The organism is Prochlorococcus sp. MIT 1323 (genome assembly GCF_047304905.1).
Lineage (GTDB): Bacteria > Cyanobacteriota > Cyanobacteriia > PCC-6307 > Cyanobiaceae > Prochlorococcus > Prochlorococcus marinus_D.
The window spans coordinates 805,555-918,197 of sequence record NZ_CP138973.1; the positions used below are offsets into that span (position 1 = coordinate 805,555).

Annotated in this window: 127 protein-coding genes and 2 pseudogenes; 69 read left to right on the plus strand and 60 right to left on the minus strand. The window is 47.4% G+C overall.

Annotated features, from left to right (window positions below):
* The first annotated feature begins 342 nt into the window (after positions 1-342).
* Positions 343-1,194, plus strand: coding sequence for a carbohydrate kinase family protein (locus tag SIB68_RS03840; protein WP_063400649.1), 852 nt, complete (start codon positions 343-345; stop codon positions 1,192-1,194).
* Between the two features lie 1,107 nt (positions 1,195-2,301).
* Here SIB68_RS03840 and SIB68_RS03845 read toward each other — a convergent pair.
* The 4 genes from SIB68_RS03845 to SIB68_RS03860 all read right to left on the minus strand — a co-directional run bounded on the left by SIB68_RS03845 (position 2,302) and on the right by SIB68_RS03860 (position 6,964).
* Positions 2,302-4,569 carry a cation:dicarboxylate symporter family transporter gene (locus tag SIB68_RS03845; RefSeq protein ID WP_236069031.1) on the minus strand — a complete coding sequence of 756 codons (2,268 nt, stop codon included), beginning with the start codon at positions 4,567-4,569 and terminating at the stop codon, positions 2,302-2,304.
* 596 nt (positions 4,570-5,165) lie between these two features.
* On the minus strand, positions 5,166-5,966 hold the full coding sequence (locus SIB68_RS03850) for a prohibitin family protein (RefSeq protein ID WP_063398253.1): 801 nt from the start codon (positions 5,964-5,966) through the stop codon (positions 5,166-5,168).
* Between the two features lie 251 nt (positions 5,967-6,217).
* A complete protein-coding gene (locus SIB68_RS03855) occupies positions 6,218-6,667 on the minus strand; it encodes a hypothetical protein (protein ID WP_063400651.1) in 450 nt (149 codons plus the stop codon).
* A gap of 114 nt (positions 6,668-6,781) precedes the next feature.
* A complete protein-coding gene (locus SIB68_RS03860) occupies positions 6,782-6,964 on the minus strand; it encodes a hypothetical protein (RefSeq protein WP_063400652.1) in 183 nt (60 codons plus the stop codon).
* Positions 6,965-7,112: 148 nt separating this feature from the next.
* Here SIB68_RS03860 and SIB68_RS03865 point away from each other — a divergent pair, with 148 nt between their 5' ends.
* Positions 7,113-7,337 (plus strand): hypothetical protein, encoded by a 225-nt coding sequence (locus SIB68_RS03865; RefSeq protein ID WP_063400653.1) that lies wholly within the window; start codon positions 7,113-7,115, stop codon positions 7,335-7,337.
* 629 nt (positions 7,338-7,966) lie between these two features.
* The gene (locus tag SIB68_RS03870) at positions 7,967-8,161 is read left to right on the plus strand and encodes a hypothetical protein (protein ID WP_369818714.1); all 195 of its coding nucleotides are present in this window, start codon (positions 7,967-7,969) and stop codon (positions 8,159-8,161) included.
* A 92-nt stretch (positions 8,162-8,253) separates the two neighbouring features.
* Here the strand turns inward: SIB68_RS03870 and SIB68_RS03875 are convergent, their stop codons facing one another.
* The gene (locus tag SIB68_RS03875; protein ID WP_236069033.1) at positions 8,254-8,532 is read right to left on the minus strand and encodes a hypothetical protein; all 279 of its coding nucleotides are present in this window, start codon (positions 8,530-8,532) and stop codon (positions 8,254-8,256) included.
* Positions 8,533-8,726: 194 nt separating this feature from the next.
* On the opposite strand from SIB68_RS03875, the gene SIB68_RS03880 reads away from it, so the two are divergent.
* Complete coding sequence (locus SIB68_RS03880; RefSeq protein WP_063400655.1) at positions 8,727-10,382, plus strand: GMC oxidoreductase; 1,656 nt, start codon at positions 8,727-8,729, stop codon at positions 10,380-10,382.
* Here the strand turns inward: SIB68_RS03880 and SIB68_RS03885 are convergent.
* Positions 10,363-10,629 (minus strand): DUF2811 domain-containing protein, encoded by a 267-nt coding sequence (locus tag SIB68_RS03885; protein ID WP_011130280.1) that lies wholly within the window; start codon positions 10,627-10,629, stop codon positions 10,363-10,365. The genes SIB68_RS03880 and SIB68_RS03885 overlap by 20 nt on opposite strands.
* Positions 10,630-10,737: 108 nt before the next feature.
* Between SIB68_RS03885 and SIB68_RS03890 the strand changes: the two genes are divergently transcribed.
* Complete coding sequence (locus SIB68_RS03890) at positions 10,738-10,914, plus strand: hypothetical protein (RefSeq protein WP_155724974.1); 177 nt, start codon at positions 10,738-10,740, stop codon at positions 10,912-10,914.
* Between the two features lie 105 nt (positions 10,915-11,019).
* Here the strand turns inward: SIB68_RS03890 and SIB68_RS03895 are convergent, their stop codons facing one another.
* On the minus strand, positions 11,020-12,117 hold the full coding sequence (locus SIB68_RS03895) for a sirohydrochlorin chelatase (RefSeq protein WP_063400656.1): 1,098 nt from the start codon (positions 12,115-12,117) through the stop codon (positions 11,020-11,022).
* A 210-nt stretch (positions 12,118-12,327) separates the two neighbouring features.
* Here SIB68_RS03895 and SIB68_RS03900 point away from each other — a divergent pair, with 210 nt between their 5' ends.
* The 6 genes from SIB68_RS03900 to SIB68_RS03925 all read left to right on the plus strand — a co-directional run bounded on the left by SIB68_RS03900 (position 12,328) and on the right by SIB68_RS03925 (position 19,495).
* Positions 12,328-13,557, plus strand: coding sequence for an FAD-binding protein (locus SIB68_RS03900; protein WP_268874313.1), 1,230 nt, complete (start codon positions 12,328-12,330; stop codon positions 13,555-13,557).
* Positions 13,558-13,589: 32 nt separating this feature from the next.
* Positions 13,590-15,170, plus strand: a complete 1,581-nt coding sequence (locus tag SIB68_RS03905) for a SulP family inorganic anion transporter (RefSeq protein ID WP_063400658.1) — start codon at positions 13,590-13,592, stop codon at positions 15,168-15,170.
* A 331-nt stretch (positions 15,171-15,501) separates the two neighbouring features.
* On the plus strand, positions 15,502-15,891 hold the full coding sequence (locus SIB68_RS03910) for a putative quinol monooxygenase (RefSeq protein WP_063400736.1): 390 nt from the start codon (positions 15,502-15,504) through the stop codon (positions 15,889-15,891).
* Positions 15,892-17,006: 1,115 nt separating this feature from the next.
* Positions 17,007-18,056, plus strand: a complete 1,050-nt coding sequence (locus SIB68_RS03915) for an amino acid ABC transporter substrate-binding protein (RefSeq protein ID WP_063400660.1) — start codon at positions 17,007-17,009, stop codon at positions 18,054-18,056.
* Positions 18,057-18,062: 6 nt separating this feature from the next.
* Complete coding sequence (locus tag SIB68_RS03920; RefSeq protein ID WP_063400661.1) at positions 18,063-18,956, plus strand: ABC transporter permease subunit; 894 nt, start codon at positions 18,063-18,065, stop codon at positions 18,954-18,956.
* Positions 18,957-18,985: 29 nt separating this feature from the next.
* A complete protein-coding gene (locus tag SIB68_RS03925) occupies positions 18,986-19,495 on the plus strand; it encodes an HdeD family acid-resistance protein (protein WP_063400662.1) in 510 nt (169 codons plus the stop codon).
* A 178-nt stretch (positions 19,496-19,673) separates the two neighbouring features.
* Here SIB68_RS03925 and SIB68_RS03930 read toward each other — a convergent pair whose 3' ends face one another.
* Positions 19,674-19,910: a DUF6868 family protein gene (locus SIB68_RS03930; RefSeq protein WP_063400663.1), complete on the minus strand. Its 237-nt coding sequence runs from the start codon at positions 19,908-19,910 to the stop codon at positions 19,674-19,676.
* Positions 19,911-20,210: 300 nt separating this feature from the next.
* On the opposite strand from SIB68_RS03930, the gene SIB68_RS03935 reads away from it, so the two are divergent.
* Positions 20,211-21,170, plus strand: coding sequence for an amino acid ABC transporter permease (locus SIB68_RS03935; protein ID WP_413681932.1), 960 nt, complete (start codon positions 20,211-20,213; stop codon positions 21,168-21,170).
* On the plus strand, positions 21,167-21,907 hold the full coding sequence (locus SIB68_RS03940; RefSeq protein ID WP_063400665.1) for an amino acid ABC transporter ATP-binding protein: 741 nt from the start codon (positions 21,167-21,169) through the stop codon (positions 21,905-21,907). Before SIB68_RS03935 ends, SIB68_RS03940 begins: the two co-directional genes overlap by 4 nt.
* Before the next feature lie 393 nt (positions 21,908-22,300).
* Here the strand turns inward: SIB68_RS03940 and SIB68_RS03945 are convergent, their stop codons facing one another.
* Positions 22,301-22,579 (minus strand): hypothetical protein, encoded by a 279-nt coding sequence (locus SIB68_RS03945; protein WP_063400667.1) that lies wholly within the window; start codon positions 22,577-22,579, stop codon positions 22,301-22,303.
* Positions 22,580-22,931: 352 nt separating this feature from the next.
* Between SIB68_RS03945 and SIB68_RS03950 the strand changes: the two genes are divergently transcribed.
* The 4 genes and pseudogenes from SIB68_RS03950 to SIB68_RS03965 form a co-directional block, all read left to right on the plus strand.
* A complete protein-coding gene (locus SIB68_RS03950) occupies positions 22,932-23,135 on the plus strand; it encodes a hypothetical protein (protein ID WP_236069035.1) in 204 nt (67 codons plus the stop codon).
* A complete protein-coding gene (locus SIB68_RS03955) occupies positions 23,122-23,484 on the plus strand; it encodes a hypothetical protein (protein ID WP_063400668.1) in 363 nt (120 codons plus the stop codon). Before SIB68_RS03950 ends, SIB68_RS03955 begins: the two co-directional genes overlap by 14 nt.
* Positions 23,485-23,633: 149 nt before the next feature.
* Positions 23,634-23,924 (plus strand): SemiSWEET transporter, encoded by a 291-nt coding sequence (locus SIB68_RS03960; protein ID WP_063400669.1) that lies wholly within the window; start codon positions 23,634-23,636, stop codon positions 23,922-23,924.
* A pseudogene (locus SIB68_RS03965) lies at positions 23,909-24,257 on the plus strand (hypothetical protein); the annotation flags it as partial. The gene SIB68_RS03960 and the pseudogene SIB68_RS03965, both read left to right, overlap by 16 nt.
* A 242-nt stretch (positions 24,258-24,499) precedes the next feature.
* Here SIB68_RS03965 and SIB68_RS03970 read toward each other — a convergent pair.
* The gene (locus tag SIB68_RS03970) at positions 24,500-25,480 is read right to left on the minus strand and encodes a carbamoyl-phosphate synthase (protein ID WP_413681933.1); all 981 of its coding nucleotides are present in this window, start codon (positions 25,478-25,480) and stop codon (positions 24,500-24,502) included.
* Between the two features lie 466 nt (positions 25,481-25,946).
* Here SIB68_RS03970 and SIB68_RS03975 point away from each other — a divergent pair, with 466 nt between their 5' ends.
* The 3 genes from SIB68_RS03975 (at position 25,947) to SIB68_RS03985 (ending at position 29,711) form a co-directional block, all read left to right on the plus strand.
* Positions 25,947-26,213: a hypothetical protein gene (locus SIB68_RS03975; protein ID WP_063399012.1), complete on the plus strand. Its 267-nt coding sequence runs from the start codon at positions 25,947-25,949 to the stop codon at positions 26,211-26,213.
* A gap of 219 nt (positions 26,214-26,432) precedes the next feature.
* The gene (locus SIB68_RS03980; protein ID WP_413681934.1) at positions 26,433-28,910 is read left to right on the plus strand and encodes a S8 family peptidase; all 2,478 of its coding nucleotides are present in this window, start codon (positions 26,433-26,435) and stop codon (positions 28,908-28,910) included.
* Positions 28,911-29,582: 672 nt separating this feature from the next.
* On the plus strand, positions 29,583-29,711 hold the full coding sequence (locus tag SIB68_RS03985) for a hypothetical protein (protein ID WP_268873702.1): 129 nt from the start codon (positions 29,583-29,585) through the stop codon (positions 29,709-29,711).
* Positions 29,712-29,916: 205 nt separating this feature from the next.
* Here the strand turns inward: SIB68_RS03985 and SIB68_RS03990 are convergent, their stop codons facing one another.
* Positions 29,917-30,063, minus strand: a complete 147-nt coding sequence (locus SIB68_RS03990) for a DUF1651 domain-containing protein (protein WP_236068772.1) — start codon at positions 30,061-30,063, stop codon at positions 29,917-29,919.
* A 141-nt stretch (positions 30,064-30,204) separates the two neighbouring features.
* Here SIB68_RS03990 and SIB68_RS03995 point away from each other — a divergent pair, with 141 nt between their 5' ends.
* From SIB68_RS03995 to SIB68_RS04005, 3 genes are all read left to right on the plus strand, one after another.
* Positions 30,205-30,471, plus strand: coding sequence for a hypothetical protein (locus SIB68_RS03995; RefSeq protein WP_063399050.1), 267 nt, complete (start codon positions 30,205-30,207; stop codon positions 30,469-30,471).
* A gap of 215 nt (positions 30,472-30,686) precedes the next feature.
* The gene (locus SIB68_RS04000; RefSeq protein WP_011130326.1) at positions 30,687-31,028 is read left to right on the plus strand and encodes a DUF1330 domain-containing protein; all 342 of its coding nucleotides are present in this window, start codon (positions 30,687-30,689) and stop codon (positions 31,026-31,028) included.
* A 79-nt stretch (positions 31,029-31,107) separates the two neighbouring features.
* Positions 31,108-31,380, plus strand: coding sequence for a DUF3303 domain-containing protein (locus SIB68_RS04005; RefSeq protein WP_041385049.1), 273 nt, complete (start codon positions 31,108-31,110; stop codon positions 31,378-31,380).
* Positions 31,381-31,587: 207 nt separating this feature from the next.
* Here SIB68_RS04005 and SIB68_RS04010 read toward each other — a convergent pair whose 3' ends face one another.
* On the minus strand, positions 31,588-31,794 hold the full coding sequence (locus SIB68_RS04010; protein ID WP_063399051.1) for a hypothetical protein: 207 nt from the start codon (positions 31,792-31,794) through the stop codon (positions 31,588-31,590).
* A gap of 163 nt (positions 31,795-31,957) precedes the next feature.
* Positions 31,958-33,388 (minus strand): ParB-like protein, encoded by a 1,431-nt coding sequence (locus SIB68_RS04015; protein WP_063399052.1) that lies wholly within the window; start codon positions 33,386-33,388, stop codon positions 31,958-31,960.
* A gap of 134 nt (positions 33,389-33,522) precedes the next feature.
* On the opposite strand from SIB68_RS04015, the gene SIB68_RS04020 reads away from it, so the two are divergent.
* Complete coding sequence (locus SIB68_RS04020; RefSeq protein ID WP_063399053.1) at positions 33,523-34,335, plus strand: VanW family protein; 813 nt, start codon at positions 33,523-33,525, stop codon at positions 34,333-34,335.
* Between the two features lie 65 nt (positions 34,336-34,400).
* Here the strand turns inward: SIB68_RS04020 and SIB68_RS04025 are convergent, their stop codons facing one another.
* Positions 34,401-36,032 carry an FAD-dependent oxidoreductase gene (locus SIB68_RS04025; RefSeq protein ID WP_063399054.1) on the minus strand — a complete coding sequence of 544 codons (1,632 nt, stop codon included), beginning with the start codon at positions 36,030-36,032 and terminating at the stop codon, positions 34,401-34,403.
* A 270-nt stretch (positions 36,033-36,302) separates the two neighbouring features.
* On the opposite strand from SIB68_RS04025, the gene SIB68_RS04030 reads away from it, so the two are divergent.
* Entirely contained in the window at positions 36,303-36,503 is a 201-nt protein-coding gene (locus SIB68_RS04030) for a hypothetical protein (RefSeq protein ID WP_063395349.1), read from the plus strand.
* 595 nt (positions 36,504-37,098) lie between these two features.
* On the opposite strand, the gene SIB68_RS04035 is transcribed toward SIB68_RS04030, so the two are convergent.
* Positions 37,099-37,389: a guanylate-binding protein gene (locus tag SIB68_RS04035; RefSeq protein WP_196757061.1), complete on the minus strand. Its 291-nt coding sequence runs from the start codon at positions 37,387-37,389 to the stop codon at positions 37,099-37,101.
* Between the two features lie 357 nt (positions 37,390-37,746).
* On the opposite strand from SIB68_RS04035, the gene SIB68_RS04040 reads away from it, so the two are divergent.
* Together SIB68_RS04040 and SIB68_RS04045 are read left to right on the plus strand one after the other, a co-directional pair.
* Positions 37,747-38,001, plus strand: a complete 255-nt coding sequence (locus SIB68_RS04040; RefSeq protein ID WP_063399056.1) for a hypothetical protein — start codon at positions 37,747-37,749, stop codon at positions 37,999-38,001.
* A 216-nt stretch (positions 38,002-38,217) separates the two neighbouring features.
* Complete coding sequence (locus SIB68_RS04045) at positions 38,218-38,511, plus strand: hypothetical protein (protein WP_413681937.1); 294 nt, start codon at positions 38,218-38,220, stop codon at positions 38,509-38,511.
* Between the two features lie 1,394 nt (positions 38,512-39,905).
* Here the strand turns inward: SIB68_RS04045 and SIB68_RS04050 are convergent.
* From SIB68_RS04050 to SIB68_RS04060, 3 genes are all read right to left on the minus strand, one after another.
* Positions 39,906-40,112, minus strand: coding sequence for a hypothetical protein (locus SIB68_RS04050; protein ID WP_236068774.1), 207 nt, complete (start codon positions 40,110-40,112; stop codon positions 39,906-39,908).
* A gap of 6 nt (positions 40,113-40,118) precedes the next feature.
* The gene (locus SIB68_RS04055; RefSeq protein WP_236068776.1) at positions 40,119-40,421 is read right to left on the minus strand and encodes a thermonuclease family protein; all 303 of its coding nucleotides are present in this window, start codon (positions 40,419-40,421) and stop codon (positions 40,119-40,121) included.
* A 362-nt stretch (positions 40,422-40,783) separates the two neighbouring features.
* A complete protein-coding gene (locus SIB68_RS04060) occupies positions 40,784-40,915 on the minus strand; it encodes a hypothetical protein (protein ID WP_255359767.1) in 132 nt (43 codons plus the stop codon).
* A 494-nt stretch (positions 40,916-41,409) separates the two neighbouring features.
* On the opposite strand from SIB68_RS04060, the gene SIB68_RS04065 reads away from it, so the two are divergent.
* Together SIB68_RS04065 and SIB68_RS04070 are read left to right on the plus strand one after the other, a co-directional pair.
* Positions 41,410-41,802 (plus strand): hypothetical protein, encoded by a 393-nt coding sequence (locus tag SIB68_RS04065; protein WP_236068778.1) that lies wholly within the window; start codon positions 41,410-41,412, stop codon positions 41,800-41,802.
* 391 nt (positions 41,803-42,193) lie between these two features.
* A complete protein-coding gene (locus tag SIB68_RS04070) occupies positions 42,194-42,553 on the plus strand; it encodes a DUF2237 family protein (RefSeq protein ID WP_063399058.1) in 360 nt (119 codons plus the stop codon).
* Positions 42,554-43,718: 1,165 nt separating this feature from the next.
* Here the strand turns inward: SIB68_RS04070 and SIB68_RS04075 are convergent.
* From SIB68_RS04075 to SIB68_RS04090, 4 genes are all read right to left on the minus strand, one after another.
* Positions 43,719-43,940: a hypothetical protein gene (locus SIB68_RS04075; protein ID WP_011130345.1), complete on the minus strand. Its 222-nt coding sequence runs from the start codon at positions 43,938-43,940 to the stop codon at positions 43,719-43,721.
* A gap of 462 nt (positions 43,941-44,402) precedes the next feature.
* Entirely contained in the window at positions 44,403-44,798 is a 396-nt protein-coding gene (locus SIB68_RS04080) for a guanylate-binding protein (protein WP_236068780.1), read from the minus strand.
* 815 nt (positions 44,799-45,613) lie between these two features.
* Positions 45,614-45,766 (minus strand): hypothetical protein, encoded by a 153-nt coding sequence (locus tag SIB68_RS04085; RefSeq protein WP_413681938.1) that lies wholly within the window; start codon positions 45,764-45,766, stop codon positions 45,614-45,616.
* Between the two features lie 166 nt (positions 45,767-45,932).
* Positions 45,933-46,112 (minus strand): hypothetical protein, encoded by a 180-nt coding sequence (locus SIB68_RS04090; RefSeq protein WP_063399061.1) that lies wholly within the window; start codon positions 46,110-46,112, stop codon positions 45,933-45,935.
* A 276-nt stretch (positions 46,113-46,388) separates the two neighbouring features.
* Between SIB68_RS04090 and SIB68_RS04095 the strand changes: the two genes are divergently transcribed.
* Genes SIB68_RS04095 through SIB68_RS04105 form a run of 3 tightly spaced genes read left to right on the plus strand, consistent with a single transcriptional unit; the run spans position 46,389 to position 48,705 of the window.
* Positions 46,389-47,174 (plus strand): GTP-binding protein, encoded by a 786-nt coding sequence (locus SIB68_RS04095; protein ID WP_063399070.1) that lies wholly within the window; start codon positions 46,389-46,391, stop codon positions 47,172-47,174.
* Between the two features lie 5 nt (positions 47,175-47,179).
* Complete coding sequence (locus tag SIB68_RS04100) at positions 47,180-47,995, plus strand: metallophosphoesterase family protein (RefSeq protein WP_011130339.1); 816 nt, start codon at positions 47,180-47,182, stop codon at positions 47,993-47,995.
* Positions 47,995-48,705 carry a hypothetical protein gene (locus SIB68_RS04105; RefSeq protein ID WP_063399062.1) on the plus strand — a complete coding sequence of 237 codons (711 nt, stop codon included), beginning with the start codon at positions 47,995-47,997 and terminating at the stop codon, positions 48,703-48,705. Before SIB68_RS04100 ends, SIB68_RS04105 begins: the two co-directional genes overlap by 1 nt.
* Positions 48,706-49,117: 412 nt before the next feature.
* Here SIB68_RS04105 and SIB68_RS04110 read toward each other — a convergent pair whose 3' ends face one another.
* The gene (locus SIB68_RS04110) at positions 49,118-49,372 is read right to left on the minus strand and encodes a guanylate-binding protein (protein WP_011825842.1); all 255 of its coding nucleotides are present in this window, start codon (positions 49,370-49,372) and stop codon (positions 49,118-49,120) included.
* 45 nt (positions 49,373-49,417) lie between these two features.
* The gene (locus SIB68_RS04115; RefSeq protein WP_063399064.1) at positions 49,418-49,609 is read right to left on the minus strand and encodes a hypothetical protein; all 192 of its coding nucleotides are present in this window, start codon (positions 49,607-49,609) and stop codon (positions 49,418-49,420) included.
* A gap of 42 nt (positions 49,610-49,651) precedes the next feature.
* On the opposite strand from SIB68_RS04115, the gene SIB68_RS04120 reads away from it, so the two are divergent.
* Positions 49,652-49,780, plus strand: coding sequence for a hypothetical protein (locus tag SIB68_RS04120; protein WP_255359795.1), 129 nt, complete (start codon positions 49,652-49,654; stop codon positions 49,778-49,780).
* A 359-nt stretch (positions 49,781-50,139) separates the two neighbouring features.
* Here SIB68_RS04120 and SIB68_RS04125 read toward each other — a convergent pair whose 3' ends face one another.
* On the minus strand, positions 50,140-50,322 hold the full coding sequence (locus SIB68_RS04125) for a hypothetical protein (protein WP_155724849.1): 183 nt from the start codon (positions 50,320-50,322) through the stop codon (positions 50,140-50,142).
* 296 nt (positions 50,323-50,618) lie between these two features.
* On the minus strand, positions 50,619-50,897 hold the full coding sequence (locus SIB68_RS04130) for a hypothetical protein (RefSeq protein WP_155724850.1): 279 nt from the start codon (positions 50,895-50,897) through the stop codon (positions 50,619-50,621).
* Positions 50,898-50,937: 40 nt separating this feature from the next.
* Here SIB68_RS04130 and SIB68_RS04135 point away from each other — a divergent pair, with 40 nt between their 5' ends.
* Entirely contained in the window at positions 50,938-51,162 is a 225-nt protein-coding gene (locus tag SIB68_RS04135) for a hypothetical protein (protein ID WP_155724851.1), read from the plus strand.
* Between the two features lie 281 nt (positions 51,163-51,443).
* Here the strand turns inward: SIB68_RS04135 and SIB68_RS04140 are convergent, their stop codons facing one another.
* The 5 genes from SIB68_RS04140 to SIB68_RS04160 form a co-directional block, all read right to left on the minus strand.
* A complete protein-coding gene (locus SIB68_RS04140; RefSeq protein WP_155724852.1) occupies positions 51,444-51,587 on the minus strand; it encodes a hypothetical protein in 144 nt (47 codons plus the stop codon).
* 559 nt (positions 51,588-52,146) lie between these two features.
* On the minus strand, positions 52,147-52,434 hold the full coding sequence (locus SIB68_RS04145) for a hypothetical protein (RefSeq protein ID WP_011825790.1): 288 nt from the start codon (positions 52,432-52,434) through the stop codon (positions 52,147-52,149).
* Positions 52,435-52,471: 37 nt separating this feature from the next.
* A complete protein-coding gene (locus SIB68_RS04150; RefSeq protein ID WP_155724853.1) occupies positions 52,472-52,678 on the minus strand; it encodes a hypothetical protein in 207 nt (68 codons plus the stop codon).
* Between the two features lie 51 nt (positions 52,679-52,729).
* On the minus strand, positions 52,730-52,894 hold the full coding sequence (locus SIB68_RS04155; protein WP_231906010.1) for a hypothetical protein: 165 nt from the start codon (positions 52,892-52,894) through the stop codon (positions 52,730-52,732).
* Positions 52,895-53,034: 140 nt separating this feature from the next.
* Positions 53,035-53,169: a hypothetical protein gene (locus SIB68_RS04160; RefSeq protein WP_255359797.1), complete on the minus strand. Its 135-nt coding sequence runs from the start codon at positions 53,167-53,169 to the stop codon at positions 53,035-53,037.
* A gap of 354 nt (positions 53,170-53,523) precedes the next feature.
* Between SIB68_RS04160 and SIB68_RS04165 the strand changes: the two genes are divergently transcribed.
* From SIB68_RS04165 to pstS, 6 genes are all read left to right on the plus strand, one after another.
* Positions 53,524-53,928: a hypothetical protein gene (locus SIB68_RS04165; RefSeq protein WP_063399066.1), complete on the plus strand. Its 405-nt coding sequence runs from the start codon at positions 53,524-53,526 to the stop codon at positions 53,926-53,928.
* 200 nt (positions 53,929-54,128) lie between these two features.
* Positions 54,129-54,434, plus strand: coding sequence for a hypothetical protein (locus SIB68_RS04170; RefSeq protein ID WP_011130361.1), 306 nt, complete (start codon positions 54,129-54,131; stop codon positions 54,432-54,434).
* A 1,348-nt stretch (positions 54,435-55,782) separates the two neighbouring features.
* Positions 55,783-56,094 (plus strand): 2TM domain-containing protein, encoded by a 312-nt coding sequence (locus SIB68_RS04175; protein ID WP_063399067.1) that lies wholly within the window; start codon positions 55,783-55,785, stop codon positions 56,092-56,094.
* Between the two features lie 844 nt (positions 56,095-56,938).
* A complete protein-coding gene (locus tag SIB68_RS04180; RefSeq protein WP_011130364.1) occupies positions 56,939-57,064 on the plus strand; it encodes a high light inducible protein in 126 nt (41 codons plus the stop codon).
* Between the two features lie 120 nt (positions 57,065-57,184).
* Positions 57,185-57,472 carry a hypothetical protein gene (locus tag SIB68_RS04185; RefSeq protein WP_155724856.1) on the plus strand — a complete coding sequence of 96 codons (288 nt, stop codon included), beginning with the start codon at positions 57,185-57,187 and terminating at the stop codon, positions 57,470-57,472.
* A gap of 179 nt (positions 57,473-57,651) precedes the next feature.
* On the plus strand, positions 57,652-58,635 hold the full coding sequence (pstS, locus tag SIB68_RS04190; RefSeq protein WP_413682022.1) for a phosphate ABC transporter substrate-binding protein PstS: 984 nt from the start codon (positions 57,652-57,654) through the stop codon (positions 58,633-58,635).
* A 52-nt stretch (positions 58,636-58,687) separates the two neighbouring features.
* Here pstS and arsJ read toward each other — a convergent pair whose 3' ends face one another.
* Positions 58,688-59,935, minus strand: a complete 1,248-nt coding sequence (arsJ, locus tag SIB68_RS04195; RefSeq protein WP_063399326.1) for an organoarsenical effux MFS transporter ArsJ — start codon at positions 59,933-59,935, stop codon at positions 58,688-58,690.
* Positions 59,936-60,973: an ArsJ-associated glyceraldehyde-3-phosphate dehydrogenase gene (locus tag SIB68_RS04200; protein WP_063399337.1), complete on the minus strand. Its 1,038-nt coding sequence runs from the start codon at positions 60,971-60,973 to the stop codon at positions 59,936-59,938. It abuts the gene before it with no gap.
* Positions 60,974-61,093: 120 nt separating this feature from the next.
* Between SIB68_RS04200 and SIB68_RS04205 the strand changes: the two genes are divergently transcribed.
* The 4 genes from SIB68_RS04205 to SIB68_RS04220 all read left to right on the plus strand — a co-directional run bounded on the left by SIB68_RS04205 (position 61,094) and on the right by SIB68_RS04220 (position 64,773).
* Entirely contained in the window at positions 61,094-61,423 is a 330-nt protein-coding gene (locus SIB68_RS04205) for an ArsR/SmtB family transcription factor (RefSeq protein WP_063399325.1), read from the plus strand.
* Positions 61,424-61,551: 128 nt separating this feature from the next.
* Positions 61,552-62,235, plus strand: a complete 684-nt coding sequence (locus tag SIB68_RS04210; RefSeq protein WP_063399324.1) for a hypothetical protein — start codon at positions 61,552-61,554, stop codon at positions 62,233-62,235.
* A 130-nt stretch (positions 62,236-62,365) separates the two neighbouring features.
* Positions 62,366-63,835: a hypothetical protein gene (locus SIB68_RS04215; protein ID WP_063399336.1), complete on the plus strand. Its 1,470-nt coding sequence runs from the start codon at positions 62,366-62,368 to the stop codon at positions 63,833-63,835.
* Between the two features lie 497 nt (positions 63,836-64,332).
* Entirely contained in the window at positions 64,333-64,773 is a 441-nt protein-coding gene (locus tag SIB68_RS04220; protein ID WP_011825751.1) for a cupin domain-containing protein, read from the plus strand.
* Between the two features lie 801 nt (positions 64,774-65,574).
* Here the strand turns inward: SIB68_RS04220 and SIB68_RS04225 are convergent.
* Positions 65,575-65,961, minus strand: coding sequence for a hypothetical protein (locus SIB68_RS04225; RefSeq protein WP_196757072.1), 387 nt, complete (start codon positions 65,959-65,961; stop codon positions 65,575-65,577).
* A 26-nt stretch (positions 65,962-65,987) separates the two neighbouring features.
* On the opposite strand from SIB68_RS04225, the gene SIB68_RS04230 reads away from it, so the two are divergent.
* Entirely contained in the window at positions 65,988-66,218 is a 231-nt protein-coding gene (locus SIB68_RS04230) for a hypothetical protein (RefSeq protein WP_155724601.1), read from the plus strand.
* 950 nt (positions 66,219-67,168) lie between these two features.
* Positions 67,169-67,486, plus strand: a complete 318-nt coding sequence (locus SIB68_RS04235) for a hypothetical protein (protein WP_063399321.1) — start codon at positions 67,169-67,171, stop codon at positions 67,484-67,486.
* Between the two features lie 224 nt (positions 67,487-67,710).
* Here SIB68_RS04235 and SIB68_RS04240 read toward each other — a convergent pair whose 3' ends face one another.
* Positions 67,711-67,854 carry a hypothetical protein gene (locus SIB68_RS04240; protein ID WP_155724885.1) on the minus strand — a complete coding sequence of 48 codons (144 nt, stop codon included), beginning with the start codon at positions 67,852-67,854 and terminating at the stop codon, positions 67,711-67,713.
* A 156-nt stretch (positions 67,855-68,010) separates the two neighbouring features.
* A complete protein-coding gene (locus SIB68_RS04245; protein WP_063395381.1) occupies positions 68,011-68,304 on the minus strand; it encodes a DUF1651 domain-containing protein in 294 nt (97 codons plus the stop codon).
* A 455-nt stretch (positions 68,305-68,759) separates the two neighbouring features.
* Between SIB68_RS04245 and SIB68_RS04250 the strand changes: the two genes are divergently transcribed.
* The 4 genes from SIB68_RS04250 (at position 68,760) to SIB68_RS04265 (ending at position 71,670) form a co-directional block, all read left to right on the plus strand.
* Positions 68,760-69,188, plus strand: coding sequence for a hypothetical protein (locus tag SIB68_RS04250; RefSeq protein ID WP_236068809.1), 429 nt, complete (start codon positions 68,760-68,762; stop codon positions 69,186-69,188).
* 300 nt (positions 69,189-69,488) lie between these two features.
* Entirely contained in the window at positions 69,489-69,887 is a 399-nt protein-coding gene (locus SIB68_RS04255; RefSeq protein ID WP_063399319.1) for a trigger factor family protein, read from the plus strand.
* 263 nt (positions 69,888-70,150) lie between these two features.
* Complete coding sequence (locus tag SIB68_RS04260; protein ID WP_063399318.1) at positions 70,151-70,714, plus strand: peroxiredoxin; 564 nt, start codon at positions 70,151-70,153, stop codon at positions 70,712-70,714.
* A 206-nt stretch (positions 70,715-70,920) separates the two neighbouring features.
* On the plus strand, positions 70,921-71,670 hold the full coding sequence (locus SIB68_RS04265; RefSeq protein ID WP_063399317.1) for a phytochelatin synthase family protein: 750 nt from the start codon (positions 70,921-70,923) through the stop codon (positions 71,668-71,670).
* A gap of 178 nt (positions 71,671-71,848) precedes the next feature.
* On the opposite strand, the gene SIB68_RS04270 is transcribed toward SIB68_RS04265, so the two are convergent.
* The 6 genes from SIB68_RS04270 to SIB68_RS04295 all read right to left on the minus strand — a co-directional run bounded on the left by SIB68_RS04270 (position 71,849) and on the right by SIB68_RS04295 (position 76,715).
* Positions 71,849-72,346, minus strand: coding sequence for a DUF1543 domain-containing protein (locus SIB68_RS04270; protein WP_063399316.1), 498 nt, complete (start codon positions 72,344-72,346; stop codon positions 71,849-71,851).
* Between the two features lie 485 nt (positions 72,347-72,831).
* Complete coding sequence (locus tag SIB68_RS04275; RefSeq protein WP_063399315.1) at positions 72,832-73,137, minus strand: hypothetical protein; 306 nt, start codon at positions 73,135-73,137, stop codon at positions 72,832-72,834.
* A gap of 702 nt (positions 73,138-73,839) precedes the next feature.
* Positions 73,840-74,487 (minus strand): methyltransferase domain-containing protein, encoded by a 648-nt coding sequence (locus SIB68_RS04280; RefSeq protein ID WP_063399313.1) that lies wholly within the window; start codon positions 74,485-74,487, stop codon positions 73,840-73,842.
* Positions 74,488-74,822: 335 nt separating this feature from the next.
* Positions 74,823-75,107, minus strand: coding sequence for a hypothetical protein (locus SIB68_RS04285; protein WP_063399312.1), 285 nt, complete (start codon positions 75,105-75,107; stop codon positions 74,823-74,825).
* A gap of 535 nt (positions 75,108-75,642) precedes the next feature.
* The gene (locus tag SIB68_RS04290) at positions 75,643-75,822 is read right to left on the minus strand and encodes a hypothetical protein (RefSeq protein WP_063399310.1); all 180 of its coding nucleotides are present in this window, start codon (positions 75,820-75,822) and stop codon (positions 75,643-75,645) included.
* Positions 75,823-76,520: 698 nt separating this feature from the next.
* On the minus strand, positions 76,521-76,715 hold the full coding sequence (locus SIB68_RS04295; RefSeq protein WP_063399308.1) for a hypothetical protein: 195 nt from the start codon (positions 76,713-76,715) through the stop codon (positions 76,521-76,523).
* 813 nt (positions 76,716-77,528) lie between these two features.
* On the opposite strand from SIB68_RS04295, the gene SIB68_RS04300 reads away from it, so the two are divergent.
* Together SIB68_RS04300 and SIB68_RS04305 are read left to right on the plus strand one after the other, a co-directional pair.
* Complete coding sequence (locus tag SIB68_RS04300; protein ID WP_063399306.1) at positions 77,529-78,239, plus strand: DUF4079 domain-containing protein; 711 nt, start codon at positions 77,529-77,531, stop codon at positions 78,237-78,239.
* An 8-nt stretch (positions 78,240-78,247) separates the two neighbouring features.
* On the plus strand, positions 78,248-78,472 hold the full coding sequence (locus SIB68_RS04305; RefSeq protein ID WP_063399305.1) for a hypothetical protein: 225 nt from the start codon (positions 78,248-78,250) through the stop codon (positions 78,470-78,472).
* A gap of 864 nt (positions 78,473-79,336) precedes the next feature.
* Here SIB68_RS04305 and SIB68_RS04310 read toward each other — a convergent pair.
* The 4 genes from SIB68_RS04310 to SIB68_RS04325 form a co-directional block, all read right to left on the minus strand.
* A complete protein-coding gene (locus tag SIB68_RS04310) occupies positions 79,337-79,465 on the minus strand; it encodes a hypothetical protein (protein WP_255454309.1) in 129 nt (42 codons plus the stop codon).
* Positions 79,466-80,124: 659 nt separating this feature from the next.
* Positions 80,125-80,301 (minus strand): 30S ribosomal protein S21, encoded by a 177-nt coding sequence (rpsU, locus tag SIB68_RS04315; RefSeq protein WP_011130394.1) that lies wholly within the window; start codon positions 80,299-80,301, stop codon positions 80,125-80,127.
* Positions 80,302-80,503: 202 nt separating this feature from the next.
* Positions 80,504-80,662: a hypothetical protein gene (locus tag SIB68_RS04320; RefSeq protein ID WP_155724882.1), complete on the minus strand. Its 159-nt coding sequence runs from the start codon at positions 80,660-80,662 to the stop codon at positions 80,504-80,506.
* Between the two features lie 1,244 nt (positions 80,663-81,906).
* A complete protein-coding gene (locus tag SIB68_RS04325) occupies positions 81,907-82,080 on the minus strand; it encodes a hypothetical protein (protein ID WP_155724881.1) in 174 nt (57 codons plus the stop codon).
* Between the two features lie 185 nt (positions 82,081-82,265).
* Here SIB68_RS04325 and SIB68_RS04330 point away from each other — a divergent pair, with 185 nt between their 5' ends.
* Positions 82,266-83,045, plus strand: a complete 780-nt coding sequence (locus SIB68_RS04330) for an ion transporter (protein ID WP_063399302.1) — start codon at positions 82,266-82,268, stop codon at positions 83,043-83,045.
* 242 nt (positions 83,046-83,287) lie between these two features.
* Here SIB68_RS04330 and SIB68_RS04335 read toward each other — a convergent pair whose 3' ends face one another.
* The 3 genes from SIB68_RS04335 to SIB68_RS04345 form a co-directional block, all read right to left on the minus strand.
* Complete coding sequence (locus tag SIB68_RS04335; RefSeq protein WP_063399301.1) at positions 83,288-83,674, minus strand: MAPEG family protein; 387 nt, start codon at positions 83,672-83,674, stop codon at positions 83,288-83,290.
* Positions 83,675-84,044: 370 nt separating this feature from the next.
* The gene (locus SIB68_RS04340; protein ID WP_063399300.1) at positions 84,045-84,470 is read right to left on the minus strand and encodes an NUDIX hydrolase; all 426 of its coding nucleotides are present in this window, start codon (positions 84,468-84,470) and stop codon (positions 84,045-84,047) included.
* Between the two features lie 206 nt (positions 84,471-84,676).
* The gene (locus SIB68_RS04345) at positions 84,677-84,919 is read right to left on the minus strand and encodes a Signal peptidase I (protein ID WP_236065961.1); all 243 of its coding nucleotides are present in this window, start codon (positions 84,917-84,919) and stop codon (positions 84,677-84,679) included.
* Positions 84,920-85,270: 351 nt separating this feature from the next.
* Between SIB68_RS04345 and SIB68_RS04350 the strand changes: the two genes are divergently transcribed.
* The 4 genes from SIB68_RS04350 to SIB68_RS04365 all read left to right on the plus strand — a co-directional run bounded on the left by SIB68_RS04350 (position 85,271) and on the right by SIB68_RS04365 (position 90,956).
* Positions 85,271-85,456, plus strand: coding sequence for a cytochrome B6 (locus tag SIB68_RS04350; protein WP_155724880.1), 186 nt, complete (start codon positions 85,271-85,273; stop codon positions 85,454-85,456).
* Between the two features lie 1,807 nt (positions 85,457-87,263).
* Entirely contained in the window at positions 87,264-88,346 is a 1,083-nt protein-coding gene (amrS, locus tag SIB68_RS04355; protein WP_063399297.1) for an AmmeMemoRadiSam system radical SAM enzyme, read from the plus strand.
* Positions 88,347-88,587: 241 nt separating this feature from the next.
* Positions 88,588-90,006: an AmmeMemoRadiSam system protein B gene (gene amrB / locus SIB68_RS04360; protein ID WP_063399296.1), complete on the plus strand. Its 1,419-nt coding sequence runs from the start codon at positions 88,588-88,590 to the stop codon at positions 90,004-90,006.
* A gap of 665 nt (positions 90,007-90,671) precedes the next feature.
* Positions 90,672-90,956: a hypothetical protein gene (locus tag SIB68_RS04365; RefSeq protein WP_155724879.1), complete on the plus strand. Its 285-nt coding sequence runs from the start codon at positions 90,672-90,674 to the stop codon at positions 90,954-90,956.
* 320 nt (positions 90,957-91,276) lie between these two features.
* Here the strand turns inward: SIB68_RS04365 and SIB68_RS04370 are convergent, their stop codons facing one another.
* Positions 91,277-91,549 (minus strand): cupin domain-containing protein, encoded by a 273-nt coding sequence (locus tag SIB68_RS04370; RefSeq protein ID WP_063399294.1) that lies wholly within the window; start codon positions 91,547-91,549, stop codon positions 91,277-91,279.
* A 1,365-nt stretch (positions 91,550-92,914) separates the two neighbouring features.
* Positions 92,915-94,129, minus strand: coding sequence for a pyridoxal phosphate-dependent aminotransferase (locus tag SIB68_RS04375; RefSeq protein ID WP_063399292.1), 1,215 nt, complete (start codon positions 94,127-94,129; stop codon positions 92,915-92,917).
* A gap of 342 nt (positions 94,130-94,471) precedes the next feature.
* Here SIB68_RS04375 and SIB68_RS04380 point away from each other — a divergent pair, with 342 nt between their 5' ends.
* The gene (locus SIB68_RS04380) at positions 94,472-95,089 is read left to right on the plus strand and encodes a MarC family protein (RefSeq protein WP_063399291.1); all 618 of its coding nucleotides are present in this window, start codon (positions 94,472-94,474) and stop codon (positions 95,087-95,089) included.
* Positions 95,090-95,190: 101 nt separating this feature from the next.
* On the opposite strand, the gene SIB68_RS04385 is transcribed toward SIB68_RS04380, so the two are convergent.
* Positions 95,191-95,346 (minus strand): hypothetical protein, encoded by a 156-nt coding sequence (locus SIB68_RS04385; protein WP_155724878.1) that lies wholly within the window; start codon positions 95,344-95,346, stop codon positions 95,191-95,193.
* Between the two features lie 549 nt (positions 95,347-95,895).
* Between SIB68_RS04385 and SIB68_RS04390 the strand changes: the two genes are divergently transcribed.
* Positions 95,896-96,636 carry a dienelactone hydrolase family protein gene (locus SIB68_RS04390; protein WP_063399289.1) on the plus strand — a complete coding sequence of 247 codons (741 nt, stop codon included), beginning with the start codon at positions 95,896-95,898 and terminating at the stop codon, positions 96,634-96,636.
* A 170-nt stretch (positions 96,637-96,806) separates the two neighbouring features.
* On the plus strand, positions 96,807-97,277 hold the full coding sequence (locus tag SIB68_RS04395) for a DUF427 domain-containing protein (RefSeq protein WP_063399288.1): 471 nt from the start codon (positions 96,807-96,809) through the stop codon (positions 97,275-97,277).
* Between the two features lie 72 nt (positions 97,278-97,349).
* Here the strand turns inward: SIB68_RS04395 and SIB68_RS04400 are convergent, their stop codons facing one another.
* The gene (locus tag SIB68_RS04400) at positions 97,350-97,691 is read right to left on the minus strand and encodes an Ets-domain-containing protein (protein WP_074160260.1); all 342 of its coding nucleotides are present in this window, start codon (positions 97,689-97,691) and stop codon (positions 97,350-97,352) included.
* A 167-nt stretch (positions 97,692-97,858) separates the two neighbouring features.
* Here SIB68_RS04400 and SIB68_RS04405 point away from each other — a divergent pair, with 167 nt between their 5' ends.
* Positions 97,859-98,194 carry a DUF1499 domain-containing protein gene (locus SIB68_RS04405; RefSeq protein ID WP_063399333.1) on the plus strand — a complete coding sequence of 112 codons (336 nt, stop codon included), beginning with the start codon at positions 97,859-97,861 and terminating at the stop codon, positions 98,192-98,194.
* A gap of 1,408 nt (positions 98,195-99,602) precedes the next feature.
* On the opposite strand, the gene SIB68_RS04410 is transcribed toward SIB68_RS04405, so the two are convergent.
* A complete protein-coding gene (locus SIB68_RS04410) occupies positions 99,603-99,806 on the minus strand; it encodes a hypothetical protein (RefSeq protein ID WP_063397085.1) in 204 nt (67 codons plus the stop codon).
* Positions 99,807-99,939: 133 nt separating this feature from the next.
* On the opposite strand from SIB68_RS04410, the gene SIB68_RS04415 reads away from it, so the two are divergent.
* Complete coding sequence (locus tag SIB68_RS04415; RefSeq protein WP_063399287.1) at positions 99,940-100,233, plus strand: hypothetical protein; 294 nt, start codon at positions 99,940-99,942, stop codon at positions 100,231-100,233.
* Positions 100,234-100,539: 306 nt separating this feature from the next.
* Positions 100,540-100,692, plus strand: a pseudogene (locus tag SIB68_RS04420) (DUF1330 domain-containing protein); the annotation flags it as partial.
* A gap of 66 nt (positions 100,693-100,758) precedes the next feature.
* Here the strand turns inward: SIB68_RS04420 and SIB68_RS04425 are convergent.
* Positions 100,759-101,034 (minus strand): Ets-domain-containing protein, encoded by a 276-nt coding sequence (locus SIB68_RS04425; RefSeq protein ID WP_074160258.1) that lies wholly within the window; start codon positions 101,032-101,034, stop codon positions 100,759-100,761.
* Positions 101,035-101,084: 50 nt separating this feature from the next.
* Positions 101,085-101,423 (minus strand): DUF3288 family protein, encoded by a 339-nt coding sequence (locus tag SIB68_RS04430; RefSeq protein ID WP_063399286.1) that lies wholly within the window; start codon positions 101,421-101,423, stop codon positions 101,085-101,087.
* 262 nt (positions 101,424-101,685) lie between these two features.
* On the opposite strand from SIB68_RS04430, the gene SIB68_RS04435 reads away from it, so the two are divergent.
* Both SIB68_RS04435 and SIB68_RS04440 read left to right on the plus strand, forming a co-directional pair.
* Entirely contained in the window at positions 101,686-102,093 is a 408-nt protein-coding gene (locus tag SIB68_RS04435) for an OsmC family protein (protein ID WP_063399285.1), read from the plus strand.
* A gap of 437 nt (positions 102,094-102,530) precedes the next feature.
* Entirely contained in the window at positions 102,531-102,764 is a 234-nt protein-coding gene (locus tag SIB68_RS04440; RefSeq protein ID WP_063399284.1) for a hypothetical protein, read from the plus strand.
* A 422-nt stretch (positions 102,765-103,186) separates the two neighbouring features.
* On the opposite strand, the gene SIB68_RS04445 is transcribed toward SIB68_RS04440, so the two are convergent.
* Complete coding sequence (locus SIB68_RS04445) at positions 103,187-103,444, minus strand: lactate dehydrogenase (protein WP_236068805.1); 258 nt, start codon at positions 103,442-103,444, stop codon at positions 103,187-103,189.
* Between the two features lie 345 nt (positions 103,445-103,789).
* Between SIB68_RS04445 and SIB68_RS04450 the strand changes: the two genes are divergently transcribed.
* Both SIB68_RS04450 and SIB68_RS04455 read left to right on the plus strand, forming a co-directional pair.
* Positions 103,790-104,290 (plus strand): hypothetical protein, encoded by a 501-nt coding sequence (locus SIB68_RS04450; RefSeq protein WP_063399283.1) that lies wholly within the window; start codon positions 103,790-103,792, stop codon positions 104,288-104,290.
* 176 nt (positions 104,291-104,466) lie between these two features.
* Positions 104,467-104,706, plus strand: coding sequence for a hypothetical protein (locus SIB68_RS04455; RefSeq protein ID WP_063399282.1), 240 nt, complete (start codon positions 104,467-104,469; stop codon positions 104,704-104,706).
* A gap of 186 nt (positions 104,707-104,892) precedes the next feature.
* Here SIB68_RS04455 and SIB68_RS04460 read toward each other — a convergent pair whose 3' ends face one another.
* Positions 104,893-105,177, minus strand: a complete 285-nt coding sequence (locus SIB68_RS04460; protein ID WP_063399281.1) for a hypothetical protein — start codon at positions 105,175-105,177, stop codon at positions 104,893-104,895.
* A gap of 458 nt (positions 105,178-105,635) precedes the next feature.
* Here SIB68_RS04460 and SIB68_RS04465 point away from each other — a divergent pair, with 458 nt between their 5' ends.
* Entirely contained in the window at positions 105,636-106,238 is a 603-nt protein-coding gene (locus SIB68_RS04465) for a hypothetical protein (protein ID WP_063399280.1), read from the plus strand.
* A gap of 746 nt (positions 106,239-106,984) precedes the next feature.
* Here the strand turns inward: SIB68_RS04465 and SIB68_RS04470 are convergent.
* Positions 106,985-108,247 carry an MFS transporter gene (locus SIB68_RS04470; RefSeq protein WP_063399279.1) on the minus strand — a complete coding sequence of 421 codons (1,263 nt, stop codon included), beginning with the start codon at positions 108,245-108,247 and terminating at the stop codon, positions 106,985-106,987.
* Between the two features lie 1,197 nt (positions 108,248-109,444).
* Here SIB68_RS04470 and SIB68_RS04475 point away from each other — a divergent pair.
* Positions 109,445-109,723 carry a hypothetical protein gene (locus SIB68_RS04475; protein ID WP_063395413.1) on the plus strand — a complete coding sequence of 93 codons (279 nt, stop codon included), beginning with the start codon at positions 109,445-109,447 and terminating at the stop codon, positions 109,721-109,723.
* 503 nt (positions 109,724-110,226) lie between these two features.
* On the opposite strand, the gene SIB68_RS04480 is transcribed toward SIB68_RS04475, so the two are convergent.
* Complete coding sequence (locus SIB68_RS04480) at positions 110,227-111,279, minus strand: chlorophyll a/b binding light-harvesting protein (RefSeq protein ID WP_011130418.1); 1,053 nt, start codon at positions 111,277-111,279, stop codon at positions 110,227-110,229.
* Positions 111,280-112,643: the final 1,364 nt, after the last annotated feature.

Consider the following 112,643-nt stretch of genomic DNA (forward strand, 5'->3'; position numbering starts at 1 on the left):
TGGAATTTCGGAAGTTGCCAGACTCTCTGGGCTTCCTTTTGTTGACTTCGAATCTGACAGCAATGCTCGCAAAGGCATGGCTCTAGCTCCACCCCAGTTGCCTGTAACAGTGTTGCCATTGTGCTTTGGCAGTTACCCAGGGATAGCAAAGAGGCACGCCATTTGCCAGTCCTCCTTTTTTCTAAGGCCACGAATCAGCCAAGGCTTTTTGCATGCCCTGCAACGATCATGGCCTAAGCGAGCGGCCCAGGCTTGTTAGTAGTCAAATCGATAGCCAACAGCCTCATCGGCCTGACCAAGCCGTTCTGATGCATCCTTTTTCTATTGAGTGAATCAATCACCATGAATCTCTTGGAACCCCAGGATCTGCCAGATCTTCCCAAGCTGAAGTTGGCCGTTGTGGGCCACGTTGAATGGGTGACCTTCCTGTCTACAGATCAATTACCCCAGCCTGGGGTAATCAGCCATGCAGATCATTCTTTTGAAGAGCCCGCTGGCGGTGGAGCTGTCGTCGCGGTGCAATTGGCTCGACTCGTTAAACAACCCGTTCAATTCATTACAGCTCTAGGTCGAGATTCATACGGTGAAAAGAGTTTTCAAAGACTGCAACAGCTTGGCTTAAGCCTGACTGTGGCTTGGCGTGATCAACCCACTCGTCGGGCGATCAGCCTTGTTGATTCTCATGGGGAACGGGCAATTACAGTGTTTGGCGAGCGTTTACAACCCAGAGCAAAAGATGCGCTGGGCTGGGAAGCCCTTGCTGGTTACGACGGTGTTTTTGTGACCGCTGCAGATGCACCTGCACTGCATCATTGTCGTCATGCTGGTGTGATGGCAGCTACTCCTCGCGTGCGTCTGGAGGCACTTGAGCAGGCGAATATTCAGCTTGATGCGCTGATTGGTAGTGGTCTTGATCCAGGCGAACACGTTCCAGATACAGCCCTCTTTCCAACTCCCCGGCTGAGAATTGCAACTGAAGGAGCTTTAGGCGGTCAGCTATGGCCTGGCGGACGCTATCAGGCTGTTTCACTGAAGTCTCCAGTCGTGGATGCTTATGGCTGTGGCGATAGCTTTGCCGCTGGGGTAACTGCAGGTTTGGCTGCTGGTTGGACTGATGAACAGGCCATCAACCTAGGGGCTCACTGCGGTGCAAGCTGTGCAACTCATTTTGGGCCTTACGCCAGTGATGAGTGAGTCTGGGAGTTGGGCGTTGATTCGGCCTTCAGACTTGAAGGCAAGCCTGCCAATAGCTTGTGAGCAGCTTGAAGTGAGGATCAACCTGATTCACTTAGCCAATCGCGATCAGATCTTGATCAGCAAAATTAGAGATAGCGCTCAGCTTGATTCAGAAAGATGACGCTTGGTTTGCAGAGGCAATTGGCCGGGAGGGTGATCAGCCTATAAATCCAAAAGATCACAGCTGATTGATGTCCAATATCTGCGCTGTCCCTGAGCACTTTTTTGCTTGTTAGCAAGACGTCTTGTCGGCTTTGATCAATTGAGCATCTACCCATTCGCCCTTTGCATTGTTCTACCGATAGGTAGCTCAGCTGCTGAATCAGGACTTTCGAAGATCGAGGCAATCCTTGCTACAAGAAGATCAATGCGTTAGAAGCTTGAGTACTACCGAATTGGATGACGATCAATGAGATCCTCTCCACACCCTTACGAGCTGACCATTGTTGTTGGCATTGCCCTATTGCTCGGAGGGCGCTTTTCAGTTTTTACTTTGCGCCCCGTATTTATTAGCGCAATCGCATTGTTGATCACCTTGACTGAATCGCGCTCCCAACGACGGTTAAAGCCTTCCCTCTCATCGTTAACTCCAATCCGTTCAACGCATGTCAATCGGAATGCACAACCTGCACCTATCCCCGAGTGGGGTCCACATGCCCATCAATTGTCCAGCAGTGCACCGACTTCACGGTTGAGGATGTCACCCCATCGCGCTAGGAAAAAACTTCATCCCCTTTCTTCTGGCCTGACCAAGGCTGGAAATCCTGACTAGATCAAAAGAGAGAGGCAGGCTGTCGCAGATGGTTGTATTTAGATTTTGCTTCGCCACAAAAACTATTGGGTCATTGACCTCTAAACAGAACACGCTTTGGTCAAAATGACTGAATCTGATCAGTAGTTTGATTCTTTCTTGTCATTTTTTTTACGGGTATAACATTGATTACTCGTTAAAGTTCTCGCGTATTCTAGTACTATGTTTGACATACATATTTCCAGGATATCGATCTTAAAAGATTAGGCAACTATCAAGTCTTGTCTATTACTCGGCTGATATTGTTGTTGTCATTATTTTTCTTCATCTGCAATTCCTTCAACCCAGTGTTGATAAACTTTATTTTTAGTTCCGTCAAACCCCTGCAGCTTTAGCCAATGATTCCAAACCCTCGAAAGCTCAATCGCATCTTCAGGAACTTGTCTTGCGGTCGGCAGGCTTTTTGTAGGTTTTGGCACGAGTAACGTGAGGCTTGGTTCGAGTACATTCCAAGCAGCACCCTTCTGGGCCGAAATGATGACTGCATCAAGATTATCATTTTTGAGTTCCTTGAGTAGCTCGGCCGTTCCTTTCGATGTATTCAAGATAGCGTGCGGAAGCAATCGTTGCACCCAATTGATACTGTATGGGGAATGAGCTTCGAGGCCAACTCGAAAACCTTTTATAGCCTTGATCTCTTTCCATCTATATTTACTACTGAATCGACTCCCCTTTAACAGCAATCCTATGCCATAGCTTTGATTGGTTGAAGTGTACAACACCTCAGCAGACTCCTGAGGTATAATGATATCACTGGATAGCTTTAGGTCACATAATTCATTCTTCAGTGCCTCTAGTCCATTTGGTCTAACCTTATTTGGATTACCCAAGTGATCGATTTGAATAAAGCTGGCTTTCATGCCCATATCTTCTGCGAATAAGAGCCCAGTTTCTACATCAGCACCAACTAACTCTTGTTTTGCATTGCGATAAGCCATTGGATAATCCTGCTTATGGATGCAGTAACGGATTGCTCCTCTAGCCTGCATTGACGGCCAGATCCCGGCTTCTTCGAGTGGCTTGGGTTGCTTGATTAGCTCTGCTTTCTCTTTGGCCAGAACAAAGCCTTGAGTCTCGATTTGACTGCGGTATGGATTGCTTGGTTGCGGAATTTGATTGAGGATAAACCGACTCACACTGATGAATATTGGTATGATTAGCATTGAGATAGCAACTGGTAAAAGTTTCGATAATCTGTATCGAAATCCCTCAAGGCTGATCCATGTCCCAACAAGTACAAGGCTGATCACACTCATGCATGCGAGCAGCGTGCCAAGACGTGCTACAGCCAACTGATCAAGGGCGATGTAGAGATTCACCATGTCTGTAGGTAGGCCCATCTTGCTCAGCAGGAATGTCATCGCAAGCACGCCTTCAAGGAAGGTGCTTGCCAGACCTGTGATGAGGAAGCTGGGCATTTGTTCGACTGTTAACGGATTGCCTGTAAGCCAACCTGCAAAAGGGACGAAAGCAAGCGACAACACTCGGCCCATATCAGGGAAGACCAGCGCAAGAGGAGTCAGCACCTCAACCGGTAATTCGATCGACTGAGCTAACTTTTTACGGCTTTCACGATCTTCTAAGCCAAGGGAACGTTGTCTTGCCATCCCCTCAATCAAGAGCTGTTTGCCTTGATTGATTAGTAATGGAAGGACCACCAGTAAATTTGCTGTTGAGAACGCAATCAAAAGCGGTGTACGGAAAGACTTGATCAGTTCCCCGGCCTTGATAGGGATGACTGCTTGAACGAGGTAGGGAAGGAAGAGAAATGTAAGGACAACTGCAACTCCGCCCTGCAAAACAATGTAGATGGCGAGTCGAGGGATCTCTGATGGTGAGACTTGAGACGTCGTGCTTGCGAGGATCGCAAACACTCCAAGTGGTGTATACCTTGCGATGTATGCAGAGATCTTCAACAGCGCTGATTGAACCCGATCCAACACCTCGATCAAGCCCTGCCTTTTTGGAACTGAAATCAGAGCGATGCCGAGCGCAATAGAAAACAGCACCACTGCTGGAATTTGTGTGTCTGCAAATGCAGCGAATGGATTGACTGGAATAAACAGTTCGATGAGGTTCATCGGCTTAGCAGCCTCTAAGAGGCTTGGCCGGAAGAACGATGCTTCCCGCCAATCTGGAAAGCCAAGGGGAATCAAAAGCACTGCCCCGAGCACGACCACCCAGAACCCCATCAGCACCATCGCTGCTCGGCCGAGTAGCCGACTTGCTTGAGCAAGTTCAAGGCGTCCCACTCCAGCCACGAGCGAAATGCTCAAAAACGGCACAACTGGCATCTGGAACAGGCGAAGGAAGCCTTCCCCTATTGGTGCAAGCAGGCTCACCAGGGCTACGGGAAGCATCAACCCAGCAATGACCCCTGCCAGCAAACCTTCAAGGATCTGCATCGATAGGCTCTGACGCAGAAAGCGGCTCAGTGGCCAGAGAAGCCATCGCAGTCCGGCAACCATCTCGGCAACTCCATGTCCCGGAGGGCGTTTAACGTCAGAAAAACGATTCCTCACGGTTAGCCATTAAAGGCAAGCACAGAGTTGATGACCTGTCACTCAAGATTAATGATCAGTTGATCAATGAGTAGTGCTTAAAAATCTCAGCGTTTAAATTTATCAACACAGAAATGTCTTTTTGGCAATAGAAGCCTCAATACTTATGTGTTTCTTATAGACCCAATCGTGCTTTTCAGTATTGCCTCAATCGTCTTAATTCGCTATTAAAAGCTAAATACCAGAGGAAGCATGGCTTCACGACTGATCTTCTATGCACAAATTTACGATATGGCTTGCTTCTACTTATCGAGGTCTTAAGTGTCAGCGAACCCACTCATATTCTTCCGCATAATTTGCTGACAAATCCTAATTATTCACCGTGACGATAACTCCTTTCTGATGAGTCTATAATAACTCTTCTTTTTGATTGCCGTGCTATTGCCAAAATCAATTTAACGGCAATAGTGCGTATTGGCATGCGCCCCAACACTGAGATTAAATACTTGGATATTTAATCAGGGCTTTTATTGGCTTTTAACTGGCTTTTTGTCTGGTGGTGATTTTTTATCTTCGGTTCTTACCACAGTTGAGAATTTGGCTGATCTGATTAATGATCAACGTCCCCCTACGATCACAGGCGTCCCGCCTCCTTTTGATCCTGGCAAAGCGGGCACAACCTTCGTGCTGCCGTCCCATTTGTCGAGGAACAGTTTGAAAAGCACCTGGTCATCTAGGGTGCGGTTGAGGGTTTCGTATCGCTGTGCTTCCTGCTCAGCAATTTTAACTTCGGTTTGCGCTCTGAGAAGTTGTTGCTCTGCAATCTGCTTTTGTTCGATAGCGGCTCTGTACTCTTCAGCGATAACAAGGCCAGTGAGATCAAGACCACGAACTTCTACATAGTCAAACTTATCGAGTTCATCAGCGACAGCCCGTTCCACCAGCTCTGAGATGTCGCTCCACTTGCTGGCAATAGTGACTAGTTCGTATTGGGAGAACACTGATTTAAGTGCCTTGAGCAGGGAGGGTTGAATGATGCGTGGATAGATTTCGCGGTCATTGCTGGCGATTGTGCTGTACACACGCCCGGCTTCATTCGGCCGTACTGCATATTTCACCGTGGCAGTTGCCTCAATGACTTGAAGATCCTTTGTTAGGGAGGCGAATTTCTCAGGCCTCACCTGCGTGCGAACATCAAAGGGAGCTACTGCTTGGATGAACGGAATTTTGAGGTTTAGCCCTGGCAGACGAGACCCCCCACTGACTTTGCCCAACGTGGTCACAACTGCAACTTGACCTGCTGGGACGACAAACAAAGCCTGCGTGATCAAGATAAAGCTGGAAAACAAGAGAGCGATCAGAAGTGATGCCGCACCTCCAGGGGTATTGGGAGTGACGTTACGAAAGGGGGTTTCCATGTCTAAATCGCGATTGCTAAAGCCTATGGAGCTTTCCTGCATTTTGTTGATACTGGGCGCTTCGATTGAGGACCTCAACACCATTGAGCTCTTTGGCCCTCAGCCAAGCAGTAGATCTAACGAAACTCTGGAGGACTCCTTTAAATACATCGACCCTGCAGCAGCAGGTGACCGAATGCATTCATCTAAGGATGAGTTTTCCGGAGGATCACCTGCATTGTTATGAACATTTCAATGATGTTCATAACTCATCAATTACTCAATGAGTCTTCTCGCGTAGATATAAAATAGGATGTAAATTCATCCACATCAGTTTGGCGATTTAGCCCAAGAGGGTCACCACATTTATCAACAACCATTGATGTAACAAGGGATGCAATTTTGTTTTCGTCTATACTTTCTAGTTGCTTGTCATTGGAGATGACAGCAGTCCATAACGAGGGATTGAATGAGGGTTTGCGATTTTCAGCAATTGCAATTTTAAGAGCACTTTCTTGCGTAAGGCCCATGGCAACTCCATTGCAAAATTTGCCTGCATAGCCTTGTGCGACTTTGAGCTCTAATGGCGTAGGATCTTCTACATCAACAATATCAGAAGCGAAGACTGCTGTAGGTGAGAATATTGTCAAAACAAGTGCTAGCAAGGCTATTAGAGTCGCTGTTCCCTTCAGCCTGATCATGAAGGTCTTGAGAATTGTCATGGCGATCTATTTGTCTTATTGATGGTGCCACAGCTGCTGGGCTTGGCTCAATGGCACGAGTAGCTTCCAAGGCGATCAGGCAGTACATGAAGCCTGAATCAATCTCAAGTTGATTTAGGTATTTTGATCAAGTTCACAGGCTAGATCGCATTGGGTCAGCGCTGGGTTGGTCAATCGCTCGAGCACTCGTGCCATATCCACCGCAGACAACTCTCCGTTGCTGTTCCACTTGAAGGTGGTTTTGCGTTGGGGAGGGCTTTTGTCGGGTTTTGGTGTTCTGGAATTTTGGGTGCTCATGATGGGCTCCCTGTATCTGGTGATACATGTAAGCCTGAGAAGCACTGCTGAACCTCAATTCTTACCCAACCTTTACTCAGCTTTTCTTTAGATTTGCCTTCTAGGAGCTCCCTCTGCGTGTCTTTGCAGCTGTTTCAGCAGGCTTGGCTTGAGTGCATTGGTTGTCATGGCCTTTGATGACGTTGATGGACGAGGGGGGTTGTTCAGTGCTAGAAGTGGCAGCGATTTTGAAATGGACGTCATGGACGTGGTTATGCCTGCAGTGCTCTTTGCCTCAGCAGTCGGCCCCTCAATCCGTCCCGAGATAGCACTGCTTATCGCTGGAGGACTGTTCCTGCTTGCCACGCAAGTCTTCGTCAAAAAAGAAAGCTGAACCTTCTTTTCATAAGGCGAGCATCTAACTGGGCTCAGCCTGAAATGGCCCTCCATGGTTCATGGAGGGAATTGCCATAACGTCTTCAGAATGCTCATGCTCTCTAGAAATAAATACTGTTTTTTTTGCTGATCTCGCTTCAGCACATCTAAATCATTTGGGTCAGGCTCAAATCATTGCTCCTTTTGATTTCCCTAATTTGGTCTAACCATCAAAGATTTGCTTGACTCGATTTTGTCAGTCTGCATAAATTCTTTTCAACATCAGGGTTACTTCTCCTCTGTCAACAGCTGGGCTGGTGCCTTGGACAATGCGGTCTGACCTCCCCAAGACCTGGCCATTGCAGGAAGGTCGGTATCTCATTGGCAGTCTTTGGTTCTTGAAAATTCTGATAAGGAGAGCAAGCGGCCGTTAGCTGCCTATGGGCAAGTCTTGTCTTTAACCTCTTTGCTGAGTTTGAGTTTTTACTCTGGTGAGGATTTCGCCAGCCATCTCAACCAGGTGAAGCAGGAATTGCTATCTATTGAAAGAAGAGTGGTGAATCAATCATGTGTTTAATCGGCTTGCTTGGACTTCTAGCCCCAAGAGTTGTGCTGATTGCACTTTGGTTCTTTTATCAACCATTTATCATGGGCCCATTTGCTGGCGTTTGGATCTGGCCATTGTTAGGGCTGTTTTTGCTACCAACAACAACCCTTGCTTATTGTTGGGCAATCGCACTGGATGGTGGATTCAGCAGCTTTAGTGGATTGTTGATTCTTGCAATGGGCATTCTGTTTGATATAGGTTTCCTTGGCGGAGGAAGAGGAGTGCTGCGTCGTTAATGCGAATGTACCGCTTGATTGATAAGGAGGTTGGAGAGTACTTTCTCAATCTCCTTGAGGATCTAAGTTTGCCTAGCTCATAGCCGCTCCAATCATGATGATTGATTAGCTCGACGATCGCTGATGATTTTGGCCAGCTCCAGGACGTAACCTGCGACTACAAACTTGCCACGATTGTTTCGACTAGAGTCTGGGTCGCTGCGAATCGTTGCGGTTTCGGCCATTAGGAGATCAAGTTCACCTTGAGAGAGTTCGTACAACTCTGAGAGGTTCACCTCCCGTCGAAGTAAATCTGACTTGAACCAGCGGTCCTGAGATTCTTGTGGAGGGACACCTGGTTCAGTTGAGTGGCTACCTACAATCGGACTCAATGGATTGGAAACATAGACATTTCCATTCAGATTACTTCCCGTCGCAAGTTTTAAGGCGAGCACGAGACTTTCAACTCCCTATTGCAGCAGCACATCCATTCTCCAAGGCATCAAGTCAACGCGCAGGTCTGTGAGATCCAGATGGTATCTATGCACGTGAGGGGCGAAACTGTCTTGATGTTGTCTATGCAAGCGTGATTCAACACCCTTATGAGGTGATCGTGATCGGCTCTGGTGCTACTGGAGGGGTTGCGGCTCTAACCCTTGCAGAAGCTGGCGTACGTGTACTCGTGGTAGAAGCTGGGCCAGATTTGTCTGCTCAAAAAGCCCTGGGCTCAGAACCTGGAAACACCCTTAGACGTTTGGATGGTTTATGTAGCGGCAAGCATCGATCTCAGGCTCAACATCCTGGCTATTGGAAAGCGAATCCGTTGCTCTACGCGAATGAAAAAGAGAATCCCTATACCTATCCTTCTGAACACCCCTTCATCTGGACCCAGGGTCATCAGGTGGGGGGGCGCAGCCTCACTTGGGGTGGAATCACTCTTCGCCTTTCAGATCAGGACTTAAAGGCTTCGCGCAGAGATGGGTATGGGCCTGAATGGCCACTGCAATACAGCGAGTTAGCCCCTCATTACTCCGCCCTAGAAGAGCGCTTGAAGGTTCATGGTCATGTGGATGGGTTGGAACAGTTACCGGATGGCAACTACATCGCCCCATTACCGTTCACAGCTAGCGAACAACAGTTCGCTAGCGCCGTTGATACGGAACTTGGTTATCCAGTCATTCATTCACGAGGGTTCGGACCTCACCAGCCTTCAGTTGATGGACCTTGGCCTCGTTCAAGCAGTCCAGGCAGCACCTTACAGATGGCACTTGCCACAGGCAAGGTAGAGATCCTGAGCAACCACAAGGCTGAGCGGTTGCTGATGCATCCAGATCATGAAGCAGCCCGAGGGGTGCTGGTGATTGATCAGCACAACGGCAACCGACAAGAGCTCCATGGTGAGCTTGTGGTGCTTTGTGCATCGACAATTCAGAGTCTTCGACTCCTGCTGAGTTCCGAAGTGAACCATCACAGCGAGGGGTTTACTGACCCCTCGGGCAACCTTGGTTGCTATTTGATGGACCACGTCTCCACCTGTCGTTTCTTTGCTCTGCCACGTAGCCAAGTGAAGCAGGTGTCTGAGACTGACTCAACAGCGAATGTGCTTTCTGGAGCTGGCAGTTTTTTTCTTCCTTTCGGTGCTTGCTTAGAGCCTAAAAATCAGTTGAAGTTCTTGCGGGGTTATGGACTCTGGGGAGGGATTGATCGCTTTGAACCCCCAGATTGGTTGAAACGTAAACCAGAGACGGCTACAGGTTTCCTGATTGGGCATGGTGAAGTGTTGCCTTCACCTCACAACAAAGTGACGCTTTCAAGCACTTTGGATCGCTGGGGTGTTCCGGTACCACATATCGATTGTCGATGGGGGGAGAACGAGCAGGCCATGGTTGATCACATGCAAGGCACGATCAAGGCAGCGATCCAGTCAGCTGGGGGAACAATGTTGCCGCTCAAGGAGCTGATTAATTTGATGTTTCTCGAACCCCTTCTCGATGGTGCGCTAGCTCTCAGTGAAACGTCTCCACCGCCGGGGTATTACATCCATGAAGTTGGCGGTGCTGCGATGGGAGAAAGTGAAGATTGCAGTGTGGTGGATCGTTGGAACCGTCTTTGGCGATGTCCAAATGTGCTTGTTGTGGATGGAGCGTGTTGGCCAACATCCGCTTGGCAGAGTCCCACTCTGACAATGATGGCGATTACAAGAAGGGCTTGTCTAGAAGCCCTTAGGCCTCGGCGTGGCTAAAAAGGTCATTGAGATACCGCTCAGTAACGGCTCGATCCCCGCAGCCGTTTTGAAACAGGAAATGGGCGATGGCTGAACTCATCACACGGTATTGGTCCCAGTTGGGATGTGACCCGATGAATTCCTTCATGCCTCGATAGAGCACTTCTGGAATTTCTGCTTCAAGGCTCACATAGGTGGAAGTGGCCTCAACTGATTGGCAAGCATCATTGATTTCAACGCAGCGCTCGAGGTGATTTCGATCCATAGAACGCCTTCAGCGAGTTTTTTTCTTGACACCAGGAAGCCACACTCTTGGGCTTAGCGTCAATCGTTGCAAGCACTTAGCAAGCTGTCCCGTGGCAAGGCAAGACTCATGTGCTCACAGGCGTTCAGGCTTCATTGGGCTGAGCAGGGAGCCGAACGTAGTCCAAGGCTTACTGATGTAACGCAGACCAGTAACAAAGCTGTTAAACCACAGGACCACCTCCCCATCAAGAGTGTTGCCCAACAGACCGTGGAAAACCCTCGTAGAACTGTGGAAAGCAGTTGAAGAAAAGCACCCCCTTGGCGAACGATAAGCCTTACTTATCTAAGCCGAGTCGCGTCTATCGCAAGTGAGAAAGCTACTGACAATCCTTGCGTTTCATAAGTGATTTTAGGTTTCAGTTTCGCTTGATTTTCTCAGGCTGACTGGACCAAATGGATGTTCAGCATGGGGATAGGGATAGTGACCATGGCTGTGGTCATGGTCATGGTCATGGTCATGGGCATGGGCATGGGCCTTTTCCTTTAGGGACACTGGTATGCCGTCGGGCTGACAGGCACCGGTGCACTCCTTTTTGCACAGGGTGCAGCTCTCTGTAAGGCCTTCGACGTGATGGTGATGGCTTTCCTGCGCAAGACCAACTTCGTTTTCAAAGCCGAGAAGCTCAGACCTGTATTTACATAGCGAACAGTTCATTGCGGTATCTCCGCCAAGCAAGATCTCGTCAATGCGATCCCGGAAGGTCTCGATGACAAGGGGGTGGTCTCCGAGGTATTTGGCCGCAAGAAACTCAATATTGGGATGATCATCTGCAACCCGCTTTGTGTGCTGTCGAATACGACTCACCAACACCCCTGAGAAGAGGAAGTAAGGAAATACGATGATGCGGCGGAAACCGAGGCGGACTAGGTAACGCAAGCCAGGCTCCACAAGGGGGAAGGTGACGCCGGAATACACGGTTTCCCCCCAACCGAATCCGAAGCCTTCCACCAACATCCTGGTGATTTTGGCCACATTGGAATTGGCATCAGGATCTGAGGAGCCACGACCTACGACCACCAGGAGCGTCTCGCAAAGTGGGACGTCAGGAGCAGATTCAAGCGCCTCTTTCAAGCGGGCGCCGGCCGCACCGATCATTAAGTCGTTAATGCCGAGTTCGCGTCCGTAATCAATGATTAACCCCTTTTCAGCTGCGTAGTTGTTGAGTACGGAGGGGATGTCATTTTTGGCATGGCCTGCGGCAAACAACATCGCAGGGACTGCAAGAACCCTCTTCACGCCTTGTTCAAGTAGCCGGTCAAGACCTTCTCTGAGCACTGGACGGGCAAATTCCAGGTAGCCGTATTCAACGGGAATTGTGGGGAATTTTGGCTTGAGCGCCTTGACTAATTGGGCAAACTCCTCAACGGCTAAGCGATTCCGACTGCCATGCCCACAGATCAGGATGCCGAGATGACCATCTGGATGATCTAAGGATGCAGGATTCACAGTGAGGAGCGACCTAGAAAGACCCTATCTGTTGTCGTGAAGCAAGAGAACCAACGCAAAGTTCGATGTCTTCAATGAGATCTTGACTGAAGCCTGATGAGCAAGGGCTTTCTCCTCAAGACAGAGATAGTTACGCTGATCAATGAGGGTTAAGAGGCCGCCATTCATCGTCGCCTCCATGTTCCAAACGCACTTGCAGAGGATGCTTGCATCGCAGGAGTCTTCAATCCCACAGCGGATGACATCCCTGCGCTGATGCGCTCGCTACAGCTCAAACGTAAACCCTTAATGGTTTGCAGCGGAGGCACAACCAGTCGCTGTGCAGCTGAAGGACACTGGACCCTGGATCTGCGCCAAAGCTGTCGCCAGATTCATTTCGATCCCAGCACCCAACACGTGGAGATTGGGGCTGGTCAGAGAATGGAGAGTCTTCTCAGGGAACTCGCCAAGCACGGACGAAGTTTTCCCACAGGGCTATCAGGACTGCCAGGCCTCGGTTACATCCTCACTGGAGGCATCAGCCCTTTGAGTCGCAGTCAAGGATTAGCAATTGATCAAATCCTTGAGATCAAAGGTGTATGGGGCGATGGAGAAAGCTTTGTTCTCTCCAAGCCGGAAGCTGCTTGCTGCTCTGAAGATCAATTGGCTTGGCGTGGCCTCTGCGGAGCAGCTCCTTTTCTGGCTGTGATCACAGACCTGAAGCTTCAGACACATCTGCTGCAACCGCTGCGTATCTGGCAATCAAGTTTGACGTTTGAACAGCTGTTGGAGCTTATCCATCAGGCTGAAAGCTGGCCTGATTCGTTAAGCCTGCAGTGGATCTGGGGGGATGAAGTCCACGCTTACGGAGTGCTTCTTTCTGCCGATGCTGCCGCTGTTTCGACATTCAATCAGCTGCAAAAAACAACTCTCTGCACAAACGTTGTTGAAATTGACGATGTTGCTGGCATACATGAATTGCCACCATTTGCATTGCCTGTTGTTTCGAACGCAGCGATTGGGCGTTGCCACTCTGAAGTCGTTGCATTGCTTGGCCCTGCTTGGGGGTCTGCCTGTCAGGGAGTGATCACGTCCCTTGCCGAACTGATGGCAGAACGCCCAGATCCAAGGTGTTCCTTGGCTGTTCAACAACTCGGCGGAGTCGCCAGTCGGCAACGCAAGGATGTCAGTTCTTTTATTCACCGTGAGGCGATCTGGAAACCATGGATCACGGCAGCCTGGCCGGCTGGAGATAGCCATATCAGAGCGCTAAGTCTCAACTGGCTAGAGAAGGTATGGGAAACGCTTGAGCCTTATTGCGAAGGAGTTCATCTGGCTCAGATGCATCCGCATCTGCCATGGCATCAGCGGGAGCTGAAAGCAGCATTCGGCGAATGGTTACCAGGTCTTCAAGAACTTAAGGCTCGTCATGACCCAAACGGTATTTTGCCGTCGCTTTGAGATAAGGTCTGCCGTCAAAGCCAGCCTTTTTAATGATTAACCGGTCAGAACCATCGTTGATCAAACAGTGGTTAGGCAACCCTCCAAAAGATCTCCTCTCTGGGCTGGTGGTTGCCTTCGCAATGATCCCAGAGGCGATTGCCTTTTCAGGCATCGCTGGTGTTGATCCGCAAGTGGGCCTCTTTGGTGCGTTTTGCCTTTCAGTCACCATCGCCATAGTCGGCGGACGTATGGGGATGATCACCTCAGCGACTGGCTCGACAGCACTGTTGATGACAGGGCTTGTGGCGACTGGTAATGCCGTTGGGGAAGGCCTAGGCCTTGCCTATTTGATGGCAGCAGGCCTATTGACTGGGCTCTTGCAAATCCTTTGGGGTTATTTGAGACTTGCCTATCAAATGCGTTTTGTTCCTCAAGGGGTTCTAAGTGGATTTGTGAATGCACTCGCCTTATTGATTTTTCAAGCTCAATTACCCCAATTAGGCCTGAATCTGCATTACGGAGAAGCAGTAGTTAGCGACCATGCCACCCAGATTTTGCCTACTGGTGGCCAGATCCCTTTGGTTTGGGGGTTAGTGATCCTTGGATTGGTGATTATTTATGGCTTACCACGCTTGACTCGCCTGCTGCCTTCTCAGCTCGTGGCCATCATTGTTTTGACGATCATTAGCATCGGCTTCAGCTTCGATATTCCAACCGTTAAAGATTTAGGACATCTCCCGACTGGTCTTCCTAGTTTCACACTTCCATTTGGGTCATTAGCAGATGGGAAAGTGCCATTCAACCTCGAAACATTTGGATTGGTGTTACCAACAGCTCTCGCGGTTTCCTTGGTTGGGCTGATTGAGACTTTCCTCACCCAAGACATCGTTGATGATTTAACTGATACCACATCAAACAAGAACGTTGAGGCTCGAGGCCAGGGAATCGCAAACGTTGCCTCCTCTCTTTTTGGAGGAATGGCTGGTTGTGCACTTGTAGGCCAATCGGTAATGAATACAGAGAATGGTGGGCGTAGCAGGCTTTCAACATTGTTTTCTGGTGTCAGTTTATTGTTAATGATCTTGGTGGGTCGAGTCTGGTTAGAACAAATCCCTATGGCGGCGTTAGTGGCTGTGATGATTGCGATTGCTGTCAGTACTGCTGATATCCGTGGACTCCGGCAGCTCAAAAAGATTCCTCGTAGCGATACAGCTGTGATGCTGATGACTTTTGCCGTCACCATGCTCACCACACCCCATAATTTGGCGCTGGGAGTTTTAGCGGGTGTTGCACTCGCAGGAATACTCTTCAGCCGTAAAGTTGCCAAAGTGATCCGTGTCAGTGTTATTCAAGTCAACCCTGATGAGCTTCGTTATGAAGTCAGTGGACAATTGTTCTTCGTGAGCAAGGTTTATTTTTTACAGGGCTTTGACATTCACAAGCACCCTGCCAAAGTGACGATCGATATGTCGCGAGCACACATCTGGGACCAAAGCGGAGTTGCTGCATTGGATCAGGTGATCCGCAAGCTTCGCCTTGGAGGATCGGAAGTCGAGGTGGTGAGCCTTAACAAGGAAAGTCTTGATCTATTTGAACGCATAGGCGGCAATCAAGAGCCTGCTCATATCTAGAAGGGTTGTATTTGAGATGATGCCCAAGATTTTCTAAGTCGTCTTATCGTTAGAGTTGTTTGCAGCGCCAATGATTTCAAATCTTGAACTAGCTTAAAGGTCTTAGATTCATCTAAACCATTAATTCTTTAGACACGATGAGATTTTGTTAATGCAATAACTTACTGGGAATATTCCAGTCGGGCCGTATATTTTACCAACCATAAAACGCGCTACTTTGCAAAATCATGAGTTTGATTTGCTGCTAAAAAAAGATGCCTTGGTTCATTTTGAAATTCACTCATACACCTACTCTGAGCTGCTATAACTCTTTAGCTCACCAATGCTTTTCATGGCGAACTTCGATGCTTCTACGCCCTTTCTTCTGCTGGCTCGCATCCATGTAAAACCAGGCTGTGTTGACGATTATCTTTCATTGGCTGCGACGACAGATGCAGGGGTCAAGGATTCTGAGCCTGGGATGTTGCATCACACCTTTGATCAGGATCCAGACGATCCCCTCGCTTTTGTTTGGTCTGAGGTCTATGCAAATGATGCAGCCTTTTTGGCTCATCTATCGAACCCCATCGTTGGTGACTATCTCGCTAAGCATGCAGAGCTTGGCGATGGCTTTAGCGTTGAGGTCTATGGAACCATTGGTGCTGAGTGTCGAGCTGCAATGGCAGCAACTGGATTACCCCTAAAAATCTTCGAGACAAGATGTGGATACAGTCGTGTCTAAGTTTTGTATGAATGCTTTCTGTTGCGATAAAATTGGCATTAAAAAATCATACCCTAATATTAAGTGATCAGCATGAGATCTATTTTTTAGTATTTAATCTAACTAGGAACTATAACTACCCTTTGATTATCAATAGGCTATAGCGCAGAAGGAATGAGGAGCTTATAGACTGACTTTGCGCCATGTGGCTTTCTTTTCCGTCATTGGTTGTCACATGAAAATCATTAAGTATTGATTTCTGCCTCTCTATCCTCAATTATGGCGGTTAAGTGCTTCAAGTATTATCTTGACACTAAGACCAGCATTGAACTGTTGATTCATCGCTATAATATCTCATCAAAACCCATAAAGCTCTTGGTTACCACTCTGGCCTAGCATAGATAAAATGCATAATCCTTATCTCAATGTCACTCGTATTTAGACAAGTTCGGCCTTGCAGATTTTTGCCCTACACTTGAATGCAGGGGCCCATCATTGAAAGTTGAGACAGATCAATAGCAGGGCAGTAAAAATCATTATTGGCATCCAAGTAGACAAAAGCGAGTAAGCCGCAAAAGCGCTTGAACGATCTGTTGAAAGCATTCTGTCATGCATCTAGTTAACCTAGAAATCTCTAGAAGTGAGATAACTGATTGAATTGGGGAGGGATTGACTCTTGGGCCCTTAGTCTATGCTTTCTAGGAAACTCCTCTTCATCCCAAGCAAACTGCTGACCAATGATGAATCGATAATGATAGTGATCCAATATACTATCCCATGCTAATAGCATGGGATAAAGATCTTTACCCTGTTCATGAAAAGAGTTAATAGCGGCAAGATCACTCAATTGACTTTTATTTAATCACGGTAAAACCTAGTTTTTCATATCAAGTCCCATTCCTCTCTCGGTCTAAATGAGCAACAAATCCATTTTAATTACAGGCCATAAAACATGTTTGAAGATATCTACTTTATGCAAGAGTTGATCTTCGGAATTTAAGACGAGTCATTCTATTATCTAGTTCCATTTTGAACTAAGGAATGTTTTAGTTGCTGCATTGCGTCAGGTGGCAATCGATTATTCTCAGGCTTTGCCAAAGATCTGAGAGGATGAGGCCAAATTGCATAGTTACAGCATGATGAGGCATTTTGCCACAGGTCTAGTCACTCTGTCTTTGCTTGCCACAGGATGTGCCTCGATTGATCAAGGTGGTGGTTCTCGGCTGGAATTGATCAGCAAGCGCGGCCAATTGCATTGTGGTGTCAGCGGAAAGATCCCAGGCTTTAGTTTTCTACTTGGCAATGGTCGCTATGAAGGGCTAGACGTTGATATCTGCCGCGCTATGGCCGCTGCAGTTGTTGGTGATGCCACGAAAGTGCAATATCGACCTCTTACAGCTCCCGAACGCTTCACTGCTCTAAAAACAGGCGAAATTGATCTGCTTTCACGTAACACCACATTTAATCTCAGTCGGGATGCAGCAGGAGGCAATGGTCTCACCTTTGCACCTGTGGTGTTTCACGATGGCCAGGGGTTAATGGTCAAGCGAAGTAGCGGAATTAAGGGCCTTCAGGATTTGAAAGCCAGCAACATCTGTGTCGGCTCAGGTACCACGACGGAACAGAACCTCAACGATGCATTTCAGGAACGAAAGCTTTCTTATACGCCGATCAAGTATCAAGATCTCAATCAGGTTGTCGCCGGTTACCTCCAGGGTCGATGTCTAGCGATGACTTCCGATCGTTCTCAACTTGCTGCGGCTCGATCTGGTTTTCCTGATCCTGAGCAGCACATCATTCTTGATGTTGTGCTTAGTAAGGAACCGCTTGCCCCTGCCTCAGTGGGTGGAGACCAGCGTCTTGGGGATGCCATCCGATGGGTGGTCTTTGCTCTTTTTGCCGCTGAGGAATTTGGTATTACTCAAGAGAATGTCGACAGCAAGCTTCAACAAGCCAAGACAAACCCACAGATGTCGTCGCTGAGACGCTTTCTAGGCGTTGATGCTGGCCTTGGTCAAAAGCTTGGTCTGGCAGATGACTTCGTCGTCAAGGTGATCCGAGCCACAGGGAATTATGGAGAGATTTACAACCGCCACCTCGGTCCAAACAGTTCTGTGCCAATTCCTAGAGGCCTAAATCGCTCCTATCGGCAAGGTGGCTTACTGATCGCGCCACCATTTAACTAACCCCCCATGAAGCGCTCGCAGCACTTTTGCTTGCAAGTTGGCGTCGCTCTCGCTCTGCTGACCATTCTTGGCGTGTTGATCAACAATCTCGCTGTGAATCTGATCCGCACGGACATGGGGCTCAGCTTTCTTTGGTTAGGACGACCTGCAGGCTTTGCTCTAGCTGAACATCCGCTGTCTTATAGGCCTTCGGATAGTTATGCCTGGGCTCTTTGCATGGGCTGGTTAAACAGCCTCAAGGTCATCCTTTGCGGCCTTGTTCTGGCCACGGTGATTGGAGTGCTTGCAGGGGCTGCCAGAAGTAGCCGCAATGTGCTGTTACGAGCACTGTCGAGCGGATATGTGGCCTTGATCCGGCAGATCCCTCTGTTGCTTCAGCTGTTGTTCTGGTATTTCGTTGCTTTCTTAAGCCTTTCCGGGACCCCCTTTGCGCCATTAGGAGCCTTGATACGTGTCTCGAACCAAGGGATCGAATTGCTTGGCCTAAATCTGAGCGTTGAATTTTCGGCTTTATTAGTGGGCCTAAGCATCTTCACAGCAGCATCGATTGCTGAAATTGTCCGCGGTGGATTGAATTCTGTTCCGAGTGGTCAATGGGAAGCGTTTCGCAGTCTTGGTTTGCCAGAAGGTTTTGGGTTACGTCGGGTGGTATTACCTCAAGCTTTACCAGCCATCCTCCCTGGCCTGACAAGCCAATATCTCAACTTGGCCAAAAACAGCACATTGGCGATAGCCGTAGGTTATGCCGATGTCTATGCGGTAAGTGATACGACAATCACACAAACCGGCAGAGCGGTTGAAGGATTCTTATTGTTGTTGATTAGTTTTTTGCTGCTTAACCTTCTGATCACTGGAGGGATGGAAGTTCTCAATCGAGTTGTGATCAGATCCCAGCAATAGCCTTAAGCTCAATTAGGTTTTTGTTTTTCATGGACTCTTTACTTCAACGGCGCATCGCAGCAGTGCTCTTGTTTATTGCAGCTGCCATTGCCATCCTTTTGCCTTTTGCCTCGGCCACCCTGCTAACCATTGCCCTCGGGGGGGCTGCCTGTGCCGCAGGCATTGGCCAATTATTGCGTCTTGGCGGTGAAACGAGCCTGCAGGGTAAAGTGTTTAGAGGCTTCAGTGGCGTGCTTTATATCGCAGCTTCTGTTTGGATTTTGATCGACCCGGTCGATAGTGAAATCAGCCTTACCTTGTTTGCAGGCGTCTTGCTTCTAATAGAAGGCTTGATGGAATTAGCTGGAGGTGCTGCATCTCCAAACCCTTTGGGTGGATTGGTTGTCTTCGATGGAGTGATCACAGCAATCTTCGGTCTATTGCTTGTTATTGAATGGCCATCAGACAGTATTTGGGCTCTAGGAACATTATTCGGGGCAGCATTGTTCCTATCTGCAATCAACCTGCTGAGAGCCCCTAAGCCTGCTGAGACCACTTAGCAAGTCACTCTCATTGGCGACATGATCAAATGTCTCCAATGAGACCAGTATCGATTAATAAGGTGAGATCTCAATATTCCCATAGGGATGCATTGAATCCTTGAATATTTGCACTACTACTACTTAGCTGTAGCCAATGCGCTCTGAGGTGATGCAGAAGCCAAAAAAATCCTTGACTTCAGCGAAGCACCAAAGCAGGTGTCAAGCAGAAGATGATGATCATGATTTCGTAAAGCATCATCCCGCCGTAGTGGATGCGGTCATAGCTTCTTTTGCTTAAATCGAGGAACCATCTTGAGTGCCAGCGGTAGCCCCATTCACGGTGTCGAATGAAGCAGATCAACCAGAAGGTCAAGAGTGCGAAATTCAGAACCGTTGCCTTGGCGAAGATTTCAGCGAATTCAGCTCTCTCCATTGGCTCAATCTTGGTTGATCTCTAAGCAATAGCAATGGCTTGTGCTTCTGTCCATGCTTGGCTCAACTAGGGCAACAGAACATCTGTTTCAACACGATGCACAAAGGGGCTTACGTTGATGATCTGCCTCGATGGCCTATGCGTTTGAGCCTGTCCCTTGATCGTTTCTATGCCAAGAGAAGTTGTCCGAATTGAGTTTCTAGTTCTCCTGAGTACACCTGCTAAATCCTGATGCAATCTGGGCCAAGCCCTTTTAAACGTCTGAAACGGCACCTATTGGCCACCCCTCTGGATGGCTTGATGTCTGTTTTGCTGCTTGCCCTGCTTGGTTGGGTTGCGACCACAACCCTGCATTGGCTTTTTGTTGATGCGGATTGGCAAGTCGTTAGCCAAAACCTTCCGCTGTATGCCTTTGGCAGCTATCCACCTCATCAACGTTGGCGCCCATTTCTTTGGATTGCGCTGCTGATAGGCCTCACCTTATTAACTCTGTTAGGGCCACGTCGGGGTTGGATTCGGAAGGCCTTGCCTTTGGTATGGATTGCGATGGTGCCCTGTGGTGTGGTTCTTCTTGCTGGTGGCCTCGGTTTACTGCCGATCCCTTCTCATGCCTGGGGTGGCCTAACCCTCACCCTGCTGCTCACTGCCTGCAGCGGTGCTCTTGCTCTGCCGCTGGGCATCCTTTTGGCACTCGGGCGTCAAACCAGGCTGGCCGTGATCCAACGAAGTTGCAGCGTCTATATCGACGTGATGCGGGCTGTTCCTCTAATCGCAGTGTTGTTTTTTGGTCAGCTTTTGATTCCCCTTTTCCTTCCCATGCATCTAGAAGTAAATAGAGTCTTGCGCGCTGTATTGGCCTTCGCATTATTTGCTGCTGCATACATCGCTGAAGACGTACGCGGTGGATTGCAAGCGATCCCACGAACCCAGCGTGAAGCTGCTGCTGTGCTGGGCCTGAGTCCTCAGCAAATGATTCAACTTGTGGTGTTGCCGCAGGCACTCCGTACAGCTCTACCGGCTTTGACAAACCAAGCAGTTGGATTACTTCAAAACACCAGCCTGATGGCCATCTTGGGTTTGGTGGAACTCCTGGGGATCAGTCGCAGCCTGTTGGCCAACCCTGATTTCATTGGTCGGTATCTGGAGGTGTATGTGTGGCTAGCAGGGGTTTACTGGTTGGTTTGCACTGCTATGGCCTTACTTGCCCGTCATCTTGAACATCAACTGAGCCCCACAAGGTCTGCTATTTCAAAGCGATGATTCCAGCCATTCATGCCTCCGGCCTTGTTAAATCCTTTGGTGATCATCAGCGAGCTCTTGATGAGGTGTCGTTGCATGTTGAAAGCGGAGAAGTTTTGGTCGTGATGGGTCCTTCGGGTTCTGGTAAAAGCACCTTGATTCGAACCTTCAATGGACTCGAGTCGCTAGATGAAGGGCGACTTGAAGTGCTTGGTATCCCCTTGGATGCAGACCACGATGAACATCAGATACGACGTATCCGTAAACGTGTGGGCATGGTGTTTCAACAATTCAATCTCTTCCCACATCTATCCATCCTCGACAACATCACCCTTGCACCAATTCGTGTGCAACGTCGGCCTCGAAAGGAAGCGGAGGCACGCGCTAATGATTTATTGACTCAGATGGGAATTGCCGAGCAAGCAGGTAAATACCCGGGCCAGCTGAGTGGAGGGCAGCAACAACGAGTAGCCATTGCACGTGCACTCGCACTACAACCTGAAATCATGCTTTTTGATGAACCTACAAGCGCTCTCGATCCAGAAAGGGTCAAAGAGGTTCTTGATGCGATGCGGTCGCTAGCGAATGATGGGATGACCATGGTGGTCGTCACCCATGAGATGGGCTTCGCCCGTGAGGTGGCAGATCGGGTGTTGTTTATGGATGAGGGCAAGGTTGTTGAGACCTCATCACCAGATGAGTTTTTCGCGAATGCTCGTGAAGAGCGCAGCCGCCGTTTTCTAAATCAAATGATGTGAATTTCTCCAGGGCTTTTCAGTATTGAAACAATTTCGACGTGAGTGATTGGAACTAACACATAGGCAATGAAATTACAGCCGTTACTGAAAGCTTCTAGTCCTGATGCAACATACGAGAAGAAGACATCACGCTTGTCACTAACGGAGTTAGCTCCCGTGATATAAGTATCAACATAGCCTGTATTCACCGGCCTGCTGTCAGCATCAGCATTCAACCCAAACATCCAAGAGTGGTCTCTGTTCAACCACTGATACCGAAGCCTTGTTGAAGTCCTAATCAAGGAGAGTTTTGCTTTGTCATTGCTTTGATGTCTGTGCTACACGAGCAATTGGGTCAGGCGAGAACGATAACTTCTCTATAAAGCTTGGTAATTCATTACGCCACAGTCATTCTCAGTCGTCCGTTCCTGATGCGCTATCAGCAAAGGTCTTCTCCAATCGCGCTTTGATTGTCTCGTCCTGGCTGATCTTTGGTTGATAGGGAGGCTTTCGTTGAGAGCTGACCTTTGTCCCAGCCCCAAAGTCAAACAGCCCTCCTGCCTTCATTTGTCCGAGTGGACCTCTCTCGATTGGGCCGTTCTTGAATATCGCAGTTTTTGCCAAATAGCCAACACCAAGGCCAACCAACACCGCCATTGAGATCAACGTGAGTAGAGCAGTGTGCGTCTCCATCTAGATCACATGTCCTTCCCAGCAGCCTTGCACACCTCTAATGAGTTCGCATGGCCAGAGGTGGCAAGAAGATGATCTTGTGGTCAGTGATCATTCAGCTATTGATTGCTGGTTGCAGCTTTCCGTTGGCTCTTCCCCAAAGTGGGGCTTAATGGTCAGCGAATGGCATTTCAAGCCATTCCTGCCTACAGATCAGGCCTGGAAGCCCTGATCAGATGACTGAAATTAATCCTGGGGGAGCTTGCCATGGAGCTGGAGCCAATTCTTGATCGCCTGTTCGGCTTCCATCGGAATGGATCTCAGCCTGCGCCAAAAGGCTGAGCTAAACAAGATCCTCCATGGCTAAGGCCAGGTGCTTAAGGAGCTCGAGAACGAAGGGGAAGCTCTAGAAGAGGCTTTTGAGGAGAACGGTTCTTGGGGTCTGTCCTCTTGGTCTACCTTGGTAGAAGCTGCGCGGGCATTTATCCACACCTTCCGCCTTGCAATGGATCAGGCGAAGGAGGCACGGCTTGCTCGGCGTGAGGCCGCCAAGGAGGTGGTCGATGTCGATCACTGATGGGTTACTCGCAGCCATTGAGGAGATCAACAACCTCGACAAAAAGCTGGCTCGTGACATCGGGGAGCACATCGACTCCCAGGCCCGCAGGCTTCAGGCTCTGAAAAATGAGGTGGAGGCCAAGGCATTCGCCACACACGCCTTTAGATCGTTACCTCCAGCAAAGAAGGAGCAGTTCGAAAAGCTCAAGGTCACAGAGCTTAGAGCCATTGCGTCACGCATGGCTCTCCCTGGACAAAGCAAATACACAAGGAAGGCAACCATCATCGAATTCATTATCGATAACAAAGCACCACTCGCTCCGTCATATGAACAGCTGTTGGCGTTTTGGGTTGAGCACAGCCGATAAGGGATTGGTTGCAGAGGAGCGCCTAAGCAAGGAGCGTCTTGCCAAGGCACTCCAAAAAGACACTGGGGTGTGCCTCTCCAAATAGGCAAAGCGGCTGTGCAATTACACTGAGAGAATAATTATCCATAAACTAATTCTTACAGTTCTAAATGGGCATTGATCAACCAATAACTCCTAACACCTTCGGCTTTATAGCTGCTGCATTAACGACCATTGCATTCTTACCTCAGGTCATAAAGACATGGAAAAGCAAGAAGGCTGATGATGTATCGATAGTGATGCTCTTGATGTTTATCACTGGCCTCTTATTTTGGATCATCTATGCAATAGAAACGAATGCTGTTCCTGTTCTTATTGCAAACATCATTACCTTAATCCTCAACGTAACAATCCTTACCTTGAAGTTAATCTACGGGAAGCAACCCACTACAGCAGGCTAAAAGCATATGGCATCAGTGAATAGCAGCCAGCTTTTTAAAGTTATCGGCAACACTTGATGGTTGTGCCAGGCGCTATGAGCGTTTCTGCCAGCGCTATCGCCATCACAGCAAAGCTTCTCAAAGGAGCCACTGGGGGAGTCGCATGCTCAAACGACTAGTCAGTCATTCAAGAACTACAAGCAAGAAGAAAAGGTTTCTCCAGGTCAACAACAGCTGCCGTTTGCGTTCGATATTCGCCCCAACCAAATCCCTGAGAATTGGCATCAGGTTGCAGTGAGATTTAGAAAAGCCAATGGCATCCGTGATGGTGATTCACGTCTGTTACTGTGGTGATTAAGTTAGAAATATAAGTAGTTTTCTGGCAGATAAATTTGACGTTAGATTTGTCATGAATGCGAAAAACTATTGCTAGTTGTTGCCTGCTAAAGAAGACATCAAGGCAACTTTCTGCAAGTCAATGGTGCCAGGTATTGATGGTTGTTTAAAGCTAATAGTGAAGTGATTGAAGAAATAAAAAAGCCCCCGCAATTGCAGGGGCTTATGGAGGGTATCCTCATAAGGGATACACACAACACTCAACCACCAGGTGATAAAAACCCAGGGCAACCATATTGCCACCACAAACAGTCGTGCACCCTTACATCTCGATTCGCTGGTGTTGTAGATAACGCTTGAATTGCAGGCATCACTGCTGGTTGTTTCTTGCTTGGTGCTCCATAGCCATTGCTTCCAAAGCGATATTTAATGTCTGCTGTAAAGCGTGTATCAAAAGCCTCGTCATATGAGAGGTTTGCACCAAGTGTTAAACCATTGCTGATGTTGTAAGCCAACCTTCCTTTAACACCAGAACCATCAGCATCATCGAGATCACCTTGTTGGTAGTAATAACCAACAGAGGCATTGAGAGCAGGTGTGATGCTGTAGCCAACATCCAAGCCGTAGGTATCAAGAGCACCACCTTTGTAGTGGCTATTCAGGCGTTTCTCGACATCACCAATAGGAACCAGTGCATAGGCATTGAAGTTCCATGTGTCTGAGACTGCTTCTAACCCTGCAGCAACTTGAGAGAAGAAGACATCACGCTTGTCAAAAACATTGACGCTGGTATCAGCATCACCTGTATTCATGGGTCGGCTGTCATAGCCAGCATTCACCCCATACATCCAAGAGCGATCATCATTGAGCCAGCGGTAACCCAAACGGGTTGAGGTGGAGATGGTGGTACCAGCCACTTCAGTATTGATGATGCTGCTGTAGCCATCAAAATCAGCGAAGTTGGCATTGGCTAAAGCATCAATAAACCAAACACTGTTCTCGCCAACAGCAATCGGCAGGAAGGCTCCAATACCGGCTTGATTGGGTGTGCCTGCTCCTTGCAGTGCTCCTTGAAAGCCCCAGTTGAATTGCACAGCATCTTTGAGGTTGATCTCCATCACCCCCAGATCTGCTGCACTGCCTTCTTTCTCTTGAGCAGCGACTGGATGGATGGAAGCGCTGGCTAATGCAAGAGCAGCAGCACCAGCAAGCGATAGAGGAAGGCGAATGGAGTGCAGCACTGGGATTGAACGCTTAAAAGGTCATTCATTATCTGATTAGTTTCTGCCTGCTGCTATCAGGCCATATCATCTGCAGCAAAAGGAGACTGAGAAGTTTTTACGACTGAACATCAAAAAGCCCCGCCATTCTGCGGGGCTTTTGTTTATTTGATTTCTCCTCCTGGGGCGGTGGCGACTTTTTGTTTTCATCCTTCACCGCTATCGATAGGTTCTCTCAACCTCTTGCAAAACGCAGTGTCCTGTCTCAATGCCACTGGTGAGCCTGAACACAGGCTGTGGATGTGATGAGTTCTATCTAATGGCGGCGCCAAAATCTGCCCACGAAGAAGGGCACCCGCGTTGGATGCCCTCAAGTCCAGGACAGGTTTTCAGGGTGTCTACGTCCTTGGACTCCTGATCTAGGTCTAAGCAAGCAACAACAAGGCGTCAGTAGGCAGAATTGCTCCTTTTGATCAATCGTCTCTAAGTGCCCCCGCAATACCCTTTCGTACCACTCAGGGGCTGGATCGCACAAGCATTTTTTGCTGCTAAGGACACAAAAAAGAGCCCCCGAATCGGGATGGGAGGTTCAGGTAGGCGTTTCGTTTGTAAGTGGGTTTCCCAGGCCCGCTGTATCCCTCGCAATCACGCCAGTTGGGTCCCAATCCACCTAGCGATAGCGATTATTGATCAGCAGTCACAACAACTGCAGCGACAACTACAAGCACAGGTTACAGAGGCTGTCATTGGCTGAAAAAGCAAGCGGTAGCAAAATAGAACGATGAAAAGCAAGGCTATTGATAGGATTAGTCTCAAGACTGATCTAGAACAATCAGATTCACCATCCACATCCCTTCTAATCAATCGCTGTGCACAAATAAAGGTGTGACCTACGTCACGATTGAATGAGAACAAGTTCGCGGCTCAAAAAGTTCTAGATCACATCTAAAGTCATGACATTGATCGAGATTGATTGAGTCATTCAAAAGGCATAGCCTTTTCTCCGATCATGAAAAGACTCTTCAGAAGTATCCGCTCAAATAACAAGCAATCAGAGCGCAGAGACTTTATCAGTGAATCACTCAATTTAGCAAAACCAACAGACAATCAGAACACTCATCTTGGCGCGGGGCATTCAAGCCATTATTACTCCAATAGTGGCGAGATGACTGAACAAGAGCAGCCCTTTGACCTCGAAGCCAAGGGAGCCTCAAATGCAAACAACACAACCAAAGATTATTCTCGCGACAGTAGACTATCTTTTGAGAGGCAAGAAACATTCAATGTTCATCATTCCACCAGACTGGAAGATCCGATTACAGGCAATCAACATGGCCAAAATACATTTGGCCGACGCCTAAGACAGCCATTCCGTTCTTTCAATCAGCAAGGTTTCTCTTCCAGGGCAAATCAGCAAGATCGCGATGAATCAACTGATGAATTCAACCATCAAGGCCAATTCGAACGAAAGTCAAATAGGTTTTCCTTCGGAAAGCTAAACTGGATGGGAAGAAAGGACCAACTGGAGTTACCTCAAGATCGTACAAATGGTGAATATGAAGCTGGCGAAGAAGGTGGTTCACGCAACCCATTTGGCAAAGGTTTTGATCGACACTCTTTCAGGCATAACCCACGACCATACGATGTCGATCTAAGCATCAGCATCAAGCCATGGGACTTGAGTGTAGGAAGTCTATTTGATTATGGTTATACCCGTATTTATGATGCATCACACGACGGCACGAAAAAAGAAGTCTTTGAAGATGGTGCTATCAGAATCAATTATGATGGTGATTTCTTAAATGATAATAGGTTGGATTTCTCAGATGTTTTTGGCTGGAGTTGGGGCCCATGGGCAACAATGAAGCTTGGTAATGTTGAAGCTCAAGTCAATGCAACCCACACCACGACAGGAGAAAGTGTTGATCTTGGATCATACACACTAGATCTCTCAGAAGATCGATTCCTTGTCGATCTCAACGACAAGATCGATGCTGCAGACAGCTTCCTCGATAGACGCAGTAACTGGGACTTTGATGTGGATATTGATGCTGTATTCGGTGGCATAAGAGAAAATATTGAAGACTTTGATGAAACATTAACAATGATTGATGCTCTTGACTGGAGTACATTTGATGGTGATATTGAAGCCAACACTTTTACTTATTATGATTACGATGCATATTCATGGGTAGGTTCACAATATGATTCAGGCAGAATTTACAAGGCTCGTGGTGGAACCGACGAACTAATACTCAATGGTATTGATAGTGCAGACATCAAGAGCTTCAATGGCGAAACCTTCAGCGGTCTGACTGATTACACAACGATCGGCGAACAGGCCATTTATCAAGGCACAGCTTTCGACATCTTGAGCCTCAAAAATGGAGATGAGATTTATCTACAAGGTTTTGAGAGGATTACCACCGAAGACGATAGCTACCGCATTAGAGAAGGAATGAGCGACAGTACAAAAGAACAATGGAATCTAAATGCTATGGATGCTGCAAGTGCTTGGCGATTCAACAAAGGTTCTGACAAAGTCAAGCTTGTTTCTCTAGATACTGGTCTTAATGACGTTGCAGGAAGTGTAACTGATGCTCATGATGAAATTAGTCATGTGCAAAATCAAAGTGCAAAATCAGGCAACTCACATGGTCATCGAGCGATGAGTGTGATGGGCGCTAAGCATGACAGTGAAAACCTGGCAGGCATTGCTCCGGGGAGTCAACTTGTTGCCTACAATGTTTGGAGTGACTCCATTTATGACTCAATCGAAGATGCCAAAGATGAGCGAAATTGTGATGAACGTCTAGTATTTCAAAACGCAGCCTGGCTCACTAATCCAAGCTCTAACTGGCCTAGCGCAGCGGCAATGAAAACCTCTTTAGAAGAAACTCAAGAATATGCCTTCTTCTCTATTGCCGCAGGTAATGAAGGGAATAAAGACACAGTTTGGGCTGCTGGGCAACTGCCTGATATTGTAATTCCAGATGAAACAACTGAACTGGATAATATTGCCATCGTTGGTGCTCTGAAGTTCACAGGCACAGAAGAAATCGATGCTATTACTGGTGGTTCACTTACTAATGTGACAGGAACTGAACTTGCTGGTTACTCAAATGCTGGTGATGGAATGACGATGGTTGCACCGACAGACAGTCAATCTATTGATGCAAACGGATGGCAAAGATCTTTTGGCGGCACCTCTTGTGCAAGCCCTAACCTTGCTGGGGCAGCCGCATTGGTCTGGAGTGAGAATTTAGCTCTTACGGGTGTAGAGGTTAAAGACATCATCACGACTAGCGCGATGGATCTGGGAGATCCGGGGACTGACGACACCTACGGTGCAGGCACAGTCAATATTGACTCAGCGGTCCGTCGTGCTCACGCCCTTTCAGTCGATAATGAGTTAGCCAGTCTCTATAGCAATACTGAATTTCTAGCTTGATTAATAACATGATCTAAGCGCTTCTCCTTTCATCGCCCTGGGCATATGTCCAGGGCTTTTTTTGGTAGTAATGAGCCTCAACGCACTTCCAGCGGATCAACAACAACAGGAATACCGCTGCCTAGCACCATTCAGCTCATCAGCCAACCACTCAAACTTCAAAATTCCACCAGGCTTCCCTTGCAAGTTGGGTTTCACTTACTGCAAATATCAAACGACGCTGTAGGAACTATTGACAACTACTGCTGGGCCAGCTCCAGAGCAAAACCGATTCACTCAGGCAATTGTGAATCAAGCAAGAGACTATCAATATTAACTGCAACAACAGCAGGGCAACAATAAGCACAGCTACTGCAATGGCAATAGTGCTTGGTGTTCTCAAGGTTATTCATGGCATTCATTGCACGGTTCAAACAAATCCTCCTGCCTCCGCCAAAGACAACCGATTCAAAAAGGTCGTGAGAACCAGGGCCGGTCGGCGATAGACATCCCGTTTTAAACGTCTCTGGTACGGTTTTCGCGACTAAAAATCCATCGATCAATAGGTCGCATCGTCAAGGGAAGACAAGAGTTGCATGGCTTGAGCAAGTCTCAAGCCTGGAGGCTTCTCTCCTATGAACTCCTCGAGCACCTAGAACTGCCCCCGCTTGGCGCCTATAGCTCGCCGTTGCCTTGAAATTCAGCAATAAGGTTCGCGAGCTATTTCTTCTCACGCTGCGCACGTTTACGCCTGTTCTTGCCATCGCTGGCCATGTGAGACCATCAGCTGAGCGAGATTTCCCGCGCCTCGATGCTCAGTAAGTCCATAACTGGGATATTCGGTCGTCGAAACAAAAAAGATGCTCCCAAGGAGGAACCCACAGAAACAGATCTCGAAAGGGGCTACAGGCTCGCTGCCGCTAGGCAAAAGGAGATTTTGAAAGAACTTCTCGCGCAAAAACCAAAGCCCTGACTTTCCACCACTGGTCTAGGGGCAGAGGGGTTGAAACGACCCTCTCCACTGGGCTCACTTGGCACTCCAGCCCACTTTTTGCAGTCTTTTCCATCGCTCCCTTGCCTCATCCACATCGGGATCCATCGATCTGGTTTTCAGCAAGGCGGGCTCGCCTCTCATCGGCCAGCCTTTGATCACTTCGATGGGGCGGTCTCGCAAACTACGGACGAGAACATCTATCAAGTACAGATACCCTTTAAAGAACCAACTGGGAAGCGCTCTGATAAAAAGGCCTGCTCAAACTAGAGCTGGAGATGAAGGAAGCAGGGATCACCTTCGAAATGTCTGAAGCTGAAGTCGATGAATGAGACCGACTTCGATGAACTATTCGAACGCTGGCAAGCGGCGGATGAAGTTGACGCTGAGTTGATCCAACTGATCAAAGACACTTTTCGATTTAGCGAAGAAACTGGTGACGACACTTTGCGTGATCGTGCGGGTGAGCTGCTATCTGGCGCTTTCCACCTGCCGAGTACTCCTCAAGAGATTGCTCTGGTCGGAGAAGCGTTAGAAGGCTCAGGCACAATTCCTCCGCCAACACCTCCTGAAGACGACGAAGCCCGATAAAGAGAGCAAGCCCCCCCGAAGCGGCCAGTCGAGGGGCCTCCGCTCTCCAGTTGCTGTTGGAGGGCCTCAGGAGCCGACTCGGCAGTTGCAACTCCGGCCTCGACACCAGCTCTTATCTGTTGAAACCGCTTCCCTATGGGGACCCACTACAAAATTGGCAACAAAACCAATACAGCACTTTAGTGCGAAGCTCTAGGGGGTTCTAGAAGCTACGCATGGACAAGAAAGGCGCTAAGGGTTATTGGATCAGCACTTCAACAGTCACCAATCCAGCTTTATTTGCTGAGTACGTTGAGAAGGTTGGACCATGGCTTAAAGAAGTTGGTGGAGTGGTTTTTGCTAAAGACACAGAACCTCAAGGGAAAGAGAAGACAGAAGGAGCAAACTTGGCAGTTATTTGTGAGTTCCCTTCGATGAGAGCAGCAGTCGATGCTTATGAATCAGCTGAGTATCAAGAGCTAAGCAAAATACGTAACGCAGCCACAGAGAATGCAACCTTCACGATCATGGAAGGTATGGATGAAGCGGCAAAACTAAGGAGAGCCATGGGTAAGTAGTCGTTTCTTGAAACTGTTACTTGGGTGACATCGCCTTTGATGTAAATCGACTAGAAGGCTGATGCTTTTTTTGTTTGACATGACCTTTCTGATGCATTGGAGCTTTAAAACTGGCTATCACGAGAAAGCAGCTCGTCAGTTCCTTGCTACAGGTGCCCCGATGCCTGAGTGCAAGTCTTGGCAGCGCTTTCACGCACCAGGCTCTGTACAAGGCTGGATCATTGTCGAAACCAACGACGCTGGAGTCTGCTATGAGCATGCAGCTGAGTGGGCTGAGTTCCTTGACTGGGACGTGACTCCCGTCTTCACGGATGATCAGGCAGGCCCATTGATTGCAAAGGTTTATAGCTAACCTCTATTGCAAGGAGTGATGCAAGGTCCTAGCCCAGTTGGAAGCTCCGAGGTTCCTAGGGAAGCTGTAGCTGACCTCGTCTCTTTCTCCCTGAATATTCACCAACCCTCCCCGATCTGGGGGGAGGGCAAGACAAACGCATGAATCCACATTGCACGAAGCGGCTCTTTCCCCATGGCTACTGCTCTGCTGTGCATAACAGGCGTGCTAGCCGGCTTGATCCATAGCCGCCTGTTCATGCGCGGGAACACTGCTGATGACACCAGTGAGAGCAAGCTCTTGGGAACGCTCCCTTGAAGCAGACAACGACCCGACACGGGCATCGGTGCCATCACTGATCAACATCAACACGTTGGAGGTGAACAGGTCTGGGATGTTGTCCTTGTAGTTCTGAAGTTGGTTAACGCTGCCCATACGTCTACCTTCTCATCGGCGTGGTTCTTCAGTTCTAAAACCACGACCGGCAGACCGTTCAGGTGGACGACGACATCATGACGACGGGTGCTTCGGGCCCTGAATCATCAACTCGGAACTGCAGCGAATGATCTGATCTATGCCTTCAGCAGGACAGTACAGATCAGATCAGGTTGTCGTCCTGGACTGGAATGATATGCAGATGGGCCGGTTCATGAGCCAGAAACCCATCCCTGTGCACATTCAGAAGCAGGGTGCTGATGTCGTCTCCGGCACTGATCAACAGTCCCTCTCCTGTCTGTCTGAAGCGCAGGTCAGGAGTTCCCGCAACGCTGATGGAATCCTCGCCGATGCGGAAATCCGTTATCACATCGTTTCCGGGTGACAATACGAAGAGGTCTGGTCCGGGAAGGCCCGTGAGCCTGTCGCTGCCTTCGCTTCCTCCGTTTCGTTGCGCCCAGGCGTAGCCGAGTTTTCCGAAACTGGGCACATCGACGGCGTCTTTTTCATCGGATGATGAGGCTTCAAGCGTCTTGCCAGAATCGATCAGTCTGTTTAATTTCCCTGCATCGATCTCTGGTTTCTGGCCCATCTCCCTGGCTGTAAAACCACTGGTGCCAATGATGGTATCTGGCTCAAGATTGATGATCCAGTTGGAGATCTCCTGCACTGCCGAGACATAACTGTCGAGATCGGAGAGGTTGTATGGAGAGGCCTCTGTATGAACATCAAGAGCGATATTGCCATAACCAATGGCATTCTGGATTTCTTCCGCCCAATAGAATTCAAGGAAGGGTAATCCATCGGCTTTTGTTCCTGCCGGCGCCTCCCATGCGATTCCTCTTGTGAAATTCATGATAGCTCGATAGGGGTCATTCCTGAAGGCCTCCGATTTCATTTCTTCTGGCAGCTGACCCTTGAACATGCCCAGGTCCACGGAGTGCACCATGTATTCATCCTGCTCTCCCTTCACACCGTTCAGATAACGGTATCCGGGTTCGTTTTCGTTGAGAACCTTGAGCCAGGCGTTGCCACTGTTGGCCATTTCTATCCAGAACTCATCCATGGAACTGCCATTTTTATTCTTGTCTTTCAGATTTGAGTAATTGGCTTCCACAACTAGATTGATGTTGAAATCTTCGAATCCGCCTCGCTTCATCTGTGAAAAAGTGTTCAGCGTATGGTGCCCATCGGTGAGGTAAGGGTTTTTATCGGGGCCGATCACCACTGTTTTCATACCGTTGGTCACGGTGCCGGGTGCGACTCTCTCCCAGTTCTCGTTATAAACGTAGTAGCTGTCTGGATTTCCTGGGGTTGAATCGTCAAACCTGACAATCACTGCGTTGTCAACCTTTTGGCCGTTGGAGTAGGCAACATCATCAAACATTTTTTCATCATCACTGAATGTTCGTCCCTGCACCGGATATCCATCCTCGAGAATCCAGTTCACGCCGTCGTAACGCCCAACCTGGTAGAGAACCTGGTCCTTACCGATCGCTGGTTGCCCTGCCTTGATCTCACTCAGTTCCAGCTCGAGAACATCATTTTTGCTTGTTTTCATGAGGTCAATGATGCGTTGTAAAAAGGCAGACATTTTTTATAATTTATTGGAAATAATAGCCATGGCTGCTTTGCAGGCTTGATCGTTTTGGCCATCCTCGCCTTTGACCAGTCTTGTGAGAATGAACAGCCTGGTCGGTTCAAAACGAGATCACTCAGGGCTCAGCGATGTTTGAAATTCCCAAACCGATTCACCGCAGCAGGGTTCGACAACTGCTGGGCCGGGAATATCACATCGCCAAACGCAAAGCCAACTGGCTGTTCGGTTCCAGACAATGGGCGACAACACACGACGTCCTGGCGGCAAGCCACCGCAAATTCTGCCATCAGTCTCTGATCCTTCGCCCTTTAAGGGATGTGGATATGGTGCTTCAGCACAACAAGCGCAGGAATCTGGAGCTAGCGCTTGCGCAACTGGATCGAATCCTGATTCGTCCGGGGGAAACAATGTCCGTGTGGAAGCTGGTCGGACGACCCACTAGACGGAAGGGCTATCTAGAGGGTCTGGTGCTGAATCAGGGCAGGATCTCCAGGGGGACAGGAGGAGGGCTCTGTCAGCTGGGAAATCTGCTGTTCTGGATGGCGGCCCACAGTCCGCTCACGATTTCGGAGCGCTGGAGGCATGGTTTTGATGTGTTCCCGGATGTGAATCGAACCATTCCCTTTGGTGCCGGAGCAACACTGGCGTACAACTATGTGGATCTGCAGATCACCAACAACACGCCCTATTGCTTCGCGATTCATCTATGGCTGGATGACATCCATCTGCATGGTGAACTCTGCTGTGATGAGGATTACGACTGCATCTACAGCGTCGAGGAGCGTCATCACAGGATCCAGCAGCAGATCTGGGGCGGCTATTCGAGGCACAATCAGCTCTATCGGATCTGCACAGCATCCGATGGTGGTAAGACGGAACAGCTACTGGTGGAAAATCACGCGATCATGATGTACGAGCCGTTGCTGAAAGCGGCGCCATGATGCCTTGATACTGAACGAATCTCAGCCTGTTGAATCGTCATCGCCAATCCCTTGAGAGTCGCCAGCTAGCTAGCCAACCAAGGCCACTGGACCCCGAAGGCCTCGAGGGGGGCCATCACCAGCTTGTTAAGCGCACGCCCGAGCACCACCTGCGGTTCATCGGCGCGGATGGGGATCACAGAGTGCTGCAGGGTCCTGGGCAGGTCGGCGCCCCTCACGATCCCGCGCCTGAGCAGTGAGTTGCCCGCTTCCAGACCACACACGTAGGCGCGTTCCTGACAAAGGCCTTTAGCACCATGTTCTTTCTCGCCCATCCGCACCCAGTCGCCGGCACAGACCACCGAAGCCAGTGACGTCTCCATTGGTGGCCGCTTGCTGAAACTTCCAGGAGAGAAGAGAGACACCGAACTCGGATAACGCCGCACCTCCTGATCCACGACCCTGGCCCCCCTGAAGGCAGGCTGCGCTATGGGCAGCAGATCCTGCATCAGGCAGTCGACGATCTCCTGATCGCTCAGCTCGGCAATGGCCGAGGCGTTGTAGAAGTCGCTGGCGATCACCGAACCCTGCGGTGGCTGATCACCCCAGAGCGCCTGCTCCGACTCCCGCTGCAGTTGATCCAACATGAAGAAAGTGGCGCCGGCGCCTCTTAGTGCGCTGAAACGTGAGAACACATTGGCGGGATCGGCGACCGGCACGGTGCGATCCAGCCACAGACGGATCGACACCACATCGATCGATCCGAGCGTGGCGGCACGCACAAGCTCTGGCGCCAGCACGCCGCACTCCGGGGATTGCGCCATCAAAGCACCCATTCCTTTGGCACTCACCGCAAGCACCACGGCATCGACATCCTCGATTAAACCGGTGCTCCCGCTTGTTACGGAACGGGTTCCCACCGAGCGGATGGCCTGAGTCTCCGGCGAGACGTTCAGCCGGGTGGCCAGGGTTCCGCCCAGCACCTCGAGCTGGTGCTGCTCCTGCAGCCGCTCACTAAGCGGGGCAATCAGCTGTTCGGCGATGCTTTTCGACCTGATCCAACGCACATCGAAGGAATCCTGATGCGCCAGGGCGTAGTAGTAGAGGAGCTCCATCGTGACAGCGGCCGACAGCTCCTCCGGCGGCTTGAACAGCCCCACCAGCAACGTGGGCCGCAGGAAATCATCGATCATGCGATCACTGATCCTGAGCTGTCTAAACAGCGTCAGCGCATCGATCGAGTCGTAGCTCGTGTATACCGCATCGCTGCGGTTCAGATCGAGCATGGCGTAGAGCAGGCCGGCGATGCTGAGCCGATCAGCAACAGGCAGGCGCTTGAAGTTATTGATCGTTGCAGCAACCTGACCCAGGGGACTCGGCCACAGCGGAGCGTCACCGAAGACAGGAGCCGTCGCCTCCAGGCCTTCAGGTGACCAGAACGCACTAGTGGTGAACTCCGTGAAGATCGAGCCGAGCCCGAGCTCTGCCGTCAGGGCATTGATGTTTGGATAATCCTTCCAGAACCCCCGGGTGCCTGCCTCGAACGGTTTGCCGCTTGGCGTGGTGAGGGGCTGACTACCAGTTGGATCCGCCATCCCATCCATCAGGGTTACGCGAACACCCGCTTCGCAGAGTGCCTTGGCCGCACCCCAGCCAGCCCAGCCGGCCCCGATGACAACCGCATGAGATTGCTTTTTACCCGGAAAACCTTCGGCCATGAAGCTGTTTTTACATCGGCCCAAGCTAAAGAGATGAACTCATGAACCATGGGCTTCCTTCGCCACCTTGTGATAAAGGCAACTCTTGAAGGAAGTCTTCGTTGTCTCTACAGAGCAACTACTCATTCTTCGTCTCTCCTTACATGGGGGAACGCAGCGAGCCCTGTAGCAAACACCTCAGAGGCAGCGCAGCAAGACCCCTCTCTCTCGTTAAGAGCGCCTAAAAACTGACCTAAATTGGTTTAACACTTAGGAGGGCTGTTTAAAAAAATGGTTTTTCGCACCCTGAGAACAGACACTCGTAGACGTGTGGAGGAGATCATCCATCGCTTAGCGACTGGAGAACCTGTCAGCCTCGAGGAGCGGGCTCAACTGCAGAAGTATGCACTCCACATTCCTTTTGTTGCAGGCCAATTGAGAAGAGCCCTTAAGCATCGAGAGGAGCTGGAGGCAGATGGACTGATTGAATGATCAGAGGGTTAACTCGCCACCGTAAGTTCTCTTCCTGATCTTGCCACCACACTCTTAACTTAAGGAGGCGAGAGTTGTCTGCGCTTATGCATTCTAGATACTCAAGGATGTGGTTTTGCTATTGCTCAACATGTTTGCAATGGGTATGTAGACCCTCAATGAGTTGTTCTCCTGACATTGGTTTATGTGTTGGTTTTGATTGTAAGTATAATTGGCCAGATTTTGGCTTCTTCTTTTCGTTCAAGAGAGCTTGCATGCAAAATCATAATACTACTTAAATGGCGAATCACTATCTGCAGCAATTAGATTTTGAGTGGAGATTGCTCAATGACTGAAACCATGAAACCAAGCCCGATGAAGGACTTCACAGACAAGCTCTTCGATCTGTGCAGGGAATATCAACAAGAGATCCCACCGCACAAAATTGCAGAAGTGCTAAGGGACTACGCAGATCGGTTGGATTGATGGTGCGTTTCTCGTGCTCTTGGCCTCAACGATCGCTGAAGTGTGCACACTACAAATACCCCGTGTGTGAGAACAGAAGGCATCAACAACTAACAAGCAACCAGCTGATCGCCATCACCCGGCCCAGCTGTCACTCTTTGGTAGCCGCCAACTCTTTTTCTGGCACTGCTTCTTGTTGAGAAGGCTGCAATTCGGCAATCTGCTTCTCGAGATGATCAACAACTGAAAGATGCTCTGCTCTGCGTGCTTCAAGACGAGCAACGCGCTGTGCGTTTTGACGCTCCTGAGCAGCCTTGTGCTCCGATTCAGTGATCACAACAACGCGATCACGAGGAATGGTGTAGTCAAATGGAGCATTGAAGACTTCGTCGAATCGTGAGTACAGATCGTGCAGTTCAAGACCTTTACAGCATGACGCCATCAGAACGTGTGAGCGAACTAAAAAGGTCGTAAGAGCCAGGGCCGGTCGGGGCTAGGCATCACCTCCTGAACATCTCGCATACGGTTTGCGTACATAAGAATCCATCGATCAACCCATCACATCTTCGAGGGAAGGCCAGAGCTTGTTTGCTTGAGCCAAGTTTCAACCCAGAGGCTTCTCTCCTGTGATCTTGTCGATGACGAAGACCTGCCCCTCGCTTGGCTCGCTGGCCTCGCCGTGTGCTGATATTCAGCAATACAAGCCTCGATCCACTTCTTCTCAGGTTGGGCAGCACTTTTTGTTCTTCCATTCTTGGCCATGTGAGAACATCAGCTTGGCGAGCCCTTCCGTATCTAGATGAACAGCAAGGAAAGCGAGCAGGAAATCGATCTTCGGATTGCTCGTATCAAGAACGAATTGGCGGAGGCAGAGGCTCGTCTAAAAAACGAAATCGCTGAGATATTGACTCGTCTAAAGAAGGAATTGGCGGAGGTAGAAGCTCCTCTAAAGAAGGAATTGGCTGAAGCAGAGGTACAAAGGGGTTATATCCGTGCTGCTGCTAGGCAAAAGGAAATCCTGAAAGGTCTTCTCGAGCAGAAGCCAAGAGCTTGACTTGCCAGCTCTGAACTGGTGCAGGAGGGTGACACGACCCCTTGCCAATGGCTGACGTGGCCCTCCAACCCTCTTTTTTTCAAAAACTCTCGGATCTTCGAGGAGTCCGAAGCTGCTAGAAATACCGATGGGATAGCGGCTAACCCTTGAATCGACTCGCCACTAGACATGTGAAGATAATATCTACTAGCAGCTGGTCTATAGATGAACTATCAAATGTTGCTCGAATGCCATGCCGCAGGGACAGCAATAACTGTAAGAGAGGCACAGCTATTGGATCTAGAGCTTGACTCTCAAATCGCAAGTATCAAAGTTTCTCGAACGCAGGGTTGTATTGAAGTCGCTCCTGATCACATTTGCCAATCAGCTGGTGTCTGCAAAGGTAGTTTCTGGATCACTTGCTTTGCCGCTGTACTTGATCAGGTCACTCCTGTATCAGCCGGGAAGAAAGCAAGAGGCGCAACAGTCTTTGATGAGTTGATCAACAATCGTTATCTAGTTGATCGTTAGGCACTTGAGAACACACAGCTGCTATGCGATGAACAGAGAGCTGGTGTACCCCATGAAGTCAAAGGAGGACTATCTCACTCTTTATTCATGACTACAATTTAGGTCGGCTGGTAGCTGCAGCCAAAAGGGAAGTGGATAATGAAGCACCTTTTAAGCATGCAACTACCCCACAGGCCAGAGAGACTACGCCACTATAGATCTTTTGGGGCGTTGCTCTGGTATGAATTTTAGATCAAAAGTTTGTTTATATATTTAATGAGATATACAACCCTTTCGTCGTCATCTTTAAATCAAGCAAAAGTCAAAGTGGTATCACCTGGCTAAGGCCATTTAAGTAAATAATGACTGGCCCACCTCGGACAGTTAACCAGTCAGACAAAAGATAGTTCATAGGCTGTCAGTCAGGCCATAGCCCAAGAAGAAGACGGTCGGCAGACTTTCAGACGGATTGAACTCTTTAGCTTTCTGAGTACTTGATGCCGTGGCATTTGCACATCGCCTTGAGATAAGTGGGCATCGGCTAGCTTTAGGCCGTCGAATTCCGTGCTGGTATCTCCAGGATCCCATAAATACTCTCAAGTCCAGCAGTGAACCTCCCAAGGTTGTGATCTTTAGAACTGAATTGCTTTGCCATGGCTGTATGAGCTAGTAGCCCACTCTCTTATGCTCTTTTTATGATTTTCTGCCGGATTGGTGGAACAAAACTATCAGGCAATAGGACTAAATCGGCCCCAAAGAAACGACAGCCTTCTCCTTTGTCTTGAAAAAATACTTGCTTTCACGATACAAAGGGTATGATTAGGATCAATGGACTAAAGCAATGGATTTATTACTAGCGCTAGGCATTCCCATGGTGGTCTTGGGTCTAGCCTATCTACTGATCAATAATGCTTCAGGGTTTCCTGTTTGGTTAGAGAGGCTAACGAATAGAAGTGGAGCAATCTGGACATATGGTGTAATCATCATTGCCGTTATTTCCATAGTTAGATACGCCAGTGGAAATTAACTATGGGTTCATACCTTTTTAATTAAAATCATGCAAGAGTTCTCGAAAGCTAGTTTCACCGCACTATTTGCTTCTCCCAGATACGCTCTAGCGATGCTCTGAAGTCTTCTGTTGCGAATGCTCTATTCAGTGTCTTCTGGAAGAGTAGATGGGAGAGTCTTCTTAATTTCAGGCCCACAGCAAAGCAAGCAACTGCCCAAGCAAGGATTACCCAAATGGGATGTTGCATCGCTAAAGAGCCTCCTCTAAGACAATGCTCTATCAGGCTCCTATCGGCACGAAACCTTCATCAAGTTGCAATCTGCCGCCTGATCGACTCACATGCCTTCCCGTGCTTATCCCCATCCAGACAGGAGTCTCCTTGTCTGAGCAGTTCCTGTGCTACACGCTATGAACTGATGCACTTGCAGCGATAACGTGTTCCCTTGCTGTTGCTCTGCTTGCTTTGCCTGTAGGCCCAAGGTCGCTGTATCCCCCCAGCAACAGACCAGACGCCAATACCTCCCAGTCGGGCATAGGCCTCTAGGCGTAAGTAGACCTGACGATCACACCCTTTGATGGACTGCCAATAGACAAAGACATTTCCCGACTTCACTAATGACTAATTGATGTTGCTGCCATTGCGAATGACCTCTGCCACGGTTCTTCCATAGCGATCAGTTGCCTTGGAGCGGAGAGTCACATCAGACCCAACCGGCAGAACACTGTTGAGTGCTTGTCGTGCTGTTATGCCATAGGGCGTTTGTGAAGTCTCTGGGGCATCTACGCAGGCAAGGCGTACTTTGATCCTTTGGCTGCCTTCTGTGACGGTGAGAGTGTCGCCATCACCTATCGCAAGCACTTCTGCTGCATTGGAAGGGGCTGCCCAAAGAGTAAGAAGCAGAACTAAAAGTGCCTTGCCCATATCCGCTCCAAATACTTAGCGAACTCCTTCTCAGTCAACGGTTTAGCCAGGTCTTGCTTTCTCTTAGCTCTCCTAATCCACCAAATCATCAAACCCCAGTAGAAAACAACCAAAAAACCAACTTCTAGATAACTCCAATGCAAGTGCTCCATCAGTTCTCTCCCAGTCCTTTGAGTTCCTTCAGAAGAGCACGATTGAGGTTGTCATGGCAGCCAATGATCATCTGCGTGTCAATCGTGCCTTGCCTATAAGCGGCACATCCCTTGGCACAAAAATCTTTAGTTATCTGCTGCCATAGATCAAAGGTTACTGAAGGCAATTGAGCTCTCAAGTTCTTATTGATCTTTTCAAAGACAAATGTCTCAGTAGTGAGGCGGTTTTGAGTCTTCAACTGGAAAATAAGCACGTTCTTCCTCATCAGATTCTTGGCTGCTGAGGTACTCATCAACTTCGTCATAGGAATCATCATCGACATCTCTTTCGTGAACAGTCACGCCTAAACCTCCATTTGATCTCATCTAACTCAATTTTGCCTGATCACATCTCATGATGATAGGAGGAAGAACCGTAGGTCAAGAGAAAGAAGGGGTCTATGGCATTGCTGGTGAAGACGCCGGTGCCCTATCTCACAACTCACGAGGCTCTATCTAGGTTGAAGACATAGCCGTGTCATAGATGTCCCGCCTTAGCTCAAGCCTGCTCCTGATGCTGATCTCACTGAACAACTCACAGTAGATGCCACGTTTGTGTTCAGGGTTCGCATCTAAGAAGAGGAGGTCCACAAGCGGCTAGAAATCGCGTTGTTAAAAAGTCCAACCCGCTGAGCTACTTTCGCTCGCGTAAAAAACAGACAATCCTCTTGCTAGTGTATACACGTTAAATCCATTAATTATTCATAGATCCCAAGTCTACAACGGCTAAAATATAATATTCAAGAACGGAATCTTCTAATACTGATAAAATATACGAATCATCTTCAACCCTCTATATGCGACGCACGCCAATCTCAGATTTCACTCTCAAATGTACATTAGCCGGCATCTTGCTCTGCACATCAACAACCTCTACAGAGCCAAAGGATAAAGTCATTGAAGGCACAACTTATAGCTATAATTGCAGAGAAGGGCTCTGGAAAAGCAAAATAATTGGTCGTGGAGTCAACGACAAAGATTGGATTACAATTGAAAGGCTGGAGGAGCTTTCAGGTGCTCGGCAAGTAAATGCTAGGAATGATATTGAAAAATCATGCCAATCCTCTTCACTAATCTCTAAAGCTAAAAGAGCATTTGGAGCCGATTGTGAGCTAGCAAGTGATTCTTTTGATCCTAGGAATTGGCAAATCGATTACGCAAGTAGATTCAACGCTTATGAAAATAAGTAATTGATCTTCGCAATAAGATATGGTGATGGGAGCAGGAAGCTCTGCCTTTCGAAGAATAATTTCAGAGACAACTCACCCATCGAGACCCCAGGGAGGAGCCTGTTCCTCCATAACATCGAAAGACAAGCGGGTTCATCAGTTATTGAATACGAATATCACTCTGGGAATGGATGGGGCTACGAGGTTAAAAAGTACCGACTAGATTTTAGTGATCCAGAACGACCAAGTTTTAGCGTGGTTGATCGTTGGATTCATCAGCGGTAAATAGAATTCTTCTTACCTGAGGCAGGCAAAACACTACTTATGCTTATCTTAAAGCAAATGCTAAGGCTCAGTTGCTATTGCCATGTAGCTTTAAACCTATAGGATTTAGCTAATCAGTCATTTGCAAATGGATCGAAATGTTTTAGGTGAACCTCTCGAGATTTGTAGTTGTGATCCGAACACGGGTTGGTATCGAGACGGAAAATGTAGAACTGATGGGAATGACCTTGGTCAGCATACGGTTTGCTGCGTGATCAGCGAGCAATTTCTGACCTATAGCAAAGCTCAAGGCAACGATCTATCAACGCCAATGCCTCAGTATGGTTTCCCAGGCTTGAAGCCAGGTGATCATTGGTGTGTATGTGCATCTCGTTGGAAACAAGCCTATGATGATGGCATGGCCCCAAATATTCGATTAGAGGCAACGAATATTGAGGTTTTAACAGCTATAGATCTTCAGATACTCAAGCAATACAGTCATGCTTGAGCTGCATAGATCTTTGAGAATTGAGAGCACTAAGAGGCATGATCGATATCTCGGATGCGCTAAGGAATCATTATTTAATACTCTTCGAACAATACTTTGGCATCAATCAGATTTATGTATGTTGAAGAACTAAATACTTCCCAGTACTTTAAGGGATAGTGGCCATGGTTGTTATCAATCATCCCTTTGTGAAGGGCTTTCAGCAAAGGTCTGCTCCAAGCGCCTTTTAAATTCGTCGTCCCGACTGATTGGACTAAGATCCCTTTGCGGCTTGAAGTTTGTGCCGACTTCCTTTGGAGGCTTGAATTCGACTTGTAAGTCCCTTCTTTTACTGAATAGTCCCATCGTCATACCTAGCCACCAGAACTGAAGTCCAGCAAAAACAAGAAAACAGAGCCCAAGCCCTATGTAGCCAGCGTTCATCTCCATACAAGAAGCCTTGCATACAACTGGCATGGGGCTCGAGATGAGCAGGTGTGGCAAGAACAGGTGAACGCGTGCCAAACGAGAGAAGAAGTGAATCGAAGCTCGTGAACTCGACCAGCTCGCGGAGCAGATTGCTGACCGCTGGCTGCTAATGATGTGGGATCAGCCTCGCGCTGCGTAGGTGGGATAAAACAAACAGGGACTATGGATCTTGGATACAAGAGAACGCCTACTCCCCCCCTGTTGCTATGCGAGTGGGCATTTGATACCTAAGCTTGTTGCCTTGGTGCGTGCAAACGCCTTGTGACTTAGCCAAAGTGCGAAAGAACGCATGAGCTGCCCTCTGTACCTACCAGAGGGCCTTTTTTTATGGCAGAGGAGATAGACCTCGATCTGCTCAATCAACGTCGCCCTGCTTCCAGCCAGTGCCATCAATAGAGGGAGCCCAAAACTTGGTGCAGTCGGTTCTCGTCGCCTCTTCCCATTCCTTACCCCCCTAATTCTCCAGATATTGATTCAACTCTTTGCTTGAGTCGCCCCATCTTTCTCCGACGCACCACTGTGGGCATAGGTCGAGGTATTTTTCTAACAGTCAAGGTTGACGTATGGTTTCTCAGCTCTAGAAGGAGCAGCCAGAGCTCCGATCAGCAAGAAGAGCATCAGAGATTGAGCCGCATTGGCGAATGTATTTCTTTGGTTCTCCCAATAGCCTGAAGGGAGCCTTCTTTCTCTTGGGGCCTCAGTTCACATAAAGCCAGCGGGCCTGATCAAGCACCTGCTTCAACTGGTCGTCATCGAGAGCAAGGGCTTCTGGCCAAACATCAGAGAGCCAAGCACGTAGCTTGATGCAATCGATTCCAGCCTTGCTCTGCCAGGGTGTGAAAAACTCCTCCTGAGCAGCCAGAACTCGGAACTTCAGGAACTCCAGCAAGCGGGCTCGCAGCCGCTGTTGGTTTGGCATTGAATGGATCGTTCCGGTCCGTTAAAAATACAATTGCGATCAAAGAAAAAAGAAGTCAAGAAGAAACAGTAAGAGAGAGATGGATTAGCCGGCCTATAAGTGCCCCAAACTGGTGAATAGACGCAAGCATGCAAGCAGCAATCAACAACTGGATGATCACCAACCATCAGAGCAAGCTCCTTAAGATCATCGATAAAATCGGCTTGGGAGAAGAGAACAAGCTGAAGACTGAATCATTTCACCTCGTTTACTGAGCCATTTGGTCAGAAAAATCTGCTGATTCATTTTGAATTAATCCAAGCTGACTTTTCCCTTGTTGCTCAGCAACTCACCTCTTAAAGCCATGGTGTTGATCTTGTGGAGGTGTGCACCATCACGCTGCAGTTCAAGATTCCCTTAGGAACAAAAGCCCCCCGAGGAACCAGGAGGTCTTTTCTCTCCCACACCCATAGGTGCTAGCGGTCAGGTTTCAGCTGCCGCCAACCCTTTGTCTGGCACTGGTTCTTGCTGACAAGGCGGCAATTCGGCAATCTGCTTCTCGAGCTGATCAACAACTGAAAGATGCTCTGCTCTGCGTGCTTCAAGACGAGCAACGCGCTGTGCGTTTTGACGTTCCTGAGCAGCCATGTACGCAGAATCAGGGATCACAACAACGCGATCACGAGGCATGGTGTAGCCAAAGGGAGCATTGAAGACTTCGTCGAATCGTGAGTACAGGTCGTGCAGTTCAAGACCTCTACAGCATGACGCCATCAGAACGGGCGACCGAACCAAAAAGGTCACAAGGACCAGTGCCGGTTGGAGATAGACATCACCCCCTGAACGTCTCGTGTACGGTTTTTGCGAATCAAAATCCATCGATCAATCCACCGCATCCTCGAGGGAACCCCAGAGCTTCTTTGCTTGCGCAAGGTTTCAAAGCAAACGCTTCTCTCCTGTGATCTTGTCGATGACGAAGACCTGCCCCTCGCTTGGCTCGCTGGCCTCGCCGTGTGCTGACATTTAGCAAGACGAGAGTCGATCCAATTCTTCTCAGATTGGGAGCAACTTTTATTGTTCTTGCTCTATCTGGTCATGTAAGCCCATCAGATGTGTGCAAGGCTTCTCTTATTCAACACGCTCTGAGTTGAGATGAATGCTGGCTATATCGCTCTTGGGATCTGTTTGCTTGTCTTCCTTGGCCTTCAGTTTTGGTGGGTAGGAATGACGATGAGAAATGGCCGTGGTGGGGCAAACGGATGGGGGAGAACAGGTCTTTTTGACTTCAGGTCTCAACAAGAGGTCAAACCAAAAGACAGCATCCAGAGCTACAAAATCAGAAAACAGTTAGAGGAAACCTTCTCTAAAAGCCCTTAAAGGCCCTCGATTACCTCGGTGGTGCACACTCCACCGGTCTTTCGATTTACGCAGATCAGATGTGTGCAAAGCTGCCGGTGTACAACAGGTGGTCTAAGTTTCAATACCCCCTTGGACTGCTATGGAGACGAACGCTGCTTTAGCACTTCTTCTCTCTTTGCTTGTCTTATTTGGCCTTGGTTTTTGGTGGTTGTTCAGACTGACGATCAGGAAAGGCCCTGATCGGGCCAGAGAAGTGAGAAAAGCAGGAGGGCTCTTTAACTTCAGTTCTCAACAGAAGGGCAGCTCGCGGCGCAAGATCGCACCAAACGACGCAATCAAAGAGCGATTGGAAAAAACCTTCGCTGATAGCGCTTCACGAACGGAGGACTAAGACGCCTTAACCCTGAGGAGGGGTAGAACTCCTGCCACCGATCTTTCTTGCGCTGCTTCCATCGCTCACGCGGGTCATCCACGTGGGGATTGATCATCTTGGTTTTCAGTAAGGCAGGCTCAGCCTTCATCGAGCGGCCTTGGACAACTCGATATCGCGATCGAGATCGCTAGGGCCAGCGCAATCCATGAATTGCAGAAACCACTAGCCCTTGGGGTCAGGCAACAAATACGCCGCGTCGCGCCTCATCTCACGCATCATTGTCAGTCGCCCATCAAGATCTTGCCTGCGCCATACGTCTCTGGCGGGTCAGGAATGGGCTGTTCCTCTGGGTTTTGTGGGATGGCTTCTTCCATCCCTAAATCGATCTCAATGAAAAGAAGAGATAGGGCACCAATGAGTAGAACAGCTCCTGCGAGTAGAGACCAATGGCGACGGTCCATACAGCGGTGAGGCAAGCACATGGACCTCTTCTACTGGAATTTGCCCTCACCCCTATTGAGCAAACGAATCAATCTCTTGATGGGGGTGGACAGGAGGGAATCAAACCAGTCATGATGAGAATGATTCCCATTCCCATTCTTGGTCTTGGTTCTCCGTCTATCGGCCGAGGCCACGGCTGGAGACTCAGTGGCCTTTCAGGGCGGCGGGTTGGACCAACCCCAAATGATGACCATGCGAATTCCACTCAATCAGCCAACAGCCTTGTTGCGACAACCATGAGTAAAACTTGGCTGATTTCGGGGCCTCCCGGCTGCGGCAAAACAACCTGGATCCTCAACACAATGCAGAGCCACCCAGGCTCTTGCGGATACCTGCGACTTGAGGGTTACACCGATGAAGGCCTTGAACAGGCCACCGACACGGGAATAGATCTTGCCTTTCTCCAAGATCAAATTCCTCAACTGAGAGACCTCACTGATCCGCATCTAGACCTCGCATCCCAACCGGACGACTTGCTGGCATTGATCGAAGTTCCTCAGTTCCGCCCTCCCAAGGAGAGTGGTCTGATCGGGATCGATCCTCGCGTCAAAGCTCAGCTCGAAGCATTTCAGCTGCTCCCTGATCGCCATCTCCACTTCGGCCAAGAGCCTGAATTGCCGAAGCGAGACACCTTGGAATTCAGCAAGCTCGAATCCTGGACCATCAGCCTTCACAAATATGTCTGGGACCCCAGCAGCCTCAACAGCTTCTGGTTCGAACTTGTGAACGGTGCCTATGGCGATGTTTATCGAGCCAAGGCATTAATGAATCTGCCTGATGGTCGTGCATTTTTCTGCAACTGGATGATGACGCAGGACGGTTCACAGTTCCTGCCCCTGCAAGCAGTTGCACCACCAAATGGCCGCCCCACTCGAGTGTCTGAATTGGTGGTTCAAGGCAAAGCGCTCGATGCAGTCGGCGCTCAGTCGACGATCAACGACTGCCTACTCAACGATGCCGTATTGGAGATGCATCAGGCACCTCTGCGGGATCGGCAACCAGAACTCACTCACTCACGCTGATTGTTATGGCTCATGCTGTGATTTCGTGTCTGCACGCCAACCTCGCTGCATTCGAGGCGGTGCTGGATGACATTGATCAACAAGGGATCGAGACGATCACCTGCCTTGGCGATTTAGTGGGCTACGGCCCCCAACCCAACGAAGTTGTGGAGCTGGTGCGAGAACGTGCAATACCCACTTGTCAGGGCTGCTGGGACGAGGACATCATCGATGGACTGAATGCATGCGAGTGCAGTTACCCATCTCAGCTGGCTGAACGGCGCGGACACCTGGCCCATCAGTGGACAGCTGAGCGGATGACGGATGAGAACAAGGCCTTTCTGGCCAGTCTGCCGACATCGTTACGTCGAGATCGGCTCCTGTTTGTGCACGGCAGCCCCAATAGCCAACACGAATATCTGCTGCCAAATATGGATGCCTTTGCAGCACTCGAAAGGGTGGAAACGGCAGGAGCCGAGACCCTTTTCTGTGGACACACTCATCAGCCTTATGTGCGTGAACTGCGCAATGGATCAATTCATGTGCGCCTGCAAAACGCCGGCAGCCACAGTGCAGGGGAACACGAGCTCAATTTGCCAATGCGTCGAATCGTCAATGCTGGCTCTGTGGGCGAGCCACGTCACGGGAGTACCAGCGCCACCTATGTGATTCACAACGATGCCACTGATGAGGTTGAGATCAAAGAGGTGAGCTATGACGTTGGGCGAACCTGTCAAGCCATTGTTGAAGCGGGGCTACCTCCAGTGTTCGCCTGGCGCTTGAGCCATGGCTTCGAATATGCCGAACAAGCAGAAGACGCCAGCCACGTGTGTGAACGCTGATGGATCGCTGGGCACTCGTAAGCGGTCTACGCGGAGATTTGGAGGTTTATAACCTCATCCAGCGAGACTTAAAGAAAACCCGTGGGGTAGAGACCCTCTTTGTCTTGGGAGATCTGATTGGTCCTGATCGCAACTGCAACGCACTGTTGAACCGTCTGCAAAACCCTCATCGCAATGAATTAAAACCCCAATGCATCTATGGGTGGTGGGAAGAACAATTGCTTGCAGAGCGCGGGTTTCGTGGTGATCGAAATGCCGAAGCACTACGTCTCAACCAAGGAGAAGATGCTGTGCATGCACTTGTCAATGCTGTTGATTCTGCTCACTTGAATTGGCTGGCCTCTCTTCAATTCGGCTTCATTGAACTGGATTGTGGTCTCATCCATGGCAGCTCGGCGGACGTTGGCGACAACCTGACGCCTGAGAGCTCACCGTTAGTGCTCCTTGATCGCCTCACACGACTCGATGTGAACAGACTGTTCACTGCACGCAGCACTAAGCAATTTCGTCTTGAGTTAACAGGTGGAGGTATCGACTCACAAGTCAAGGATTTGGAGGGTCAACAGCAACATCAACAGACGGTTCCCAAACGGAGCGTGATCGGCATCGGAGCTGGCCCTCATTACACCCTGTACGACCCAGGCAGCGATCAAATCAACTTCCTCACTGCCGGAAGTCAAACGCCATCCAAGCATCGCGGTTTTGCTTGAACGAACCCTGCCCAACAGAACAAGTTAAAAGTTCAGTGAAAGACAGGAGCGCCTAAACCCTTGATGGCAATGGGGTTTAACACTCTCTTACGATCCAATGCTTAGAAAAGCGAAAGCTTTTAAACGCTCAAACAGTTCCCCTTTGAAGCAATCATTGGCTGCTTTCCCTAAGCATTCCTTGTCTGCTGAAGCCACAATAAAAAAACCTGGAGCTATGAGCGGAGGAGGGCAGGTAGGCATTGCCTTGTTAACCACGCCCCCAATCTTCACTCCTATCCAATAACCCCTAACTGTCACTTGCCAGCAACTGGCCAACTCAGACAAGAAAAAGGGGCCCGCAGGCCCCGTAGAACGTACCGTTGTATCCCAGCAAACGACGGCAGAGGGGTCCCACTCCAGCTGCCGTTAGCGATCACTCTTTTGTGGCCGCTAACTCTTTGTCTGGCTCAGCTGCTGGTAGTGCAGCTTGCAGTTCTCCGATCTGCTCGTTAAGGCGCTCAATTACCTGAGAGTGATGCTCTTTGCGAGCTTCAAGTTTGGCAACTTGGCGCTCATTTTCTTGCGCACGCAGCTTGTTGTACTGCGAATCAGGGATCACAACAACGCGATCACGAGGGATGCTGTAGCCGAATGGAACGTCAAAGACGGAATCGAATAGTGAATACATGATTGTTCTCTTCAAGACCCTCTTAGTTTGACTCCACCAGAATGTTCAACCGAACCAAAAAGGTCGTGAGAACCAGGGCCGGTTGGCGATCGACATCCCGTTTTGAACGTCTCTGGTACGGTTTTCACGACTCAAAATCCATCGATCAATAGGTGCATCGTCAAGGGAATACAAGAGTTGCATGGCTTGAGCAAGATTCAAGCCTGGAGGCTTCTCTGCGATGAACTCCTCGAGCACCTAGAACTGCTCCGCGCTTGGCTCCTATAGCTCGCCGTTGTCTTGAAATTCAGCAATAAGGTTCTCGAGCTATTTCTTCTCACGCTGCGCACGTTTGCACCTGTTCTTGCCATCGCTGGCCATGTGAGACCATCAGCTGAGCAAGCCTTCCAGCTCCTCAATGCTCAGTAAGTCCATAACTGGGATGTTCGGTCGTCGAAACAAAAAAGATGCTCCCAAGGAGGAACCCACAGAAACAGATCTCGAAAGGGGCTACAGGCTCGCTGCCGCCAAGCAAAAGGAGATTTTGAAAGAACTTCTCGCACAAAAACCAAGGGCCTAACTTTCCACCACTGGTCTACGAGCAGAAGAGTTGAAACGACCCTCACCACACGGCTCACTTGGCCCTCCAGCCCACTTTTTGCAGTCTTTTCCATCGCTCCCTTGTGTCATCCACATCGGGATCCATCGATCTGGTTTTCAGTAAGGCGAGCTCTTCCTTCCTCTGGCGACCTTTGATCACTTCGATGGGGCGGTCGAGATCGCTCTTGTCAGTCGCCCATCAAGATCTTGCCTTCGCCGTACGTCTCTGGCGGGTCAGGGATTTGCTGTTCCTCTGGGTTTTGTGGGATGGCTTCTTCCATGCCCAAATCGATCTCAACGAAAAGAAGAGACAAAACACCAATCAGTAATGCAGCCACTGCCAGTAGAGACCAGTGGCGACGGTCCATCATTGAATCAATAACAATCAGTACCAATGCTCTACTAGATCACAGCGCCTTGTTGGATGAAAGCTTTGGAGTTAGCAGCTTTTTTTATCCAGATCAAACGGATAGTCATTCATTCAAGTCTTAGAAGGATAAAAAAAGGGTTTCTCCAAGGCAACAACAACTCCGTTGGCATTGGACGATTCGCCTCATCAAAATCCAAAAACACTTGTGTCAAGATGCAGTGACTATTCCATTTCAACTGGATAAAGACAAGCTGGTTAGCGATATGGACTGACTGAATTCACCAGCAGGTCAACTCTTCAGAGGCCATCAAATCGAACATTTAGGTTCACCCTTTCAGGCCCTAGGGCAGTAGCTTGCGTCACCAAAACTGCTGTCTTTTGGCTTGCTGTTCCATCAACTGACACGCCAATGGGTGGTGCCCAGGTCGCGGAAAACCCCCAGGGTCCAATCGTGGTTCGGATTGGTTGCTCGCTATAACCTGCCTTTGTCAGAGCACTTTTGACAATTGGAAAGAGTGTTTCAGCTGTGCCATTGAGCTGACCATTGAGCCCAGTTTGACCAATCGCATTTGCCATAAATAGAGGAGCCAACTTCCCTCTCACCTCCTTGGGAAGCGTGTTCAGAAGTACCGATGGCTTTTCCGCCCATGCAGCTGGCGAAAGAGTGGTGAACAAAAACACAGCCGCGACCAGGAATCTGCGCATCAGTTGGGGGTATTTCTGTCTCAGTTGTAGCCAAAACAATCGATTTGCCCATGGCAGCAACAAGGCTGAGGATCAACTGCTCATCGATGACCAAGGCAAAGCACCCAGCCACCATGACGATCTGACCACTGCATAAAAACCTTCGCGATCACGAGTAAGCAGGGCCGCTTGAATTCAGCACTAAGAACCCGTTACGAACCGGACCAGAAAAAAGAGACAATGCGCCGGTCTTAGGCATGCCCCATGCCAGTGCAAGCATGCTGATCAGCAACAACTTGAATTGAGCCCCCTGCGACCATCGCCACTGATTGGCTCATGCTTGCCACATCAAAGAGATCACCTAGATGTTGATTTGATGCGCAAGCAGGCAAGACAATAAAAAAGGCCCATTAGGGCCAGGGACAAACCTTGTGGTTCTCACAGAGCTCGATGAGGTTTGGCGACTGCAAGACCGCGCAGTCCGAAAAAGGCAAGGACGGAGCTGATGCCGGTGAGAAGTACAAGGGTCGAGACCAAAGTGGGGGTCAGTTCATAGCAACTACCCCAAAAGCTGATACCCATGTCAGTTACAGCAAGACTTTTAGTTCATAGCAACAACTCAGCCAATCGCCAATAGGGCCAGGTTGATCGTTGCTGATCAGGTCAATGGCAGTGAATGGCGCCAACGAACAATTAAGCAAAAAGACTTACTTTTACAGGCGGTGTAAAACGACAGAGCCACCTCAGCACACCTCAAGCGCGTGGTTCATAGCAGCTACGAGATTGTCAATCAAAGAACAAACACAATCCAACATTTGCGAAGCATCCATCCTGACTGAAGCCGCTAAACCCTGGCCTTAAAGGGATTGGACGCCATGGATCGTTCAGACAGCCTCGCCAAGATTGCAGTTCAGGCCACTTCAGCAATACACCACTGCAGGAAAAAAAGATCACTCCAGCAACACACGCTGCGCGACCCACAAACAAGAACCAAGACCGATATCGCCCGTCAGCGAATGTTCTGATGCCTTAGTTGGTGGACAGAATCAAGTCATACCAGTGGGTTTGCCAGCATATAAAAAAGACCCTTGGTTGCTTTGCATTCACAGCAAGGGTCTTAGCGTTCTCTTGTGAGGTGGGGTTAGCTCGCAGTACGGGCTAGCTCCTTAGCCTTGTCTGACAGAGCTCCCTCAAGAGTCAACCTTGCGATCTGAATTTCAAGACGTTCAAGGGCGCTGAGGTATGCAGCCTTGGTTTGCTCGAGGTCTGCAACACGTGCAGCCTTCTGAGCGTCGTGATGAGCCTTGTACTCACCATCACTCATTGCATAGAAGGTGGGTTTTACAGAGGCACTGGAGGAAGCGAAATAACTGTCGAGGAGCTCGCCTTTGTCCTGATAGTCAGCAATGCGGTTGTCTAAGGAGGTCATTGGAGGGAGAGAAAAATCGTTCCTTACCGGTCTGCATTTAAAGGGCCATCCAGGAGGCAATGGGTACGGTTTCCGCGAATAAAACTCGATAGGCAGATACTTGCTGTCTGCCAACGTCACCCAGAACACCTTGACTTGTGCCTGGTTTAACTGCAGCTGTTGTTCCCCTGCTCTGCGGCGATGCGGTTCTTGAACCACTTCTGCTCAGTTGTGCGCGTCGCTGCTTGTGTACACCTCTTGCCATGAGAGCCGATCAACTAGGCAAGGGATCTTCTTAGTCAGAGCTCATCCCAACTCAAGCAGGTTGGAGGGTTCTAAAGAGCAGGGATTCATACACAGCTATCGCCAACAAGATCAAGACGATTCCGCTCACCAGTACTTTGCCGTTCATCGATGTCGTGGAGACAAGCACTTCCCTTTCTACTTTCTGCGCAAGTGCTGTGCTAATCGAGTTTTGCAAGAACCTGCCACCCTTGCGCTGAGAATGCTGGCCTGGCCATCTCAACCCAACAACTGGGCAAGGCTTTCGCTCTGCACCAATTGAAAATGAGGCAAAGAAGGGCAGCCCAAAGGATTGCACCGTTTAGGAATCATGCGTGCTCAAGTCGGGCCAAGGTCCCCATTGGCAAACCTGGCGATTCCTTCCAAGCTGACCCCGCCAACCAGCACAAATTCATAAACAGCGATCCCCAGAAGGGATAGGACGATGGCCAGAACCACAACTTTGCCGTTCATCGATGCACCACTTGAAAGCATGAAGGATTGATCAAAACTCAACCTGGTTGGAGAAATCTGACGATCAAAGGTTCACATAGAGCGACACCAGCCAGTAGCAGGGCGATTGCCAGAAAAAGAGCTTTGCCACTCATCTATGGCATTGGGGCTTGTCGTCCCTTTCTACTTTCACCTCAAGTGTTGTGCAGCATTGATCGATCCATGCACTCATCACCACTGGGGTGGCGCAGCGCTCCAAAACCCTCGTTGATGCCTTGTTTGCATCGCTCCATGAGCTCCATGGCGCCTTCGATGCAATCGTCAAGCCTCCTTGCCTTGAGCAGCAACAGAGGCTGATGAGGCCATCAATCAAGCGTGCTGCACGCCTCGAGGCTTCCTTCTACTGCAACTGATCAACGCCTACTTTCAACTCGAAGTTCTCAACGCTCTTCTGATCAACATCGATCTACGGCCTGGCTGAAGAGGCAACAACAGAGCCACTCAACACATCTCCTGACAGGTATCCAAGCGGATCGGCAAGGGACTGACGAACCAAGCGCTAGCCACCGATGCGATATATCAAGTTTTCTTGATGGATTGCTAACTTTTCCTCGTTTCACCGACCTGAACGGACTTCGCAGCGTTGTTACTGCTTCTATCGCTGGTTCACTCTTGGCCGCTGGCGGTTTTTGGGCTGTAGAAGACCTCCTGGCAAACGGAGCAGAGGCAGGCATGATCATTCTCACCAATAGCTACACCGCAGCCACGAGATGCAACTGATCAACCGCCCCTCAGGGGGCTTTTTTGCCCTGATACGCGTAGACCAGCTTCGTCTAGACGTATAAGCCAAGTAAACCAATGATCATCGAGAAGGATCTTTAAGCCTGAGGGGCTAAGCCCAGGCGAGGCCTGGATAGAACCTGCTGTTCATCTTGAACAAACGTTAATGCTGGTTGTACTTGTATTCATCGATACTCAAGATGGAACCAGCTGTTTTGACAACGGTGGTTTTTTCGCAAGCGATCCAAACCAAACCTCTCACTTATACGTCGCCTGCGGCACGTGAACGTGAAATTTACTTCTCATCTGCAAGGAATTTGGCCAACGCTCAGTTTCAACTTGCTGATGCTGAGCTGACGCAGAGGTTATGGCAGGACGTGAGCGATCGCGATCTTGATGTGGATCGGGTGCTCAACTTGATGTATGGATGCTGGTTCCACGACGATGCGGAAGCGATGATCGATGCAGACGAGGCTTTTCTCCAGAGTGGGCGTGCGGAAACTTGAGGCCATGGTGGACGCCCTATAGAACGCCATGCCAAATCGTTGACGGTCAATCGCCCCTTCGGGGGTTTTTTTTGCCTTATCCGCACCGGCCGTTTTCATCTCGACGGATAGGCCGGATAACCCTCGCCTACAGGCATTACCTGTGAATGCCACCAGCGCCGTTCTTCTTTTGGCAGCCGGTAGCTGAAGTCTGTTTTGACGTCATGCCATTGATTGCCCGCACGATCAACACCGATGACTGAGTAGCTCGGAGACGTACGTGTGGCGATGTCTTCGACATAGCGCAGACCAAAACGATTCCAGGAAGGCTCCTTGCCCTTCCAGCAGCTGAGCCAGCCAAAGAATTCGTGTCAGGTCGGTGTGTGCCTGAACGCTGAAGCAAAGGTCAATGGAGAGCAGCCTAGATCTGATGGCTGCGGGTAGAGCTGTGTATGGAAGCCTGTTTTTTTGAACACCCAATAAGCTTGCGATTGCGATTTAAATTCAGATGAGTCTTGTGAATTCAATCAAGAAAAACCTGACCTTTGGTAACGGTAAATACATCTTTGATGGCTCAATATCTTGAGGCCAAGACATCAACCCTTCCAGGTAGTTTCCCTGTAATTTCTAATACAGCCTTGATGAATCTCTATGTGTATCATTTGAAAGTCATCTATATGGAGCAAGTTCATGCCCATCAGTGATTTCTTAAAAGAGACCATTAATGATTGCATGACCAATAAGGCAGAATCATTGAATGGCAGGATTGCAATGGTTGGTATGTTGGCTCTTATGGTTACGTACCTTGCAACGGGAGACATTATCCCAGGTGTTTTTTAGTCTGGCGATTCTCCAATTGATGGGGAGCGATTAACTGGGAGTCATTCTTAGATTAAAACTTATATAAAACTCTAATGAATGGGCTCCCGATTTTCCTTAAATGAATCATTTTCTGATTGATATTTGAAGGTTATTGATCTCTCTTCTGTAGACCTGTAGTAACATGATTCCCTCAGTTATGCAGTAGAGGCCTCTGTTGAATTTAATCATCTAGCTTGGTCACACAATGCATGTATTTGCCTTCATGATGCTCAGACGGCTCAAGCCTTTGCGGGCAATAGTGGTTGCTGTGTCTTGATTCTTTCAAAGGCTTTTATTCTTTCTTATGATCTCATCAGCCATTTCAAATGGCAGCCTTTAGGGCGTTGATGGTATTAGATAGCAAGCAGCATCTCCATCTGAAATTTTCAGGAGTAGTTTTGCATGACAGGGTCAACTAAATTAAGCTTTGATTCGTTCAAAGTGAATCAATTGATGCAGACAGAAAAGCGCCTTTTGGCCTAAATAGAGTTAGACGAGAAGACTTTCCATGACTGAAATGTTAAATTTTGATCTGCGGCAGAAAGCTCTGAAACTCCTCAGCAGAAAAAGAGCTTTGAAAAATGAGCTCAAGCTTTACCTTGTTTTCAATCAATTGCTTATCTGGGTTTGGGTGTTTACTAAACTTACCTTTTTTTGGCCCATTTGGTCTATTTTGGCTGGAGGTATTTATCTTCTTTCTAAGTCACATAAACTCTCTCGTATACAGAAGCAGCTTATCCATGCAAAAGCGAGGCAGCGTATGGGTGCCTCGACTCTTCTAAAAGACGAACACATTTCGAAACTTGTTGAAGCATCGTGAATCTTGGCGCTTCATCTTCGTAATGGAGGAGATCGACAGAAACCTTGCAGAAACTATCAAGGCAGCTGAGGGCACGCCCTTTGCGGACCCGAAGAAGATGCTACCGAGACCAACAATTTCTAGATAATTCTGAGGATAAATCTTGATTCAGTCAGAAGAATATTAGATACGAAAAGATCCCATGATATTTTTTGCATTATTAAAGACCGAAACATTGAATATGGATAATAGTAGTTTTATTGATTGGTATTCGAACTAAAAAGCTTGAATATAGATCAAGTGTATTTGAGTAGCCTTGCGATTTTAGCTAGACAAACAATGCCTCAAGTATCAATATGAAATAGATGTAGGTAATAGCAAGTGTCTGCAATGATGCTCATGATGAAAGGTTGATGTATGAAAAGGATTTCAATTCATGCTTGCCGCGAGTTTGTCTTATCTTGAATCAGTTGGCAATTTATAAAGTCGGCCGTCTTAAACTAAGCCAATTGGTTTAATAGAGCTTTTATTCCTACATTTACTAGAAAGCAGCTAAGACCTGCTTCATTATTCTTGGCTTGTCTTGCTGCTTCATGGCTGCGTTTGGGCAAGTCAATTGATTGACGACCACTTCCTCACTAAAAAGGTAATATCACAATAAATTTTAGTTGCCATAGAAGTCAATGCATGGATATTTTCAATTGGCCAATAGAACCTATCTTTTGTAGTTATAAGCACAGGTTTGTTGATTGTAAGTCTTCAAACCATGGCATAGTCAACTTTTGCGGCTGTATTGTGAGGTTTTATACAGCATTCTTTTATAGTTTTTCTTATCTTTATCAAGTCACATATTTTGAGCAAGACCATGACGATCGCTGATTTCATGAGCAACAAGGCAGAGACTTGGAACGGAAGAGTCGCAATGCTTGGCTTTTTAGTGGCCATCGGTACATATGTAGTAACAGGAGAAATTATTCCCGGTATTTTTTAGTGAACTTATAGGGAGCTTTCTTGAGCTATTTTTATATTCAAGTGGCTCCCTATTATTTAAACCAAAAGGCTCTTCATCTATTGCATTGGGGCGTGTCATCCCTTTCTACTTTCACCTCAAGTGCTGTGCAGCATTGATCGAACCCTGCACTCATCACCACTGGGGTGGCGCAGCGCTCCAAAACCCCTTGATGCCTTGTGTGCATCGCTCCATGAGCTCCATGGCGTCTTAGATGCAATCGTCAAGCCTCCTTGGCGTGAGCAGCAACAGAGGCTGATGAGGCCAGCAATCAAGCGTGCTGCAGCCTCGTCGCATCCTTCTACTGCAACTAATCAACGCCTACTTTCAACTCTCAGTTCTCAACGCTCTTCTCATCAACATCGATCTACGGCCTGGCTGAAGAGGTAACAACAGAGCAACTCAACACATCTCCTGGTAGGCATCCGAGCGGATCGGCAAGGTACTGACGAACAAAGGGCTAGCAACCGATTAGATATATCAAGATTTCTTGATGGATCGCTAACTTTTCCTCGTTTCACCTCCGCGCTGCTCTAGTTATGGAACGCCTAACAGCGCTAAAGCTCATGATGACCATTCTCAAGAAGGGCTTTCTGCTTTCTTCACTGGTCGCTCTCGGTGTTGGCATCACGGCTTGCGGCACCTCAGGGTCATCCGGCCGTCTAAGCGGAGCTGGTGCAACCTTCCCTGCGAAGATCTATACCCGTTGGTTCTCTGAGCTGGCCACGGCTGGGGGGCCACAGGTCAACTATCAGGCTGTTGGCTCTGGATCTGGTCGTAAAGCCTTCATTGATCAGACCGTGAGCTTCGCGGCATCGGATGATCCGATGAAGCAGGAGGATATTGACAAGGTTCAGCGTGGCTTGGTGCAAATCCCCATGGTGGGAGGCACAATCGCCTTTGGCTACAACCACAGCTGCGATCTGAAGTTGACCCAACAGCAAGCGGTTGAAGTTGCTCTTGGCAGCATCACTGATTGGGATCAACTCAATTGCCCTGCAGGCAAGATCACTTGGGTGCATCGCTCTGATGGCTCTGGCACCACCAAGGCTTTTACCAATTCCATGCAGGCCTTTTCTCAACAATGGACCCTGGGAACCGGGAAATCAGTGGAATGGCCAACAGGGGTGGGCGCTAAAGGGAATTCAGGTGTTGCTGGTGTGATTACAAATACACCTGGCGCGATCGGTTATGTGAATCAGTCATTCATCAAAGGAAAGGTGAAAGCTGCTGCACTTGAAAATCTCTCTGGCGAATTCCTCAAGCCAACTGTGAATGCTGGAGCTGCTGCCCTCAATGGCATCCAGTTAGACGCCAATCTCGCCGGTACCAATCCAAATCCCACAGCCAAAGGGGCTTATCCGATTGCCACTCTCACCTGGTTGTTGGCATACAAAACTGGTAATGGCAGCAACCTTGACGCACTCAAAACAACCTTTGACTACATGTTGAGTGATGAGGCTCAGGCGCAAGCTGACGGGTTGGGCTTCGTTCCCCTGCAAGGTGAAATTCTCTCCAAGGCTCGAGCAGCAGTTGAAAAGGTAGGCAAATGACTATTGCACCTTCAAAGGTCTTACCTCCTCAGTCATTGTTTATTAGCGCTCGTTAAGAATGTTTTGGCTCTGGCAACCTTAAGCTGCTTAGCAATGAGAGAAACACCAATAAAGATGAGCACCATAAACATAACTGCATTCCCTGCATTGTCGTCTTACCGATCATGAATACAGAGCCTGATAAAACTGTACCTATTAATCTACCTGCGGCATTAGCCATATAATAAAATCCTACATTTAGGCTTACATTCTCACTATCTGTATAAGCCAAAATCATGTATGAGTGTATAGACGAGTTCATCGCAAAAACAACACCAAAAGAAACCAGGCCCAATGTTATAGCTATTGCAGAATCAGTTTCTCGCCATAATGCAATCGCAATCAGTGCTGGAATCGCTGTCAAAGCAGCACTCCAAAACTGAACGGAAGAGACACCGGGAGTTTTTGAGCTGGTCCACAGTTTTCGGATACCTGGTGCAGATGCCTGAACAATTCCGTAGCCAATCACCCATAACCCCAAGAAGCCTCCGATTTCCCAAAACTTCCAGTTCAATGATTCTTCTAGAAAAACAGGTAATGCAACTACAAACCATACATCTCTTGCGCCAAACAGGAAAAGGCGAGCTGCTGACAAAATATTAATACCTTGCGATTTAGAGAAGACACTCATGATTCCCAGCTTCTTTTTGATGATTCCCATATCGTCTGGAAGCTTTAGCGTGACTAGAAAACTTATTGACAAGCCTATCGCCATTATTTCTACTGACTTATTAAAACCTACACTCGTTAAAAGTAATCCACCTAGAAAAAAACCTACTCCCTTTAAAGCATTCTTTGATCCCGTAAGAATAGCCACCCACTTGAAAAGCCTCCTGCCCTCGCGATCGGCATCTCCTTTTCTCTCTGCAACTATGGTTTTTATGGCACCTTTAGCCGTCATTTTATTAAGATCTTTTGCTATGCCACTAATTGCTTGTGCGAACATCACATACGCTACACTTCCTATTTTAGACCAACTTGCTGAGACAGGAATCAACATCAGCAAGGCCAAGATCTGCAACAAAGTTCCAACCCAAAGAGTTAGACGTAGGCCATAACGTGCCCCTATCCAACCGCCACACAGGTTGGTAATAATACCGAAGAACTCATAAAATAAAAAAAGAAATGCGATTTCAAGTGTCGTATAACCAAGCTCATGGAAGTGAAAAACCACAAGCATACGTAATGCACCATCAGTGAGCGTAAAGGCCCAGTAGTTTGTGGTTACAACACCATATTGATTGAGAGGCGAAAGCATCATTTAAAAGGTATTACTAGTATTTTCAAGATTAGAAATATAACACGTAAGATCTGCCATTCGACTGCTATATCCCCATTCATTGTCGTACCATGCGTAAACCTTTAGCTGAGAGCCGTTAACAACCATTGTTGACAATCCATCGACAATTGAGCTTCGAGAATCGTTAACGTAATCAATAGAGACAAGAGGCTTGTCTTCATAGCCAATGATTCCCTTTAACTGATGTTCTGCTGAATGCCTGAACGCTTCATTGGCATCCTTCACCGTAATTGAGCGCTTTAGCTCAAAAACTGCATCGGTCAATGAAGCATTGAGCAAAGGTACTCTTACCGCATGTCCATTGAGTTTTCCCTCTAGATCTGGAAAGATCATTGCGATTGCTTTGGCAGAGCCTGTCGTCGTTGGGATCAGACTTTGTAGACAACTCCTAGCCCTACGTAAGTCCTTTTGGAAACTATCAATCGGAACTTGTGTGTTAGTAGTATCATGAAGAGTTGTTATGCAGCCATGTGAAATACCAAAGTTTTCATGCACAACCTTGACCAACGGAGCCAAACAGTTTGTCGTACATGATGCTGCTGTCACTAAATGATCAATCTTTGGGTCATAAAGATGATGATTAATCCCATAAACGATATTCAACACTTCTTTGCCAGCTAGTTTTCCTTTAACTGGGCAAGCAACAATCACACGTTTTAAAGCATGTTGATCGAAGTAAACGCTGAGAGTTTCTGGTGATTTAAATTTACCGCTGCATTCCAAAACGATGTCAATGCCAGCGTCATTCCAAGGCACAGCGCCAGGAGTGCTTCCTTGGGAGTAACTGATGGTTTGTTGATTCACCAACAGTTGGTTCTCGCTGCCTCCAACAAGCTGATCCCAGCGTCCGTGTACAGAATCGAACTTAAGCAGGTGTGCTGCAGTGGCTGCATCCCCAGATGGGTCGTTCACATGGCAGATCTCGATCCCTGGTCTCCCCCATAGAGCCCTGAAGACCAGCCGCCCGATACGCCCAAAACCGTTGATACCAATACGCATTGGCCCTTGCTTGGCCATAAGGATCAATCAAAATATCTTGATGTATCAACCATAGTCGATGCAAGCGCTCTTTTCCCTTTCTTATATTGTCCTTAAAGTAAAAAACGTCTTACATTAATCATGGGCACAACGATTGCCCCGCCACATTTGCTTGATTCAAGTCGTGCCAGAACTTTAATGAAAGCACTTGCAGATCCTATTCGTCTGCAAGTGATCGAGGAGCTTGCCTGTGGTGAACGTTGTGTGTGTGATCTCATTAATGAGTTAAGTCTTGGCCAATCACGCCTTTCCTTTCATCTCAAGGTCTTAAAAGATGCTGGTTTGATTGTTGATCGGCAGAGTGGCCGTTGGGTTTATTACCGCTTAGAGCCAAAAGCCCTTGGTATCTTGCAGGATTGGCTTTCGTGTTTAGCCGAGCAATGCCAGAAACCAACGATTAACTGCGAATAATCATGTTGTTGGTAGTCATGAACCTGATCAGCAGACCAAAGCAAAAGCCCCAGCCGCTTGAGGATGCAGCCGCAACACTGTTGAATTGACAAGAACAATCAAACAGCTTGCGGTGCAACAGGATCCCAATGGCCGATAAGTCAGCGAAATGGATCACAGCCCTGCGCGACGGGATCCGACGACAATGTGGCGATGGCTGGATGGTTCGCGGCGTTGGTGACGGTCTTCTCCAGAGGGTTCAGCTAACTGTGCGCTTCGACGATGGCAGCCGCACCAGCATCATCCTCGGTCCAAAGGCCAAGACCGATCCTGATTTCATTCCATGGGTCGCAACAAGCGCTGATTGGATCTTGAAAATTTCAACTGAGATCTCTGAGTTAATGAAAGATCAGGGCAAAGGATTGACTGATGCCTACGAGTTGGTGAAAAAAAGAAACGAGTCTGGAGCTGGTGGTGAATTCGATTGGGAACGACTACTAAAAAAATTCAAATCACATAAAACAAGTAAAAGCAAAAATGGAGCCCGGGTTTGGAACCGTAACTACCGCACGCCCCTTGCCCGTACAGTCGTTATTCTCACAAGCCAGCCTGAACCCAGCTCCGGCTACACGCTTTTAAAAGCATTGGTCGAACGTCATGGAGGAGAGCCCGGCTCCACAAGCAGAAGACTTCGCATTCAGTACGCAGCAGAATTCCTTCGCTTCGCGTTTAAACATGGCGCCAACAGGCGTTGGCTACCACCGGAAGATCTCAAGACGTTGATCGGCGAAAAAAGTGTCGATTTCACTCAGAACAACGTCAACACGGTGTAGGGGTGTAGGAAACCAAGCCGCTTCGCCACATTCCAGCTGACAGGCAACCCGCTAGTCCACCTTCAGGTCTCGCCTTGATCAGCGCCTGCTTCAAGCTCTACCAGGCCCGTACTACCGCAAACAAAAATTGATGCCCAAGCAAAGCTTGCCTGCGATCGCTGGCTACGAAGCCGAAATTCTTGCCCTCTTTCAACAAGCTAATCGCGCTGTGCTCACGCATAGCAATCGCAAGCTGGAGCAGTTTCAGTCAGCCTTTGCCTGTGCTCTCCACATGCATCAGCCCACGATTCCGGCAGGTGCGAATGGAGAACTGATCTCGCATCTGCAATACATGCTGGAGCACAGCGAAGAAGGCGATAACCACAACGCCGAACCCTTTGCCCATTGCTACAAGCGCCTCGCAGACATCATTCCCCAACTGATTGAAGAGGGATGCAACCCTCGCATCATGCTGGATTACTCAGGCAACTTGCTCTGGGGTGTTGAGCAAATGGGCCGTGTCGACATTCTCGAGGCGCTTAAACGTCTCGCATGCGATCCCACGCTTCAACCCCATGTGGAATGGCTCGGCACCTTTTGGAGCCATGCCGTTGCACCCTCCACTCCTATTCCAGATCTGAAGCTACAAATCCTGGCCTGGCAGCATCAATTCGCTGCCATGTTTGGGCGGCAAGCATTGCAACGGGTAAAGGGTTTCTCGCCACCGGAAATGCACCTTCCCAACCATCCAGACACCCTCTATGAATTGGTGAAAGCCCTCAGAGATTGCGGATACCGTTGGCTCCTTGTTCAAGAAAACAGCGTTGAAAACTTCGATGGTTCATGCCTTCGCCATGCACAGAAATACGGCCCCAATCAACTTGTGGCTCGTAACTCCAGAGGGGAAACAGTCAGCATTGTGGCGTTGATCAAAACCCAGGGCTCAGACACCAAATTGGTAGGACAGATGCAGCCCTATCACGAAGCATTAGGCCTGGGCAGACAATCACTGGCAGGTAAATCGATTCCATCATTGGTCTCTCAAATTGCCGACGGAGAAAATGGAGGCGTAATGATGAATGAGTTTCCAGCCGCCTTTATCCAAGCCCATCAAACCGTTGCTTCCCAGGTTGATCCTGTAAGCACAGTTGCGCTCAACGGCACTGAATATCTGGAGTTACTGGAGGCCGCCGGTGTGGAAGCCTCTGATTACCCAAAGATTCAGGCGATACAGCAACACAAGCTGTGGCATAACACTGACAGCCCCATCAACCCCGAATCAATCGAAGCGGCCATCAGCAACCTCAAAGAAACAGATCCCTCCTTCTCAATGGACGGCGCATCCTGGACCAACAATCTCAGCTGGATCAAGGGCTATGAAAATGTGCTGGAACCGATCAACAGCCTCAGCGCCAAGTTTCACCAGCTGTTTGATCCCTTGGTAACAAAGGATGCAGCAATCACGCAAACCCCGCAGTATCAAGAAGCTCTGCTCTACCTGCTACTGCTAGAAACCAGTTGCTTCCGCTATTGGGGCCAAGGCACCTGGACCAACTACGCCAATGAGATCCACCGGCGCGGAGAAGCCATGATCAACTCAGCAAACCAAGCACTGAGATAGGTGTTCGTCTAAACAACAAGGCAAAAGCAAAGCCTTCAACTTTGCAGTCAATCCCAAAGCGATCGCAACCATCAATAATCGGCATCGTGCCTAGAGGATTACAAAGTCCTGAACTCCTATTTGGGATGGACAGGGAGGCACCTCCCACAAATGCCAAACAAACGTCTGTAGACTCTTGCCAACCGTTGGCCCCCTTCCGGGGCGCAGTCAGACTTAAGCCAGGCAACGGGGGCTTAAGCACTGCAGGAGCGTTCGATGAACATCCTCTCCATGATTCAGCGCAAAGCGCAAAAGCAAGCTGCCCTGTCTCATTCACAGTTCCTGATGGCGAAAAGCTATCGAGGAATTGACTACACCTCAGCTCATCAATCCCCAGCGAAACTCGCTGTCCACACACACCAATCGAGGGGTTGACTACACCATATAAATCACTTAAATCTCCTACAAATCACATCACATCTGCGGTTTTCCTCCAGGAAGCCGCTTTTTTATTTCCTATGCGCGCTCTCATCGTCTCAACCATCTGCCTCACTGGTTTATTGGCCGTCAGTTGCAGCAACAGGAAGGATCAGGCCAGTGCACCAATCACCTCTGATGTCTTGGTGTCTTCAACAGAATCATGGTATGGCGAGCGGTTCAGCTATCCGCAAGGCAAAGCTGAGATGACATTGATAAGAGCTGTTTTTCCGCCTGGCGCCAAAACCCCAGTCCACACACACCCTCAACCTGGTGTCGTGTATGTCGAGAAAGGTTGGATCAAGTGCACACTCACAGAGTCTGGTAAGGCAAGGGAGTTCAGACGAGGAGAAGCCTTTGTTGCCTCTACCGGAGACACCCAACACGCCTGTGAAAACATTGGCAATGAAGATGCCGTTGTGTTTGTTGCCTGGGCAGGGGTAGAAGGAGTGCCGCTCAAGCAACCTGTCAAAACTGAATGAAGTCAGAACTGTTGGCAGTGTTGCGGCCAGCCCCTCTTGCACATCGCGCCTGCGCAGGTTTTTATATGGGCAATAAAAGAGCCCCCCAGCTAACAAGGGGGCGGATTTGTGCAAAAACCGACTGATCCCCATCACCCGGCCACGCAAAGAGAATAGTGGCTGTCAAGGGTGATAGTGATGGTCTTCACACTATATTTAGGTTTGAATGTATTTATATTGACTTTCTGACACCACCTGTAGCGGAAGCTTGTTTTTTTGATCATTTATGCCTAAAAGTTGATCTCCCCATCACCCAGACCCGTCGCTCTCCTGCGAGGGTCTTTTTTATTGCTTGCCATAGAGCAGCCGCTGCCTTTGTGCCCCAAAACCTTTGCCCTGTTGGTGCGAGAAGAGGTTGGAGATAATTTTCGATTGGATCGACAACAAGATCTTGAACAAACCAATGTCCTTCTCCCCCACAACGCTGAGCACAGCTCAAGAACTCAACAACTCTGCTCATGAGTATGAATATCAAGGCGGTGTGTCCTGCCAAATCTGTTGAGTGATTGACTCACGATCAAGGATCACCAACAAGGCCCCTAACCCCTAACCCCTAACCCCTGACCCCTAACCCCTAACCCCTAACCATCTTGCGCCAAGTTCTGCCTGGCTTGCGTCAAGCACGACAAGAGTCTCAAAAAAAGAGAATGCTGCTGGTTCATTCAATCGCGAGTTTCAATCATGCAGAACAAAAGCCATCGCTTGCAGCAGGAGCCCTTTGTACCCCCCTCACCAAGTGTTCCCACCACCTGGTGCTAGCTGTCAGATCTCAGCTGCCGCAAATTCTTTATCCTTCTCTGCTGCTAGCAGAGAAGACTGCAATTCAGCAATCTGCTTCTCGAGCTGTTCAACAACTGCGAGATAATCTGCTTTGCGAGCCTCTAGGCAAGCAACGCGTTCAGCGTTCTGACGCTCTTGGGGCTTTTCGTACTCAGATGCAGGGATCACAACAACGTGATCACCTGGATGATCAGGCGAGTGATTGAACTCTGTTGTATTAACGATGACAGCAAGACCGCCTGAGACCGCTTGAAACCACTTCGATAATCGATGCTTTGGGCTTAGATAAGTAGCAATAAAGCCTCGGCTATCCGTACCAACGCAGGCCCCAAAGCCCCCACATTGGCGTTGTTTTTTTGTCATTGTCATGGAACGTCTTTTGGCAGGCACATTCAATGCCTCAATCAAAGCTCACCCTCTCCTTCATCCTCTTCACATCACTCTGGATTGTTTGGTCCGCTTGGGATGCAGTGCAACCTGTTCTAAGTAGTGGTCAACTGGCTGCGCTATTCCCTTTACTGCCAGTAAGCGCACTTTTATTAGGCCTCTCTTTCTTCGATAACGAAGATGATGATGATCACAACGGTGGGACGCTTCAACCCATCTATGCCAAGGCTAGAGCTTAATCAGGTGGATTTTTACACGATCACACTCGGCGTTTTTATCGCGCTGTTTTGCCTCGCTGTATACAGGATTGCTGATCAGCCTGCCTAAGCAGCACGGATACAGGTAGCGACACAATTCCATTCTGATTCAGTGGTGTCATCCCAATTCTCTGGTTCGGCACTTAAGTACACCGTCTTCAAGAGGTTCACTGACTCATCAACGCTTGTTGCTTGAGGATCTCTTGCACGAGCCAATGCTGCCTTTTGCTCTTCAGTGAGTGTTACTGGAGAGTAGTTATCAAGGAGTTTGAGTGTTGCTGGCATGTCGAAGAATTTTTGTTGGCTCTTAATAGCAACAAAAAAGCATCTCAGCTAGGGGTCTAGATCTCAATTCAATGTGAGCTAGCTCACACATCAGAGCCTGACCATCTGCCAGAGCGATGATCAAGGGCAGTTCGGTGAGCAGAAGGAGTGTTATCAAGCAGGCGCACTCAATCAAATCTCATCGGGGAGAGCAATGCTGCGAACTTGGCATGCTTAGGCTCGAGCAAAACTTGCTGCATCGCCGCATTCGCGGCTATTGACAAGCTAACCCTAGAGCAAATACATGCATTAACAAAGAATCTACGTAACTGGCATATCACACCAACACGTGCCTAAAGCATTAAAGCCTTCCATGGGCTAGCGCCCTTGGACCTCCCGCCCTATGGGCCAAAGCATGAATTTCAGCCGTCTAGGCGATGCGATTCGCCAGCGAGGCCAAATCCAAGCAAGAAGTGCAAATAAGCTATCGCTCTAAACATTGGCCCTAAACATGGAGAGGCCAACGCGAGCACCCTTGCCAAAACAAAAGATCTGGCATCGATTGACATTCCTCCCTGCGTCTTATCTCTTCCTTGAGTGATGGATCGATGCCAAAGCTGTCGCCAGGAGCAGGCCGCCCATCCACATGTAGGCAATACAGGTGTACTATGCTTACTCACGTTGCCGATGAAAGCACCATGGCTGCAAGCACGCCAATCCCCAACAACCCCAGCACGGGTAAAGCCTGGACACGCAATGAGCTGCTTACAGAGCTGGAGGTAGAGCGCAAAAGAAACTCAGAGCGAACCAGTGGAATTGTCTCCTGGTCTGAGCAAGTTTCAAATGTGCAAGCTCGTTGGCGCATCCATCTCAAAGAGTGGACAATCCTCACCAACCAAGTCTACGAACTGGGCCGCGAATGCCGCGTCTTTACAGAGACCCGCCTGCTCGCGAGCACGAGTACCTCTCTAACGCGATCGAATTGATACCAACTAGAAAACAAAAGAGTGCCGATGGATCAAGATGGATTAATGCTGTGACCAATGTCATTTTTTTCTGCGGATCATCGAGACCATTGATCATGAGCAAGACAACTCGAACCATGCCCTACTAAATCCACCAAGAAGGCTCCAGAGAGCTGATGGGCCAGTCAAGGCTCATTGCCCGCGGAAGATGAACATGCTTATGCCGCTACGAATGGCACGACCCCTCAGCTCTTCAACAAGGCCTGGTTTTCGCTGGATTGAAAGCGTCGTTTCCAGGAGCCTTCAAGATCAATTCGCTGTTGAGGCAAACCAAGAGCCCTAGTCGAAACCAGGGCTTTTCCTTCGTCATCTCCAGAGTTCCTAGGCATCGATCCCATACTCAATTGCGATTTGATGCAGCTCATCGAGCGTCAATTCGGAAAAATAACTCCGCAAGCAAAGCAAGGATTCAAAGCTCTCTAAGGTGCCACCACCCTCTTTAAGCAGCAATAGTCGAGCCAATCTCATGGCTAGTTCATTCTTGGTCACGCGGCGAGCTCTTCTGTGAACTGAGGGTCTGGGTCTTCCCCGCATGGAGTCGTCAGTTTTTGCCATCCATCAAGAAGCATCTGACCACATAGTTCAAGGGCTTGATCCAAAGGAAGCCTCAGGCGCTGTTTCATCTGCGATGGAGTTCCATCCATTTGTGCACTCCATTGGTCAACAAAAACGAAGGGGTTTCTGATCCAACTGTTGGCATCGCGGTGGAAGCGATAGCAGAAATGGCCATCAGGGCTGATCAGCCAGCCATTGACCTGCTGCACTGGAGGACTTTGCATAACACAAGCAAAAGTACACCTGTACTAGCCTTGTTCCTGTGACCTGTCAATAGTGGCGATGGGCGGCACGCTGATCTTGTTAGCTACGCCCCTACATGCCCTTGATCAGAGCGTCCTCCGGACGATCGCGACGACCCGAAAACCGATTTCAAAATCGCGCTGTGAGAGTTGCACCTTGCCCAGGCATCAAAAACACTCCTTCGCAGAGCTTCCCAACTTCACGCAACTCATCTGGCCTGGTTCGCAAAGGCAAAGCCCATCCACTAGAAAATTTTGATCAACCCCATAGCCATCATTGAGCCCTGCAAAGACTTGGCATGGCAAGTCACCAGAAGCTATAGACAGCGCTGAAAAGTGCAGAAAATTTTTTCACCACAACAAAATGAGAACCCACGAAGTAAAGCCTCACTTTTCGCGGGGGCTTTACTTATTGCGATGATTTAAAAATCATTACCTTGAGAGCACGTATTTGCCATACTATCAATCAGTTAAACCCTATTAGTTTAGTCAGGACAGAGTTAATGATGACATTCCTTGGCTTGATGATGAGTTTTCTAATCAGTATTTCACCAGTAGTCCCAAGTGCATTAGCTCCAGAATTAACCTCATTTACATGTGATGGAAGTCTTGTCGAAGCAACAATCTACAACAATGAGAATGGAACATACAGCAGAGTTAAAGCATATGAAGAGCTTGATGCTGGAGCTTTTATCGTGATCAACCTAGTGAATTCAAAACTAATGCTACCAAGAACCTTCAACGTAGGCGAAACAAGTTTTACTGATGGCAAATGGTGGTGGAGCTATGAAGATCATCAACATCCAACCTTCCGTGGTCTTACACCACTCGGCGAAATTCAAGATTTTAGTTGTGAAGCTCTATAAGCTAACATTAGCTTAGGAATGGCTAGCACCATGTCTCGCATATTAGGGATTAGTTAGCAACAGTCAAATGGATATTTCCTAAGCTTTGCTGAAAAAGATTGATCTAAATCAACAAAGAGTCACCTCCAGTAAGCAAGGCATACACAGAACAGCGCTTAAGAAAAATCAGCGAAAGCAAACTAGTGTGAGGGATAGGAGATCACACATCCTTTTAATGAGCCTGTGTCAACCTGGCGTCATTGCTGTAGGGGTTAGTGGGTCTGCTGCTGTTGCGTTGTCACTGTTGAAGGAGTCTTACCAATGACGAAGGCGGGGTTGAAAGTCAAAATCAATGCGTTGCCAGACAACCACATCTCGATAAAGATAGAGGTTACAGCGGCTCGCTGCAAATCAAGTTATGACGCAGCCTTATCGCGCCTGGGTAGCGCGATAAGGCTGCCAGGCTTCCGTCCAGGAAAGATTCCTAAGCAAGTGGTCATTCAGCAGATCGGTATCGCACGTATCAAAGCAGCGGCACTAGAGAAGCTGATCGATATGACATGGAAGGAAGCCATCGTTCAAGAATCAATCGAACCAATTTCTGAGGCGCAGCTCAAAGAAGAACTTCAAACTCTTGTGGATCGCTTCAGTCCTAATAAAAGTGTGACATTTACTCTTGAAGCAGAGGTGGCTTCAGCAAGCAAACAGGAAGAAGAGTGAAAAGCCGACCGGACAGAACTTGAAAAGAGTAAAGAGACAAAGAAGATCAGAGCATGATTAATAACTGTTGGCAGTCTTATGGGGGGACTAAGGTATAGATTCCAATTCAACGCAAGATGTTGGTCAGCTAGCTAAAAATTAGGGGTGCTTGACTCATGAATCCAATTCAACTGGTTGAAATCACAATCGTCAGATTCATTTGCCACATTAGCTCCGCCATGAAGTTGTTCTGACTAATCTCTTCTGCAGTTGGCTTGATACCGGTGAAACGATCTGAACTCTTGAGAGTCATAACAGGGGCGGCAGTGTTGAGTATCAGCCAATGTCTTGGGCGCCCAAGCCAAGCCTTGGCCATGGAGGGAAAGCTTCCTGCTCTAGACGCTCAAGCCCCAGACTTTGAGCTAGAGGCCGCTGCTCAAGAAGGTGCGCTGGCTGAGAAATTACAACGTGATGCCTTTCTAGGCAGTTGGCTGGTTCTTTACTTCTACCCTCGCGACTTCACCAGTGGCTGCACACTCGAGGCGCGTGGATTCCAGCGAGATCTCTCAGACTTTAACGCTGCAGGTGCAGCTGTGGTGGGAGTCAGCGCTGATGGCACCGAAGAGCACGTGAGCTTCTGTAGCAGCGAAGGCCTTGGATACACACTGTTGTCTGACCCAGGTGGAGTCGTAAGCGAAAGGTATGGATCATGGAGTTCACCATTCAGCCAACGTCACACATTTCTGATTGATCCCGATGGCATCCTTCGCGCTCGCTGGGAAGACGTAAGTCCATCTCGCCATAGTCAAGATGTGCTGCGAGCGTTGAAGGAACTTCAGCAGTCATAAATGAATCACGAGAGAAAAAGACCATCTACCTTCTGCCCAAACGGCGAAAAACTTATCGCAAACAGGCAAATTAATAACGCAAATATCTTGAAGCTACCTGCAATATTTTACACACCGGAAAGCGTTGATTCTGCAAGGATTCATTCCATCTGTCAAGCAAGTCTGAAATTAGATAGAATGTTCCACTGCTCAGTATAGGTGAGGCAATGGTCTTTAACCCTGCTCGAAAACACAAGACAGCTAAACATTTGATATGGATAACTTCTCCTGGAATCAGCTTATTGAGTTTTGCTCTGATAGTAAGCCCTTGGTCTAATCCTGCCTTAGCGGAAAAACTAGTTCCAATAACGACATCAGAAGGAATGGTCTTGTTGCAAAGAAGCAAGTCTGTATCAGATTACGGCTCGTTAATGGAAGCTTTTCTGACCCAATCAAACCTTGCCTATTGCGGGGTTGCCAGTGCCGTAATGGTTTTAAACAGCCTAGCAATTCCAGCACCTCCAGTAGAGGGTTTCAGAAACTACCACTTCTGGACCCAAGACAATATCTTCGACTCGGATTCATCTCAAGCAGTCATTAGCCCAGCCAAAGTCAGGCGTCAAGGCATGACACTTCAAGAAGTTCAAAACCTACTCATTCATCATGGTGTTTCTTCTAAGCGTTTACACGGAGACATCCTTAGTCTGTCAGCATTTAGATCGCTTCTTAAAGCTAATCTTGACAATTCTAATGATCGCTTGATTGTGAATTATGACAGGAAGGTTATTGGCCAAAAAGGGGGTGGACACTTCTCTCCACTAGCAGCTTATGACGCTGTTACTGACAAAGTTCTAATCCTAGATGTTGCCAGATATCGCTATCCTTCTGTATGGGTAAAAACACATAATCTATGGAAAGCAATGCGAACATTAGACGGCATATCAGGTTTACAGAGAGGAATACTCGTTATTGAATAGCGTGCAAGATTAGGGAGAATCATTTATAAAACAATTTCTCATGAAACTTGTCCCTTTTCGCAAAGAAATACTAATACAATAGATCAATCATTATCCCTATAAATTCTAACTTGGCAAGATTATCCTTAGCTAATAGCCAGCAGAACCATGAGATGAAACCAATCCGTGAGAATGCTGATCAAGTGATGACCCAGTAGCCACTCCAGTCGGGCTTCATGCCATCATGTCGCCCCTGAGGATCGATCTCCAGGACGACTGAATATCCCTGTAGACAGATGATCGTGGCATGATCATCCTTGTGGATCTGATCCATCGGCTCGAACCAGCGGCTACGTGCCTTGCCCTTGGCAATTTGAGCTGAAGGTGCGACCACAAGTTCCAAATGATGCTGTTCAAGCATTTCACCAGCCTTATAACCTCCAAGGTTGATGAACCAGAGCTTGTTGGCTTCGTTTGCATTAACTTTGCCGGCGCTAGCCATTGTGATCCGGTAACCATCCACGAAGCGGATGCGCATGTAGCTGTCCACATGCAACCCTCGAGGATTGCCAATCCATTGTGATTTCAGCTGGGGAACTGTTGCTTCAATCGTTTCACCCACCACCCAGCGCACATCGTGCATCTCCACGTGTCCTCCGCGCGTCCTCCCACCCAACACGACAAGGTAGAGATTCATCTCTATAAAAGACTAATCAAGGAAAAGATCATTTTTGATGCTTAAAAAGAAATACTGCACAAAAGCTTCACTTAAGCCAGCATGCCAAAAGAAAAGACCAAAAAATAGTTTAAGACTAGACTATCAGCTATTCCTTTTGAGGCTTCCAAAGCAACAATACAACCCAAAGAGTAGATGAGACAACGATCAATGCCTCAACAAGATATGTGTGCATACTAAACCCTCTCGTTCTTCCCAAGCTTAGCAAGCATTTTCAAGAAAAGAAAGCAAAAATGCTTAAACCGGATTAACGGGTAAAAATTTGAATTAATCCCAATATTCAATCATTAATCTATCCTTATTCCATTCATCCTTGCTCTACGATCAAAGCCTCCTGGAGTGAAGATCCGGGGCCTATAGGCATACGAATAAAAACAACATCGAGATTAATTATCAACAGACTAGAGGGGGAGAACTCGCTCTAGATGTTTTGTTAATCCTATCGATCAAGTCGATTCATTATTGCGCGCACGTTTTACCGCTAAACCAGCTTCTACAGCAGTTGTTCCAGCTACAAGCAAGAGACCTATAAGACCCACTAATTGGTTTCTTTGATCATTAACAGGATCAATGTCTTGACCCAAGACAGCACCAAGAACAATCCAAATACTAACGACCGCGGAAGTAATCCAATAGGCCTTCCACCTACGTTGGTAGAGGTAGCCAGCTCCAATACCTGGCAAAATATTTAATGAAACAGCAACCCAACCAGCAGAAGATGCAACAATTTGATCTTTGGTCGACTTATCCATGTGAAAGTGACAAACAGCTCATATCATAGCAAATCAAAATGATGCAATAGACGACATGCAATTAAGCATAAAGAGCCTTGCCGGTACAAGACAAAAGCAATCTATATAAATTTAAAGCAGATGAATGTTAAACGACTAATTTAGTTGGCCCTCCTCCTCCATCAACAAATATAATACTTCTAAGTCTAGAATGGATTCAGCAACTTTACGCCTTAAAGAAACGAGTGATTCAGTGTCCATAGCAGTCTCTGCAATCATCAGCTTTGCCTGTTGAACAGCATGCTCTAGGTTTCTAACTTTAAGCTTGCAAATGTGCTTATTGGCTTTGCACTGCTGCAGCGTATAAGAGTCAATCATAAAATCAATACATCAATCAAAACATGCATCAAACAAAGGAAATCTTAGTTTTAGTCTCTTTCTATTTCAGCTCTCATGAAAGAGTCACTGTTTAATTTTCAACTCCTCCTAGCAGTCCTAAGGTCATTGATAACAATAGAGTGACTTAGCCTTCGTCTTTTGTATAAATCATGGCCCATTAGGAAAAAGCAATACTCTCAGGAAGCAAGCAAACACTAGTTCAAACTAATGAAGAGGTCATGGATTAGCAATGTGTGCATAGAGCCTAGATTAATTGTAGCCTTATGCAAAGAGTTTCGTCTTATTTGCCAACTCAGATTGCTTCCTTTGTTGGCTTTACTGCAGTCAAGGCTTTGTCGCGATCACTGCAAAAAATGGATCTCCTTTGCCGCCTAGCAACCCCAAGACACCTGTTGAGCGAGTCTCCTCTGCGATTATCTCAGGCTTTGGCCAACCCTGAGCCATCAGCACCTTAGAAACGTAGGTGAAATGATCACGGTCATCGCCATCCCTCCAGATCTGCGGAGCTTTTGTGAAAAACATACGATTCGAGAAAGCAACGATGACTTGGCCCTTCGAGCGCGTCACACGCAATAACTCCGCAGCCATATCCTCAGGCTGCTGAAGGTATTGCCAACCCGCAACGATAAGAGTCGCATCAATGCTCTCATCCTTAAGCGGAATGGACTGGTTGAGATTGAAATTCTGAACCCAATGGCTATCAAGCCGGTTGTTGGCCACGAGTTCCTTTTCATTCAGGCCATGGCCGATCACACGGTCATAGATGACGTCATCAGGCAGGTGAGACACCCAGCTCGACATCAAGTCGAGCACTGTGGAGCAAGGTGGAATCTTCTCGCGATAAAGCTGCGTCAAACGCCCCCGAAAGGCCTCGTCCAGATGATGAACGAAACGAGGCTCAGCATAAAAAAGCACGTCATCGTTCTGATCGAGCTTGGAACGCTGATCGTTTCGAAGAACTTGAACCGCCAAGGGGATTGCGAAGCGATGTTCAGTCTCGCCTGCTGCAAACCATTCCGCGAGTCAATAACCTCAAGGCCTCACAAGATTCAACTAAGCTAATATCCGCAAAACATGCTCGCTATCGTCAATTTTTGCGAGTTCCTCTAGATAGATCATGTCAGTGCTAATCCACTCGAGCAGATGATTTTTAAGCTGCCACAGGGGAATTTTTAGCAGCATTATCAGTTAAATTTCTTACCAACCATTGCAGCTACTTGCAGGAAATAGAAAGCCCCCGCGCTAGCAGGGGCTTCATGAATCGCCACTGAGCTTGTAGTGGTTCCTCCTTGCCATAAAAATTCTTGTCATGCCGAGCGCGAGCAGGTCTCATTTGCTGCGGCAGGCTCAGCGATAGGTGCCTTGATCGCTTGCTTGGCTTGCGGCAGTGCTGTTTGAAGCGCCTCAATCTGTGCTTCAACTTTGTTGACTGAATCGAGCAAATCGGCCCTTACATTCTCAAGATGAGTAACACGTTCTGCGTTCTGGCGATCCTGATCAGCCTTGAACTCAGAATCACTAATCACATAAATGCGAGGACGTGTTTTATAGAAGCTTGGACTAGAGAAAAACTCGTCAAAGAGGGAGTACATGGTGTTCTATGAGAGATTTTTACAGCTTGGTCGGCGTAGATGCCTAGACCGAACAAAAACAGTGCGGAGAACCAGGCCCGGTTGGAATTAAAAAGCCACTCCAAAGTGATCTTTGTACGGTTTTCGCCAATCAACTTGCATCGAGGAATCGATGGCTTGATCAAAAGCACTCCACAACAGATAGACCTCGTCGTTAGAGGCACTCCCTTGACGGTGATGCTCATCAGCGACGCAGCAAAAACGACTGAGATCTCTTTTTTTCACTCCTGCGCGTGAAAAACCTCATCCCTATGAGGCAGAAATGCCCCTCCCCAAGGCATTTTCTAGTTGCACATCTGTGGATCCCACCGCTCCATATCAATGTCAGGGCCTTGATCTAGAGGTCTGCTACTACCTCCTGACCGCCATCCCAGAGAGGCATTTTTGTGACTGCATCAGTTCGTTCATGCCGATCACCACATTGCCCATTGGGTCATCAGTGATGCCTTCCACGCCAATTTCACCATTTGACGATTGGCCATCCGCTCGCCAAATCTCAAAGCAATAGACGGGCCTTTAAGGATGAGCCAAGCGGATGGCCCTTGTTTTGCAAGGATTGATCAAAGCTCACTTGATCGAGTAAATGTTCGATCACTCCAACATCATCAACCAAGTGGTAATCACGAATACATGTCTTTGGATCATTGCCTACATCGGTTTTTTCTGGATCATTCATGATCTGTATGCGTGGAGATACAGCGACTCACTCCCTTGGGTACCCGGATCATCCAAGGGTCTTTTCTTGCTCCCGCACGAATCCATAAGTTGATCTGGAAGGAACGGCAGAAGCTTTTTTCGATCAACGTCAGTCGATCGTGTTTAAAAACCAAGTTTTGCAGCTCTGGCGACTTACACTCTCCAATCAGGTTCTTTCCATATTTCTATGGAAGGCCATAGTTTGTATTAAGCGCTTCTAAGCAATAGCTTCTCTTTATGTTAGCCAGACAAAAGAAGTCTAGACGAGCATCAAGGTTTTAAATTCCCCTTTTGAAATTATCCTTACAGAACTCTAAGATTAATCTTTAAGGATGCCTTGATGGAAGCTCAATAACATCGCAAACACTACGATACTTTGCCCCAAAGTACAATCATCAACAAGCTTGATATATGCGATCGAACTCAAGCAGCTGTCTTTGCAATCAGGCATGGCTGCGTGGAGTGAGAAAGGCTCAAAGAGGAATGAACTGGATAACAAATACTGCCGATCAGACTGTAAAGATAGCAGACAGTATTGAGAATCAAAATTGTTGATCATGGTGATGGATATTGATTGTTTTGTCTATCAAAAGAAAGAAGTTAGTTCTTCGAAATCATTGTATATTTAACGGAATTACCTGAGTCTTTCCCTACCTAGGGTCACAAAGATTTCAGCCACTAAAGCCTTACTTTGGTGACCTCGGCCTGAATCGCTGATGGTCCAGTGGAAACCTTGATAGGACGTCTGGTGAAAATCTCAACACGAATGCCCGCGCGAGTAATCGCGATTAAAGCCTTGCTTAAAAAGGCTGTGCTCACGATAAAGGCTAGCGGCCAACGCCAGGCCAGCAACAGCTCAAAAATGCCCCTCATCTATCGCCTCAGTTAGGAGCTAGTCGTAGCTCACCTCACCTATGACCAGCAAGCCCTGAATCATGAGTAGCAACAGTTCCGCCTTCGGCTTATTTTCTACGCAAGGGGCCCCATCTGATGCGCATGACTGAATTGACTTCGACTTAGCTGTTCCTTTCAACATCTGCCAAAAGTAGCTCTTAGCCTTTAGGCAAGCCAAAACCTAGGCTAGGCAAGCGAAATTTGATTCAAACGATCAGCATTGCGAAGCTAATCAAAGAACGTATCTCGTTCATTCGCCACTCAACTCAAAACCTCCCCAAAGCCCCTTATTCCCATGTATTGGTTTTGATGCGGACTAATAACAGCAGCAAAGTATCGCCACAAGCACAGGCTCAGTTCTTCACTCGAACCCCATTGACAATTGCTGGCCTATGCTCATGATCGCTCCTGCTTATATCAGCAAAGACATGGCACCTCAGAAACATTCCTGATGGCTTGACCTACATCCTCTTAGATTCCAATCAAGTTCTATTCATCACTGTTGCAACGGCAAAGGGGTTTGAACTAATTTAAAATGCTTACTCAGCTAGCCAAGCAGCGAAAATAATCATTCACTCTCAAGAATTAGGAAGGTTTGTAGAATCACTGAGTAACATCAACCACCTGAATTCCCATAAGCTCCTTCGATAGGAAGAGAATCAGGGACCCAGAAACGGAGAGATTCTCTATCCAGTTCAACTCAATAAGCTCTAAGCGATGGCGTGCAGGCTTTTAGCACCATTGCTAAATCCAATTGTGTCTCCCTTTTGATTCCCCGACCAGGCCCTCACCATGCAGACCCTTGACTGGATCTGGTTGCTACACCCGATTTTCGCCGTAGCCTTGATCTACCCCCTACTGGGGGTAGTCCTAAACCTGTCACTTCAAACCCGCAGTCGTCGGCTCAAACGTCAGAACGAAAGTCCAGCCAATGTCGGGAGTGTGCACAGCAATCTCGGACGATGGCTCTCAGCCGGAGTGATCGCAATCGTGCTGCTTGCTCTGGTCGTGATGATCAGCACTGAACATCCGCTAACGGAGTTTGAGGGAGGTCTGATCCGTGCTGGATTGCTTCTACTGGTACTCATTGGAAGTTGCATCGCCTTGCTGACAACCTGGCGAGACAAAAGACCCGCCTATCGAGCAGGCTTCTCCTTACTCTGCTGGGCAGGTGTCATCGTCCTTGGGATGCAGCCGGAAGTATTCCGCCTCGGTGACAACCCCCTCAAAGCAGAATTCTGGCAATCGCATTTCTGGGGTGGCATTGGTCTCGTTGGGCTGATGCTGTTCTCGCTGGCATCCCGACAAGAAATCCTGCGTGATCTGCGTTGGCGATGGCTGCACATCACAGCCAATAGTCTTGCGGCGGTGATCTTCCTGGCAGAAGCAATCACCGGCCCCAAAGCCCTACTAGAGATCCCCCTGAGCTGGCAAAAGCCTTACATCCAACAGGCAAAAGCCGAGCGGGTAGCTAATTACACCGCGAATGCTCCCCAACCGTAGGAGTTGTTGTGCGCGCCCGCTCGCCAGTGCTGGAACAAACCTCACGCCGCCAAACAGACCAACGATGCGCTCTAAGCCCTCCTGGTCTTTCAATTGATCCCTATCGAGCGCTTGCCATGGTTGCCATTGGAGAAGAAGGCGTCCATGCCATCAGCATTCTTCAAACTGGTTCAACGCAGCAAACAAATGTAGGAGTTCTGCAAACAAAAGATTCTCAAAAGGGATACAAATGATCACTGTTGCCAGCTCAATTAAGCACTCAATCAGCTCTCAGACCTAAGCCGATAATCAACGAGAAAAGCGAATCCATAGAGAACTGCATCGTGTGAGGAGTGAAGGCAGCAAGACAAATCAAATGGCTGCTGAAACGGCTGCTGTGATGAAAGCAATCAAATTGGCAACGCTTGGTTGAGCGTTTTTCATCAACGAAAGTTGACCATGAACAAAGCTGGCAGTGCAACGCCTTTTAGGCATGAGACTTCAATGCCACAAACCGGTTCAGTCTGCAGTGCCAGAGCGCTGGGATCAAACTCAGTGCTGAACTTGATCCAAGCCACTGCATTTCTACAGAAGCGAGTAGACCCTATGGTCACAACAGGTCAAGGACGACAAGAAAAAGGGTTCACTGCCCTAAGGGTGAAACGAATAAGCAAACCTCCGTCTTAATAGCAGGGCTTTTGCCTGCGCTTCAACAAAAACCCCCACGTCCATTGATGGTTGAGGTGATTGATGCTGCTAGGCAGAGCGATTTATATCTTTAACCAACGGGGCTATTGATCGCAGCCCAAACGAAGAGAAAGACATTTGCGGCAATTGCCAAGCCGACGGAGGAGACCTTCTTCATGGATCATCCAGGTAACCCTTCCACTGCAGCAAATCACGATGTGCCTTTGCCAGAGTCTGTCAGTGAGCCCTCACAAGGCTATGGAAAGAGGCCCACGCTCAATAGACCAATGGTCACTGATCCGGAAGTTGATGTGGTGAAGAAGAGCATTGAAAAAGTTTGGTTCTTGTGCATTCGCTCACTTCTTTGAACAATTAGTGGCAACTCCATACTCTGCTGAGCAAGGATGTAAATGATCAATTGAATGGCTGGACTAATGAGCCGCCACGGTTACACCATCAGCTATCGCGATGCTCAGAGTCATCGGTGCGAATTCTGTGCCTATGCGAATGACTCTTTTGAGGCCAGACAGGTTGCCATGGAAACGATCAAATTCGTCCATGAGCATCCAAATGCGATTGATCACATTCTTCGCTCAAGCTAGAACAACAATTTGAGCCTTAGGACTCAGCCTTCGTCAACCATCCAGCTGGTGGCTAGAGGTCAGGGATATCCTTGAAACTCTTGCCCCTTGTTTAGGGCTGTTTTGCAACACGAATACCATATTTGGCGTACTAACTAAGAAATAAGAGCTTTTCACCCTGCTGATGGTGCAATGGCAGCCATGGTTGATTCCTAGGGGACCACGTGCCGCGCAAAGATTCGTTCGCCTCCCCTCGGCCGAAACGCACCCAGAGACAGAACAGCTCATAGGAACTTGATCTCAACTTGACCAGCTGGGATTGAGCGTTACACGGCCAGTGACAACCATTCACACAAGCCGTGCAGAAACGACGTTCCCCTTTGTCTCGGCGCACCGCTTGCACCACTAATAAGGAACTGGAGCAAGGAGGTATGGCTTCAGTTGAAGCATCAAACCGATCAGATTCACCTCCAGCTCAATGTGCGCCAATAAGCAATGGATGCGTCAATGCTGTAGCAGCTCTAATAGCAAATCAGCAAAAAAACATTCCCAGGAGAATCTTCTTGGACCCAACCAGCAGACATTGGTCATCAAGGCAAGAGCTACCAGGAGGGATCAACTGCTCGATTGGAGTGGACTCAACGTCTGCGACTACGACGACGTTGCTGAGCCTTGCGTTTGTACTTCTCGACTGGGGTCTCGTGGTGACGAATGCGCTTGAGATCAGAAAAAATCCCAGCCTTAGAGACTGCTCGCTTGAAGCGACGCAGGGCCGATTCAACGCCCTCATTCTCCCCTACCGTGACCTGAGCCATAAGCAAATTCAACCAATCAACGAATTTACCAGGCCACCTCTCTTGAGAAATTCACCAACACAACAAAAAGGTGTGCGGCATCACCTTGAGAATTGGAGATCTGATCAATAAAGCAAGCCTATGCAAGGCATCAGGATTTGGTATTTCCATTGATCCAAGGCCACTTCTGTCGGTATTTTTACCTACATGAAGAAAAGCCAATTCAAAGCCAGGAACGGCGATCTCTACGAGGCCATCCTGATTGCCTCAGAGAGGGGCCATCTTTGGGGTCTCGATCGCTCCAGAACAGCAAACCAGACACGCCTGGTTCCTGATTTTCACCAACATGGCTAGGCAGTGAACCGCTGATTGCTCTCTTCACTCTGGCTTAACAGGATCATTTCGCTCAGACATTCCTTTGCTGATTCCGCTAAGACCTTAGTTCGCTACAAATCGGTCGCGATCGATCCCAAGAGGGACCAATTTGACAACCAAAGACCAAAGGCAAGTGTTGTTTACGAGACAGACACCTTATTTATGCAAAATGTCTTCTCAGGCAAGCCCTAGTCCGCTCAAGATCCACTATCAACTGCTGCATCCTGCCAAGTTCTAACCAGGCAAAATCTGCCAAAACCCACCGACTGTTCTACTGAACTCACCACTTGTTCAGAAAGACCTGCACCCTGAGCTGTTTTGATGGGCCCACACATCTTGAGAAGTTCTATCAAAACAAGGACCTATCAAGGCAGCAATGACCCCCATCTAATTTGCCAAACCTCGTCCCAATTGCTTCGGGCAAAAATCATGGCGAACGGGTTTCCAAACGAATAAAGCACACCCCCCGGCAACAGGTTCAGGGGAACTGTTCTCACTCATTCAAATTGAGAACGCACAATTGATGTGAATAGGTTGAGGCACAAGTCTTGCCGGCTACTTGCTCAGCTCATGCTTGGCGGAGTGCGTTCATCAGTCTCCGGAAGTCAGTCCGGGCATAGAGTCGATACTAGCCCGTATCGCCCGACTGCAGATCTAAACAAGAAAAGATTACCAATTATAGGCTTAAGTATTACTTAAGCGTATAAGCCTTGTGTGATCTATCAGTTCTTAATCAATATCTGAAATCCTTCAACTCGCTATTGAAGCCTTTGCTTCACTTAGCCCAAATACTGATCAGGCTATTTCGCTGAGAGGTGTCTCAGCAATAGCTTTGTGGTGGGCAATCAAATCCAATCTCCACTCAGAGAATGCTGCCATTGCAGAAGACATAAAAAAACAAATCAAGCCAAAGCCATTGATGGCTCAATTCAAGCGTTAAAAACGAACCCAAGAACTGCTGAGCGATGGAGGCGCACTAATTAGCAATGGTCACTTTGTTTAGGCCTCCAACCAATATGGTGCTGGTTGAATGCAAAAGACCTACAATAATGAGTATAAAATTTTCAGTAAAATGTGTTTTCTTGAGTATTAAAAACACACTTTATAAACAACCACGATTGCAAATACCCCATGAGCATCCATTCTCAAACCAGGCAACTTAAAAACCATAACCACTATGGATTAGGCATGAGATATCGCCTAATCTATTACTTAAAGAAAGAGAAGTATCGTTTAGAATTGCTTTATTTCTCACCTTTTCTTTTGATCACCTGGCTTCTCCTGGGTCCAATCGAAGATTCCCTGATAGCCACCAAATGCCGAGCTAATCCCGAACATCGCAATGAATAATACTCCGACAACCACAATCACTCCAATCGTCAGTGGACTCAAGTCAAGAGCCATCGCGAAAACAAGAGCAGGCATAACGATCTGCAAGGCATCTTCATCATCCTCTCAGATCGAGTTCAAAGCCGAAGAATTAAGCAAACTAGATCCTTACTCACACCTACCAGGAAATCTCCGGACAACTGGCACGCTAAGGCTCGCTAGATCGACCCATGCCTAGGATGGATTGAAATCAAAAGGGAGAGGGAACCTTGGGGACCATCATGGGATTCCGCCTCAAACTGCATGAACAGATAATCAATCAATCCCCAGGAGGCAATACATCGATATTCAATAAGTTAAGTGGCGCAACAATTGCTGTTTCAATCTTTTTTGCAGTTCTAAGCACTGAAAATCAAATTGATTTTCAGTTTGGCGGACAAATAGATGCAATCGATTGGATAATTGGCTGTCTGTTTTGCATTGAATATTTTTGTCGAGTGTGGACTGCCCCACTTGAGGGCAAATATGGAGAGGGTGTAGAAGGCGCGATTCGCTACATGTTCTCACCAATGGCCATTGTTGATCTGATTGCAATCGTCCCCTCCTTTATCGGCGTAAGAACAGAACTAAAGATCCTGAGAATTATTCGTCTTCTTACGATTCTAAAGGTTGGGCGCAGCGAAAGATTCAAGCAAAGCATGCTTCATTTCAACTATGCACTCAGATCCAAGAGCCAAGAGCTGCAGATATCTACTGTTTATACATTACTACTTTTACTCATTAGCAGCACATTGATGTATCTTGCAGAGTCATCTATTCAGCCTGATCTATTAGGTTCAATACCAAGATGCCTCTGGTGGTCAATTAATGCAGTCAGCTCCGTGGGGCATGGAGATTCAGTACCAATTAGTGCGGTAGGCAAGATTATCGCTTCAATAACTTCTCTTATGGGAATTGGCGCCATCGCCATACCTACCGGAATTCTTGCTGCAGGTTTTAGCGAATCAATTGCTGTGCAAAAGAAGAATCTTGAGGAATCTGCTCAGGAAAGCATTACTTAGAAATCGACAGACGGCAATTGGTTCATAATATCAAACAATCAAATCCTTGTTTTCAGACAAAAGTTGAAAGATGAGAGTTATAGCGGTAGTTGGCTAGATAAAGAAAGGCATCTCTATCTTTCAGCCTATTTTCTTCAAAATAGTCAATTCGCAAGGTGCACAGCAACTGTCGAAAATCACAATGTTGATTTCTGGCAGAAGAGGCCACTATTGCCGAAGGAAGCTTCCTATAAGATCGCCAACTATGAGTTAAATAGACCAACAATTGCCATCACCAGAAGAACTGCGCTGGCAAGGAGGCTAATGGCAAAGCCTGGCCCTCTCAGCTTGGCCGCTTTCCAATAGCCAATGCCATAAGCAATACGTGCGCCCACCCAGATGAAGCCAATCAAACAGGCAACAGACGTGTTGCTAGAAAGAGCTGCTAGCCAGAACACCGGCAGGAAGAACATCATCTGTTCAAGGGTGTTCTGCTGAACACGTAGCACTCGCTCAAATTCTTCTGGCCCACTCGTTGCTGGAGCTTTTACTTTGTGATGGCTTCGTGCAAAAGCCACTGCAAACATGGTTCCTTGGTAGACGATCGCGGCAGCCAAGGTGACAACGGCTGGAAGCACAGGAATGGTCATGAAATTGGTATCAGCACAATGACTTTAAGGATGCCATCTGAATTCCAACCTTGATGGCCAGCGAGTGGGGCTGTGCCTCTCTGATGAAGAGCAGTGCTTGTCTCTGCATAGCCGCTTGGTTCAAGCAACTAGCTGACCAGAGCCACGACATTCATAGTTGCCCAACTGAGGGGAAAGCGCCTCCATGAAGTCGCACACTTGACTGAGGTGATCATCATCATTGAACTAGCGGCTGCCATCCCCCCTCAATTTCCCTAAAGCCCAACAAAGAGAGAGTCCTGTCATGCTGTCTTGGCAAGGGATCGGCCTACAAGATCTTCTGCATCGAAATTCCGCAAAACCTCAAAATATTGCTCCACACAACCTGGCTTCAGTCTTTATCTGAGAGCTGACGCTGCAGCACGATATCCAGGCCTGGCGCAATCGGTCTGAACTCCCCAAGTCTGGGGCTCCAGATAACACCACTCGCCAGCTCCTCCATAGTCGCCAGGGTCATATCCTGACCCTCAAGCAACTGCAATTGGCCAAGGGAAACACACAGTGGCCCTCGAAATACATGTACCACAAGCGTGCTGCTGTGGTTGCTGAACCAAGGAACGAGGAAATTTTCAGGTGCCCAGTTGATTTCCTCGACAAGTTCACGGTTCACGGCCTGAAAAGGCGTTTCCCCTGCATTCAAGTGACCTCCAAATAATCCCCAATGACCTGGAAACAAGATTCCTTCGATGTCATCACGAAGCTGAAGGAGCCAGCGACCATCCCTTTCCAGCACAGCAAGAGAGACCTCGTGCGTCATCTCTTCATTGCGAGAAGTCGTTACCCATAAGGCCAGCCTGCCGCACCCTTGTACTTAACGTCTTATAGACCCGCCCAAAGGTTCAAAAATTCGGCTCATCAGGTTTTGTTCTGTAAACAGATGAGTTGTCAAAGGCTATTGACCTTGGAGAGGGCGTGACCACCTGTCCAATCATGGCCACCACAGCAATCGGAAACAAAAGGCAGCTAGCCAATTCCTGGAATGTGAAAAGGGAGCTTGTTGTCAAATGCCACTAGCCAGCGCTGCACCGCAGGCACACGCAACAAAGCCAAAGGCACAACAATATTCAGAGCAATCCAGGCAAAACCAAGGATTGCGCCGATTCGTCCACTCTTCTTGAGCAAACTCTCTTTCGGCTGCGGTTCGTTCATCGAATCACCGCTCATCAAGCTTTCTGCATTATGCCCTCCACCAAAAAGGAAGCTCATTGCAGCCCCATGGGGGGGCTGATCAACAAAAAAAAAAGACCCTCGCGTGACGCGACGGGCCTGGGTGATGGGGAGCTTTATTTCTAAGGGAAAGAGCTTATTGACGCAAGCCCCTACAAATAGCGCTTCGGCTTAAAGAAAGTACAAGTGGCACCAGTAGTAGTGTTTCTGCGCATCACAGGCTGCAAACCTGTTCCTTGTGTCAATGTGGCTTGGTGGTGATGGGGTTCAGCCGGCGTTTGCACTTCACTCCGCTTCATCAAGCAGAGCGGCCCCTTTATGCGATGGGCAAGGTTCTATGACCAACCACCTAGCCGTGCTGAACTTATAACCAGAAACAAACTGACCCCATTGACTTTCCCCACTCTTCTGGCCTACGCCACAATCGGCGATTCAAGCAATGCAGGTGTGTTTGGCCTAAGCATGGGGACATGGATGATCTTGACGTTGATCTTCCTAGGCATCTCATCGGCCTACTTCATTCTGCTGTGGTTCAAGATTGCCCAGCAGGAATCAAGCAAGAAGGGGAGCAGTTAACCCTTCCTGCTTTAATTTAGGCATTTCAACAGCTTAACAGTATTACATTAACGGCAACAGATTAGTCCTGGTTAAGTCTTTAGATCCTTTTCAAGCCGAGATCGTCTGTACGACCTAGCAGGTCTCAGGGCCGTCATATTTACGCCCATATCAACCGCCAATTAGACTACATAGACTAAAGAATCAGAGTTATCAGCTGATTAGAGCGATCGCTTTCTTTTGTTAGCGCTTTGTTCGTAGAGCTTAGGCTGGCTTGAAAATAAGATGGGAAATTTGTATTAACAAATAGTCTGGTCATTAACATCAGCAGGGAGCACAGCTGCATTGGAGAGTGCCATTGCTGCAACACTGCTCAGCGATAACGACAGGTGCAGAGAATGCTGCACTGGGAGTCAAGAGGCCAATTGAGTACCTAGATCGATGCTGTTGAACAATTACTGTCACTAGACCACATCAACTCAAGCAATTGTTCTACGCTAGACATAGATTAATATTGGCAAATAAGTGTCCGATAACTTCGGAAATTGCCAGAATAAGCTTGGTATTTGATTCCCATATTCCTTGATCTTGCTCATCACCAGAAGAGTTTAAAGCTGAGACTTTAGCTCTATACATCCTTCAACGGTAGGTTTAGTTCATCCAAGAAAGATTTCAATTCATCACTGAATTCTCGACAATATATTTGCATAAGTGTCATTAGCATTTAGTTCAATCGAATCTCACATCGACAAGAATATTTCCTCTTTTCATTGCATAACCACATATTGGTCGCGCTTTGTACTGGCTTATGGCTAGACTATGAGCAGCCAAAAGATCAATACTTGAACAACACCTCTAGCTGGAACGATTTCTTTGCGGGCAATGCAACAATACTTACAGAGTTTACAGTCGCACTAGCGACAGTTGCTTGGCTCTATATCCTGAGACAGCGACCTAATGATAATGAGTAAGAGCAACTAATTTTAGAGACCTGCTATTGCTGTGAATTTATCACTTAGCACTTTAATCATACTATTATTAGTGATGCAGGATAGTGTCAATGCTCAGGGCTTTAAAAACTCAATCCGTCAATGTAGCCGAGAAGTATATAATCTAATCGAAGGAGAGCATCAATACGTATGCATGACTAAATCGGCAGTAACGCAATTAGGAGCTAGAGAGAAAGTCTTCATAGAGGAGTGTAAGACCACATATGCAAGAAGGTTTGACAGATGGTCTAGAACTTTCGTAGAAAGAGTGGTCAAAGAAAAGTGTACCTCTAAGCCTAAGGATCCTGAAATAATTATTGAGTATCCCGAAGTCTGGCCGTAGCTAAATACTTATGGTTGAACACTATGTAGGAATAGTCCCTTGTCACAAATATCTAACATCTAAACAAAGATCATGACATCTGAGCTGGTCAATACGAAGTCGCCTGAAATAGATTTACTTGAATGTAGGTTAGGCAAGTAAATTGCATGAAAGGTGGGGGTTCAATCGCTCGCTATGCTCACTCGTTCACATCACTATCAATAAAGGAGACTCAGTCAATCTAATCTCTCTTCTTGAAGGCATCTGGGACTTGTGAGCAAGGCAACCTCTCCACCCTGTTTATGTGGTGAGTGTGATCAAGGCAGGGCTGCTTGGAGACTCAAGATGACTTAACTCTCTTGTGGTTCTAATAAGTCCTAGCAATATCCTTTAGCATTTTAACGGCAATTTCTAGACACTCATACACAAATTAGAGATAGAATGAATTCCTAGAGATTGGCAGTTCGATTGTATTGATGGAACTCAATGATTTCTTGATCACTAAGCACGCCACACCATGACTGATACTGCCCCATTACACCTAGGTCGATGGTGGTCGCAAGATGGTGAAAAAATCCGATGCGATCTCTGCCCACGTCATTGTCGAATGAAACCAGGCCAGCGAGGGTTTTGTTTTGTGCGACAAGCCACTGCTGAAGGCATGGCCCTAACCACTTACGGCCGGTCAAGTGGTTTTTGCATCGACCCGATCGAAAAGAAACCGCTCAATCATTTTTATCCAGGTTCTTCAGTGCTTTCATTCGGAACAGCAGGTTGCAATCTGGGTTGCAAGTTCTGTCAAAACTGGGACATCTCGAAATCTCGAGAGATGGATCGTTTGATGGATGCTGCCTCACCCGAGGGGCTAGCTGCGACTGCTCAACAACACGGCTGCCGCTCAGTCGCTTTTACCTACAACGACCCTGTGATCTTTGCGGAATATGCCATCGACGTGGCACAAGCAAATCGAGCGCGCGGGATCAAAAATGTGGCCGTCACTGCCGGCTACATCACCGCAAATGCTCGAGCAGAGTTCTTCGAAGTGATGGATGCAGTCAACGTAGATCTCAAAGCCTTCACTCAACACTTTTACCGAGACTTATGTGCAAGCGAGATTGAACCAGTCAAAGACACCCTTCGCTATCTGGTGCATGAAACCGATACTTGGGTTGAGATCACAACCCTATTGATCCCGGAAGAAAACGATGGCGATGACGAAATCCGTAAACTCGCTGAGTGGGTCCACGAAGAGCTACGCCCAAATATTCCTATTCATTTTTCTGCTTATCACCCTGACTACAAGCTCAATCGCCCCAAAACTCCTCCATCAACATTGACCAAGGCAAGGTTGATCGCGATTGAGGAAGGCCTGCAATTTGTCTACACAGGTAACGTGCACGACCCAGCCGGAGACAACACACGTTGCCCTGATTGCAAGCATTTGCTCATCGAGCGCGACTGGTATGCATTGGGCCAGTGGGGACTCTCCACAACAGTGAAAGGAACATGTGCACAATGCGGCACCAGGATCCCTGGTCACTTTGATGCCACTCCTGGTCAATGGGGCCGGAAACGACAACCGGTACGTATTGGCCAATAACTCAGCGATGGAAGGTTGCCAACACCTATCTCAGACAATGCCGCCGAAATGAACGTATTTGAGCTGATATTGAGGCTGCATTAATCATGAAAATTTCCAAGTTAGACTCAAATCAAATATCCTCTAAGCAGATCGAATCGATATGGACTATTGCCGACGGAACTGCATAGATGGGGGACTGCCACGCATCAACGCCTTCAAGTACAAGCCTTTGGCCAGCTAAGGAAAGAGTCTTAAAGCAATGGGTAAGGTGAGAGCCCCTGCAGTAGCTGGAGTTTTTTACTCAGCTGATAGAGAAACGCTCGCAAGCGACGTCGCCAGATTGATCGCGAATGCTGACACAACAAATCCCTTGCAGCCCAAGGCGCTAATCGCTCCACATGCAGGTTACGTTTACTCAGGCCAAGTCGCGGCCAATGCCTATATCACCTGGCAAAGTCAAAAAGACAAAATTGAACATGTTGTTTTGATCGGCCCTGCTCATCGCATCGCCCTACAGGGCGTTGCTGTGCCATCAGTGGATGCCTTTCAAACACCTCTAGGAAAAGTTGAAATTGACCGTGAAGCCATCACCGCAATTCTTGACTTACCTCAGATCAGCGTCAATGACGAAGCACACCGCCCGGAACATTCACTTGAGGTCCATCTTCCATTTCTCCAGAAAGTTCTTGGCGAATTCAAATTGCTACCACTTGTGGTTGGTGCCGTTTCCGGCAAACAGGTTGCCGAAGTCATTGAACGTCTCTGGGGCAGTGATTCAACACGGTTTCTCATCAGCACTGATCTCAGCCATTTCAAGGACTACAAAAATGCCCAGAAGATTGATAGAGAAACGGCTCAATCTATCGAAAGTTTGAATCCAGACATGCTTAGCCCAGAAAAAGCATGTGGTTGTATTCCAGTTGCCGGAATGTTGATTGCAGCACGTAAATATGGCCTCTCTGTTAAGCGACTTGCTTTGCAAAACTCTGGTGACACAGCAGGCAACAAAGAACGAGTCGTTGGTTATGGTTCCTGGGCCGTATGCAAGAAAATCGATCAAAGCAATTCTCTACGAGTGGAAGAGGATTGGGGTCTACTGAATCGTGAAGCAGGGCGTCTTATCAGAATTGCAGCACAGACCGTGGCCTATTCGATTGAAAATGGTCATCCTCCTACTGTAGACATCACTTCTTTCCCGCCAGAACTTCAACAAAAGCGCGCCACTTTTGTCACATTAAATAAAAACGGGAATTTACGAGGCTGTATCGGTACTGTCCAGGCCTATCGACCACTCATCGCGGATGTCGTCGATAATGCCTATAAAGCTGCAATGAAAGATCCGCGGTTTTCTCCTATAGAGTTAGAAGAGGCCTCAGAACTTGAGATCTCAATCTCGCTTCTCAGCCCTTTTGAAAGAATGACATTCTCAGATGAAGCAGATTTCATGCAACAACTGCGTCAAAATGTCGACGGGCTGATCATCGCTGACCAAGGGAAACGTAGTGTTTTTCTACCGCAGGTCTGGGAAAGTCTTCCGGAGAAGACTGAATTCGTAGAGCAGCTCAAAAAGAAAGCTGGTCTGCCTAGCAATTACTGGGGGGATACATTGCAAGCCTGGCGTTTTACGGCTATTTCAGTAAAATCATCAACGGAAACTCAAATCAACAACAAAGAATGAGCAATAAAAACCAAATCAACAAAGCAGCACAATCGCAATTACTTGATTAAAAAGATACAAAAAGGTCAATAAATATGGAAAATAAAAACGGCTTGCACAAATAGGTCCACACATGTACGCAGGCAAAAAAACAAAAACACCTATTTTTAAAAAACTTACAAATTATTTATCACCACTTGATACTTCTCAAGCAGCAATCAAGCAGAGACATTCAAATATCTCGAATTAATGCAACTCAGGCCCTTATACCAATTACCGCTTAAGTGTAAATATTCGAACTAATATCGAAGACAGCGGAGATCTAAAGTTTAAGCAGCGTGGATTATGCTGATTTAATCTATCAAGCTAGTGTTTCAATCTCCCAAAAGAAATGTTCTTGTTAGCCAGCCATGAAAGCTGGGATAATGATGAAAACGTTACACATTGGCGAGGGAGCCATAAGGCAGATAGCAAGATCTTCCACTTGGCTCTCTCGCTATTGGCTGTTCTAAACTTCCAGAATAAATGAAGTGATAGAGAAATTGCCCCGGCAATGACTCCAGCCATAGTTTGTTTTTTTCATTCACTCAATTATCTAGCTTTGTCAAGTTCCAGGGCCTTCTCCTATGGAGCCCCCTCAAAGAACGAGGCCTGAGTAGACCTGTCTAAGGGAGGGATCGCTCGTATTGAGTATTCCCTCCGATCGCGCATTGCAGGTTGATGCGCTTTCCTTCAAGCAAAGAAAATACATGAGTACATGGCACATCAAGCAAGACAAAGAGAAGACCATTACGAATCCATCATTGAGGCCTACAACAGAGGAGAGCTTTGGCCGACAGGCTCATGTCGCAGCACAGGCTGCTCAGCAGAAAACCCAGTCAACATCGAGTCGTTTAGAGAAAGAATGTGCAATGCTTCAGATCAAGCAACTGCAAGATGATCTCGATTGGCTTAGCCATTGGCATGTGTGATTACGCTCCGTCTTCCCCCGTGGCCTTGATGTGAATACAGCATTGATTCTTAGCAACGCGAAGAACGTCAGATCAATCTTGAGTAGGCCAAGCAAAAAGCACAAAACCTATGTAGCAAAACTGAACGACGAAAATGCCCTCCTTCACCAGATCGCACCCTGGACAGTAGCAATACTGCATTATAAGGCTACTGTTATTTACCTGCCTGGTCTGCTTAATGTTCCCCGAGAGCAATCAACGAATCAATGCATTTCTTAGACCATGCATTGATCCAGTTGTTCAGCGAGATCACTTCACAGCTAGCCGTCAGGGCTCATTCATCAACCAAAGCGATAGTGCTTACGAACTGCCTGATGAACCTCCCAAATGCATGACATTCCAGCAGGGAACACCACCAGATCACCTGCACCAAAGCGCACGGGCTTTCCGCCTTCGGGCTTAACGGTCACCTCGCCTTCCAACAACAGACAGGTTTCCTGTTCATCATAAGTCCAAGGAAATGTGCTGGCCTCACATGTCCAAATGGGCCATTGCCGGATGCCCAGTTCATTAATTGTGCTCTCTGGACATGCAGAGGTAACGCTAATCGCCATGGGCGGGTCGAAGGGAAGCTCTCTTGAACCTAGTAGCAGACCTGATGAATTGTTTAACAAGAACACGGAGCGGAAGCTTCAGGTTTCTTTAAAGATGACGAATAGAAGCAAAGGTGCTAACGAGAACAAACTCTTAGATGGAGCTAAGTTTGTCTGTTGAATGAGACAAACCAATCATTTGCTCAGTTATGCCAAGACCTCATTCAACAGAATCAAACCACTTTGCGGTAGCAGCTAACCTGGATCAATCTGCGCTCCAACGCCAAGAGTAAGAAGATGAAGAGACACTGCAGCAAGCAAAAACAGCCACTGCAAGACTTGGGCAAGTCATTGGCAGCAGGGCCTAGGTGTTGTCACTGGTCAGACAAGCTGCACATCAGAGATGCCACTTTATTAAGCCTATGCGTGTCTATCAGCTAGTATTCAACAATTGTTTCGTGTTTTCAGAGGTCACATGTCAAAGAAAGACTGGTTCGGCATTGGATATGTGTCTGCATGGGTATTGATTTGGGGAACCATAGGTTCTCTGATTGATTTGCCATTTCTGAACTCTGAAATCTACTTGCCAGGGTCAATAGGCCAAGTCACGACATTCATTGTCACAGCGATCATATCCGTGATCGTTGGCGTATTGCTATATCCAAAGGTATTAGAAAACACCCTTATTGTATCAGCATTAGGCTTGGATACTGACGAGAAAAAATAATTTCAATCATCGAAGTTAGCCTGCCATAATAGAGACATGCAGGATTGCTAAAAGGTCTGTATTTATTTTCATACGAGAAGAGAATGGGTGAAATTAGACACCTAAGAATGAAAACAAAAGCCTCTAAAATTAGATCCATGCATTCTCGCAGCATTATTGATGTTCTCACCAACAGACGAAGGCTTTATCACTTCATTGGCCCTCAAAGAGTGATGATGAAAAATAGTCAACATTGCCAAAAAGCATGCGAGGCAAAGGCAATCAGCCCCTACGATCATTCCCATAGAGTTAGGAGCAAGAGTTCTGATCACTATTTACCTTCCAATCAATTATGGTAAAAAGCCATAGGAAGCATCATGGCTAGCAATAAGCGGATCAAATCAAAGACTTACTTAAAAAATTGAATTGCTTAACAGGCAAGAAAGTCATTAAATCATATCTACAAAATGCTGCAAGTGTTCACGGCAATGGATAGAATCTAATAGAAATAAATGCAGCCATTGATGATCGTACGGCCATTGGCTTATTGCATGATTTGAGTAAGGTTTCAGCAGCAAAACTCTCTGCTGCAGAGCTGATCAAAATTCACCACGCAGTCATTACTCAACAAGTTCTGATTGCTATTTTCAATAAAAATAAATTGGAATTAACTTTATTATTCAGGTGGTACGGTCTCCTTGTTGAACAGCATTAAGCAAGCCTGCCTCCAAGCGATCAAAGGCATCTATCAATTCAGCGCCTTCAAGCATCCCCACGCTGATTCGCAGTACACAACTCTCGTTCTTGAAACCAAAACTACAACCTCCAATCGTGGCAACTCGATAATCTCTTGCCAGCTGACGCATCAAGGTGTCTCCATTGCAACCACAATCCACTTCAAGTAAGCAATAAAAAGCTCCATTGGGTTGATGTAAAAAGCGCCAGGGTCGATCGTTGCTAGCGGCAAAACGCTTCAAGAGCAACTGATACCGACTCAACAATTGAGAGACATTCTGCCGCACCCAATCAGAACCATCCAACAAGGCCGCAATCGCTGCTCGTTGGCAAAAACGAGGTGGACAGATCAAGACTGTGTCTTGAACCTTGGCCAAAGCCTTACTCCAGCCAATAGGAAAAGACATATAACCAAGACGCCATCCGGCCATGCCATAGGCCTTGGAGAACGAATAGAGCGAAACAGTATGGTTCCCTGCGCCAGGAAGAGATCCAGGGCTCCAATGAGGTACATCACCAAACACAAAATCCTCATAAGCTTCATCGCTGATGTGCAGCAAACCATGCTGGGCACAGATCCCATTGATGGCGGCAAGTAAGGTTTGAGGGAAAACGATTCCGCTTGGATTATTAGGACTTATCGTGACAATGGCACGGGTGCGTTTTGTAATCGCAGCCTCTATGAGCTCAGGGTTAGGTATTAAACCAGCATTCACAGGCACAGGCACTCCACCGGCCAACTGAATAGCCATAAAATGATTAAAGTAATAAGGCAGCGGCAGAATGACCTCATCGCCAGGGTCACAGAGAACCTGAGCAATGGCATGAAATGCCATGTTGCTACCTGCAGTGACCATGACCATGCTTTCGGCCAAATCCAAACCGTTCTGGATCATCAATTTTTGCTTAATTAGGTCAAGCAGATCAGGATCACCTCGAACTGGGCCATAACGATTAAGGCTTGATTCTTGATTCAACAGAGCATTGTTCATTGCCAGTTTTACGGCAACGGGTGGAGCCCAATTCACCATGCCCTGGGCCAGCGAAAGGGTCCCTGGCGTCTTCGCCACCAACTCGTTAAGTTCTGGAATCACAGGATCCAGCACAGCATCGATCTGCGTGCCAGGTTGAGGGTGTTTGATTGAGGACAAAGAGTTCACGTCGATCGAGTTAAAGGGTCGTCCATTATTTACCAGAATGGAATAGAAATCTCAAATGACCAAATCCATAAGATATTGACCAACTAAAAGAGAAGAACCACTTTCTCAACATGAAGTTATTAAAGCATTGATCATTCCTGAAATAATCCGTCTTACACGAAGCAATCTCAGCCCAGTATAAGTAGCCTACCCAAGAAGCCTGCCGAAATCAAACCCATTACTGATCGCGATCTGCTGCCAATAGAGGCACTCATAGATCAAAAACACCTGGCATAGAATCAACATCTGCGGCTCAATCAGACCTGTAAATGTTAGCAACAAAATCAATTAGTGCCGATCTTTATGTCTCTTCTAAACACTGCCATAGGAATCTTTACTGTTGCTAACCCTATTGGCAATCTGCCGATCTATCTTTCATTCACAGATGGAGATCAAAAAACCGACAAGGCAATCGCACGCAACAGTGCCTTCACCCTCTTGATCGCACTTCTCTTGGCTACATGGCTCGGGAATGATTTGCTGGCAATTTTCGGAATAAGCCAAGGAGGCTTTCAAATATCTGGTGGGTTAATTGTTATCTTGATCGGCCTTTCCATGCTCCGATCCAAACCACCAGAGGAGCACCATGACCCAGCCTCGATTGATCGGGACAAGAGTTCTTCAGGGAAAGGAATCGTGCCTATCGGCATTCCCCTTCTTGCAGGCCCTGGCACACTGACGATTGCAATTGCCGACCCGGTGAATTCTTCCATCGATGGCAAAATTTCATTGAGCTTAATAGTCTTACTACTATCTTTGATAATCTATCTTATTTTTGATGCAGCCGAGATGCTTTCGTCCAAGATTAGTGGATCAGCCCTGCAAGTGCTAACAAAAGTAATGGGAATAGTGCTTACATCTATTGCTGTTCAGATGTTACTTGATGGCCTAAAAATCTCGTTCCCAAACATTTCACAATGAGCCTATGTATGATCATCAAGGCAATGAGAAATTCATAAGCTCGCCGCTTGAACCAGTAAACACCTCCATCGAGACAAACAAAACAGCAAGCTTGTGAAAGCTCATCGTCTTGTCACCTCAACTCGGATATCTGGCTCATCAATTGGCTGTTGAAGCTTAAGCAGCATCTGTTTGATTGCATAAGCAGCAACACCAAAGATCACCAGTGCCCCGATGGCCTGAACAAAAACAACATAAGTGGCGGCAAAAGTGTTCATTCCTCTTCCCTCTTAAACCAGCCAAGCTCAGATCTGGCGCGGATCAATGCAGTGATAAGTGCTCCTCCAAAAAACGCTCCAAACGCTGTTGTAACCAGCAGGATTGCTAATGGAAGGTGTCTTCCAGTCTGGCTTAAAGGGTCTAAAGGATCCATCAAGCCATTAAATAGCCTCAGAGCAATATGGAGCAAAGCTTTGATGAACTGGAATCTCACCAGATTGCTGAGTAGTGACTAGCCCAAAATTCGCCATCACCAGCAAGGAGAACGGTCTTCGTTTACGAATCGTCCCAAGCAAGGGCAGTCTTAAGAGCTACGAGCTCCACAAGCCATTGAGTCCATCGGCACAATTGGTCATAGAAGAGGCTCTTTGAGATCTAAACAAGATCACAAAAGTCCTTATCAAGGCAAACCACCCACTCCTAGAAAGCCTGGCACATCAACCAAGTGATCTAGGCAAAGCAACTCCTAGATCAGCCAGCTAAAGGCCCCATACTGCAGAAATCTGGCAGAAGCCTTCGCACCGACGACTCATGAGACAGCTACTCAAATGAAAAGCGAATGGATTGTGATCAAAGAAGGCTCAGTCCCCCTGCGCTGCTGGTGGTCAAAACCGAGTCAAGGTCGTGATGAAATCGTTGAAGGGCCGAATCGTGTTGTCCTGGTGTTACCAGAAATCTTCGGAGTCAATAACTGGGTTCGCAGTGTGGCCGATCGCCTCGCCACCAGAGGCATCCCAGCCCTGGCGATGCCACTATTTTCTCGCACCGCACCGGAGCTAGAGCTTGGCTATAGCGAAGACAACCTTATCGAAGGTCGACGACACAAGGACTCAACCTCAATGGAGCAAATCCTTACCGATACCTACACAGCTATTTGCTGGCTTAACAAACAGCTTGATCAACCACAAATCACTGTGATTGGCTTCTGTTTCGGCGGACACGCTGCACTGATCACTGCAACCATGACCGAGGTGAGCGAGACCTTCAATTTTTATGGTGCCGGTGTAAGCAAAACCCGCCCGGGAGGTGGTGCACCAAGCCTCGAATTATTGCCGCAGGTCTCAGGCCGACTGACATGTCTGTGCGGTACAGCAGATCCGTTGATCCCAACTTCAGATCGGCAAGCAATCCAAACGGCATTACGCATGCAGGATCCTGATGAAGAGCGACTGCGCTACATAGAGATCAATGGCGCCGATCATGGTTTTATGTGCGAAGAAAGAGAAAGCTTCGCCGCTGAAGCTTCCGCCCTAGGTTGGCACCTACTGCTAGAAAGTCTCGAACGCTAATCATTTGGCAGCTTCTGGCGTCATCCTTGCGACGAACCAATTCTGCTTAAAAAACCTGGGCTTTAACCCTTTTGTCAAAGCCCAGTCCACGACATCTCTTGCATGTGCAACCAGGCTCAAATGTCATCACTCACCCCCTGAACCAAAGTCACTATCTCAACATAGAGCTAATGAGCCTTGAAATTGTTGCTGAGTACCCACGTCCGCCAGCTCTTGTGGCCTGCTCAGATCACGTGATTGTGGAGGCCCTCGGTACGCGTATCTGCGAAACCCATGACTGCCTGCGTGTGCTGGAGACATTCCATCCGCCCACCTACTATCTTCCTCCAAAGGCGATGCGGAAGGATCTACTGATACGCAGCCGTCGCAGGAGTTTCTGCGAATGGAAGGGAATCGCAAACTACTGGGATCTGGTGATTGCAGACAAACGTCTCGAGGGCGCAATCTGGTCATATCCAGATCCCTCCCCAACATTTAGGGCCCTGACGGACTGGTACGCGCTATACCCCGGACGCATGGATCATTGCAGCGTCAATGGAGAGACAGTGATCCCCCAACCCGGACAATTCTATGGAGGATGGATCACATCCCAAGTGGTCGGTCCATTCAAAGGTGATCCTGCTCATCCGCAGTTAATTTGATCCATGAGAGCACCTCAAAAGAAATCGAGGCTGAGTGCAACCATGGTGACTCTGCATCAAAGTGAGCAGCGACTACTCCCTAGGCATTGATAGTGATCCACCATTGCAGTAGCGAGTCGCCCACAACTTCGAAACCAACTGTGGATCCGTTGGGAACGTTCTGCGGTCCCAACGAAAAGACTCCTGAAAACATCCGTTCCAGCGTGTTGCCTGCCTAGAGATTGGCACAAGAGACCAGGCAATCACGATCAAGCTAACAGTACATAAAGTAGCCAAAACTACATAAGAGTGAGATCCAAACCCTTCAATCGAATTGAGGTTCTGTTCTTTACGGTCGGGGTCTTGCATCGATGCAGAGACGTTGTCTGAGAGAGGTTTTTGAACGGTCATCGGTGGATGCCAACTATCACTCATTGCTCCAATCGAGACATCAGACAAAGTTGTGTTCTTAAAATACGGCTTGACAACAGCCTAAAACCTGTAGGTTTCTCTTAAATGATTGCTTTTCAATGAAACGTCTAGCATACAGTCTGCTTCCTTGCTTTTTGATAACGCTCATCACCATTCACAGTGATCCCGCCATGGCATTCTCTAGGGAAGGAAGGTTATCCGAATGCGCAGTTGACACAAACTGTGTGCTTGTTGAACGGGAAGTCAACGAAGTGAAGAAGTCCTATGAAGATCTTTTAGGCATTGGGTCTCAACTACCAAGAACTAAGGTCCTCGAGCAAACCAACAATTATTGGCATGCTGTTGTTAGAAGCCTAGTTTTTCGATTCCCAGATGACCTGGAGATTCTTCAAATACCAAACGAAAAGGTTATCCAAGTTCGATCAGCTTCAAGAGTTGGTGTTTCAGATCTAGGCGTGAACAAGAAAAGAGTTGACAGTCTATTTTCTAGATTGACTAAGGATTAAAGCAGCTAGCAATCCCTCACGAATATTGAGAGGAATAGTCGAGACTTACTATCAATCAAAACAGGTCTAAATAAAAATCATTCATTAAACCTATTGACTCAATTCTCCACCCAATACAAGCGATAGAAACGGGCTGGACCTCGAAGAACTCACTATCAAGAATGAAGATCTTGATTAGCTCGTTGGCCGCTAATCATCACACTGATCTTTAGGAGTGCTGATGCGTCGTTGAATAATAAGGTCTCCTTTCTCAATTCGCTCCACGCACTCCAGACAACTCCCACTAGCGATCAGGGCCTCGAGCTCCCATTCGTATGACGACGATAAAGGAATTCCACAGTATCGGCATCTGATTATACTAGTCATAGAACTCGATGAATACACCTACCTTCTAGCCAGAGATCACTGGTTCAACAGTTGATCCAAGCGAACAACTGGAGAAGCTTGCCTGTAAAGAGCATGCCCCCTCAAAATAGGTGCTGGACAGATAGAAAGCCCTCAAAACCATCAACGCTGTTTCTCAAGCCTTGAAATGCAATCAGAACGAAGGCTTTTAAAAGAAAATAAGCAGAAACTCGTCAAAGCATTTGAGGAAAAGCAAGAGAGGCCATCCAACTAATCAGAGGAAGTGCTAGCAAAACACTATTCAAGGAGCTTTTGCTTTCAGTGCGTCTAGCAAGCGCAGGGGCAGATCGCTAGGGAAATCATCTGTTTAGCAAAATTCGGTCTAGGACGAACCAATGCATGGGAGGACATATGGTTAGCACTGGGTGCAACAAGAGGCGAGTCGAGCAGAGCCTATGGGTACCGCAACTCAAAACCACCAAAAGCTACGACGGTTAGAAACAGTTCAGACACAACCATGAGTTTCCTGTCTAATTATGGGTATCGAACTCCGTCAGCCATGGCCTCACCAGTCGAACAGGCACTATCTCTCTTATCGACTATCAAGCATCCCGTGGAAGGAATGGCCTACCTCTTCTACTTGGCTCTAATCGTTCGCTGGAGGTGGCCAAAAGCTTGGAATAAGTTCCTTGATCGATGCAAGGCGCGTGAGGAGATCAAATCCCTATAGATAGCAATGCCATAAATACTGAGCTAATTTTTATCATCTGAAAACTCTCTAGCCGCAACACATATCACTAACTGGAAGACCAAAAAATGCCGACCTATTGATATATACGCATTGATCAGATTAAAATTCCTTGTAGCAAAAACATGACTTCATAGAAAAATTTAAAGCAATTTAACTTATCAATTAATCGCAAAGTCTAGCTAACAGAAAAACTAGAGAATAAAAAATCCATAACTATTGACCAGACTCTTTTGGTAAAGCATACGTAAGTCAACACTATCAATGCTGGTGCAAAGTAGAATTGGATTGATAGCTATCAGGGTATTTCTCAGGCTAAGGTTTTTTCGGATAGAGATTAGCTATTTTTTTTGCTCTCATCTCATCCTGATAGGCCTTGCTACCTTTGTCTGGGTTAAAATCATCACTTTTAATCAAAAAGAATGGAATACAAAAGGTAAAAACCACCCCAAAAGTTAAAAGTGCGATTCCCCAAGGAGAGAAAGGATCTAAGCCATTTGAGAGATCAGGCACAAGCAAGCTTGATTGAATCAGTCACTCATTCTAGCTGTGTATCTGCCTGAACAACATCGCTATGAATCGGCAGCCAAGACCCATCAGGCATGGGTAAAAACCCCTATGTGCTATAAAGGCCTCCATCTCAAGACATAAAATGCAGTCAACAGGTTCACTGTCTCAAGCCTCTCTCAAGGAACGTATCACCGCTTTTGGCAATCAGAGATGGGAGCGCCTTACTGATCCTCAAAAGGCTTACGCCAAAAAGGCCTGGGGGATCCTGACCTTCAAATGGCGCTGGCAAATCGCGATGAACATTCCATACCTAGCAATTTTTATTCTGGATCGCACCATTCCAGCCGTCCACAAGTTCAATATGGATCTTCTTTCTTCACTCATGGATAAGCTGCCAGTCCCGGAATTTTTATCTTCAATGATTGCGGCTGGCTAGAGGGCAATATTAAAGCCAATTAAAATCACAACAATCGCAATCAAGTATACACTTAAAAGTTTACCTCAACAAAATCATACTCTATGAGCTTCATGCAATAATGGATGAAGCTCATAGAGATGCTTATCAAATAAAATCAAAACCACAACTGAATTATAGATGTTTTTTGTTATGCTAAATACATAGAAAATGGTCTTAAGTCGATAACACAGACACTCAAAGTAACTCTTTCAATTTTTATCTAAGCAGAGCCCTAAAGGGTCTCTTCATGGCTAATTTGTACTTGCTTATCAACAGAGAACCTTTACTAACTTTGAAGGCTTTTCTGAATATGCGAAAGAAGTTGTGCCTTGGATTAATTCAGTAGGAGGTCGCATCCTTTCTAAAGAATTAAAATCTGATATCTGTCAAGGCATCGATGTTCTCTTGGCACTACTCATCGAATTTCCATCTAAATAGGATGCTCAAACGGCTTATCAGGCCCAATCAATTCTTGTAACTTACGCAAAAATGGTGAGGCTTCGTTTACTTCCTTGGCATTGGTAGAGAGCCACCATTGCAGTAGCGAGTCGCCCACAACTTCGAAATCGGTATGGACTCCTTTGGGAAGTCCCTACGTTGCCAGCGTAAGGATTCCTCAAAACATCCGTTCCAACGGGCTGCCTGTCGGGAAATTGGGATAAGCGACCAGGCGATCACGATGATGCTGATAGTACTTAAAGCAGCCAAGACGGGAAAAGCATGGGATCTAACCATTTCGCGTGTGGTCAGTCTCCTGCCTTCCTGATAGGGGGCGCTCATCGATGCAAGGCGAACATCAATAGCAGTATCAACCTTGAGCGGCGTACCAATCAGGTCTCCTTGTCAACGACGTCGGCTCCTGAGCCAACGTCATCGCCAGAAGTGGCAGTGCCTGGTCGCCAACCACTGGACCAGATCGCTCTGGTCTTGGCATTCAGGGCTTCACGATCAAAACCCCAACTCTTAACCACCTTTGTCAGATCTTCCTGCAAGTCCATCGCACCTGGGAAACCGTCGTAACGGTTGAGAAGCATCGCTGCCGTGGTGAGCTGGTCTTCACTGGGATGGCCCTTATGCCCTAAAAGAGCATCAACTCGATCACGATCACTCGCATAGAGGGGGTGGTTTTGATCTGGAGGTGAAGTCTCCTCTTGTTTTTTCTTTTCCATACCAACAGGATATTTGAATGGGCCTATACAAAAAACTGATTTGTATTGATCAATCTCTAGTAGTAGGCCTTAAGCAATTAGGGCCATAGCGATTGGGCTTACTTGAGGTTTAATCCAAGATGATCAGATCAAATCAACCTTGAGGCGATCAAGAATTTAATTAATCTTTGCAGGCTAATGGGGCCTTTAATTTTTTATTCGATGTGGTTCTAAAAGACATCCAATAGCAGAATCTCTGCATAGCAAACCAGTTCAGAGCTGAATGACGATGACCACAATCTCCTGTTGCTACAAGGGCAATCTGCGCTGTGAAGCCCTACATACCCCCTCTGGGGATCGTCTTACCACCGATGCCCCCATCGATCACGAAGGTAAGGGCGAGGCATTCTCACCTACAGACCTAGTCGCAACAGCCCTTGGCACCTGCGTGCTCACCGTGATGGGCATCACTGCCCGTCGCAAGGGCTGGAGAATCGAGGGTGCAGCAGTTGAAGTCGAGAAGATCATGACCAGTGAAGGACCGCGCAGTATCAAAGCCCTTAAACTTCGAATTACCATGCCGCCTGAGCTGAGCGATGAACGGGTCAAGCTGCTTCAAAGGGTGGTTGATACCTGTCCGGTAAAACGCAATCTCGAAGAAGGGATCGCTATGGAGTTCAGCTGGAGCTGATTGACTTCCCTCGTACGACAAGCCTGTCTAAAGCAGTTCTAAGCAGGAGGGCCACTGATACGACTTCACTTCACTTCCATACCTATCTTCCGTGAAAGGCCCCAAGTGACCTTCTTCAACGCATACCTTCAGGCTTCTAACCTTACTGATGTTATGAAGCCTGCAGGTTGAGCCGCTTCACCTCCTGATGACCGTGAATTTGAGCAATTCTGCCTACATCACCAGCGAACAGATCACAACCTAGACATAGGAGAGCTGCTCAAGCTCACTCTGCTCAACACCCTTATGGTCGCGAGTGCACCAGAGGATGCATCATCTAGGGCAAGCAATGGCTGCCCTTTGATTACCCATCTGCAACTATCAGCGAATGATCTTGCAGCATTCTTCAATGCACGAAGAAAACTGAATACAATGTGCGTTAGGAAGCGACTAGATCGATGAGCCGTCGCCATCCAACATTTCTCGATCAATTCATGCATCAGTGGCGACGCGTTCGACGGCATGAGTTAACTCGTACCCTTCGTCACATGTATTACCAACAGAAGCGAGCTGCTTACGTAAGAACCTATGTTGAGAAATCCTTGAGCTCACTTGATCGAGCAGAAGGCAAAATTCAAGACGATCAGCAAGGCTCCCTAGCAGATCAAGCCTACTTCGACGAATGGCCCTAACCCAGTTGTTAAAGAAAAAATTGGGAAACGAAGTTGCAGAGAAAATGACTTCAGCTATTTATCTAAAAAAACATTTAAAGCAACAACTTACCCTATGCATCATTCTATTACTCCAATAGAAATAGACTACGTTTTTGAGAGAGTTTATCTTAAAGAAGACAAATGAAAGCGTCGGAAGAAGATCAACTATCAACTGAATGATACCTTCTAATAGGTGTCGCCATTAGGCCTGCTCTCAAAAGCGTGAACCTTTATAGGTAGGTCGATAAGGAAAGGCTTGTTTACTCAGCTCCGATTAGATTATCTCGTGCCATCTTGCGCAGAACTGCCCTAAGGAAAGCAGAAGAAATACGAATTAAAGCTGAAAAGTTCTAGAACATCTTATGATGTCTAAATTAATAATAGTAACAAATCAATGGTGATTAACTAGAGGGTTTATTACAGTTAGAGAGCTGCTCATAGGCGACATTTCTCTGCATCTGAGCTTCCAATGTGCTCAAGGCTGCCTTAATTGCTTCTAATTCACGCTCCATACGTTCGCGTCTATAGAGCAATACCCCAAGCCGTTTTTTCAAATCCAGGCGACGAATCTCACGGTAATCAGCTTTAAGGGCATCGTTTATTGAATAAGAAACTGATTGTCTGGGTTTTCGTTTGCTATCTGAGCTTTGGATTGCCATTGCTTAACTCCAACCGTTGTTAGCGGGGGCCCACAAAGTAGGCCCCTAAAGCCTTTAAGGACCGACCTCTCCATCCATCACCCTGTCCTTGGCTCTAATTCCGTTTTAGTCAGCAGCAAAACGAACGTCATGAGTGGATGCGCTGGAGTGTTTACACTCCCCCAGGCACTACCAATGGTGTTTTAGCGCAGCTGGACGGATTCTAAAAAACCTGCGTTTAAAGCCGACTCAGGCAGACTCAACACATCCATGGCTAATGCTCCAGACCAGTGGAGGACCATAGAGGCCTAGCGATAGAACGTGTTGACGAGCAGACCCATAATGTAAGGGTCCGGAACCAACCATTTGCGCCTCATTCAAGGGATTTTTAGCAGACCCAACAAAGTCGTCGCCCTGCAAAGGATCGACCTCTCGCGCAATGCTGACCCTGTGCAGTCTTTGCAGGCTCGACTAGAGAGGCTCGATCGAGCAATCGGCGAAACCAGCCGTGCACTCATTCAAGCTCAAGCAGTTAGTGTGCGCTCAATGTTTTCTGGCTCCTCAGATCTCTTGGGAAGTATACAGAAAAAGGTCGTTGAATCATCAGCTCGAAACTCAGTCTCCTGGCATCAGAGCCGTCTGCAGGAGATGACTAAAGAACGTAGGGAGCTACAGCATCAACTAGATAGACTCACCGGGCAAGTATGGCCAAAAAGACTACGTCGCTGGTTACTTTGGGCTGGAATCGGAGCCGCAATAATTGTTGCCTCTACTGTTTTCGTAATGGGGGTTTTTACCGCTATTTATCTATTACCAATCTGGGGAACACTGCTTTTGGTATTGTTCTTATCCCAAAGGAAGAGGTGATAAAGACATAAAGAATAAACAAACGTTTGACGGCAAGCGTCAAACATCAGATTTATCCTATGATTCAAAAAAGTGCCATTCATTGTATTAAAATCAAGAACTGACTTCATCTCAGCCAATACTCCATCATCTGTGCCAATATCATCCTTGTACTTAAGACACAGATCAGAGCGAACATGAAAGTCGGCTTCGTTACCATTATTGTTCTCGCCGCTGGCGTGATGCTTTTTTTATTTTTTACTAGTTACCGTTCAGCCTTTGAAGCCGACCAAGCCTGCCACTTCATAAAATGGGAATCCTATAAGGAAAGCCTTGAATTTGGCTGTGATCATGATCTAGAAACGAACCAATGGATCCTCTATCAAGAGGGTTCTAACCATGAACCAGCAAAAGTAATTAAACGCTTCCGCTATTAACAAGAGCGTTAAGACTTGAAGTTCTAAAGTATTACTAAAAAACATAACATTACAGACTCTGGCTGATCAATGATCTTCAAAAGAACTCTGGACATGATGATCTAGCACTTGATAGTGAATTACACAGATGCAAGAATGGATAAGGACTAAAAGTGAAAGGCACTAACCTTTCATAAGAGCTAACTATTAAAATTTAATTTTCAGAGCTCCATCAAACAACTCAACAGTTCCTCTGGGTTCAGGTCGGTATTCCAAACCACGCTCATGGCGTCTCCCCTGATACCAAAGCCCGTTGCGACGACAAACACCATCGCCAACATAGTGATAACCGATAGTACATACATAATGGTCATGATGATGATGTTTTCCGACTGCGGACATCGGCACTCCAATGAAAACAAATGTTGTTGCAAAGGCAGATTTGAGGAGTTTGACGATTTTCATTCGTTGTTCCAAAAGGTTGCCATCCAACTCTTCAGAATGATTGGAGTATTATCAGCATAATACTGCAATCATATAAATTAGGCCCTAACGCCTTAAAGATTAGACAGTTGTTAGCACATCAGATACAAGACAGTTATGAGGTTGTTAAATCATTCGCAATGATCTAAACGAAGTAGGAATTCCTACTAGCATGAGCATATAAGTCTTCATTGAGAGAGTCAGATTAGCGATGGTCCTACAGATCAACCACCTCAACCTGACTTGATCTGCACCAATTAAACAGACTAGAATAAACGTCAATTAGTTATGTGAATCGGTGAAGCAAGATCAAAAGGGTTTTCTGTTTTGACAAAAAAGCTTAGTGGCAATGAACTGACTCCGCTACTGATGTCTTACAATTGAAGAAATACAGGCTTTTCTCCTTAAGAGACAAATCGACGTTCAAAGCGACTTCTCACAAAGGATGAAATAAGCTAAAAGGAGGCATGACCAAAGAAACAACCCCGGACTTTTTTGAAGACAGAGGACGCCTGGCGATGGAGCTCCGTGATGCTTTGAAAAGCCTGCGCTCGTTATTTGTAGCGGCTGTCTCGCTTGTGATCACCATTGCAGGATGGAGGCCACGATCAGAAGCTTCTCAATCAACGACTAGCAAGGATGATCAGAACCCTCAAATGCAAGCAATTCCTGCCTCTTCATATCCAATCCTTACCTCTCGATCCACTCATGACTCACAGCCAATAGCTAACTCGCGAACAAAACTCAACTCAGATCTAATCCCTACCTCGCCAACGCGGTTTAACTGGAAGGCAATTGAGGCCTCCACAAAAATCACACAGCCAGAACGTCATAAAGTTAACAAACTAGGAATTGCCAAAGATCTCGCCTACACATTGATGGCAGCAATCAGCACGATCGCCCTAGTCGTTGGTGTCTCTAGGCTTGAGCCGATTGCTGAAGGGCTTGAGCCGATTGCGCGTTGGGCTAAGTCACAGAATGAATGTATTGAATCGACTTCCAATAATGATGGAATGAATAAAGCTGATCTTCCGATCAAAGTGATGAGTTGTAATGGTGGCCACGAATAAAGGTGAAATCAACTAACCTTACAAAATAAGCATTCCTCAATAGAACACCTAAAGCTACAATAGACTATTTACAGACTGATTAAGCACAGTAATACGCTGCACCCAAATCAAGACTCATGCCAAAGAAAGCCTAGGCCAGCCATTGTCATTAAATAATCATAAATTCAAGTTCTCGTCTTGAATTGATTTCACTAAAAAGCTTGATTGTCATATCTACAATAGAAGTAAAGCGGATGTTTATATAGAGATGGAAACTATAATTAAATTGATTTGAATCTCAGTATTTATTTCTACAATTAAATATTTCTATGGATTAGACACAAGTCAAAAAGGGGGAGTCAGAGCATCTCAATATTAATAAAAGCTAGCAATGAAAAGAGTATCATCTCTGCACGTCATGTGCGCATCCATCTCCCTCATACAAATCACTGTCGTAATATCCATTTCTAGTTCCAAAATAAAGCGTTATCAGTGCAAATGGCAAAGAAGCCCATAGAAGTACTGTTGACAAATCCATGGCGTAAACGAATGGCTGGTTCCTTATCAGAGAATATTAAACGAATCCGGCCAGTGTGGTCTAATACTTATAACGCAACAAATTGCGATTGAGGCCAGCCCTCCTTGCGCTTATTCTGTCAGCAATAGAACACAAACCAAACAATTTGCGGGAATCTCCCCAGGTTAATGATGGACTAGTAAATAACCTTGATTGGGGAATAGCGATACTTGATTTGTTTCTTCTAGGTTCAAGACAGGCATGAAAGTCTCGTCTCTCTAACCCAAAAGATACTTGTTAATAAAGTGATCGAAGCACTGCCCGCTACCCAGTAAGCAGGGCTAATTGGATTTCCACTTCCCTGAATTAACCAGGTCGCTATTAATGGTGTTGTACCACCAAAAATTCCCATAGAAGTGTTGTAGGCAAAGGCCAGTCCGGTACAGCGAACCACCTTAGGCATTAGCTCCACATTCGCGACATTTAATCCTCCCGAAAGAGTTGCGAGTGCAATCACAAATCCAAGCTGCCCTACGAAAATTCGTGAAGGATCAGTGGTGTGAATTAATTCAAACAGTGGAATCGAGCCAAACATCAACATGCCACCCCCAGCGAGCAACAAGGGCTTGCGTCCAATACGGTCTGAAAGCCAAGCTGTTAATGGATAAAGTAGTAAAAGTATTGCCATAGAAACTGTATTTATATTCAAAGCTATGCGTTCAGAAACCATATCTATTTCTTTTATATAACTCACAACATACACAAAAGCTGCATAGAAGCCAACACCGCCACCAATATTAAGCAAGAATAAGCGTAATACCTGCATACGGTATTTTCCAAAAACCTGTTGAACTGGGTCTATGACCTCTTCAGTAGATACATCGCTAACAAGGCCACGACGAATTAAAAGTCCTATTAATGCGACAAGAGAACCAAGAGCAAAAGGCACTCTCCAACCCCAGAGGTCTAGCTGTTGATGATCAAGAATATTCGCAAGAAAACTGGCGACTGCTGAAGCCAACAGAATTCCTAATACTGCACCCCATAGCCCCCAAATAGCAAAGAAGCCTCGTCGTTGATCAGGGGCATTCTCAACGAGATAGACAATCGATGTTGTGTACTCGCCGCCGACTGATAATCCTTGAATGATACGCAACAAAACAACTATGATCGGGGCGGCTATGCCAATCCTGCTGTAGTTAGGCATACAGGCCATTAGCACTGTTGGAATAGCCATAGCCAGTAAGGTAAGGATAAGCGCCTGTTTTCGTCCCAGTAAATCAGCAATACGTCCAAACAAAAGCCCTCCGAAAGGGCGAACTAGAAAGCCGACAGCAAACGCTCCGAAAGCAGCAATTAGAGAGACTGAAGGATTGCTAGAGGGAAAGAACTGTTGCCCAATAACGCTGGCAAAGTATCCATACAAAGCGAAGTCATACCATTCGATCACGTTTCCAACGAGACCCGCAAGTATCACACGTATGTTTGATGTCTCTTGGGCCTTTACGATCATGCCAAAGAACCAAAGTAATGCTGTCTCAAGGTGAATCTCTAATCATTATTTTGCAAGTGATTCTGATCTAAGACTGATTCATAAATGGTGCAATTGAGAGTCAAAAGACAGCAAAGGTGATTCCCATACGTCGCTAAAAAAATCGTTCAATGTGCTCTTCGTATCCTACTTAAACTTATCCACAAGCGCTGAGGTCTCTTAACTCTGTGTTCAAATCATAATTCAATCATTGATGACAACCAAACCTCTAAAAAGGCAAAGGCCTAAAATTGATCACAAAATGTTATTCTTGAGGAATTAATGTTCATTTCCGTTGACCCAATCAAAGGAATGAAGTAATTTCCAGACACTAAATCCTGAAAGGAATGTATTGCTATATATTGAGATAGTGTTGATTCGTAAACTGCTTGAGATTGTTCTGTCTCTAACTTTCAGAACAGTTCTTTGTGCTCATGATGCAGTAAAGCTATAAGAGCTTTTTCTACATCGCGAGAGAATCAAATTTTCTCAACTTGTCAGAATGAATTGAGGAGTTCCATTTCAATGGATGTGTTCCAAGAAACCTTAGAAGAATAAAAAAAGTCGGGTAGAGAAAGGCTCTACCCGATAACCAATTTATGTTCAGGCGTCTGCTGGATCGTTAACGGCCAACCAGAAGAAGAAAGCAAAACCAAGAATGCCAAGGACTCCAAGGATCGCAGCTGAAGGAATCATTTGAATTAGAATGCAAAGCCGGTTAATTATACACTATAAAATCCAACCCTAAGCAGCATTTCTACCATATTTTGAAATCTGTTTGGTTCCATAAGCCCTAAACGCTTAAGTCATTAGGTGAGATGCGCATAATCGATTGGTTGCAAGTAATGAGGCAGGAAGCCTTCTCGGTCAATCTAAAAAAATAATCCACAAATGAACCCTGCCTGGCTAGCTCATTCTCTGTCAAAAGTCCCCATCGAAAAAAAAATGCGCTCACAGAGCTGCGATCAAAAAACAATCCAAATCATCTTGAAAAGCACATGCAAAGGCATTGCTTGTAAACAGCGCCTCACCAAGCTGCTATCAAGATTATTCTGATAAATTTAGGCCTGCAGATGGGGCGTCACAAGCAATGAAGAGTAACTTCAACTTTGCAATCAGATAATTCTAATTCGCCCAAGAAATGCTAGAACTATATGGTCTTCGCTCAACCCTGGAATTATGGGACGAAAAATAGGTGATCCAATTGACCCACTCGACGGTGCTCCCAAGTGGATGCAGCGGTGGCTGGCTCCACCTATTATTTGGTGGCGTGGTGTAGAGGATCAACAAGTTGGTGCCATTCATGCACTTTTACTTGGTGGGCCTGCTTTATTTGTAATGGTCCTTTGGTTCTTTGGCGTAAATGCTGATCCCAATGGCATTGGATCCGTTGCAAGTTGCCCGGCAGAATGGAAATGTCTAGGCCTAGGCTGGCTTTTAAATTTCAGTGGTGCCTAATAGCAAGAGAATCCACGACAAGTCCTAATGAATTTAGGATTCAAATAGGTTCAATTAAACCCTGCACTTATGTGCAGGGTTTTTCTTTTGCAAAAATATCAAGCCATCTATCCACAAAAGCTACGCCCCCACCAAGAAGAAGGAGTCAGATGGGTTAGTGGGTTTAAGCCATAACCAAAAAAGCCATAATCTACAAAACCAAAATAGTCCAACCCTATTCGTGAGAAATAAGACTGGAGGCTTTTTAAAATGATGAGATTTTTAGATGTGTTCTGTTTAGCTTGAGAGTTATACATTCATAAAATCAGGACCAGCAAAACCATCCCAAGTATTTGTTTGAGGCCCGTTTAGCCCTGAACTTCATAGATAGCAGGATTGAGCTTAGAAAAATCTGTAAAAACCTAAAAGGGAATATTCAATTAATGGACAAGTCAGACTATTCCTAAGCAAAAAAAAAGCCCTGCACATGAGTGCAGGGCTTAATTTAATTACTGGAGAACCAATCAGTTCAGAGTAATTGTTGCGCTGTCGGCATTGCCGATAGCATTGGAAACTCTCTTGAAATCAAATCCAAGAGCTCTGAGGGCATGCCACAGATGACCTTGGATATAGAAGAATCCCAAGTAGTAGTGAATGTTGGTCAACCAAGCACGTGATGTGTAGGTTCCTTCAGGAAGATTTGCAGTGTCAACCCAATAAGGAGAGATACTGAATTTGAGATCTAGAACTTCACCGAAGAATGTATCTGGATAAATGGTTGTGTTAGAAGCACACCAGAAGGCAGCAACTAAAGCCATCCAACCTACACCTGCAAGGGCCCATGAGAGCTGAGCTTCAGCACTAAGGATTCCTTTGCCTTTAAATGTGGTGTACTCACCAGCTTGCTTGGTAACAATGTGCCAAAGGCCACCAGACATCATGAACAATGCAAGGAAGGCATGGCCGCCCATTACATCTTCAAGGCTATTAATAGCTAGGAAATTGAACTGAGCATTCCATACCATGCCAATGTTCAGGTTTGGTACGACAGTTCGTACTACCCCTTCTGCATTGTCATACAGGCCGTAATACTTAGCCCATTCAACAAATTGAACGTTGCCGAGGCCTAATAGGAATAGGTGATGACCAAGAATAAAGGTCAACTTGTCTGGATCATCCCACTTAAAGTCAAACTTTCTAGCCCACTTAACTCCCATTTCGCCAATGTCTCCATTGAATAGGAGGGAGTGCATAAGTCCGCCAGCTGCATAAACCATGGATAGAACCAGGTGCAGGACTGCCGTCACAACAATTGGGTAAGTATCAGTTATGACACCACCATCACCGACGCCTATTCCCAGAGTTGCCAGATGAGGGAGGGCAACCAGAGGCTGATGCCCCATGGGTACTGAGGGGTCATAACGGGAAAGTTCAAATAAGGTGAACGATCCTGCCCAGAAGGCCATCAAACCTGTGTGGGCAATATGCGCTGCCAGGAATTTTCCTGATCGATTTGTAGTTCCAGCATTTCCTGCCCACCACCCATAGGTGGGGTTAGGATTTCCATAAGTTTGCACGAGAACGGAGCAAGAGAAACGCCAGCAGCATTATGAACCTTTACTAAGGGATTCACCTAGAACCTGTAACAAGACTCCACTTGAGCAGCAAATTAGTGCTAATTACCTAGGTGTTTATGCTAAAAAAATCGATTTTTTAGGCACAATTACCTACTGTCGATCAATTTACTGGCACACTCTGTCGCCAATTAGAGGCAGGCCCTGCTAATAGGAGCATGTCTCACAATCCACTCAGAAGGCCTGCCATGGTTCAGGCAAGATGAAGTCATTAGGGATTAGGCCTTGCAGGTCAAGAAAATAAGAAGCGTGTTTTGCTCGAGATTCAGTTCAACCATTTCCAGAGGTGCTAAACACTCGCTGGAAATCGATTCCCCAATCGTTTGAGAATCAGCTTTTGTCATTTGTCACTCTCTATGGGTGTCTTAACAACGCTATAAAGAAGCATCTGATCTGATTTCGAGAAAATCCACTAGTAGCACTTTAATAATCTGTTGAAAACAGCCAAGCTAATGAGCCTCACATAGTTCATGACGGATCTTTAGCTAAATAAGGGTAAAAACAATTCATCAGCTTTCAGCTCATCAAGGCCCCACTTCAGATTCTGAGATGGACAATTCGAGCTCATTAGCAAAGATCAAGATAACATTGACCCTGCCATAATGACTTACTAGTAAGAGAACTCAACTTACGAAGTTGTCTGCATAGTTGTGAAGGAGTAACTCTCTTGGATAGCAAGGGGAAAGCCAGAGGGATTCATTCAGTTCCTTTGCTTGGATGTTTCTTATAAAAAGAATCAAGTCAATAAACATGACAAGAAAACCAATTTCGTCTCTATTGTAATCCAGGGCTTTCACGAGACAAGGAATAGAAAAAGTGTATAGCTCATTAATTCTCAACAATCAACTTTTTTCACCAATTAAGGTTATTTTTTACCTTTGGTGAGGAGGGTTATCAATGCGCCAAACAACCAACTTGAAGTAAGGATAGCAAGCACCACTGCGGCAATAGTAAGGTTGCTTGGACCACCAGCTTCGTTCAATAAGTGCATTTCATTTCAGCTCCGATCGATTTCGAATGGCTTTGCTCAACATCAAAGCAATAAACGGAATGTGAATTGCATACTTCTGCAATTTGATCCTCTCCTCCAGACTTACTACTTCCCCAGAGGCTAAGCGATCAATGATTTCCTTGACTCGATTAAGGGTAACTGTAGTAAGCGAGCGAACAGCCATTGCTTTAATGAGGTGTGCACCACTACACAAATCTCGCCAAAAATCCAGTAAATTGCAACCAAGTCTCAACAAAAAGATGGGCTCGTAAGCACCAAGAATCCCTTACGGCCTAGCAATAAATCACGGGATTAT

Coding starts and splice junctions, on each gene's coding strand:
- SIB68_RS03840 (WP_063400649.1), top strand. CDS start 343: ATGAATCTCTTGGAACCCCAGGATCTGCCAGATCTTCCCAAGCTGAAG.
- SIB68_RS03850 (WP_063398253.1), bottom strand. CDS start 5,966: ATGGAAACCCCCTTTCGTAACGTCACTCCCAATACCCCTGGAGGTGCG.
- SIB68_RS03855 (WP_063400651.1), bottom strand. CDS start 6,667: ATGACAATTCTCAAGACCTTCATGATCAGGCTGAAGGGAACAGCGACT.
- SIB68_RS03860 (WP_063400652.1), bottom strand. CDS start 6,964: ATGAGCACCCAAAATTCCAGAACACCAAAACCCGACAAAAGCCCTCCC.
- SIB68_RS03870 (WP_369818714.1), top strand. CDS start 7,967: ATGGGCCCATTTGCTGGCGTTTGGATCTGGCCATTGTTAGGGCTGTTT.
- SIB68_RS03885 (WP_011130280.1), bottom strand. CDS start 10,629: ATGGATCGAAATCACCTCGAGCGCTGCGTTGAAATCAATGATGCTTGC.
- SIB68_RS03890 (WP_155724974.1), top strand. CDS start 10,738: ATGTGCTCACAGGCGTTCAGGCTTCATTGGGCTGAGCAGGGAGCCGAA.
- SIB68_RS03905 (WP_063400658.1), top strand. CDS start 13,590: ATGATTAACCGGTCAGAACCATCGTTGATCAAACAGTGGTTAGGCAAC.
- SIB68_RS03910 (WP_063400736.1), top strand. CDS start 15,502: ATGGCGAACTTCGATGCTTCTACGCCCTTTCTTCTGCTGGCTCGCATC.
- SIB68_RS03915 (WP_063400660.1), top strand. CDS start 17,007: ATGATGAGGCATTTTGCCACAGGTCTAGTCACTCTGTCTTTGCTTGCC.
- SIB68_RS03920 (WP_063400661.1), top strand. CDS start 18,063: ATGAAGCGCTCGCAGCACTTTTGCTTGCAAGTTGGCGTCGCTCTCGCT.
- SIB68_RS03925 (WP_063400662.1), top strand. CDS start 18,986: ATGGACTCTTTACTTCAACGGCGCATCGCAGCAGTGCTCTTGTTTATT.
- SIB68_RS03930 (WP_063400663.1), bottom strand. CDS start 19,910: ATGGAGAGAGCTGAATTCGCTGAAATCTTCGCCAAGGCAACGGTTCTG.
- SIB68_RS03935 (WP_413681932.1), top strand. CDS start 20,211: ATGTCTGTTTTGCTGCTTGCCCTGCTTGGTTGGGTTGCGACCACAACC.
- SIB68_RS03940 (WP_063400665.1), top strand. CDS start 21,167: ATGATTCCAGCCATTCATGCCTCCGGCCTTGTTAAATCCTTTGGTGAT.
- SIB68_RS03945 (WP_063400667.1), bottom strand. CDS start 22,579: ATGGAGACGCACACTGCTCTACTCACGTTGATCTCAATGGCGGTGTTG.
- SIB68_RS03955 (WP_063400668.1), top strand. CDS start 23,122: ATGTCGATCACTGATGGGTTACTCGCAGCCATTGAGGAGATCAACAAC.
- SIB68_RS03960 (WP_063400669.1), top strand. CDS start 23,634: ATGGGCATTGATCAACCAATAACTCCTAACACCTTCGGCTTTATAGCT.
- SIB68_RS03995 (WP_063399050.1), top strand. CDS start 30,205: ATGAATGAGACCGACTTCGATGAACTATTCGAACGCTGGCAAGCGGCG.
- SIB68_RS04000 (WP_011130326.1), top strand. CDS start 30,687: ATGGACAAGAAAGGCGCTAAGGGTTATTGGATCAGCACTTCAACAGTC.
- SIB68_RS04005 (WP_041385049.1), top strand. CDS start 31,108: ATGACCTTTCTGATGCATTGGAGCTTTAAAACTGGCTATCACGAGAAA.
- SIB68_RS04010 (WP_063399051.1), bottom strand. CDS start 31,794: ATGGGCAGCGTTAACCAACTTCAGAACTACAAGGACAACATCCCAGAC.
- SIB68_RS04015 (WP_063399052.1), bottom strand. CDS start 33,388: ATGTCTGCCTTTTTACAACGCATCATTGACCTCATGAAAACAAGCAAA.
- SIB68_RS04020 (WP_063399053.1), top strand. CDS start 33,523: ATGTTTGAAATTCCCAAACCGATTCACCGCAGCAGGGTTCGACAACTG.
- SIB68_RS04025 (WP_063399054.1), bottom strand. CDS start 36,032: ATGGCCGAAGGTTTTCCGGGTAAAAAGCAATCTCATGCGGTTGTCATC.
- SIB68_RS04030 (WP_063395349.1), top strand. CDS start 36,303: ATGGTTTTTCGCACCCTGAGAACAGACACTCGTAGACGTGTGGAGGAG.
- SIB68_RS04035 (WP_196757061.1), bottom strand. CDS start 37,389: ATGGCGTCATGCTGTAAAGGTCTTGAACTGCACGATCTGTACTCACGA.
- SIB68_RS04040 (WP_063399056.1), top strand. CDS start 37,747: ATGAACAGCAAGGAAAGCGAGCAGGAAATCGATCTTCGGATTGCTCGT.
- SIB68_RS04045 (WP_413681937.1), top strand. CDS start 38,218: ATGTTGCTCGAATGCCATGCCGCAGGGACAGCAATAACTGTAAGAGAG.
- SIB68_RS04055 (WP_236068776.1), bottom strand. CDS start 40,421: ATGGGCAAGGCACTTTTAGTTCTGCTTCTTACTCTTTGGGCAGCCCCT.
- SIB68_RS04065 (WP_236068778.1), top strand. CDS start 41,410: ATGCGACGCACGCCAATCTCAGATTTCACTCTCAAATGTACATTAGCC.
- SIB68_RS04070 (WP_063399058.1), top strand. CDS start 42,194: ATGGATCGAAATGTTTTAGGTGAACCTCTCGAGATTTGTAGTTGTGAT.
- SIB68_RS04075 (WP_011130345.1), bottom strand. CDS start 43,940: ATGCCAAACCAACAGCGGCTGCGAGCCCGCTTGCTGGAGTTCCTGAAG.
- SIB68_RS04080 (WP_236068780.1), bottom strand. CDS start 44,798: ATGGATTTTGATTCGCAAAAACCGTACACGAGACGTTCAGGGGGTGAT.
- SIB68_RS04085 (WP_413681938.1), bottom strand. CDS start 45,766: ATGATCAATCCCCACGTGGATGACCCGCGTGAGCGATGGAAGCAGCGC.
- SIB68_RS04090 (WP_063399061.1), bottom strand. CDS start 46,112: ATGGACCGTCGCCATTGGTCTCTACTCGCAGGAGCTGTTCTACTCATT.
- SIB68_RS04095 (WP_063399070.1), top strand. CDS start 46,389: ATGAGTAAAACTTGGCTGATTTCGGGGCCTCCCGGCTGCGGCAAAACA.
- SIB68_RS04100 (WP_011130339.1), top strand. CDS start 47,180: ATGGCTCATGCTGTGATTTCGTGTCTGCACGCCAACCTCGCTGCATTC.
- SIB68_RS04105 (WP_063399062.1), top strand. CDS start 47,995: ATGGATCGCTGGGCACTCGTAAGCGGTCTACGCGGAGATTTGGAGGTT.
- SIB68_RS04110 (WP_011825842.1), bottom strand. CDS start 49,372: ATGTATTCACTATTCGATTCCGTCTTTGACGTTCCATTCGGCTACAGC.
- SIB68_RS04125 (WP_155724849.1), bottom strand. CDS start 50,322: ATGATGGACCGTCGCCACTGGTCTCTACTGGCAGTGGCTGCATTACTG.
- SIB68_RS04130 (WP_155724850.1), bottom strand. CDS start 50,897: ATGGCAAATGCGATTGGTCAAACTGGGCTCAATGGTCAGCTCAATGGC.
- SIB68_RS04140 (WP_155724852.1), bottom strand. CDS start 51,587: ATGGGTATCAGCTTTTGGGGTAGTTGCTATGAACTGACCCCCACTTTG.
- SIB68_RS04145 (WP_011825790.1), bottom strand. CDS start 52,434: ATGACCTCCTTAGACAACCGCATTGCTGACTATCAGGACAAAGGCGAG.
- SIB68_RS04150 (WP_155724853.1), bottom strand. CDS start 52,678: ATGGCAAGAGGTGTACACAAGCAGCGACGCGCACAACTGAGCAGAAGT.
- SIB68_RS04160 (WP_255359797.1), bottom strand. CDS start 53,169: ATGAACGGCAAAGTTGTGGTTCTGGCCATCGTCCTATCCCTTCTGGGG.
- SIB68_RS04170 (WP_011130361.1), top strand. CDS start 54,129: ATGGAACCAGCTGTTTTGACAACGGTGGTTTTTTCGCAAGCGATCCAA.
- SIB68_RS04175 (WP_063399067.1), top strand. CDS start 55,783: ATGACTGAAATGTTAAATTTTGATCTGCGGCAGAAAGCTCTGAAACTC.
- SIB68_RS04180 (WP_011130364.1), top strand. CDS start 56,939: ATGACGATCGCTGATTTCATGAGCAACAAGGCAGAGACTTGGAACGGA.
- pstS (WP_413682022.1), top strand. CDS start 57,652: ATGACCATTCTCAAGAAGGGCTTTCTGCTTTCTTCACTGGTCGCTCTC.
- arsJ (WP_063399326.1), bottom strand. CDS start 59,935: ATGATGCTTTCGCCTCTCAATCAATATGGTGTTGTAACCACAAACTAC.
- SIB68_RS04200 (WP_063399337.1), bottom strand. CDS start 60,973: ATGCGTATTGGTATCAACGGTTTTGGGCGTATCGGGCGGCTGGTCTTC.
- SIB68_RS04205 (WP_063399325.1), top strand. CDS start 61,094: ATGGGCACAACGATTGCCCCGCCACATTTGCTTGATTCAAGTCGTGCC.
- SIB68_RS04210 (WP_063399324.1), top strand. CDS start 61,552: ATGGCCGATAAGTCAGCGAAATGGATCACAGCCCTGCGCGACGGGATC.
- SIB68_RS04215 (WP_063399336.1), top strand. CDS start 62,366: ATGCCCAAGCAAAGCTTGCCTGCGATCGCTGGCTACGAAGCCGAAATT.
- SIB68_RS04220 (WP_011825751.1), top strand. CDS start 64,333: ATGCGCGCTCTCATCGTCTCAACCATCTGCCTCACTGGTTTATTGGCC.
- SIB68_RS04225 (WP_196757072.1), bottom strand. CDS start 65,961: ATGACAATGACAAAAAAACAACGCCAATGTGGGGGCTTTGGGGCCTGC.
- SIB68_RS04230 (WP_155724601.1), top strand. CDS start 65,988: ATGCCTCAATCAAAGCTCACCCTCTCCTTCATCCTCTTCACATCACTC.
- SIB68_RS04235 (WP_063399321.1), top strand. CDS start 67,169: ATGCTTACTCACGTTGCCGATGAAAGCACCATGGCTGCAAGCACGCCA.
- SIB68_RS04240 (WP_155724885.1), bottom strand. CDS start 67,854: ATGCCTAGGAACTCTGGAGATGACGAAGGAAAAGCCCTGGTTTCGACT.
- SIB68_RS04245 (WP_063395381.1), bottom strand. CDS start 68,304: ATGCAAAGTCCTCCAGTGCAGCAGGTCAATGGCTGGCTGATCAGCCCT.
- SIB68_RS04255 (WP_063399319.1), top strand. CDS start 69,489: ATGACGAAGGCGGGGTTGAAAGTCAAAATCAATGCGTTGCCAGACAAC.
- SIB68_RS04265 (WP_063399317.1), top strand. CDS start 70,921: ATGGTCTTTAACCCTGCTCGAAAACACAAGACAGCTAAACATTTGATA.
- SIB68_RS04270 (WP_063399316.1), bottom strand. CDS start 72,346: ATGAATCTCTACCTTGTCGTGTTGGGTGGGAGGACGCGCGGAGGACAC.
- SIB68_RS04275 (WP_063399315.1), bottom strand. CDS start 73,137: ATGGATAAGTCGACCAAAGATCAAATTGTTGCATCTTCTGCTGGTTGG.
- SIB68_RS04285 (WP_063399312.1), bottom strand. CDS start 75,107: ATGTACTCCCTCTTTGACGAGTTTTTCTCTAGTCCAAGCTTCTATAAA.
- SIB68_RS04290 (WP_063399310.1), bottom strand. CDS start 75,822: ATGAATGATCCAGAAAAAACCGATGTAGGCAATGATCCAAAGACATGT.
- SIB68_RS04295 (WP_063399308.1), bottom strand. CDS start 76,715: ATGAGGGGCATTTTTGAGCTGTTGCTGGCCTGGCGTTGGCCGCTAGCC.
- SIB68_RS04300 (WP_063399306.1), top strand. CDS start 77,529: ATGCAGACCCTTGACTGGATCTGGTTGCTACACCCGATTTTCGCCGTA.
- SIB68_RS04310 (WP_255454309.1), bottom strand. CDS start 79,465: ATGGACGAATTTGATCGTTTCCATGGCAACCTGTCTGGCCTCAAAAGA.
- rpsU (WP_011130394.1), bottom strand. CDS start 80,301: ATGGCTCAGGTCACGGTAGGGGAGAATGAGGGCGTTGAATCGGCCCTG.
- SIB68_RS04325 (WP_155724881.1), bottom strand. CDS start 82,080: ATGCCTGCTCTTGTTTTCGCGATGGCTCTTGACTTGAGTCCACTGACG.
- SIB68_RS04330 (WP_063399302.1), top strand. CDS start 82,266: ATGGGATTCCGCCTCAAACTGCATGAACAGATAATCAATCAATCCCCA.
- SIB68_RS04335 (WP_063399301.1), bottom strand. CDS start 83,674: ATGACCATTCCTGTGCTTCCAGCCGTTGTCACCTTGGCTGCCGCGATC.
- SIB68_RS04340 (WP_063399300.1), bottom strand. CDS start 84,470: ATGACGCACGAGGTCTCTCTTGCTGTGCTGGAAAGGGATGGTCGCTGG.
- SIB68_RS04345 (WP_236065961.1), bottom strand. CDS start 84,919: ATGAGCTTCCTTTTTGGTGGAGGGCATAATGCAGAAAGCTTGATGAGC.
- amrS (WP_063399297.1), top strand. CDS start 87,264: ATGACTGATACTGCCCCATTACACCTAGGTCGATGGTGGTCGCAAGAT.
- amrB (WP_063399296.1), top strand. CDS start 88,588: ATGGGTAAGGTGAGAGCCCCTGCAGTAGCTGGAGTTTTTTACTCAGCT.
- SIB68_RS04370 (WP_063399294.1), bottom strand. CDS start 91,549: ATGGCGATTAGCGTTACCTCTGCATGTCCAGAGAGCACAATTAATGAA.
- SIB68_RS04380 (WP_063399291.1), top strand. CDS start 94,472: ATGTCTCTTCTAAACACTGCCATAGGAATCTTTACTGTTGCTAACCCT.
- SIB68_RS04385 (WP_155724878.1), bottom strand. CDS start 95,346: ATGAACACTTTTGCCGCCACTTATGTTGTTTTTGTTCAGGCCATCGGG.
- SIB68_RS04390 (WP_063399289.1), top strand. CDS start 95,896: ATGAAAAGCGAATGGATTGTGATCAAAGAAGGCTCAGTCCCCCTGCGC.
- SIB68_RS04395 (WP_063399288.1), top strand. CDS start 96,807: ATGAGCCTTGAAATTGTTGCTGAGTACCCACGTCCGCCAGCTCTTGTG.
- SIB68_RS04400 (WP_074160260.1), bottom strand. CDS start 97,691: ATGAGTGATAGTTGGCATCCACCGATGACCGTTCAAAAACCTCTCTCA.
- SIB68_RS04405 (WP_063399333.1), top strand. CDS start 97,859: ATGGCATTCTCTAGGGAAGGAAGGTTATCCGAATGCGCAGTTGACACA.
- SIB68_RS04415 (WP_063399287.1), top strand. CDS start 99,940: ATGCAGTCAACAGGTTCACTGTCTCAAGCCTCTCTCAAGGAACGTATC.
- SIB68_RS04425 (WP_074160258.1), bottom strand. CDS start 101,034: ATGAGCGCCCCCTATCAGGAAGGCAGGAGACTGACCACACGCGAAATG.
- SIB68_RS04430 (WP_063399286.1), bottom strand. CDS start 101,423: ATGGAAAAGAAAAAACAAGAGGAGACTTCACCTCCAGATCAAAACCAC.
- SIB68_RS04435 (WP_063399285.1), top strand. CDS start 101,686: ATGACGATGACCACAATCTCCTGTTGCTACAAGGGCAATCTGCGCTGT.
- SIB68_RS04440 (WP_063399284.1), top strand. CDS start 102,531: ATGAGCCGTCGCCATCCAACATTTCTCGATCAATTCATGCATCAGTGG.
- SIB68_RS04445 (WP_236068805.1), bottom strand. CDS start 103,444: ATGGCAATCCAAAGCTCAGATAGCAAACGAAAACCCAGACAATCAGTT.
- SIB68_RS04455 (WP_063399282.1), top strand. CDS start 104,467: ATGAAAGTCGGCTTCGTTACCATTATTGTTCTCGCCGCTGGCGTGATG.
- SIB68_RS04465 (WP_063399280.1), top strand. CDS start 105,636: ATGACCAAAGAAACAACCCCGGACTTTTTTGAAGACAGAGGACGCCTG.
- SIB68_RS04470 (WP_063399279.1), bottom strand. CDS start 108,247: ATGATCGTAAAGGCCCAAGAGACATCAAACATACGTGTGATACTTGCG.
- SIB68_RS04475 (WP_063395413.1), top strand. CDS start 109,445: ATGGGACGAAAAATAGGTGATCCAATTGACCCACTCGACGGTGCTCCC.